The organism is Aquamicrobium defluvii (assembly GCF_004363725.1).
Taxonomy (GTDB): Bacteria; Pseudomonadota; Alphaproteobacteria; order Rhizobiales; family Rhizobiaceae; genus Mesorhizobium; species Mesorhizobium defluvii.
On sequence record NZ_SNZF01000017.1, the window covers coordinates 1 to 93,511 of the forward strand.

Annotated in this window: 88 protein-coding genes, 1 tRNA gene and 6 pseudogenes; 50 read left to right on the forward strand and 45 right to left on the reverse strand. The window is 63.1% G+C overall.

Annotation, left to right across the window (positions count from 1 at the left end; translation table 11 throughout):
- Nucleotides 1-256: 256 nt before the first annotated feature.
- Complete coding sequence (pepT, locus tag DES43_RS13520; protein WP_133675643.1) at nucleotides 257-1,480, reverse strand: peptidase T; 1,224 nt, start codon at nucleotides 1,478-1,480, stop codon at nucleotides 257-259.
- Nucleotides 1,481-2,169: 689 nt separating this feature from the next.
- Between pepT and DES43_RS13525 the strand changes: the two genes are divergently transcribed.
- Both DES43_RS13525 and DES43_RS13530 read left to right on the forward strand, forming a co-directional pair.
- A complete protein-coding gene (locus DES43_RS13525; RefSeq protein WP_133675645.1) occupies nucleotides 2,170-2,466 on the forward strand; it encodes a type II toxin-antitoxin system RelE/ParE family toxin in 297 nt (98 codons plus the stop codon).
- Nucleotides 2,467-2,471: 5 nt separating this feature from the next.
- Nucleotides 2,472-2,786: an addiction module antidote protein gene (locus DES43_RS13530; RefSeq protein WP_133675647.1), complete on the forward strand. Its 315-nt coding sequence runs from the start codon at nucleotides 2,472-2,474 to the stop codon at nucleotides 2,784-2,786.
- Between the two features lie 112 nt (nucleotides 2,787-2,898).
- Here DES43_RS13530 and DES43_RS13535 read toward each other — a convergent pair whose 3' ends face one another.
- Together DES43_RS13535 and DES43_RS13540 are read right to left on the reverse strand one after the other, a co-directional pair.
- Nucleotides 2,899-3,741, reverse strand: coding sequence for a replication initiator protein A (locus tag DES43_RS13535; RefSeq protein WP_051520688.1), 843 nt, complete (start codon nucleotides 3,739-3,741; stop codon nucleotides 2,899-2,901).
- A gap of 3 nt (nucleotides 3,742-3,744) precedes the next feature.
- Nucleotides 3,745-3,969, reverse strand: a complete 225-nt coding sequence (locus tag DES43_RS13540; protein WP_035029849.1) for a helix-turn-helix transcriptional regulator — start codon at nucleotides 3,967-3,969, stop codon at nucleotides 3,745-3,747.
- Nucleotides 3,970-4,059: 90 nt separating this feature from the next.
- Between DES43_RS13540 and DES43_RS13545 the strand changes: the two genes are divergently transcribed.
- Nucleotides 4,060-5,088 carry a LuxR family transcriptional regulator gene (locus tag DES43_RS13545; protein ID WP_133675649.1) on the forward strand — a complete coding sequence of 343 codons (1,029 nt, stop codon included), beginning with the start codon at nucleotides 4,060-4,062 and terminating at the stop codon, nucleotides 5,086-5,088.
- Here the strand turns inward: DES43_RS13545 and DES43_RS13550 are convergent.
- From DES43_RS13550 to DES43_RS13570, 5 genes and pseudogenes are all read right to left on the reverse strand, one after another.
- Nucleotides 5,072-6,283 carry a tyrosine-type recombinase/integrase gene (locus DES43_RS13550; protein ID WP_035029846.1) on the reverse strand — a complete coding sequence of 404 codons (1,212 nt, stop codon included), beginning with the start codon at nucleotides 6,281-6,283 and terminating at the stop codon, nucleotides 5,072-5,074. The two genes, DES43_RS13545 and DES43_RS13550, sit on opposite strands and share 17 nt — an antisense overlap.
- A 307-nt stretch (nucleotides 6,284-6,590) precedes the next feature.
- Nucleotides 6,591-8,153, reverse strand: a complete 1,563-nt coding sequence (guaA, locus tag DES43_RS13555; RefSeq protein WP_035029841.1) for a glutamine-hydrolyzing GMP synthase — start codon at nucleotides 8,151-8,153, stop codon at nucleotides 6,591-6,593.
- A gap of 77 nt (nucleotides 8,154-8,230) precedes the next feature.
- Nucleotides 8,231-8,888: pseudogene (locus DES43_RS13560) on the reverse strand (5'-methylthioadenosine/S-adenosylhomocysteine nucleosidase).
- A 90-nt stretch (nucleotides 8,889-8,978) separates the two neighbouring features.
- Nucleotides 8,979-9,437, reverse strand: a complete 459-nt coding sequence (locus DES43_RS13565; protein WP_035029838.1) for a PaaI family thioesterase — start codon at nucleotides 9,435-9,437, stop codon at nucleotides 8,979-8,981.
- Between the two features lie 123 nt (nucleotides 9,438-9,560).
- The gene (locus DES43_RS13570) at nucleotides 9,561-10,193 is read right to left on the reverse strand and encodes an HAD family hydrolase (RefSeq protein ID WP_035029835.1); all 633 of its coding nucleotides are present in this window, start codon (nucleotides 10,191-10,193) and stop codon (nucleotides 9,561-9,563) included.
- 250 nt (nucleotides 10,194-10,443) lie between these two features.
- On the opposite strand from DES43_RS13570, the gene DES43_RS13575 reads away from it, so the two are divergent.
- From DES43_RS13575 to DES43_RS13610, 8 genes are all read left to right on the forward strand, one after another.
- Complete coding sequence (locus DES43_RS13575; RefSeq protein WP_035029819.1) at nucleotides 10,444-11,844, forward strand: MATE family efflux transporter; 1,401 nt, start codon at nucleotides 10,444-10,446, stop codon at nucleotides 11,842-11,844.
- 112 nt (nucleotides 11,845-11,956) lie between these two features.
- The gene (gene pncB, locus DES43_RS13580) at nucleotides 11,957-13,261 is read left to right on the forward strand and encodes a nicotinate phosphoribosyltransferase (protein WP_035029817.1); all 1,305 of its coding nucleotides are present in this window, start codon (nucleotides 11,957-11,959) and stop codon (nucleotides 13,259-13,261) included.
- 9 nt (nucleotides 13,262-13,270) lie between these two features.
- Nucleotides 13,271-14,674, forward strand: coding sequence for a hypothetical protein (locus tag DES43_RS13585; protein ID WP_035029814.1), 1,404 nt, complete (start codon nucleotides 13,271-13,273; stop codon nucleotides 14,672-14,674).
- Between the two features lie 142 nt (nucleotides 14,675-14,816).
- The gene (locus DES43_RS13590) at nucleotides 14,817-16,121 is read left to right on the forward strand and encodes an ABC transporter substrate-binding protein (protein ID WP_035029811.1); all 1,305 of its coding nucleotides are present in this window, start codon (nucleotides 14,817-14,819) and stop codon (nucleotides 16,119-16,121) included.
- Between the two features lie 32 nt (nucleotides 16,122-16,153).
- Nucleotides 16,154-17,035 carry a branched-chain amino acid ABC transporter permease gene (locus tag DES43_RS13595; protein ID WP_035029808.1) on the forward strand — a complete coding sequence of 294 codons (882 nt, stop codon included), beginning with the start codon at nucleotides 16,154-16,156 and terminating at the stop codon, nucleotides 17,033-17,035.
- Nucleotides 17,032-17,988 carry a branched-chain amino acid ABC transporter permease gene (locus tag DES43_RS13600; protein WP_035029805.1) on the forward strand — a complete coding sequence of 319 codons (957 nt, stop codon included), beginning with the start codon at nucleotides 17,032-17,034 and terminating at the stop codon, nucleotides 17,986-17,988. The genes DES43_RS13595 and DES43_RS13600 overlap by 4 nt, the downstream gene beginning before the upstream one ends.
- Complete coding sequence (locus DES43_RS13605; RefSeq protein ID WP_133675651.1) at nucleotides 17,985-18,710, forward strand: ABC transporter ATP-binding protein; 726 nt, start codon at nucleotides 17,985-17,987, stop codon at nucleotides 18,708-18,710. The genes DES43_RS13600 and DES43_RS13605 overlap by 4 nt, the downstream gene beginning before the upstream one ends.
- Entirely contained in the window at nucleotides 18,707-19,414 is a 708-nt protein-coding gene (locus tag DES43_RS13610) for an ABC transporter ATP-binding protein (protein WP_035029789.1), read from the forward strand. Before DES43_RS13605 ends, DES43_RS13610 begins: the two co-directional genes overlap by 4 nt.
- A gap of 18 nt (nucleotides 19,415-19,432) precedes the next feature.
- Here the strand turns inward: DES43_RS13610 and DES43_RS13615 are convergent, their stop codons facing one another.
- From DES43_RS13615 to DES43_RS13630, 4 genes and pseudogenes are all read right to left on the reverse strand, one after another.
- Nucleotides 19,433-19,858, reverse strand: a complete 426-nt coding sequence (locus tag DES43_RS13615) for a hypothetical protein (protein WP_035029786.1) — start codon at nucleotides 19,856-19,858, stop codon at nucleotides 19,433-19,435.
- Nucleotides 19,859-19,877: 19 nt separating this feature from the next.
- The gene (locus DES43_RS13620) at nucleotides 19,878-21,275 is read right to left on the reverse strand and encodes a sodium:proton antiporter (protein WP_035029783.1); all 1,398 of its coding nucleotides are present in this window, start codon (nucleotides 21,273-21,275) and stop codon (nucleotides 19,878-19,880) included.
- Between the two features lie 63 nt (nucleotides 21,276-21,338).
- Nucleotides 21,339-21,938, reverse strand: coding sequence for a bifunctional nicotinamidase/pyrazinamidase (gene pncA / locus DES43_RS13625; RefSeq protein ID WP_035029781.1), 600 nt, complete (start codon nucleotides 21,936-21,938; stop codon nucleotides 21,339-21,341).
- Between the two features lie 85 nt (nucleotides 21,939-22,023).
- A pseudogene (locus tag DES43_RS13630) lies at nucleotides 22,024-23,274 on the reverse strand (D-amino acid dehydrogenase).
- Nucleotides 23,275-23,489: 215 nt separating this feature from the next.
- Here DES43_RS13630 and hemA point away from each other — a divergent pair.
- Together hemA and proC are read left to right on the forward strand one after the other, a co-directional pair.
- Nucleotides 23,490-24,767: a 5-aminolevulinate synthase gene (gene hemA / locus DES43_RS13635; protein ID WP_035029777.1), complete on the forward strand. Its 1,278-nt coding sequence runs from the start codon at nucleotides 23,490-23,492 to the stop codon at nucleotides 24,765-24,767.
- A 65-nt stretch (nucleotides 24,768-24,832) separates the two neighbouring features.
- Nucleotides 24,833-25,648, forward strand: a complete 816-nt coding sequence (gene proC / locus DES43_RS13640) for a pyrroline-5-carboxylate reductase (protein WP_035029775.1) — start codon at nucleotides 24,833-24,835, stop codon at nucleotides 25,646-25,648.
- Nucleotides 25,649-25,666: 18 nt separating this feature from the next.
- On the opposite strand, the gene DES43_RS13645 is transcribed toward proC, so the two are convergent.
- From DES43_RS13645 to dut, 3 genes are all read right to left on the reverse strand, one after another.
- Nucleotides 25,667-26,674, reverse strand: coding sequence for an adenosine kinase (locus tag DES43_RS13645; RefSeq protein WP_035029773.1), 1,008 nt, complete (start codon nucleotides 26,672-26,674; stop codon nucleotides 25,667-25,669).
- Nucleotides 26,675-26,767: 93 nt separating this feature from the next.
- Nucleotides 26,768-27,568 carry an isocitrate lyase/PEP mutase family protein gene (locus DES43_RS13650; RefSeq protein WP_035029771.1) on the reverse strand — a complete coding sequence of 267 codons (801 nt, stop codon included), beginning with the start codon at nucleotides 27,566-27,568 and terminating at the stop codon, nucleotides 26,768-26,770.
- A gap of 79 nt (nucleotides 27,569-27,647) precedes the next feature.
- Nucleotides 27,648-28,130, reverse strand: coding sequence for a dUTP diphosphatase (gene dut, locus DES43_RS13655; protein WP_035029769.1), 483 nt, complete (start codon nucleotides 28,128-28,130; stop codon nucleotides 27,648-27,650).
- Between the two features lie 190 nt (nucleotides 28,131-28,320).
- On the opposite strand from dut, the gene DES43_RS13660 reads away from it, so the two are divergent.
- Nucleotides 28,321-29,907, forward strand: coding sequence for a peptide chain release factor 3 (locus DES43_RS13660; RefSeq protein ID WP_035029766.1), 1,587 nt, complete (start codon nucleotides 28,321-28,323; stop codon nucleotides 29,905-29,907).
- A 24-nt stretch (nucleotides 29,908-29,931) separates the two neighbouring features.
- Here DES43_RS13660 and DES43_RS13665 read toward each other — a convergent pair whose 3' ends face one another.
- From DES43_RS13665 to DES43_RS13680, 4 genes are read right to left on the reverse strand one after another with little or no spacing between them, the layout of a single operon-like run.
- On the reverse strand, nucleotides 29,932-30,300 hold the full coding sequence (locus DES43_RS13665; RefSeq protein WP_035029763.1) for a helix-turn-helix domain-containing protein: 369 nt from the start codon (nucleotides 30,298-30,300) through the stop codon (nucleotides 29,932-29,934).
- Nucleotides 30,301-30,312: 12 nt separating this feature from the next.
- Nucleotides 30,313-30,837 (reverse strand): Smr/MutS family protein, encoded by a 525-nt coding sequence (locus DES43_RS13670; protein WP_133675653.1) that lies wholly within the window; start codon nucleotides 30,835-30,837, stop codon nucleotides 30,313-30,315.
- Nucleotides 30,834-31,964 (reverse strand): murein transglycosylase A, encoded by a 1,131-nt coding sequence (gene mltA, locus DES43_RS13675; protein WP_051520687.1) that lies wholly within the window; start codon nucleotides 31,962-31,964, stop codon nucleotides 30,834-30,836. Before mltA ends, DES43_RS13670 begins: the two co-directional genes overlap by 4 nt.
- A gap of 21 nt (nucleotides 31,965-31,985) precedes the next feature.
- On the reverse strand, nucleotides 31,986-32,684 hold the full coding sequence (locus DES43_RS13680; protein WP_035029885.1) for a Tim44/TimA family putative adaptor protein: 699 nt from the start codon (nucleotides 32,682-32,684) through the stop codon (nucleotides 31,986-31,988).
- A gap of 188 nt (nucleotides 32,685-32,872) precedes the next feature.
- Here DES43_RS13680 and DES43_RS13685 point away from each other — a divergent pair, with 188 nt between their 5' ends.
- Nucleotides 32,873-33,358 (forward strand): FxsA family protein, encoded by a 486-nt coding sequence (locus tag DES43_RS13685; RefSeq protein ID WP_035029882.1) that lies wholly within the window; start codon nucleotides 32,873-32,875, stop codon nucleotides 33,356-33,358.
- A 124-nt stretch (nucleotides 33,359-33,482) separates the two neighbouring features.
- Nucleotides 33,483-33,983 carry a protein-export chaperone SecB gene (gene secB, locus DES43_RS13690; RefSeq protein WP_035029758.1) on the forward strand — a complete coding sequence of 167 codons (501 nt, stop codon included), beginning with the start codon at nucleotides 33,483-33,485 and terminating at the stop codon, nucleotides 33,981-33,983.
- Nucleotides 33,984-34,084: 101 nt separating this feature from the next.
- Here secB and dnaQ read toward each other — a convergent pair whose 3' ends face one another.
- Genes dnaQ through DES43_RS13715 form a run of 5 tightly spaced genes read right to left on the reverse strand, consistent with a single transcriptional unit; the run spans nucleotide 34,085 to nucleotide 37,746 of the window.
- A complete protein-coding gene (dnaQ, locus tag DES43_RS13695; RefSeq protein ID WP_035029879.1) occupies nucleotides 34,085-34,798 on the reverse strand; it encodes a DNA polymerase III subunit epsilon in 714 nt (237 codons plus the stop codon).
- A gap of 50 nt (nucleotides 34,799-34,848) precedes the next feature.
- Nucleotides 34,849-35,454: a dephospho-CoA kinase gene (coaE, locus tag DES43_RS13700; protein WP_035029755.1), complete on the reverse strand. Its 606-nt coding sequence runs from the start codon at nucleotides 35,452-35,454 to the stop codon at nucleotides 34,849-34,851.
- Nucleotides 35,451-36,293, reverse strand: a complete 843-nt coding sequence (locus tag DES43_RS13705) for a shikimate dehydrogenase (RefSeq protein WP_035029752.1) — start codon at nucleotides 36,291-36,293, stop codon at nucleotides 35,451-35,453. Before DES43_RS13705 ends, coaE begins: the two co-directional genes overlap by 4 nt.
- Nucleotides 36,286-36,885 (reverse strand): Maf-like protein, encoded by a 600-nt coding sequence (locus DES43_RS13710; protein ID WP_035029749.1) that lies wholly within the window; start codon nucleotides 36,883-36,885, stop codon nucleotides 36,286-36,288. Before DES43_RS13710 ends, DES43_RS13705 begins: the two co-directional genes overlap by 8 nt.
- A 39-nt stretch (nucleotides 36,886-36,924) precedes the next feature.
- Nucleotides 36,925-37,746: a pyruvate, water dikinase regulatory protein gene (locus DES43_RS13715; RefSeq protein ID WP_035029746.1), complete on the reverse strand. Its 822-nt coding sequence runs from the start codon at nucleotides 37,744-37,746 to the stop codon at nucleotides 36,925-36,927.
- Nucleotides 37,747-38,147: 401 nt separating this feature from the next.
- Between DES43_RS13715 and hemE the strand changes: the two genes are divergently transcribed.
- From hemE to rho, 3 genes are all read left to right on the forward strand, one after another.
- Nucleotides 38,148-39,182 (forward strand): uroporphyrinogen decarboxylase, encoded by a 1,035-nt coding sequence (gene hemE, locus DES43_RS13720; RefSeq protein WP_035029743.1) that lies wholly within the window; start codon nucleotides 38,148-38,150, stop codon nucleotides 39,180-39,182.
- The gene (gene hemJ / locus DES43_RS13725; protein WP_035029740.1) at nucleotides 39,179-39,709 is read left to right on the forward strand and encodes a protoporphyrinogen oxidase HemJ; all 531 of its coding nucleotides are present in this window, start codon (nucleotides 39,179-39,181) and stop codon (nucleotides 39,707-39,709) included. Before hemE ends, hemJ begins: the two co-directional genes overlap by 4 nt.
- Nucleotides 39,710-39,859: 150 nt before the next feature.
- Nucleotides 39,860-41,125: a transcription termination factor Rho gene (rho, locus tag DES43_RS13730; RefSeq protein ID WP_133675655.1), complete on the forward strand. Its 1,266-nt coding sequence runs from the start codon at nucleotides 39,860-39,862 to the stop codon at nucleotides 41,123-41,125.
- Between the two features lie 29 nt (nucleotides 41,126-41,154).
- Here rho and DES43_RS13735 read toward each other — a convergent pair whose 3' ends face one another.
- On the reverse strand, nucleotides 41,155-43,173 hold the full coding sequence (locus tag DES43_RS13735; protein ID WP_035029734.1) for a thioredoxin domain-containing protein: 2,019 nt from the start codon (nucleotides 43,171-43,173) through the stop codon (nucleotides 41,155-41,157).
- Between the two features lie 63 nt (nucleotides 43,174-43,236).
- Here DES43_RS13735 and mnmE point away from each other — a divergent pair, with 63 nt between their 5' ends.
- The 5 genes from mnmE to DES43_RS13760 all read left to right on the forward strand — a co-directional run bounded on the left by mnmE (nucleotide 43,237) and on the right by DES43_RS13760 (nucleotide 48,979).
- Nucleotides 43,237-44,565, forward strand: a complete 1,329-nt coding sequence (gene mnmE, locus DES43_RS13740) for a tRNA uridine-5-carboxymethylaminomethyl(34) synthesis GTPase MnmE (RefSeq protein WP_035029876.1) — start codon at nucleotides 43,237-43,239, stop codon at nucleotides 44,563-44,565.
- Between the two features lie 147 nt (nucleotides 44,566-44,712).
- Nucleotides 44,713-46,587: a tRNA uridine-5-carboxymethylaminomethyl(34) synthesis enzyme MnmG gene (gene mnmG / locus DES43_RS13745; protein WP_133675657.1), complete on the forward strand. Its 1,875-nt coding sequence runs from the start codon at nucleotides 44,713-44,715 to the stop codon at nucleotides 46,585-46,587.
- Nucleotides 46,584-47,213 (forward strand): 16S rRNA (guanine(527)-N(7))-methyltransferase RsmG, encoded by a 630-nt coding sequence (gene rsmG / locus DES43_RS13750; protein ID WP_035029729.1) that lies wholly within the window; start codon nucleotides 46,584-46,586, stop codon nucleotides 47,211-47,213. Before mnmG ends, rsmG begins: the two co-directional genes overlap by 4 nt.
- 39 nt (nucleotides 47,214-47,252) lie before the next feature.
- A complete protein-coding gene (locus DES43_RS13755; RefSeq protein WP_035029726.1) occupies nucleotides 47,253-48,053 on the forward strand; it encodes a ParA family protein in 801 nt (266 codons plus the stop codon).
- Between the two features lie 50 nt (nucleotides 48,054-48,103).
- The gene (locus DES43_RS13760; protein WP_035029723.1) at nucleotides 48,104-48,979 is read left to right on the forward strand and encodes a ParB/RepB/Spo0J family partition protein; all 876 of its coding nucleotides are present in this window, start codon (nucleotides 48,104-48,106) and stop codon (nucleotides 48,977-48,979) included.
- A 280-nt stretch (nucleotides 48,980-49,259) separates the two neighbouring features.
- On the opposite strand, the gene DES43_RS13765 is transcribed toward DES43_RS13760, so the two are convergent.
- Both DES43_RS13765 and DES43_RS22920 read right to left on the reverse strand, forming a co-directional pair.
- Nucleotides 49,260-50,777, reverse strand: a complete 1,518-nt coding sequence (locus tag DES43_RS13765) for a malonate--CoA ligase (protein ID WP_035029720.1) — start codon at nucleotides 50,775-50,777, stop codon at nucleotides 49,260-49,262.
- Nucleotides 50,778-51,079: pseudogene (locus DES43_RS22920) on the reverse strand (malonyl-CoA decarboxylase domain-containing protein); the annotation flags it as partial.
- Here DES43_RS22920 and DES43_RS22925 point away from each other — a divergent pair.
- Nucleotides 51,073-51,264: pseudogene (locus DES43_RS22925) on the forward strand (FCD domain-containing protein); the annotation flags it as partial. The pseudogenes DES43_RS22920 and DES43_RS22925 sit on opposite strands and share 7 nt — an antisense overlap.
- Before the next feature lie 662 nt (nucleotides 51,265-51,926).
- Here the strand turns inward: DES43_RS22925 and DES43_RS13775 are convergent.
- On the reverse strand, nucleotides 51,927-52,889 hold the full coding sequence (locus DES43_RS13775) for a lysylphosphatidylglycerol synthase transmembrane domain-containing protein (protein WP_245514583.1): 963 nt from the start codon (nucleotides 52,887-52,889) through the stop codon (nucleotides 51,927-51,929).
- Between the two features lie 63 nt (nucleotides 52,890-52,952).
- On the opposite strand from DES43_RS13775, the gene DES43_RS13780 reads away from it, so the two are divergent.
- From DES43_RS13780 to DES43_RS13790, 3 genes are all read left to right on the forward strand, one after another.
- Nucleotides 52,953-53,966: a glycosyltransferase family 2 protein gene (locus DES43_RS13780; RefSeq protein WP_035029708.1), complete on the forward strand. Its 1,014-nt coding sequence runs from the start codon at nucleotides 52,953-52,955 to the stop codon at nucleotides 53,964-53,966.
- Nucleotides 53,963-55,486 (forward strand): ArnT family glycosyltransferase, encoded by a 1,524-nt coding sequence (locus DES43_RS13785; RefSeq protein WP_035029704.1) that lies wholly within the window; start codon nucleotides 53,963-53,965, stop codon nucleotides 55,484-55,486. The genes DES43_RS13780 and DES43_RS13785 overlap by 4 nt, the downstream gene beginning before the upstream one ends.
- A gap of 73 nt (nucleotides 55,487-55,559) precedes the next feature.
- Nucleotides 55,560-56,615, forward strand: coding sequence for an AI-2E family transporter (locus DES43_RS13790; RefSeq protein WP_035029702.1), 1,056 nt, complete (start codon nucleotides 55,560-55,562; stop codon nucleotides 56,613-56,615).
- On the opposite strand, the pseudogene DES43_RS22930 reads toward DES43_RS13790, so the two are convergent.
- Nucleotides 56,544-56,798 (reverse strand): annotated as a pseudogene (locus DES43_RS22930) (IS3 family transposase); the annotation flags it as partial. The gene DES43_RS13790 and the pseudogene DES43_RS22930 sit on opposite strands and share 72 nt — an antisense overlap.
- On the opposite strand from DES43_RS22930, the pseudogene DES43_RS22935 reads away from it, so the two are divergent.
- A pseudogene (locus tag DES43_RS22935) lies at nucleotides 56,793-57,229 on the forward strand (transposase family protein); the annotation flags it as partial. The pseudogenes DES43_RS22930 and DES43_RS22935 sit on opposite strands and share 6 nt — an antisense overlap.
- Before the next feature lie 64 nt (nucleotides 57,230-57,293).
- On the opposite strand, the gene holA reads toward DES43_RS22935, so the two are convergent.
- On the reverse strand, nucleotides 57,294-58,337 hold the full coding sequence (gene holA / locus DES43_RS13805) for a DNA polymerase III subunit delta (RefSeq protein WP_035029700.1): 1,044 nt from the start codon (nucleotides 58,335-58,337) through the stop codon (nucleotides 57,294-57,296).
- A 320-nt stretch (nucleotides 58,338-58,657) separates the two neighbouring features.
- Here holA and DES43_RS13810 point away from each other — a divergent pair, with 320 nt between their 5' ends.
- Genes DES43_RS13810 through lpdA form a run of 4 tightly spaced genes read left to right on the forward strand, consistent with a single transcriptional unit; the run spans nucleotide 58,658 to nucleotide 63,669 of the window.
- Nucleotides 58,658-59,890: a 3-methyl-2-oxobutanoate dehydrogenase (2-methylpropanoyl-transferring) subunit alpha gene (locus DES43_RS13810; protein ID WP_035029697.1), complete on the forward strand. Its 1,233-nt coding sequence runs from the start codon at nucleotides 58,658-58,660 to the stop codon at nucleotides 59,888-59,890.
- Nucleotides 59,891-59,893: 3 nt separating this feature from the next.
- Nucleotides 59,894-60,907 (forward strand): alpha-ketoacid dehydrogenase subunit beta, encoded by a 1,014-nt coding sequence (locus DES43_RS13815; RefSeq protein ID WP_035029694.1) that lies wholly within the window; start codon nucleotides 59,894-59,896, stop codon nucleotides 60,905-60,907.
- A 1-nt stretch (nucleotide 60,908) separates the two neighbouring features.
- Entirely contained in the window at nucleotides 60,909-62,219 is a 1,311-nt protein-coding gene (locus DES43_RS13820; protein ID WP_035029686.1) for a dihydrolipoamide acetyltransferase family protein, read from the forward strand.
- A gap of 55 nt (nucleotides 62,220-62,274) precedes the next feature.
- The gene (lpdA, locus tag DES43_RS13825; RefSeq protein ID WP_035029682.1) at nucleotides 62,275-63,669 is read left to right on the forward strand and encodes a dihydrolipoyl dehydrogenase; all 1,395 of its coding nucleotides are present in this window, start codon (nucleotides 62,275-62,277) and stop codon (nucleotides 63,667-63,669) included.
- 30 nt (nucleotides 63,670-63,699) lie between these two features.
- Here lpdA and DES43_RS13830 read toward each other — a convergent pair whose 3' ends face one another.
- The 3 genes from DES43_RS13830 to DES43_RS13840 all read right to left on the reverse strand — a co-directional run bounded on the left by DES43_RS13830 (nucleotide 63,700) and on the right by DES43_RS13840 (nucleotide 65,800).
- The gene (locus DES43_RS13830) at nucleotides 63,700-64,356 is read right to left on the reverse strand and encodes a CatB-related O-acetyltransferase (protein ID WP_035029874.1); all 657 of its coding nucleotides are present in this window, start codon (nucleotides 64,354-64,356) and stop codon (nucleotides 63,700-63,702) included.
- A gap of 107 nt (nucleotides 64,357-64,463) precedes the next feature.
- Nucleotides 64,464-64,540: transfer RNA gene (locus DES43_RS13835), tRNA-Arg, on the reverse strand.
- Between the two features lie 96 nt (nucleotides 64,541-64,636).
- Nucleotides 64,637-65,800: a M20 aminoacylase family protein gene (locus tag DES43_RS13840; protein WP_035029870.1), complete on the reverse strand. Its 1,164-nt coding sequence runs from the start codon at nucleotides 65,798-65,800 to the stop codon at nucleotides 64,637-64,639.
- A 175-nt stretch (nucleotides 65,801-65,975) separates the two neighbouring features.
- On the opposite strand from DES43_RS13840, the gene DES43_RS13845 reads away from it, so the two are divergent.
- Together DES43_RS13845 and DES43_RS13850 are read left to right on the forward strand one after the other, a co-directional pair.
- On the forward strand, nucleotides 65,976-67,091 hold the full coding sequence (locus DES43_RS13845) for a D-alanyl-D-alanine carboxypeptidase family protein (RefSeq protein ID WP_035029680.1): 1,116 nt from the start codon (nucleotides 65,976-65,978) through the stop codon (nucleotides 67,089-67,091).
- A 9-nt stretch (nucleotides 67,092-67,100) separates the two neighbouring features.
- Nucleotides 67,101-68,210, forward strand: coding sequence for a CobW family GTP-binding protein (locus tag DES43_RS13850; protein WP_035029677.1), 1,110 nt, complete (start codon nucleotides 67,101-67,103; stop codon nucleotides 68,208-68,210).
- Nucleotides 68,211-68,320: 110 nt separating this feature from the next.
- Here the strand turns inward: DES43_RS13850 and DES43_RS13855 are convergent, their stop codons facing one another.
- The 5 genes from DES43_RS13855 to DES43_RS13875 form a co-directional block, all read right to left on the reverse strand.
- On the reverse strand, nucleotides 68,321-68,569 hold the full coding sequence (locus tag DES43_RS13855; protein ID WP_425352109.1) for a sulfurtransferase TusA family protein: 249 nt from the start codon (nucleotides 68,567-68,569) through the stop codon (nucleotides 68,321-68,323).
- A complete protein-coding gene (locus DES43_RS13860) occupies nucleotides 68,562-69,851 on the reverse strand; it encodes a L,D-transpeptidase family protein (protein WP_035029670.1) in 1,290 nt (429 codons plus the stop codon). Before DES43_RS13860 ends, DES43_RS13855 begins: the two co-directional genes overlap by 8 nt.
- Before the next feature lie 306 nt (nucleotides 69,852-70,157).
- A complete protein-coding gene (locus DES43_RS13865; protein ID WP_035029667.1) occupies nucleotides 70,158-71,108 on the reverse strand; it encodes an acetyl-CoA carboxylase carboxyltransferase subunit alpha in 951 nt (316 codons plus the stop codon).
- Nucleotides 71,109-71,214: 106 nt separating this feature from the next.
- Complete coding sequence (locus DES43_RS13870) at nucleotides 71,215-72,132, reverse strand: site-specific tyrosine recombinase XerD (protein ID WP_035029664.1); 918 nt, start codon at nucleotides 72,130-72,132, stop codon at nucleotides 71,215-71,217.
- A 19-nt stretch (nucleotides 72,133-72,151) separates the two neighbouring features.
- Nucleotides 72,152-72,304 (reverse strand): hypothetical protein, encoded by a 153-nt coding sequence (locus DES43_RS13875; RefSeq protein WP_035029661.1) that lies wholly within the window; start codon nucleotides 72,302-72,304, stop codon nucleotides 72,152-72,154.
- A gap of 129 nt (nucleotides 72,305-72,433) precedes the next feature.
- Here DES43_RS13875 and DES43_RS13880 point away from each other — a divergent pair, with 129 nt between their 5' ends.
- From DES43_RS13880 to DES43_RS13895, 4 genes are all read left to right on the forward strand, one after another.
- On the forward strand, nucleotides 72,434-73,030 hold the full coding sequence (locus tag DES43_RS13880) for a shikimate kinase (RefSeq protein ID WP_035029658.1): 597 nt from the start codon (nucleotides 72,434-72,436) through the stop codon (nucleotides 73,028-73,030).
- A complete protein-coding gene (gene aroB, locus DES43_RS13885; RefSeq protein WP_035029655.1) occupies nucleotides 73,027-74,142 on the forward strand; it encodes a 3-dehydroquinate synthase in 1,116 nt (371 codons plus the stop codon). Before DES43_RS13880 ends, aroB begins: the two co-directional genes overlap by 4 nt.
- A complete protein-coding gene (locus DES43_RS13890; protein WP_051520686.1) occupies nucleotides 74,139-75,035 on the forward strand; it encodes a transporter associated domain-containing protein in 897 nt (298 codons plus the stop codon). Before aroB ends, DES43_RS13890 begins: the two co-directional genes overlap by 4 nt.
- A gap of 234 nt (nucleotides 75,036-75,269) precedes the next feature.
- Complete coding sequence (locus tag DES43_RS13895) at nucleotides 75,270-76,154, forward strand: dihydrodipicolinate synthase family protein (protein ID WP_035029652.1); 885 nt, start codon at nucleotides 75,270-75,272, stop codon at nucleotides 76,152-76,154.
- 104 nt (nucleotides 76,155-76,258) lie between these two features.
- Here DES43_RS13895 and DES43_RS13900 read toward each other — a convergent pair whose 3' ends face one another.
- The gene (locus DES43_RS13900) at nucleotides 76,259-76,561 is read right to left on the reverse strand and encodes a BolA family protein (RefSeq protein ID WP_035029864.1); all 303 of its coding nucleotides are present in this window, start codon (nucleotides 76,559-76,561) and stop codon (nucleotides 76,259-76,261) included.
- 178 nt (nucleotides 76,562-76,739) lie between these two features.
- Here DES43_RS13900 and DES43_RS13905 point away from each other — a divergent pair, with 178 nt between their 5' ends.
- From DES43_RS13905 to DES43_RS13925, 5 genes are all read left to right on the forward strand, one after another.
- On the forward strand, nucleotides 76,740-77,354 hold the full coding sequence (locus DES43_RS13905; RefSeq protein WP_035029649.1) for a J domain-containing protein: 615 nt from the start codon (nucleotides 76,740-76,742) through the stop codon (nucleotides 77,352-77,354).
- A 130-nt stretch (nucleotides 77,355-77,484) separates the two neighbouring features.
- Nucleotides 77,485-78,471 carry a cobaltochelatase subunit CobS gene (gene cobS, locus DES43_RS13910; protein ID WP_035029646.1) on the forward strand — a complete coding sequence of 329 codons (987 nt, stop codon included), beginning with the start codon at nucleotides 77,485-77,487 and terminating at the stop codon, nucleotides 78,469-78,471.
- 16 nt (nucleotides 78,472-78,487) lie between these two features.
- The gene (locus DES43_RS13915; RefSeq protein ID WP_035029644.1) at nucleotides 78,488-78,835 is read left to right on the forward strand and encodes a GFA family protein; all 348 of its coding nucleotides are present in this window, start codon (nucleotides 78,488-78,490) and stop codon (nucleotides 78,833-78,835) included.
- A gap of 14 nt (nucleotides 78,836-78,849) precedes the next feature.
- On the forward strand, nucleotides 78,850-80,742 hold the full coding sequence (gene cobT, locus DES43_RS13920) for a cobaltochelatase subunit CobT (RefSeq protein WP_035029641.1): 1,893 nt from the start codon (nucleotides 78,850-78,852) through the stop codon (nucleotides 80,740-80,742).
- Between the two features lie 374 nt (nucleotides 80,743-81,116).
- Nucleotides 81,117-81,941, forward strand: coding sequence for an esterase-like activity of phytase family protein (locus tag DES43_RS13925; RefSeq protein ID WP_342585397.1), 825 nt, complete (start codon nucleotides 81,117-81,119; stop codon nucleotides 81,939-81,941).
- 15 nt (nucleotides 81,942-81,956) lie between these two features.
- Here DES43_RS13925 and DES43_RS13930 read toward each other — a convergent pair whose 3' ends face one another.
- Entirely contained in the window at nucleotides 81,957-83,126 is a 1,170-nt protein-coding gene (locus DES43_RS13930; RefSeq protein ID WP_035029858.1) for an NAD(P)/FAD-dependent oxidoreductase, read from the reverse strand.
- 97 nt (nucleotides 83,127-83,223) lie between these two features.
- Between DES43_RS13930 and DES43_RS13935 the strand changes: the two genes are divergently transcribed.
- Both DES43_RS13935 and DES43_RS13940 read left to right on the forward strand, forming a co-directional pair.
- The gene (locus DES43_RS13935) at nucleotides 83,224-84,102 is read left to right on the forward strand and encodes an HpcH/HpaI aldolase/citrate lyase family protein (protein ID WP_035029625.1); all 879 of its coding nucleotides are present in this window, start codon (nucleotides 83,224-83,226) and stop codon (nucleotides 84,100-84,102) included.
- 30 nt (nucleotides 84,103-84,132) lie between these two features.
- Nucleotides 84,133-84,342 (forward strand): DUF1737 domain-containing protein, encoded by a 210-nt coding sequence (locus tag DES43_RS13940; RefSeq protein WP_035029622.1) that lies wholly within the window; start codon nucleotides 84,133-84,135, stop codon nucleotides 84,340-84,342.
- A gap of 17 nt (nucleotides 84,343-84,359) precedes the next feature.
- On the opposite strand, the gene DES43_RS13945 is transcribed toward DES43_RS13940, so the two are convergent.
- Entirely contained in the window at nucleotides 84,360-84,782 is a 423-nt protein-coding gene (locus DES43_RS13945) for a metallopeptidase family protein (RefSeq protein WP_035029620.1), read from the reverse strand.
- Nucleotides 84,783-84,954: 172 nt separating this feature from the next.
- Between DES43_RS13945 and DES43_RS22940 the strand changes: the two genes are divergently transcribed.
- Genes DES43_RS22940 through DES43_RS13955 form a run of 3 tightly spaced genes read left to right on the forward strand, consistent with a single transcriptional unit; the run spans nucleotide 84,955 to nucleotide 90,636 of the window.
- Nucleotides 84,955-85,917, forward strand: coding sequence for an ImuA family protein (locus DES43_RS22940; RefSeq protein ID WP_035029617.1), 963 nt, complete (start codon nucleotides 84,955-84,957; stop codon nucleotides 85,915-85,917).
- The gene (locus DES43_RS13950; RefSeq protein ID WP_035029855.1) at nucleotides 85,859-87,304 is read left to right on the forward strand and encodes a Y-family DNA polymerase; all 1,446 of its coding nucleotides are present in this window, start codon (nucleotides 85,859-85,861) and stop codon (nucleotides 87,302-87,304) included. Before DES43_RS22940 ends, DES43_RS13950 begins: the two co-directional genes overlap by 59 nt.
- Nucleotides 87,301-90,636, forward strand: coding sequence for an error-prone DNA polymerase (locus DES43_RS13955; RefSeq protein WP_051520685.1), 3,336 nt, complete (start codon nucleotides 87,301-87,303; stop codon nucleotides 90,634-90,636). Before DES43_RS13950 ends, DES43_RS13955 begins: the two co-directional genes overlap by 4 nt.
- 18 nt (nucleotides 90,637-90,654) lie before the next feature.
- Here DES43_RS13955 and DES43_RS13960 read toward each other — a convergent pair whose 3' ends face one another.
- The 4 genes from DES43_RS13960 to DES43_RS13975 form a co-directional block, all read right to left on the reverse strand.
- Nucleotides 90,655-90,888 carry a Trm112 family protein gene (locus DES43_RS13960; protein WP_245514585.1) on the reverse strand — a complete coding sequence of 78 codons (234 nt, stop codon included), beginning with the start codon at nucleotides 90,886-90,888 and terminating at the stop codon, nucleotides 90,655-90,657.
- A gap of 91 nt (nucleotides 90,889-90,979) precedes the next feature.
- Complete coding sequence (locus DES43_RS13965; RefSeq protein ID WP_035029611.1) at nucleotides 90,980-91,651, reverse strand: LON peptidase substrate-binding domain-containing protein; 672 nt, start codon at nucleotides 91,649-91,651, stop codon at nucleotides 90,980-90,982.
- 29 nt (nucleotides 91,652-91,680) lie between these two features.
- Nucleotides 91,681-92,649: a thioredoxin gene (gene trxA / locus DES43_RS13970; protein WP_035029608.1), complete on the reverse strand. Its 969-nt coding sequence runs from the start codon at nucleotides 92,647-92,649 to the stop codon at nucleotides 91,681-91,683.
- 87 nt (nucleotides 92,650-92,736) lie between these two features.
- Nucleotides 92,737-93,234 carry a prolyl-tRNA synthetase associated domain-containing protein gene (locus tag DES43_RS13975; protein WP_035029605.1) on the reverse strand — a complete coding sequence of 166 codons (498 nt, stop codon included), beginning with the start codon at nucleotides 93,232-93,234 and terminating at the stop codon, nucleotides 92,737-92,739.
- 112 nt (nucleotides 93,235-93,346) lie between these two features.
- Here DES43_RS13975 and DES43_RS13980 point away from each other — a divergent pair.
- A partial coding sequence (locus tag DES43_RS13980; protein WP_133675659.1) for a transposase occupies nucleotides 93,347-93,511 on the forward strand: 165 nt, incomplete at its 3' end.

A 93,511-nucleotide genomic window follows, 5' to 3' on the forward strand; every position in this document is an offset into this window, starting at 1 on the left:
GGGGCCGACCGGAAACCTTCGCGCACAAACAGCACCAGCAATGCTGAAAAATCTACAAAATCAATCGGAAAGCACTACCCGCGCACAGGTCTCATTATTCTCCGTACGTCGCCGCACTCCTATTCCTGAATACAAGCACCGCCCCCCGTCTTGCGGAAGCCACAATGTTCGACGGCAGCCAAGTGCAGTCGGAAGAACCAGTGCGTGTGTAGGAGGGAATTGTCTTCGGGAGTTTGATTCGTGAGGATTTACCAATCTATTTTGCGGCGAGGGCACAAATCATCCGTGCAGTTTGAAACGATTTTTCAAATGCCAGTAAGGGTAGAAATTCAAATCGGGAATGGAAGTTGTATGCCCCTGTGAAAAAGTTTGGTGTCGCTAGACCTCGTGCAGACAATGCAGCTCCGTCAGTACCTCCACGCATTGATATGAACTTCGGTTCAATATTTAACTCCCTCAATGCCGCCAGTAGAATTTCAATCGGCCGCTTGTCGTTGCGGAGGCTATAGCCCACGTTCTGATAGGCGTCGAAAATCTCTACTTCAACATGTCCTGTAGGGTATTGCCGCCGGGAAAGCTCGGCGACGTCGTGTATTCGTTGCTTGCGATTTTCAAAGTTCTCTCCGTCGAAGTCCCGGATCAAAACGGAGAGGCGCGCTTCGTTGTCATTTGACTCCAACTCGTTGAACCAGAAGTATCCGTCTTTTCCGTCAGTGCATTCTGGCGTGTCGCCGCGACTAAACTGGGCAACAAAGTCGAAGGCCATTAGCAAGGGATTGACCAAAACCCCCTTCGCAGACATCGGATGCGCGCTTACCCCGGTGAAAACGATCTCCCCTGATGCTGCATTAAAATTCTCTGTAACGACCTCTCCAAGTTCGCAGCAGTCAATTGTGTAAGCGAAATCACAGCAGAACCGGCTCAAATCCAGTGCTTTCGCACCCCTTAGACCAATCTCCTCGTCGGGTACGAACGCAACACAGATATCACCGTGTGCATCTGATGAATTAAGGTCCGATAGAACCGTCATGATAACGGCGATCGCCGCCTTATTATCAGCACCTAAAACGCTGGTGCCGTCACTGAAGATGATTTCCTGATCGAGCCAAGCTTCAGCCTCGGGATGCTCATTCGCTCGAAACCAGATGTCCTTTTCTTCATTGAGGCAAAGGTCTCTACCAACGTACCGCTTGATTTGTGGCCGAATAACCGGTGAAAGCCCCACATTGGCCGTATCAAGATGAGCAATAAACCCTACCCTCGGTACGCATAGTCTGCGTCCTCTCTTCACTGCCGTGACGATTGCATTCTGATCAACAACGACGTTTTCCAATCCCAAATCGCGCAGCTCGGCCGCCAAGAGCGCCGCCAGCTCATTTTGGCCGGGGGTCGACGGCAAAGTCAGTGCCCGCTCGTCGCTTTGACTTTCGATTGCAACATATCGGAAAAATCTTTCTACCAGTTCGTTACGCACTTTCATGCCTGCCTCGGAATTTGATCATGGATGGTCACCTGGGCAAAAGCCCCGGCGCCTTCGCGAAGCGCAGCCGCCGGGCGGAGAAGTGAGCCGCTTTCAAGCGAGGCGAAGAACTCCGACGCCGTTAGCGATCTCAATATGAGAGCCGAACTTCCGCGAGCTATCGGCGACCCGTCGCAATATTCTCTCCGCGGTTGACCCGGTCGCCAGATGGGGAACAAGTCGACGTTCAATTCGATCGTCGTTCAATCCCTCTTCTCCGGGCTGCCTGCGAAGCCTGACGCCCGTTTCATAGTAGGGGCAGCTCCGTCTATTACACACCACAAAAACAGCCCGTATCGCGCTCTGCTTGAATTTTCCGGTCTTGGCGCTACCTGCCCATTGGCAGCAGTAAAAAAACGCCACCACAGCCCCTACAGTAGCGATTTTGGACGCTTTTGCAGGCCGTTAGAGGCCTTATGCTTGGTTTTGGCCCTTCCCTTCCCTTTTTTGGTGACTGATCGTTCTTTGCCCTTCCTCGGTCTGACCAGGTGCAAATTGGGGTGGTGGGTAATCCACGGGGCTACTCCCGGCTGTACCGGACAAAAGCGTAGGGCGCGTAAAATCTGGCACCAAAGGAGGCTCCCTGCGCAGCCGACTTAGTGTTAGCAACTACAGTTGACACATGCCCAATTAGCAACTACAGTTGACACATGTTCGAGTTAATCAAAACCGACCTATTCGACCGCTGGCTTGTCGGCCTTCGTGACCGACAGGCCCGTGCGAGGATTGAGGCGCGCATTCGGCGCTTAAGCCTTGGCAACCCCGGCGACGTGAAGCCGGTAGGCGAAGGCTTGTCGGAAATGAGGATCGACCACGGCCCCGGCTATCGCGTCTATTTCATGCGGCGCGGCCCCTTGATGGTGCTGCTGCTTTGTGGAGGCGACAAGAGCAGTCAGGAGCGGGACATTGCCCTAGCCAAGACCATTGCAGCGCAGTGGAAGGAGTGACCACGATGGAAGTCAAATTCAGCCGCTACGACACGGCGGACTATCTCAAGACCGAGGACGACATTGCGGCCTATCTCGATGCCGTGATGGAGGATGGCGACCCCGCACTGATCGCGGCGGCGCTCGGAGACGTGGCCCGCGCCCGCAACCTTAGCCAGCTTGCCCGCGACGTGGGAATGAGCCGCCAAGGACTGGACAAGGCCCTTTCAGGCGACGGCAATCCGAGCCTTGCAACCGTGGTGAAAGTCGCCCAAGCGCTTGGCCTGCGGCTCACTTTCAAACCAACCCACTGCGGTCCCGCACCGGCCGCAGGGGCCTAGACCCTCGCCCTTCCCTTTTTGGTGCCCTACGGCCGTAGGCCGACTGGCAAGGCCGGACCGCGCCTCAGGCGCGGGCTGTGCCGCGCAGGATCTGAATATCCTGAATATCCTGCTAACTCCGGGCGGGTGTGCCACGTTTCGGGCGGGTGTGCCACGCTTCCACGATATCGCGGTAAATCCATTTGGGGGCTTCGATCTCAACGATGCTGATGCGCTTAGTCTCCGTGCGGGACACTACACGGTAGCTATTGATCAGCCCTTCGGCCTCGACTTCTCGCATCGTCTTGCCGTCACCAGTCTGACGGTCGCGAACGGTCTTGATGGTGGTGCCTTTGAGGCGGTCTAATGCAGCTTCCAGTTCCTCAACCTGACGGCTTCCGTCGCCCCTCCTCGCGAATTTGAGAATATCGGAAACGTGCGGAGTGAAGGTGCGAGACGGCTTTTCGCCTTTCCCGTCACGCCAGCGGTTCATCGCTTCGGTGAGGTGGGAAATCATCATCAGCACAATGTCATAATCCCACACTGACGCCATGCCGTCCGGGCCTGCTTTGACCTCGACATAACCGTCCGGCAGGTCATAGCGAATAACATTTCCCGCGCGCTTGTCGCGCTTAGACAGGCGAAACGGAGCCACGTCCATGATTGAGCGGTTGTCGCGGCCGCCAACATCAAACAGGCCGGGCACAAAAAAATCGGCTTGATCATCGCCTTTTGGTGCTTTTCGTACCAGAGAAAGAGCTTTATCACTCTCTCGGAGACGCTCCATCTGTTCGTTAACTGTGGATATATTGGAATATTTTATAGTCGCTCGACTATCAAACTCGGCTCGGCCCGTTGTTTCTATAAGGCCGGAAATAGCTTCCTCTCGCGCCACATTGGCACGGCGGACACGCTCAATTCGCTTCATGAGCGCCGAGGCATCAATCTGGCTCAGCCCTTCGGGCTTGATAGCCATAAATTAGGCCCTTGAACCGGGGCGAAATGCTTGAGCACCCGAAGCTCTGCGAGCTTCAATCCAGTCTTCGACCTCAGCCAAAACCCAAGCCACATTTCGGCTTGTCAGCGCAATGCGGCGTGGGAAGTCACCGCGCTGTTCCATGTTGTAAATGGTGCGCTCAGCCAATGGCACCATCGCCAGCAGCTTTTTCTTATTAATTAACGTCTTGGTATTGTTGAATTTCATAGCGGTATACTCAGCGATCTTCGAGTGATTGCCGGATGATGCCGCACGTAATTTCTTGCATCGACCGATTAATTGATTAAAATAGTTGACATGCTAAATCCTGCTATCGCTGTTTGGGATGGTTGCCATCCGACAATCGCTGATGCCGTGAACCAGTTCAAAAAACGCTGGCGGCCGAGTTCATCCGAGAAGCATACAATTCAGCTTTTACGCGAGACGATCGGCCCTGCCGTCTCGCTGTTCTATAAGCCACTATCGACAGAACAAATGGTGTGCATACCCGGAGCATCGGCAGGTTTGGATTTTGGCGATGTCGTTGCATTTGCAGGGTGCAAACCAATCGCAAATACTATGAGAAGACTGCTGCGCGTCTTTCTCGACACCAATAAGTGCAGGTCAGATGACCACGAAACATTCATCGCCACAATCGAAACGCTGATTGGCCTGCTTCGGGACTGTTCAAGAAAGCGCCCCACAACAGCGAAGGTCCGCGATACTCGTCTAAACAACGATCGTGTTAAAGGCTTTTGCCGGTTCTGCGATGCATTGTCGGAGTTCACCGTATTTTCGAACGGTAGCGACGAGATAGAAATATACGGAACCGACGAGACGCATTTAGACGCTACCAAGACATTCAGAATGAGCAGCGCGTATTGCGTAAATCATCGCCCGAAGCTCCAAAACGGCGAATGGAACCCATCGTATCAAAAAGCGAAACGCTCTGCCGTGCAATTTGACAGAGAGGTTAAGAGGCTGACTATCCAATCCGCAAGGTTAGGAGCACCGTCAGCAGCAACAGGAAACGTCTTCGTCGACGAGTATATATTTCACTATGTACGTGCGCATCGGTTTCAGCCCGCCGATGAAGCCGAAATCAGATGCCACGCACGGCTCATTGTCGATAACAAGCTTTCAGACAAGAAAAAGCAGATGATCGTTCTTCAAAAGCGTGGTGAAACTTTGAGCGGAATTGCATTGATAACAAGTATGAACAGCCGCCAGGCTGTCTCAAAAGCACTTTCGTCAATCCCAAATGTATTCCGTGAAATTCCTATGCCTGCTTACGCGCAGGCTGTTTTTCAAACTGATGATATGATGACCGTTATTCACGCGCTTTAAGCGGCTTCAACTGTGTCCATTCATCAATCATATCGGCCCAATCCTGCAACATTTCGGTGCGCTGCTCCCGATATTCGGCCTTGTTGTAAACAGCACGAACGCCGCGCTGCTCGTGAGCAAGGCACTTCTCAATCCAATCCGTGTTGTAACCCGCTTCATGCAGCAACGTGCTGGCGGTACGGCGCAGGTCGTGCGGGCCAAACTTTGCTAGCCGCTTTCCGTCCTTCTGTGCGGCCTTACAGGTCAGCGTAAGCACTTGGTTCAGCGTGGCGCTGCTCATGGGGGCGTCAGTGTCATATCGCGAAGGCAAGACGTAATCGGAGCCACCTGCGAACGTCTTGAGCGCAATGAAAATGTCCAGCGCTTGCCGCGAAAGGAAAACGAGATGCGGATTGCGACGCTTCATCCGTTCCTTCGGGATGGTCCAAAGCGCATCACTGAAACTTATTTCGCTCCAGGTGGCATTGGTCAGTTCGCTTTTGCGCACTATTGTCAGCAGCAGAAGCTTGGCCGCAGCGCGGAACGATGGTCCCGTCGCAACGCGCTCAAGGTACTGGTACATCAACCCTATCTCGTCCGGGGTTAGAGCGCGGTCTCTCGGCTCAAACCTTGCTATGCTGGTCGGTCGAACCAAATCAGCCGGGTTCTCGACCTTCTGGCCGCGCTCGATAGCCCACCGGAACACTTGAGATACAACCTCACGGGCGTGGACTGCTGTCGCCGGTGCGCCGCGTTCTACAATCGCATCGAGATGTTTGCGCAGGTCTTCATGGGTAATTTCTGCGAGCCTCCAGCTCCCGAATTTGGATATGAGATCGCGCTCGAAGACAGAACGGCGCATATCTCGCGTGGATTCGGCCATTTGATAGCCGCGCAGCCATTTCTCGGCCCATTCCGCAAAGCTCTCAGATCCACGCAAACGTGCTTTATCTCGCGCCTTCTCTTTGGCCGGAGATTTCCCGACTGAGATGAGTTTCTTCGCTTCGTTCAGCCGCTCTCTGGCCTCGGCCAGCGTGATACCGCTCGCGCCATAGCGCCCGAAAGTGACCGTCTCCTGCCGTCCGTGGATAGCGTAGTTGTAGCGAAAAGAGATCGAACCCGCAGGAGTTACGGCAACATATAGCCCGTCGCGGTCATTCACTTTGTAGAGCGTAGCCTGCGGTTTCAAGTTGCGCAGCTTGGTATCGGTCAGCACGACGCGGCCTTTCAATGCTCTGAAAATACCATGATTGAAAACAGGCAAATTGGAGCGTTTATTTCCCTTAATATCAGTGGCTTAATCATTTTTAATACCATCATGGCGCGGATTTAGCCGTCATGGTATTGAGCTAATAGCATGGCATCGGCCTGCGAAATACCATTTTTCATGCCATGAAAAATTTCTTCTTGGACATGCTAAACGGTGCCAGACAGTGCAGCACCAAAAAACAAAAAAGCCCGCAATTACGCGGGCTTAGCTGCTATTTCATGCCGTTTGGTGCCGGTCTTTACCAGACGCCAAATTATTCCCACTCGATGGTTCCGGGGGGCTTTGAGGTGACGTCGTAGACGACGCGGTTGATGCCGCGCACCTCGTTGATGATGCGGGTGGCGGCGTTGCCGAGGAAGTTCATGTCGTAGTGGTAGAAATCGGCGGTCATGCCATCGACCGAGGTCACGGCGCGCAGCGCGCAGACATATTCGTAAGTGCGCCCGTCGCCCATCACGCCCACCGTCTGAACCGGCAGCAGCACGGCGAAGGCCTGCCAGATGGCATCGTAGAGACCGGCCTTGCGGATCTCGTCCAGATAGATGGCGTCGGCCTCGCGCAGGATCTCCAGCTTTTCACGGGTCACACCGCCGGGGCAGCGGATGGCGAGGCCGGGACCGGGGAAGGGATGGCGGCCGATGAAGCTTTCCGGCAGGCCGAGTTCCTTGCCGAGCACGCGCACCTCGTCCTTGAACAGCTCGCGCAGCGGCTCGACCAGTTGCATGTTCATGCGCTCCGGCAGGCCGCCGACGTTGTGGTGCGACTTGATGGTGACCGAAGGCCCGCCGGTGAAGGACACGCTTTCGATGACGTCCGGGTAAAGCGTGCCCTGGGCGAGGAAATCGGCGCCGCCGAGTTTCTTCGCCTCTTCCTCGAACACCTCGATGAACAGGCGGCCGATGGTCTTGCGCTTGGTCTCGGGGTCGGTCTCGCCCTCCAGCGCCGAGATGAAACGGTCGGAGGCATCGACCAGAATGAGCGGCAGGTTGTAGTGCTGGCGGAACATGGCCACCACGTCGGCGGCCTCGTTCTTGCGCATCAGGCCATGGTCGACCAGGATGCAGGTGAGCTGGTCGCCCACCGCCTCATGGACCAGCAGCGCGGCCACGGAGGAATCGACGCCGCCCGAAAGCGCGCAGATCACCTTCTTGTCGCCGACCTGCTTGCGGATCGCCTCGACCGCCTGCTGGCGATAGGCGGACATGGTCCATTCACCCTGCAACCCGACGATGTTGCGCACGAAATTGGAAAGCAGGCGCGCGCCGTCCGGCGTGTGCACCACTTCAGGGTGGAACTGCACGGCATAGAAATGGCGCTTCTCGTCGGCAATGGCCGCGAAGGGCGCGCCGCGCGAGGTGCCGACGACCCTGAAGCCCGCAGGCAGGCCGGTAACGCGGTCGCCATGACTCATCCACACCTGATGGCGGGTGCCTTTCGCCCACACGCCGTCGAACAGCGCGCAGTCGGCTTCGATCTCGAGGAAGGCGCGGCCGAACTCGCGCTCATGGCCAGCCTCGACCTGACCGCCAAGCTGGGCGCACATGGTCTGCTCGCCATAGCAGATGCCAAGGACCGGGATGCCGGCCTCGAACACGCCCTGCGGGGCGCGGGGACTGCCGATGTCGACGGCCGAATGCGGGCTGCCGGACAGGATGACGCCCCTGGGCCGGATGCGTTCGAAAGCTTCGCCCGCGGACTGGAAGGGCACGATCTCGCAATAGGCGCCGGCCTCGCGCACGCGCCTTGCGATAAGCTGCGTGACCTGGCTGCCGAAATCGATGATGAGGATGGTGTCGGAGTGATGGTTCGTCGTCATGTCGGGCCTTTAAAGAAGAACGTCCGCCGGCGCAATGGGTTTGTATTGCGTGGGATCCGATGCCGCAACCGGGGTCTCTATGTCATCGGGATGCGGCCATCCTTCAATGCCCGCTCCAGCATCCCGACAGCATGGCCGAGCTTTTCATCGACGATGCGGAGTTGAAGCCGTCCAGTCGTCGACATGCTTCAGCTCCGCCGCCCCGTCGGAAATGCCGCGCAGGGCCACCAGCGGCACCCCGAACAGATGGCAGGCACGCAGGCATGCGAACGTCTCCATGTCGACCATGTCCTCGGCGATCGCCTCATAGGCCGCGCCCGAAACCACGCAAGCGCCGGTCGAGAGCGTCGCCTCCTGCACACCCGATATGCGCAAGGGCAGGGGCAACGTTGCCGGCAGGTCGAGGAACGGTGTCACGCCTCTGGCGAAGCCGGGCGGCGAGGCGTCCATGTCGCGACAGGACACCGAAACGGCCTGATAGACTTCTGTCTGCTCCAGCTTTCGCGACCCGGCGGAGCCCAGCGAAACGACGAGATCTGGCAGCGCATCCGAAGCACCGAGCCGCGCCAGTTCCGCACCGAGCCGCTCGCCGGCCTCGACAGGGCCGACGCCGGTCATGAACGGCGTGAACAGCCTTTTCAGCGCAGGCCCATATTCGGCCTCGGCGGCCATGACGAACAGCACGTGCCGGCCTGCGAGCCCGTTCGTGTGAAATGCCGGTCCGGCGCTCCTCATGTCACAGTTCCCGGCCCGGCCCCCGGTGCCGTGCATATCCAAACGTTCGCAGCCTTTCGTTCTGCCACCGGCACGACGAACCGGCCTTTCTCACCCCTCGATCCCGTCGCGGCCTGACACCGTCATCATGGTGCCGGTCATGGTGGCGATCAGCCGCGCCTCGCCGTCGGCGCCATAGGCGTAAGCCTGACCGTCAGCCACGGTGATGGTGCGGCCGGGCTTGGTTACCGAGCCGCGAAACAGGAAGCGCTCGCCCTTGCCGGGCGCCAGCAGGTTGACCTTGAACTCGATGGTCAGCACGCCGGTGCTTTCCGGCATCAGCGAATAGGCGGCATAGCCGCAGGCCGAATCGAGCGCAGTGGAGATGACGCCTGCATGGAGGAAGCCATGCTGCTGGGCAAGCCTTGCATCATAGGGCATCTCGATCTCGACGATGCCGGGCGTCACCAGCGTCAGTTCCGCGCCGATGGTGGCCATCGCCTGCTGGCGCGCGAAGGATGCACGCACGCGCTCTTCGTAGTCGGGGGGCGGCACGATCTTGGCTCCCATCGCCACTGTCTCCATTGGGCTGGCCGCTTATCGCAAAGCCTTTGGCGGCAGGCAATCGGGCAAAACGCAGCCAAGGATATAAACGTTAGGAACACCCGCATTCCGGTCGCAGCCCGTGCCCGCTCACAGACCGAGCTCGTACCGCAGCTGCTCGGCGGAGTTGACGACGATGGCGCCGGCCGGGCCCTCCATCGGGCGTTCCGGCCAGAAGAGGGTGCGCATGCCGGCGGCGAGCCCGGCCGTGACTCCGGTCCAGCTGTCATCGACGGCCACCGCCTCGGCAGGATCGACACCGGCCAGATAGGCGGCGCGCAGGAAGGGCTCGGCGGCGGGCTTCGGCCTGATCACATCGTTGCGGCTGATGCTGCGCATGCCGGGATGGGACAGGCCCACGGCCCGCAGGTTGGCGTCCACCACCAGCCGGTCGGAGTTCGACACCACCGCCTGATGGACGCCCCGACCCCGCAACTCCCCATATATTTCCAGCGCGCCCGGTCGCGGCACCAGATCGGCCACCAGGGGCATGTAGTGGCCGTATTTGTGGAGGATCCATTCCTCGAAGGGCAGGGAAAGGCCCTGCTCCTCGCGCAGCATTTCATAGAGCGGTCCGGCCGCGATGCCGATGGCCCGTTCCTGCAGGTCGGCCGGCGGCTCGATGCCCAGCTCGCGCAGGGCCGCCTCCAGCGCGGCGTGATGCAGGGGCTCGCTGTCGACCAGCGTGCCGTCCATGTCCCAGAAAACCGCCTTGTGCCGCATGCATGATCTCCTTTCGGCTTTTTGCAGGAACAATTGGACAGATGCGCGCGCCTGACAAGGCCACCCCGGCAGAGGTGCCGCGGCTGGCCGGCATGTCCTTTCGTCTGGATCAATCGACACGACCCGCGAGCCTCTTGCCTTGTCCCGGGGTTGCAGGCAAAAGGCGGCGTGATTCCGGGACATCCCTTCCGGAATCCTCGTGCGGCTTCCGGACATTTCTCCGACGCGCCGCGTTCGGAAAGAACAACCGATGTCTGCCATCGAAGCCGATGCACATGCATCCGGACATCTCTGGCGCGAGGAAATCAGGGCGACGCTGGCGCTCGCCTGGCCGCTGGTGCTGACCAATCTGGCCCAGACGGCGATGACCGCGACCGACGTCATGATCCTCGGCCGGGTGGGGCCGGCCACCCTCGCCGCCGGCGCGCTCGGTGCCAATCTTTATTTCGCGCCGCTCATCTTCGGTCTTGGCCTGATGCTGGCGACGGTGCCGATGATGGCGCGCGAAGTGGGGCGCCGCCGCAATTCGGTGCGCGATCTGCGCCGCACCGTGCGCCAGGGGCTGTGGGTGGCCGTGCTGGTGGCGCTGCCGATCTGGGCGCTCTTGTGGAACGGCGAGCGCATCCTGCTCGCCATGGGGCAGGAGCCGGCGCTGGCGCGCGATGCCGGACACTATCTGCGCACCCTGCAATGGGGGCTGCTGCCATTCTTCCTCTATGTGGTGCTGCGCTCCTTCATCGCCTCGCTGGAGCGGCCGGGCTGGGCCACGGTGGTCGCCTTCATCGGTGTCATCATCAATCTCGCCGGCAATCTGGTGCTGGTGTTCGGTCATCTCGGCTTTCCGGAAATGGGCATCGTCGGCTCGGGCCTCGCCACCAGCATCGCCAATTTCGCCATGTTCCTCGGCATGGTTCTGGTGGTGACGCTGGACCGCCGGTTCAGGCGCTACCGCCTGTTCGGCCGTTTCTGGCGCGCCGACTGGCAGCGTCTTCGCCAGCTCCTGTGGCTCGGCATGCCGATCGCGGCGATGATGGCTTTCGAGACAACCCTGTTCAACGCCGCCGCCTTCATGATGGGCCTGATCGGCGCCTCGTCGCTCGCCGCCTATGCCGTGGTGATCCAGCTCTGCTCGGTCTCCTTCATGATCCCGCTGGGCATCAACCAGGCGGCCACCGTACGCGTCGGCATTGCCTATGGAGCCCATGACCCGCAGGCGATCGCCCGCGCCGGCTGGACCTCCTATGCCATGGGCGTCGGCTTCATGGCGCTGTCGGCGCTGGTGATGATGACGCTGCCGCGCGTGCTGCTCGGCGCCTTCATCGACGTCGACAGCCCGGCAAATGCCGAGGTTGTGGCGCTGGCCACCGGCTTCCTCGCCGTCGCCGCCCTGTTCCAGATCGTCGACGGCGCGCAGGCGGTGGCGGCGGGCATGCTGCGCGGGTTGCAGGACACCACCATTCCGATGATCTATGCCGCATTCGGCTATTGGGGCATCGGCCTGCCTCTGGGCATCGCGCTGGCCTTCCATTTCGGCTTCGATGGCGTGGGCGTGTGGATCGGCCTTTCGGCGGGTCTGGCCGTTGTGGCCGTCCTGCTTCTGGCGCGCTGGCTGCGGCGTCACAGGCTGCCGGCCTTCCGCGCGATGCGATGAGGCGAAATTTCGCGCCGCACGTCCAATGCGTGCAGCGCGCCGCGAAAATAGGTGCTAAGAGACGCGGCGCGGCATCTTTTTCATCCGGAAGCGAAGGCAAAGCTTCAAGCACATGACCAAAACCGATATTGCGCGGCGCGTCTATAACCACACGTGGAAGCTCGATCCGATCATCCGCAGCCTGCTCGATACGGATTTCTACAAGCTGCTGATGCTGCAGATGATCTGGGGCATGTACCCCAGGGTCGACGCCACCTTCACGCTTATCAACCGGACCACCTCGGTGCGCCTCGCCGACGAGATCGACGAAGGAGCGCTGCGCGAGCAGCTCGACCATGCCCGCTCGCTGCGCTTTTCCAAGAAGGAGATGATCTGGCTGGGCGGCAACACCTTCTATGGCCGCAAGCAGATCTTCGAGCCGGAATTCCTCGCATGGCTGGAGGATTTCCAGCTGCCCGACTACCATCTGGAGAAGCGCGACGGCCAGTACGAACTGACCTTCGCCGGCCCGTGGATGTACACCACGCTGTGGGAAATCCCGGTGCTCGCCATCATCAACGAGCTGCGCTCACGCGCGGCGCTGCGCGAATACGGCCCCTTCGCGCTTGATGTGCTCTATGCCCGCGCCAAGGCCAAGATGTGGGCGAAGACAGAGCTTTTGAAGCAGCTTCCGGACATCAACATCTCCGATTTCGGCACCCGCCGCCGCCATTCCTTCCTGTGGCAGCGCTGGTGCGTGGAGGCGCTGAAGGAAGGCATCGGCAAGTCCTTCACCGGCACCTCCAACGTCAAGCTCGCCATGGACACCGACCTCGAGGCCGTGGGCACCAACGCGCACGAGCTGCCGATGGTGCTGGCGGCGCTGGCCGACAGCGAGGCCGAGCTTCGGCAGGCTCCCTACCGGGTGCTGAAGGACTGGCAGCGCTACTATGGCGGCAATCTGCTTATCGTGCTGCCCGACGCCTTCGGCACCGCCGCCTTCCTGCGCGATGCGCCCGACTGGGTGGCCGACTGGACCGGTTTCCGCCCCGACAGTGCGCCCCCCATCGAGGGCGGCGAGCGCATCATTTCGTGGTGGCGCCAGAAGGGCAAGGACCCGCGCCAGAAGATGCTGATCTTCTCCGACGGGCTTGAGGCCGAGACCATCGTCGAGACCTACAGGCATTTCCATGGCCGGGTGCGCATGGCGTTCGGCTGGGGCACCAACCTGACCAACGATTTCGAGGGCTGCGCACCGGTTCCCACCACCCGGCTGAACCCGATCTCGCTCGTCTGCAAGGTGACGGAAGCCAATGGCCGGCACGCCGTGAAGCTCTCCGACAATCCGGCCAAGGCCACCGGCGACGAAGCCGAAATCGCCCGCTACATACGCATTTTCGGCAATGAGGAACGGGTCGAGCAGTTCGTGAAGGTCTGACCCCGCCCGATGCGCGCCCGGAAGGGACATACATTCGCCCTGGCTGTCCTTCTGGCCGCCGCGATGCCCTCGCAGGCGCTCGCCCATGCATCGGATCGCGGCCATGTCCTGTTGTTGCCGACCAGCTATTATTCGCTGGGCGGCGCAGTTGCGGTGGCGGCCTCGTTCCTGGTTCTGGCATTGGTGCCGCCGCGATTCATCGCCGGGATCTGGTCGAGGCGGCTGACGCTGTTCCCGCTCGGCGATGGGGCGCGGACCGCAACGAGCCTGCTTTCCCTTGCCGGCTTTGCCCTGCTTGTCGCCGCCGGCTTCCACGGCAGCCGCGACCCGCTCTCCAATCCGCTTCCCCTGACGATATGGACACTGCTGTGGGTCGGCATGACGCTGGTGCAGGGGCTGTTCGGCAATCTGTGGGGATGGCTCAACCCGTGGTGCGGCGCTTGCAGGCTGCTCGGGCGGCTGGGCGGCGGCCGCAAGATGGTCGTCCTGCCGCGAAAGCTCGGCATGTGGCCGGCGGTCGCACTGCTGTTCGCGTTCACATGGTTCGAGCTGGTCTATCCGGCCCCTGACGATCCCGAAAAGCTGGCACGCGCGGCGGGCCTCTACTGGCTGGCCAGCTTCATTGCCATGCTTGTGTTCGGCCATGAGGAATGGAGCAGGCGCGGCGAGTTTCTCACCGTCTTCTTCCGGCTGATTTCGCGCTTCGCCGTTCTGGGGCAGGACGATGCGGACCGCCTGACCCTGAACTGGCCGGGGGCGCGGCTGCTGGAGACGGAGCCCCTGCCGAGAAGCGGCGTCGCCTTCGTGCTTCTGGCGCTCTCCGGCGTGTCCTTCGACGGTTTGACGCACACCTTCTTCTGGCTCGGCCTCATCGGCGTCAATCCTCTCGATTTTCCGGGCCGCACGGCCGTCATGACGTCGGGCACCATCGGCCTGCTGCTGAGCTTCGTCTTGCTGGGCGCAATCTTCATGCTGGCTGTGCGCCTCGGCGACCGGATCGCGGGTTACAGCCGTGAAGACAAAAGCGCCGGACTGCTGGTCTGGTCGATCGTGCCGATCGCGCTCGCCTATCATCTGGCGCATTATCTCGCTGCGCTGCTGGTCGACAGCCAGTATGCGCTGGTCGCCCTGTCCGATCCCTTCGCTCTCGGCTGGAACCTGTTCGGCACCGCCCATATGCATGTGGAAGCGGCCATCACATCCGGTGCCGGATCGGCCTGGGTGCTCTGGAACATCCAGGCAGGCGGCATCGTCGCCGGCCATGTTCTGGCGGTTCTGGTGGCGCACAGCCTCGCTTTCCGGCTGTATGGCGATACAGGACGCGCAATCGTCAGCCAGCTTCCGCTCACCTTGCTCATGATCGGTTACACCGTGTTCGGCCTGTGGCTGCTTTCGACGCCCTCGGCAGGCTGAATCCCTGTATTCCCCAAGGTAAACCTTGTCTTGCAACAACCGGTCTTTGATGATTTAGCTTGCGCGCCTAAAATTCTCCCGAGCCGTGAGCGACTGAAATTTCCCCGCTCCCAGTCACCACGCCAGAACAGGACGTTCTCCCATGACCGATCGGAAGACCATTTCCGCAGCCGGACCGGCCCCGCTCACCCGCCGCACCGCCCTTAAAGGCATGGCCGCAGCAGGCGGCCTGATGGCTGCGCCGGGCTTCGTGCGCTATGCGCAGGCGCAGAGCTCCGCCCCGATCCGCATCGGCTTCCAGTGCCACCGCACCGGCATCGGCGCCGCCTATGGCCGCTGGTACGAGCGCACCACGGCCGCCGCCGTGAAGCTGATCAACGAGGCCGGCGGCATCAACGGCCGCCCGGTCGAGATCGTCATCGAGGACGACGGCACCGATGCAGGCCGCGGCGCCGAGGTGGTGGCCAAGTTCGCCAACCAGCACAAGACCGACATCGTCTACGGCACGCTGTTCTCGCATGTTGTCATCGGCTCGGCGCCGGCGGCCGGCGAACTGAAGATACCCTACTATGTGGTCAGCGAGGGCTATCATGTCGCCTCCGGCCAGCTCAACCGCTGGTGCCTGCAACCCGGCATCACCGACGTGCGCGCGCAGGTCACCTCCATGGCCCCGTGGATTGCCGCCAATGCCGGCAAGAAGGTCACCATGATCTATCCGGACTACGCCTTCGGCTACGATCACCGCGACTACCTTCCGCCAGCGCTGGAAAAGGCCGGGGCGGAGGTCGTGGCCAAGATCGCCATCCCGCCGACCGAAAGCTCCTTCACCAGATATTTCCCGCAGATCCCGTCCAGCACAGAGGTGCTCTATCACGTCATGGTCGGCCCGGCCGTGCTCACCTTCGTCAAGGAGCTCGGCGAGTTCTACGGCTCCAGCGGGCCGAAGCTGTTCGGTTTCATCGACTCGCTCGAAGCGGTCGACATCAACAGCCCCGGCCTCGAATATCTGGACGGCAGCCATTTCTGGGAAGGCTCGCCCCGCTATGCGCAGGCCGGCGACAGCGACGCCATGAAAGCCTATCGCGCAGCCGTCGGCATCGACGACAATGGTGCCTCGGCCAACGATCCGCGCGACATTTCAACCGCCGGGCATATGTTCGGCTGCTGGGAAACGCTCTACGTCATCAAGCAGGCCATGGAAGCCAGCGGCTATCGCGGGCCGGAAGACCGCGCGAAGCTGGTGGAGGCGACCGAGGCGATCTCCACCATCGCCGAAGGCCCGGAACATCCGCAGGGCGACAAGGTGTTCGACGGCAAGATCCATCAGGTCTTCGGCCACCAGTATATTTCGAAACTGGAAGGCGGACGCCTCAATGTCGTGCACAAGACCTCGATCGAGGACAGCCGCTACGAGCCGGAGGCCGACTACACCGCGCAGCCGTTCTGATGCGCCGGAACCGCGCTGAAGGATAACCCGGCATGGGTTTCGGACCTCACCTGCTGCTGGCGGTTCTGGAAGGGCTGGTCACCTCGGCGGTGCTGGCGCTGACGGCGCTCGGCCTGTCGCTGGTCTTCGGGGTCATGCGCGTCGTCAACGTCGCCCATGGCGAGCTGTTCATGCTGGGGGCGGTGCTGGCCTGGGCCGTGGCGACGGCGGTCGGCGGCAGTCCCGCGCTCGGCTTTGTCGCAGCCCTCGTCGTCGCGCCGCTGATCGTCGGCGCGGTGGCGGCGCTGGCCGAGCGGCTGGTGCTGCGCCGGGTGGATTATGACCCGGAGGCCACCATCGTCGCCACCATCGGCCTGCTCTACATCCTTCAGCAGCTTGCGCTCACCTTCTACGGTGCGGACGCGAGGCCGGTGCCGCCGCCCTTCAACATACGCCTGGCGCTGCCCTGGTTCGGCTATTCGGCCTACAAGCTGTCGATCGTAGCGACATCGGCCGTCCTTCTGCTTCTGTCATGGCTGGTGCTGACGCACACCCGCGCCGGGCTGATCATGCGCGCCACCCAGTACGATCGCGAGACCGCGCAGGCATTCGGCATTCCGGTCGGGCGCGTCTATGCGGCGGTCTTCGCCATCGGGGCGATGCTGGCCGCCATCGCCGCGGTTCTGATCGTGCCGATCAGCCAGGCCCACTACCTGATGGGGCAGGACCCGCTGCTCCTGTCCTTCGCCGTGGTCATCATCGGAGGGCTCGGCTCGCTGCGCGGCACGGTGGTCGCGGCGCTGCTCATCGGCGTCTCGGACGGGGTAATCTCCATGTTCTTCTCTCCGACGCTGGCCAAGCTGATCGCCACGCTGGCGGTGGCCATGGTGCTGGTGTTCCGCCCGCAGGGCCTGTTCGGCAAGGCGGCGAGATGAACGGAACCGCAAGGCTCTGGCTGCTGCACGCGGCGGTGGTCGCGCTGCTTGCGGCGCTGAACTTCCTGCTGCCGGCCTATCATCACGGGCTGATGGCGCGCATCCTCGTGCTCGCCACCTTCGCCATGGGCTACAACCTCACCTTCGGCTATGGCGGGCTCCTGTCGCTCGGCCACGCCATGTTCTTCGCCGCCGGACTCTATGGCGCGGGGCTCGGCATCCATCATCTCGGCCTCGGCGTGCCGGCGGCCTTTCTCGCCGCGCTCGCCTGCGGGGCCGCTCTGGCGTTCCTCGCCGGCGTGCTGGCGCTGCGCACCACCGGCGTCGCCTTCATGATCGTGACGCTGATGTTCTCGCAGGCGTTCCATCTTGCCATCCTTTATTTCTCCGCCTTCACCGGCGGCGATCAGGGACTGGTGCTGAGGCCGCAGCAACGCCGCATCGAAACGATGCTCGGTACGCTCGACCTCACCGATCCGACGACGCGCTATCTGACGGCGCTCGCCCTGTTTTCGGTGGTGCTGTTCGCCATGCTCGCCATCGTCCGTTCCGGTTTCGGGCGCGTGCTGGTCGCCATCCGCGAAAACGAGGAGCGCACCCGCATGCTGGGCTACGACACTTTTGCCAGCCGGCTGGCGGCACTGGTGGCGTCGGGAACGATCTGCGCCGCCGCCGGCGCGGCCTACGGGCTTTTGTTCGGCTATGTCGGCGCCAACTTCGCCTCCGTGCAATATTCCATCCTGCCGCTGTTGTGGGTGCTTCTGGGCGGCGCGGCGACGACGCTCGGCCCCCTGTTCGGCACCGTCTTCATGTATTACGTGGTCGATATCGCCAGCGGCTACACTTCGGCCTACATGCTGGCGGTGGGTGTGATCCTCATCCTGCTGGTGCTATTCTTCCGCAAGGGGCTGCTCGGCACGCTGCGCGAACGCTGGCTGGGGTGGCTGCCGTGAATGCGCTGCTGGAAACACGGGGGCTGTCGCGCGACTTCGGCGGATTGCGTGCCGTCGACCGTGTCGATTTTTCCCTGATGCCGGGCGAGATTCGCGCCATCATCGGCCCCAACGGCGCCGGCAAGACCACTTTCGTCAGCCTCGTCTGCGGCCGCATCGAGCCGTCCGCCGGCACCATCGTGTTCGACGGCGCGGACATCACCGCGCTTCCAGCTCACCGGCGCGTTCGCCTCGGCATTGCCTACACGTTCCAGATCACCAGCGTCTATGCCCAGCTCAGCGTCTTCGACAATGTCGCGCTTGCCGTGCAGCGCACGCTGGCCGACGGACGCTCGCAAGGCCGGCTGCGCGCCGGCGTGATGGAGGCGCTGGAGCGGGTCGGGCTGGCGGATCGCGCCTGGCTGCCGGCCGGCCAGCTCGCCTATGGCCACCAGCGCCTGCTGGAAGTGGCGATGGGCCTTGCGCTGAAGCCGCGGCTGATGGTGCTGGACGAGCCGACGCAGGGGCTCGGCGACAGCGAGATCGAAAACTTCATCGCGCTGGCGCGCGAGATCGCCGCCAGCGCCACCGTGCTGCTGATCGAGCACAATATGGACGTGGTCATGCAACTCGCGCATCGCATCACGGTTCTGGAAGCGGGCAGGGTGCTGGCCGAAGGCTCGCCCGACGTCATCCGCACCGACGAGGCGGTGCAGCGCGCCTATCTGGGGGGCGGCGCATGAGCGAGATTCTGACCGTCTCCGGGCTCGATTGCTTCTATGGCGAGGTGCAGGTGCTGCACGGGCTGGAGCTTGCCCTGCGCAGGGGCGAGGTCCTGTGCCTGACGGGGCGCAATGGCGCCGGCAAGACGACGACGCTCAAGGCAATCATGGGGCTGGTGCGCCCGCGCGCCGGCTCCATCCGCATGGGCGGCGTGGAACTGGCGGACCTGCCGGCGCACGAGGTGCCGAAACAGGGCATCGGCTATGTGCCGCAGGGCCGCCGCCTGTTCGCCGAAATGACGGTGCGGGAAAATCTGGAGATCGGCCTCAACACGCGCAAAAAGGGCGCCGACACGCTTGAAAGCGTGCTGGATCTGTTTCCGCTGCTGCGCGAGCGGCTGAAGCAGCAGTCCGGCACGCTCTCCGGCGGCGAGCAGCAGATGCTGGCCATGGCGCGCGCGCTGTGCCTCGAACCCGAGATCCTGTTGCTGGACGAGCCGACCGAGGGGCTAATGCCGTCGATGATCCAGAAAATCCGCGAGACGGTTCTGGCGCTGCGCAGGCGCGGAGTGTCCACCATACTGGTCGAGCAGCGTGCGGAGGCTGTGCTTGCACTGGCCGACCGCGTGACCTTCGTCGAAAACGGCCACTGCCGGGAAACCGTCGGGATCGCGGAGCTGAAGGCAGACCCCTCGGCCCTCAGGCGCTATGTGGGGATCGGCTGAACCGCCCGCTCGCGGCCTTCAGCGCGGGACGGTTTCCCCTTCGGCAGGCTCTTCGACAAACTGCTTTTGCCCGGCATCATATGTGTAGCAGGTCGCCAGCGCCGAACAGACCTCCTGATAGCGCGCGCAATATTGCGCGACGACACATAGAAGGTTGCCCTTGACCGTCATCTTTGCCGGTGGCTTGTCCTGAATGCCGCTGAACAGAAGCTGCGTCCTCTCCCCGTCATCGCGCCATGAGACGCTGATTTCCGTCTCGAAATGATCGTAGCCGGCACTGGCGTAGCCGATGCTGTAGTCGATGGTTCCGACCGGGGCAAACTCCATCGTCCCCGTGCTCGTATCCGGCCATGTCCGGCTTTCCTGCGCGAACGACATCGTTGCCGAAAGTGCAAGAACGCCGACCAGAACCGCCGCGACCGGCGGTGTCCGGCGCAGTTTCACGTTTCTTCCGGAAATGCCCCTATCCAAAGAAGATGACGCTCGACAGGGCGAAGATGGGCAGCAGCACCGCGCCTGACCACAGCATGTAACCGAAGAAGCCCGGCATACGGATGCCCTGGTTGCGGGCGATGGCATAGACCATGAAGTTCGGTGCGTTGCCGATATAGGTGTTGGCGCCCATGAACACCGCGCCCGCCGAGATCGCCGCCAGCGTCGTGGCGAAGGTGGTCATCAGCTCCTGCGGATTGCCGCCGGCCAGTTCGAAGAACACAAGGTAGGTCGGCGCATTGTCGAGGAAGGACGACAGCAGCCCCGTCATCCAGAAATAGGCCATGTCGTTGGGCTGTCCCGAAGCCGTCGTCACCAGCGACACGAGCGGGGCGAGGGCGCCGTCCATGCCGGCGCGCAGGATCGCCACCACCGGCACGATGCAGACGAAGATCGCCGCGAACAGCTTCGCCACCTCGAGGATCGGCCCCCAGTTGAAGCCGTTGGCGGAACGATATTTCTTGGGCGACACGACCAGCGAGACGAAAGCCAGCACGAGGATGATGACGTCGCGCACGAGGTTCTGGAGTTCCACATGCACGCCCTGAATTGTGAACTCCACTCCCGGCTTCCACGCAGCCGACATCAGGATGGCGCCAATGACGCCCGCCAGCAGAGGAAGGTTGACGAGGCCGAGGATGCGCACCTTCGAATCCGGTGTCGGATCCTTGATCTTCGGCAGGCCCTGCTCGCGCCGGTGCAGGATCGTGTCCAGCACGAAGAAGATGGCCAGCACCAGACCGCCGACCAGCAGCGTATCGGGCAACAGGTGCACGGTCGTCCAGAAGAAATCGACGCCGCGCAGGAAGCCGACGAACAGCGGCGGGTCGCCCAGAGGGGTCAGCGAGCCGCCGATGTTCGACACGAGGAAGATGAAGAACACCACGACATGGGCGTTGAAGGGCCGGTTGTCGTTGGCGCGGATGATCGGCCGGATCAGAATCATCGAAGCGCCCGTGGTGCCGATCACCGAGGCGAGGATCGCGCCGATCAGCAACAGCCCCGAATTGAACAGGGGCGTGCCGTGGATGTTGCCGGAAACCAGTATGCCGCCCGAAATGGTGAACAGCGCGAACAGCAGGATGATGAACGACATGTATTCCAGCAGCATGGCGTGCAGCACCGCCTCGCTCGCGGCCGCAAGGCCGTAGAAAGCGGCCAGCGGCACGATCACCAGGCCAGCCCAGACGGCAGCGATCTTGCCGTAGTGATGCTCCCAGAAATGATGGAACAGCAGCGGCCCGGTGGCGATGCACAGCAGGAGACCGGCGAAGGGCAGCGCCCACCACAGCGACATGTGCGCACCCGGAAGCGCCTCGGCCGCGAAAGCCGGGCTGGCGGCGAGCCCCCCAAGCGCAAGAACAGCCATTCGCAATGCAGCAGCGTTCACCGGTTTTCCCCCGTTCGGTATGTGTGTGGAGTGTGCCCTGCCTCAGAGCAGGGCGACGCCGGCTTCGCGCATCCTGCCGGTCATGGCGTCGAGCGAGCCGTCGAGATCGATGCCACGGCATGCGGCGAGCCGCACCGTGACGGAAAAGCCGAGCTTCACCGCATCCAGCGCCGAATAGGCGACGCAGAAATCCGTGGCGAGGCCGGCCAGCGTGATCGCGTCGATGCCGCGTTCGCGCAGATAGCCGGCAAGGCCGGTCGGCGTCGTATGATCGTTCTCGAAGAAGGCCGAATAGCTGTCGATCGCGGGGCGGAAACCCTTGCGGATGACCAGCTCGGCCTTCGTCCATGCAAGGCCGGTGTGGAAATCCGCGCCCCGGCTGCCCTGGATGCAATGATCCGGCCACAGCGTCTGCTCGCCGTAAGGCATGGTGACGCTCTGATAGGGCTGATGCCCGGGATGGCTGGAAGCGAAACTGGAATGGCCGGCCGGATGCCAGTCCTGTGTCATGATGACGTGATCGCTGCCGCGGATCAGCTCGTTGACCAGCGGCACGATCTCGTCGCCGCCGGCGACCGCCAGGGCTCCACCCGGGCAGAAATCGTTTTGCAGGTCGATGACGACAAGCGCTTCGTCAGCCATGTTGCCTCCTGAAACGGCGGATTTCGCGACCGCCGTAACATGACCAGATGGGCACGCCCGTCAACCGAAATCGGACCCGGATCGGTCAATTCCGGTAGAGCAGGCCATCGGTATCGATCTCCGGCGCACGCCCGGCGATCAGGTCCGCAAGCAGCCTCCCAGACCCGGCGGCAAGCGTCCAGCCAAGATGGCCATGGCCGGTATCGAGATAGAGGTTGCTGTAGCGCGCGCGGCCAATGACCGGTACCGACCGGGGCATCATCGGGCGCAGTCCCGCCCACAATTCGGCTTTCGCCTCATCGAACGCTCCGGGAAAAAGCTCATGCGCAGTGCGGAACATGGCAGCGAAATTCTTGGGCCCGAACGACCGGTCGAAGCCGGTGAACTCGGCGGTGCATGACAGGCGCAGCCGGTTGCCGAGGCGCGAATACGCGACATAGCGGTCCTCGTCCGCGCCGCCCATGGTCGGGCCCCTGCTCTCGTCTTCCAGCGGAATGGTGGCCGCATAGCCCTTGACCGGATAGATCGGCAGGTCGAGCCCGTGACGGCGGCCAAGCAGGCCGCTTTCCGGCCCCATGGCGAGAACGATGCTGTCGGCGGAAAACAGCCCGGCATCGGTGCGCACGGCGCGCACCCTGTCTGCCTCGATATCGAGCCCTTCGACCATGGTGCCGTAGCGGAAATCCACACCGAGCCTTTCACCGGCATAGGCCGCCAGGCGGGTCGTGAACAGGCGCGAATCGCCGGTCTGATCGGTCGGGGAATAGACGGCGCCGGCGAAATGGCGGCGCGCGGCGGCGAGCCCCGGATCGAGCTCAGCCATCCGCTCCGGGTCGACGATCTCGATCGGCAGGCCGTGATCGGCCAAAAACCCGTAATTGCGGGCGGCGGCATCGAGGCTTTCCCGGCTGCGGGAAAGGTAGAGGATGCCCTTGCGCCGGTCGTCATAGGCGATGCCGGTTTCCTCCGACAAGGCGTTGATGCTGTCGCGCGAATAGAATGCCAGCCGAAGTTTCGGCAGTGTGTTGGCGCGTTTGCGGGCCGGGGTGCACTGGCGCAGGAACCGCAGGCCCCAGGCCAGCAGATAGGGATCGCGGCCAAGGCGCACCTTGATGCCGAGATCGTGGTTGAACATGCCGCGCACGAAGGTCTTCAGCGCCTCCGGCGAAGCCTAGGCGGTCGCGTCGCCGGGCGACACCAGTCCGCCATTGGCATAGCTGGTGCCGCAGGCCGGCCCTGCGTGGCGTTCGATCACCGTCACCTCGTGACCGTCGCGGGCAAGGTAGTATGCCGCCGCCGTACCGACCGCGCCCGCGCCAAGAACCAGTATTTTCATGCCCCTGCCTTTTCCGCCGCACCCGGTAGCCTCAGGCGTGGCATTTTGACCGAACGGCTTTCGTGGACGCCAAAGCCCGCCGGCATTATGATTGCTTCAACCTGAGCGACCCGCTTTCCTTGAAATTGCGAGGCCGCCTCTCTCAACTTGCTGCGCAGTTCCGTCCGGAAAGCCAAGATTCGCGTTTCCCGGAATTGCTCCAACGGGACCCGAAAATGAACTATCAAAGGTTCTTCGAAGACGCCATCGACCAGTTGCACGCCGAGCGCCGTTACCGTGTGTTCGCCGACCTGGAACGGATGGTCGGCAAGTTTCCGCGCGCTCTGTGGCGCACCGGCGCCGACACGCGCGAAATCACCGTCTGGTGCTCGAACGACTATCTCGGCATGGGCCAGCATCCGTCCGTCGTCAGCGCCTTCCAGGACGCTGCCGGCCGCATGGGCTCGGGCGCAGGCGGCACCCGCAACATTTCCGGCACCAGCAATCCGCTGGTCGAGCTGGAACGGGAACTGGCCGACCTGCACGGCAAGGAAGCCGGGCTTGTCTTCACCTCCGGCTTCGTTTCCAACGAGGCGGCCATTTCCACCATCGCGCGGCTGCTGCCCAACTGCCTCATCCTCTCGGACGAACTCAACCATGCCTCGATGATCGAGGGCGTGCGCCGCTCGGGCGCTGAAAAGCGCATCTTCCGCCACAATGACGTCGGTCATCTGGAAAGCCTGCTTCAGGCGGCCGGGCGCGAGCGCGCCAAGCTCATCGTGTTCGAAAGCGTCTACTCCATGGACGGCGATATCGCACCGATCGGGGAGATCGCCGATCTTGCCGAAAAGTACAACGCCATGACCTATATCGACGAGGTCCATGCTGTCGGCATGTACGGTCCGCGCGGCGGCGGCATCACCGAGCGCGAGGGGCTGGCCCACCGCATCGACATCATCGAGGGCACGCTCGCCAAGGCGTTCGGCACGCTGGGCGGCTATATCACCGGCACTTCCGCGGTGGTCGATGCCGTGCGCTCCTATGCGCCGGGCTTCATCTTCACCACCGCCCTGCCGCCGGCGCTGGCCGCAGCGGCAACCGCATCCATCCGCCATCTGAAATCGTCGCAGGTCGAACGCGACGCCCAGCAGCGGCAGGCCGCACATGCCAAGCGGATTCTCGGCGAGGCCGGGCTGCCGGTCATGCCTTCCGTCACCCATATCGTGCCGATCCTGGTTGGCGATCCCGAACTGTGCAAGATGGCCACGGACCGCCTTCTGGGCGTTCACGGCATCTATATCCAGCCGATCAACTATCCGACCGTGCCGCGCGGCACCGAACGGCTGCGCATCACGCCCACCCCCTTCCATTCCGACGAGCTCATCCTCCAGCTGCGCGACGCGCTGGTCGAGACATGGGACGCGCTGGGCATTCCCTACGGCTCGGTGCAGAGCCCGCAGGTCAGCACGAGCGAGCGCATCGTGCCGCTTCTCGTGCCGAAGTCCGGCGGCTGAGCGGCAATTTCCTTTCCAGCCGAAGCTGGCCGGGTTAAGAACAGCGGCCAGTTCGGAGGATCAGGATGACTGCAAGGCTAGTTCTCGTCGGCTGCGGCCATATGGGTCGCGCCATGTTGTCGGGCTGGATCGATTCCGGCCGGATCGCGGCGAATGAAATCGTTGTCGTGGAGCCGAACGGCGATTTGCGCGGCAAGGCGGCGGCACTGGGCTGCAAGACGGCAGCGGGCGTCGAAGACCTGGCCTCGGATATCTCCCCCCAAATCGTGGTCATCGCGGTCAAGCCGCAGGCGATCCGCGAGGTTCTGGCCGGCTATGCGCGCTTCGGCAACGGCGCCACGACTTTCGTCAGCATCGCCGCCGGCACCAGCGTCGCGACCTTCGAGAGCATTCTGGGTGAAAACACCCCGGTCATACGCTGCATGCCCAATATCCCGGCCGCAATCGGCAAGGGCATGATGGTGGTCTTTGCCAACGGCCATGTCGGTGACAAGGCACAGGATTTCGTGTCCGGCCTGCTGGCTGCAAGCGGCAAGGTGGCCTCCGTCGGCGACGAGAAGCTGATGGACGCCGTGACCGCCGTTTCCGGCTCGGGTCCGGGCTATGTGTTCCACTTCATCGAGGCGCTGACCTCTGCGGCCAGAGCCGCCGGCCTGCCGGACGATACGGCGGCGAAACTCGCGGTGCAGACCGTTTACGGGGCTGCCGTGATGGCCGCGGAAAGCGGCGAGGAGCCCGGCGTGCTGCGCCAGCAGGTCACCAGCTACAAGGGCACCACCGCCGCTGCCCTCGACGTGCTGATGGGCGAGGAACGGCTGACACGCCTGCTGACAGAAGCCGTCGAGGCGGCGCGCAAGCGTTCCGTCGAGCTTGGAAGCTGAGGCGGAACGCTTCAGCGATTACGCGAGGGTTTCCTGCAGCAACCCCGCCTGCCCGGCCTCGAAGCGCAGGTTCTGGCGCGGACGCGGACCGACCTGCTGGATGACGAGGCCGGCTGCGAGCGAACCAAGCCTGCCACACTCCTTCAGCGCGCGGCCTTGCGTATAGCCGAACAGGAAACCTGCGGCGTAGAGATCGCCCGCACCGGTTGTGTCGACCAGTTCGCGGATCGGAATGGCGCCGATCTTCACGGTTTCGTCGCCGCGCACGATCACAGACCCTTTTTCCGAGCAGGTGACGGCGGCGAGCCTGCAATCCTTGCGCAAAGCCTCGAGCGCGGCATCGAAGGACGACGTCTGGTAGAGCGCCCTGATTTCGTGGTCGTTGGCCAGTATGATGTCGACGGTGCCGCTGCGCATCAGATCGAGAAACTCGTCGCGGTAGCGGTCCACGCAGAAGCTGTCGGAGAGCGTCATCGCCACTTCGCGACCGGCTTCGTGCGCAAGCCGCGCGGCTTCGCGCATCGCTTCCTTGGCGCGCGGCGGATCCCACAGATAACCCTCGAAATAGACCACTTTCGAGGCTGCGATCTTGGCTGGCTCCACGTCCTGCGGGCCGAATTCCACACAAGCGCCGAGATAGGTGTTCATCGAGCGCTCTCCGTCGGGCGTGACGAAGATCATGCAGCGCGCCGTCGGCGGCGTGCCGGCAAGCGGCTCGGTGTCGAAGGCGACGCCGAGCGCGCGGATATCGTGCGCATAGATGTCGCCGAGGTGATCGTCGGCCACCTTGCCGGAAAAGGCGGCACGCCCGCCGAAGCTGGCAATGCCCGCCGCCGTGTTGCCGGCCGAGCCGCCGGAAGCCTCCACAGCCGGCCCCATGCGTGCGTAGAGCAATTCCGCGCGCTCCGCGTCGATGAGGTTCATCGCGCCCTTGATGATGCCGTTGTCGATAAGGAATTTCTCGTCGCTCTGGGCTATGATATCGACAATGGCATTGCCGATGCACAACACGTCATAATCCGGCATTCAGTCCTCTCCGACGGGGCAGATTTTTCTTCAGGCAGCCTGAGGCCGGCCCGTGGTAGATCATCGGGACGGGTTTGCATAGAAGGCGCCCAGTCAATCGACCGGCCGGAACATCTCCTGCACGCGGTCGAAGTCCATGGCTTCACGGACAAAGGCGAAGGTTCCGCCCTCCAGCATTTCCTTCGCCGCTTTTTCCACTGCGCCGAAAGCCAGGGTTGTCAGCTTGGAGCCGAGCGAGATGCGCGTGGCCCCGGCATCGGCGAGGGCCGATACCGTGAAGGCGGGGCTCGCCAGAACGTTCACCGGCTTCTCCACCGATGCGCAGACCGTGCGCACCTGCGCGATATCGGTGAGCCCCGGTGCATAGAGCACGTCCGCGCCGGCCTTCTCGAAAGCCTGAAGCCTCCTGATCGTGTCGTCCAGATCGGGGCGGCCGTGCAGGAAATTCTCGGCCCGCGCGGTGAAGACGAAATCGCTTCTGAGAGCCCGCGCCGCTTCCACGGCGGCCTCGACACGCTCGACCGCATGCGAGAAGTCGTAGATCGGCTTGTCCTCGTCACCGGAAAAGTCTTCCAGCGAACAGCCGGCCAGACCGGCCGCTTCCGCCGCGAACACGGTTTCGGCAGCGCTTTCGGGGCTGTCGCCCTTGCCCTTTTCCAGATCGGCCGAGACGGGCAGGTCGGTCGAGGCGACGATTTCCCTGCAATGGGCGATCATCGCCTCGAAGGAAACGCCGCCATCGGGCAGGCCGCGCGAGAAGGCGAAGCCGGCGCTGGTCGTGGCCAGCGCCTGGAAGCCAAGCGATTGCAACAGCCTGGCCGTTCCGATGTCCCATGGATTGGGAATTATGAAGGTGGAAGCGTGCAGCTTCCTGAAGACCGTGCCCTTGTCCATGGCCGAACCCCGGAGGATGTGATCGTCGCGGCGATCCTATCGCCCCCGCGATGGGGCCGGGCAATCGAAACCGCAGCGGTCAGGCCGTTCCGGTCGAGCCGAATCCGCCGGAGCCGCGCGAGGTGCCGCTGGCCAGCGTGCGCTCCTCGGTGCGCACCTGCGTGACCGGCGCAAAGACGATCTGGGCGACGCGCATGCCGCGGCTGACGGAAAAATCCTCATCGCCGAGATTGACCAGAAGCACCTGCACCTCGCCGCGATAGTCGCTGTCTATGGTTCCGGGCGTGTTCAGACAGGTGATGCCGTGCTTCAGCGCAAGGCCGGAACGGGGGCGGATCTGGCCTTCCATTCCTTCCGGGATTTCCATGACCAGCCCGGTCGGCACCAGCGCCCGCTTGCCGGGAAGGATCAGGATCGAGCGATCCTCGGGAATCGCCGCGCGCAGATCCATGCCGGCCGCGCCCCTGCTTTCATAGGCGGGCAACGGCAGATCGGCGGCGTGTGGAAGGCGCACGAAACCAACGGTGGGGCCAATGACGGAGGCGGGCTGGGAGGAGGACATGGCGCAAATCCTATCGAGACTGATCGGGCAAGGCAGGGGTGCCGCTTCAACGGCGATGCGCCCCGGCGGTTCCGCTTACATCAGGCCCTGCGAATAGACCAGTGCCGCATATGCCGTCTCCCAGAACCATTTATGTTCGACAGGTCTGCCCGTTATTGCTAGAAGCCCGCCACCAGACGGGATTCCTGACATGGCCGAGACTATTCAAGAGGCGGTGAAGCGCCGCCGGACCTTCGCGATCATCGCGCACCCGGACGCCGGCAAGACGACGCTGACAGAAAAGCTGCTGCTGTTCGGCGGCGCCATCCAGCTCGCCGGCGAGGTGAAGGCCAAGAAGGACAAGATCCAGACCCGTTCGGACTGGATGAAGATCGAGCGCGAGCGCGGCATTTCGGTCGTCACCTCGGTGATGACCTTCGAATATGGCGACAACGTCTTCAACCTGCTCGACACGCCGGGCCACGAGGACTTCGCGGACGACACCTATCGCACCCTTTCCGCCGTCGATGCGGCAGTGATGGTCATCGACGCCGCGCGCGGCATCGAGCCGCGTACGCTCAAGCTGTTCGAGGTCTGCCGCCTGCGCGACATTCCCATCATCACCTTCGTCAACAAGATGGACCGCGAGGCCCGCGACACCTTCGAGATCCTCGACGAGATCGAGGAGAAGCTGGCTCTCGACACCGCGCCCGTGACCTGGCCGATCGGACAGGGCAAGACCTTCGCCGGCACCTATCATCTGGCCGAGAATGCCGTGCGCCGCGGCGATGCCGAGACCGGGCGCACTCCCGTCCACGGGCCGGACTCCAACCGCGCCGCCGGCCTTTTGCCGGAAAACGACCGTGCCGCTTTCATCGAGGAAACCGAACTGGCGCGCGAAGCCTGCCGCCCCTTCGACCGCGATGCTTTCCTCGAAGGGCATCTGACACCCGTCTATTTCGGCTCGGCGCTGCGCAATTTCGGCGTTCGCGACCTGATCGAGGCGCTTGGAGCCTATGGCCCGCCGCCGCGCGCGCAGGAAGCCGATACCCGCACGGTCGAGGCGACGGAGGACAAGATGACGTCCTTCGTCTTCAAGATCCAGGCGAACATGGACCCCAACCACCGCGACCGCATCGCCTTCGTGCGCGTCTGCTCCGGCATCCTGCAACGCGGCATGAAGGCCAAGCTGGTGCGCACCGGCAAGCCGATGTCGCTGTCGGCCCCGCAGTTCTTCTTCGCCCGCTCGCGCATCACCGCCGACGAAGCCTATGCCGGCGACGTGGTCGGCATTCCCAACCACGGCACGCTGCGCATCGGCGACACGCTGACCGAGGGCGAGGACATCCTGTTCCGCGGCGTGCCGAACTTCGCTCCGGAAATCCTGCGCCGCGTGCGCCTTGGCGACGCCATGAAGGCCAAGAAGCTGAAGGATGCGCTGCACCAGATGGCCGAGGAAGGCGTGGTGCAGCTGTTCACGCCGGAAGACGGCTCGCCGGCCATCGTCGGCGTGGTCGGCGCGCTCCAGCTTGACGTGCTGAAGGAGCGGCTCAACATCGAATACGGCCTGCCGGTCGATTTCGAAGTGTCGCGCTTTTCCGTCTGCCGCTGGATCGACGCTGACGAACCGGCCGAGCTGATGCGGTTCATGGAAGCGCATCGCGGCGACATCGCCCGCGACCTCGACGACGATCCGGTGTTCCTCGCCCAGCACGAATTTTCACTCAACTATGAGGCAGAACGCTGGAAAGCGATCCGCTTCACGACGGTGAAGGACTATCAGGTCCGCGACGCCTGAAGCATGACCCCGGAAATCTGAACCTTACCGCCGCCGCGCCAGCACCTCCCGGATACGGGCGTTGATGGCACGGATTTCAGCCTCGTCCATGCGCGCGATGTTCTCGGCCAGCAGATTGGCCAGTTCCGTTGCCGCCGGCGACAGGCCGGACGTGTCGACCCTGACGCGCGGATGCGAGGCCAGCGCGATGCGCTGGAATTCCTCCGCCTCGTCCCAGATGATGTTGAAATAGCCGATGATCTTCTGGATCAGGGTCCAGCTCGGCGCGCCGCGCCTTCCATGCTCCAGCGCCGACAGATAGGCAGGGCTCACGCCGATGGCCTCGGCCATTTCCTTCTGGCTTGCGCCGCGCTCGCGCCGCAGTTCGCGGATTTTTTCGCCCAGCGGTGTCATGGGAACATCGCCTCACCTCACCTTGCGCAGACGCACGTAAATCGCGCCCGAGCCGCCATGATGACGCGCCGCATGCTCGTGGCTCGATACGAACATGCGAAAAGCCGGCGCCGCCAGCCAGCCCGGCACCGAGCGGCGCAGCACGCCGTCGCCCCCGGACGACGACCCCTTGCCGGTAATGACCAGCACGTAGTGCAGCCCGGATGCGTAGGCGCGGTGCAGGAAGGAAAACAGCAGCGAATAGGCTTCGTCCTGCGTCATGCCGTGGAGGTCCACGCGGGCCTCGATCGGCAACCGACCTTTGGCCAGCTTGTCCAGGGTGGGGCGGTCGAGATGACGCGGCGGCGACGGCTTTTTTTCCGGCACCGGCGCGCCTGCGGCAGGCGCAACCCTTGCCGGCGCGGGGGCGGGGGGAGCGGGTTGCGGCGGTTCGACCGCCGGCGCGGCCCGGCCCTTGAGCGGAACGGCCGAGCGCGCCACCAGATTCCACAGCACCCGGTCTTCGTCGCTCAGCGTCTTTTGCGGCCGTCTCGTCATCGATTCACATCCGTAACCGACGACAGATGGTCCGCGATCCGCCGCGGCACAAGAGCGTAGAAATCTGCATGATGGCGCACCACGCCGGCGATTTCGCCCGCCGCATCACCCGATCCCGCGAAGAGATCGCCACGGGCAGCGCCGACGATGGCCGAGCCGGTATCCTGCGCGATCATCAGCCGCCGGAAAGGTTTTCCATCGAAAGCGGTCAGCGTCGGCGCGTCGATGTAGAAGGGCGTGCCAAACGTGTGAAGCAGGCGGTCGACGGCCATGGAGCGGCCGGGCGTCAGCGGCACCTTTGCCGCCGCCACCGGCCCGAGCGCCGGGTCGTCCACGGGCGCCTCCCGGAAAAATATATAGGATCGGTTCCGCCACAGGATTTCGTCCACACGCTGCGGGTTGCGGCGAAACCAGCCACGGATGGACTGCATGGTTACATCCGCCAGCGGGATTTCCCCAAGGCTCGCCAGCACGCCGCCGGGCCCGGTGAAACGCTGCCCGGATTTGGCTGCGTAGGTGACGCGGACGCTGCGCCCGTCGGTCATCGCAAGCCGTGCCGCGCCCTGCACGTGGATGAAGAAGGCATCGACCTTGTCTGCCAGCCATGCGATCTCAAGACCCTGTCCGGCCAGCGCGCCGCGCTCGATCGCCGGACGGTCGTGATATTCCACCAGTCCCGCGACTGTTTGACGGGCAAAGGCCAGATAGGGGTCCATGCCCACCGGGCGGTTGGCGTCGTCCATGTCGATGAGGTCGCGCGGGCGGGCGAGCAGCGGCACGGTGAAGCGCTCCGTCCTGACCGGGGATGCCTCGACCTGCGGCTCGTAGAAGCCGGTCACAAGTCCGTGATCACCATGATCCGGCTTCACCCGAAGGGGCACGAAATGCCGCTCGAAAAAGGCGCACGCCTCATTGGGGCTCGCCGGCGAAACGGTCCGCGCATCATTATAGGCTTCGGTGAACGCCTCGAAGCGGACACCAAGGCCGCCGGTTCTGTAGGGTCTGGTCAGAATATGGCTGGCCGAGCGCCGGAAGGCCCCGAAGGCCGCAAGCTGGTCGTCGGCTTCCCAGCCGGGCAGGTCCCCGAAGCGGATCCGGCTGAATGGAAGGGCGTTCTTGTCCGGCACGGGACGAAATCGCCCTGCCGGTCAGTCTTCGGCTTCTGTCGCGACGAGCTTCCAGTTCGGATCGCGTGAGCGGGTGTCGCGGGCAAAGGTCCAGACATCCTTGACCTCGGCCACCGTGTCGGGATCGCCGTCGATGATATCGCCTGCCTTGTCGCGGGTGGCCGAGATAAGTTCCGAAACGATGCGCAGCGTGACGTGGGCCTCACTGCCTTTCATCTCCGCCGATACGATCTCGGCCTTGTCGATGCCGACGAAGGAAGACTGGATCTTCTCGCCACGGCCCTCGCGCTCGGAAATAGCGGTGACGAAACCGTCGTAAACCTCCCGCGACAGCAGATTCTTGAGTGTCTTGCGGTCGCCGTCGGCATAGGCCATCACGATCATCTCATAAGCCATCCTCGCGCCCTCGATGAAGCCTTTCGGGTCGAAGCTCGCATCCGCGTCCTTGATGGCGCGCAGACCCCTGTTCAGCTCGGTCTCGGGTTTGGCGAGCGCGTCGATGGCCGCATAGGTCTCGGCGGAGGCTTCACCGCGCTTGCGCGGCAGCGCCACCACGTTGTCGCCATCGCCGGCACCCGGCTTTTCCTGCTTGCGCGCAGAATAGGGATCGAAGGGCGGACGCTCGCTGCCGGTGCGGCGGCCCAGAACGTTGCGCAGCTGAAAGAAGATCACCACCGCCGCGATCATGAAGAAAATCGTGCCGAAGTCGAAGAATTCCATGCGCGCGCCAATGATCCCTTCTTGCGGCTGCACCGAACGCACAGCACCCTGTCTGGCGTCGTCCTATCAAAGCATATAGAACGCGAGACACAATCATTCAAATCAAAGGCACGCATACCTATCTGTAGGAACCAGTGCCAGAGGCAAATGATGCCGAAGGCGTAAACGACCAGAAAACGGTTACAAATTTGCGTGTTTCTCTCCTCCCCGTCTTCCTTTTGCTGCTTCCGCTGCTGGAAATCGCCGGCTTCGTCGTTGTCGGCAAGCAGATCGGCGCGCTGGCTACCGTCGCCCTCGTGATGCTTTCTACCGTGGCGGGCAGCGCCTTGCTGCGTCATCAGGGGCTTGACGCCATGAACAGGGCGCGCGCTGCAATGGACGCCGGCAAGGACCCCGGCCTTCAGCTGGCCAACAGCGCCATGGCGGTCGTCGCCGCCATCCTGCTCATCGTTCCGGGATTCATCACCTCGGCCATCGGCCTGTTGATCCTCCTGCCGCCGGTGCGGGCGCTGTTCTGGAAGATGTTCGGGCGCCGGGTCGTGTTCACCAGCCAGTTCGGCACCGCCGGTTTCCGCCGGGACGCCAACAGCCATACCATCGACCTCGACAGCGAGGATTTCTCGCGGGGGCGGCCCGACGACAGCTCGCCCTGGCGCCGACTGCCCGAGGAATGACGGCCCGCGCAGCGCAGACGCTGCATGGAAACCAGCCGGAAACTTGTCTTGGCGGCACTCTCGTGATAGCCAACCCGGCGAATCCACCTCGGGGCCGGACGGTCCGAAAACAGGAACAGGGCTCATGGCCGACGACAATGAAAAGAAAGCCGGCAACGGCAATGGCAACGCAACCCAGCAGCAGCCCACGCTCAACGTGCTGGCGCAGTATGTGAAGGACCTTTCCTTCGAGAGCCCCGGCGCGCCGAACTCTCTGCGTGGCCGCGACAAGGCTCCGGGCATCGCCATCAATGTCAACGTCAATGCCAATCCGCTTTCGGAAAAGCAGTTCGACGTGATCCTGTCCCTGACGGCCAAAGCCACCGTCGACAAGGATGTGCTGTTCAATGTCGAGCTCGTCTATGGCGGCGTCTTCAACATCGACGGCTTCCCGCAGGAGCACATGCTGCCGATCCTGTTCATCGAATGCCCGCGCCTGCTGTTCCCCTTCGCGCGCCAGATCATCGCCGACGCGACCCGCAACGGCGGCTTCCCGCCGCTGATGCTCGATCCGATCGACTTCGCACAGATGTTCCAGCAGAAGCTGGCCGAGGATCAGGCGGCCGCCAAGGTTCAGGTAAGCTGAGCCATAGGCGGGACGACGATACAAAACCCGGCTTCACGCCGGGTTTTTTGTTTACGCCGATTTCCTATAAAGCCAATAAAATCAATGTTTTACATTTGATTTCAGGTCGCCATACAATCTGCAACCTGTAACCATACGGCCTTTTCGCCCATCGAATCGACCAGCGCGGAATGAGCTGCGCGGTCAGCCTCGCTCAGCCGCGATGGCAGGGGCGCGGGGCGCGCACCGATCCTGACCTCGGCCATCTCGATGCTGACCTGCTCGACACCGGTCACCACGACCGCATCCAGCCCAAGCGCCGCCTGCTTGCCGCCGATCAGTTCGATATAAACTTCCGCGAGCAATTCGGAATCGAGCAGGGCGCCATGCTTGGTGCGATGGCTGTTGTCGATGCCGTAGCGGCGGCACAGGGCATCGAGCGAATTGGGACCCATCGGATGCTTGCGCCTGGCGAGCGCCAGCGTATCGACCACAAGTTCCGAAGCCACCGGCGGGTGACCCAGCCGGGCAAATTCGGCATTGATGAAATTGATGTCGAAACTGGCGTTGTGGGCGACGAGCTTCGCGCCTTCCACGAAAGCCATGAATTCTTCGGCGATCTCGGGAAAGGTCGGCTTGCCTGCCAGATCGTCGGCGCTGATGCCATGCACGGCCTGTGCGTCGGGATGGATCTGACGGCCCTGCGGATCGATGTATTTGTGAAAGGTGCGGCCGGTCGGAAACCGGTTCACCAGCTCGACGCCGCCGATCTCGATGATGCGATCCTCGCGCGCATCGAGGCCCGTGGTTTCCGTATCGAAAATGATCTCACGCACCGATTCGCTCCTTGCGACAAGATTGGCCAGACGCACCGCCGCCGGCAAGGTCACGCCGTGGATCGAGGGCTCTTTTCCCCGGTGAGTTCAGCGACGATCTCGTGGATACGGGCGCGGGTGGCATCGAAATCCTTGCTCGTATCGATGACATAGTCGGCCAGACGGCGCTTTTCGGCATCTGGCGTCTGCTTGGCAAGGATCGCCTCGAAACGCTCCGCCGTCATGCCCGGCCGCGCCAGCACCCGCTCGCGCTGCAATTCGGCCGGCGCGGAAACGACCGCGATCCTGTCCACCCGGTCCCGGCCGCCGGTTTCGAACAGCAGGGGAATGTCGAGCACCGCGAGCTTCGCGCCGGCGGCGCGGTGCCGGTCCAGAAACGCGTCCGCATCGGCCCGCACCAGCGGATGCACGATCGCTTCCAGCTTCTTCAGCGCCGCCGGATTGCCGAAGACCAGCCTGCCGAGCGCCACGCGATCGACCACGCCATCGACGGTGCTGCCGGGAAAGGCGGCCTCGACCAGCGGTGCCGCAGCGCCCGCATAGAGGCGATGCACCGCCTCGTCGGAATCGTGCACCGGCACGCCCGCCTCGCGAAACATCTTTCCCGCGGTGGATTTTCCCATGCCGATCGAGCCTGTGAGGCCGAGCACGATCATGCCGCAGCCCCGAGATCGGCAAGGATGAGATTTCGCAGCTGCGGCGTGACCTCCGGGCGCTTGCCGAACCAGCGCCCGAAGCCGGGAACGGCCTGATGCAGCAGCATGCCAAGCCCGTCCACACATTGCAGGCCGCGTTCGCGCGCGGCCGCCAGCAGCGGCGTTTCGAGAGGCACATAGACGATTTCGGTGACAATCGCCGTATCCGGCAGCGCTGCCGGGTCGGCTGGCAGACCTTCATTGCCATGCATGCCGAGCGCAGTGGTGTTCACCAGAAGGCCGGCATCGGCCAGCAGTTCACCGGCACGATCCATACGGTGCGCACTCGTTCCGGCGCCAAAACGGTCTCGCAATTCCAGCGCGCGTTCCAGCGTGCGGTTGACGATGCGTATGTCCGCCACCCCGCGCTCCTTCAGCGCATGGATGACGGCCCGCGCCGCGCCGCCGGCACCGAGCACGACCGCAGGGCCGTTTTTTGCCCAGCCCGGCGCATGCTCATCGAGATTGGCGGCGAAGCCGTGCGCATCCGTATTGCCGCCCCAAAGGCAACCATCCTCGAACCATAGTGTATTCACGGCACCGATCCGTTCAGCCGCGTCGTCGAGGCGCCCGACCAGCGCGGCCACCGCTTCCTTGTGCGGAATCGTGACATTGCCTCCACAAAAGCCGTTTTCCTGCAACCCCCCGATGAAGCCGGCGAGATCGTCCGGTGCGACGTCGACCGCCTCATAGCTGCCGGCGAGATCGTATGCCTTCAGCCAGTGGCCATGGATTTTCGGAGAACGCGAATGGGCGATGGGATGGCCGATGACGAAGGCTTTCCTTGCAGTATCAGCCATCTATCGCTCCCAGCCGTCGCAGTTCGGCCAGCAGCGGCAGCAGCGGCAGGCCGACAATGGTGAAATGGTCGCCTTCGACCTTCTCGAAAAGCTGGATGCCCTCGCCCTCGACCTGATAGGCGCCGACGCTGGACAGGGCCCTGTCGCCCACGCGCGCCAGATGACGGCCGATAAAGGCCGGATCCAGCTGGCGCATGGTGAGGTTGGCGATGCCGACGTGACGCCACAGCACCTCGCCATTGCGAACCAGCACCGCCGCACTGTTCAGCTGATGGGTCATCCCCGAAAGGGCAAGCAGGTGACGGCGCGCGCCTTCCATGTCGGCAGGCTTGTGGAACAGCCTGTCACCCAGCGAAAGGGTCTGGTCGCAGCCCAGCACCAGCGCGCCCGGCCGTCTTTCGCTGACCTCCATAGCCTTGGCTTCGGCAAGGATCGCAGCCACATCCTCCGGAGAGAGGCCACTGTCGTGCAACGGCGCTTCCACAGCGCGTTCGTCGATTTCAGCGGGAACCGCCTCCACCTCGATGCCGGCATTGACCAGCATGGCCTTGCGGAACGGACTGCCGGAAGCAAGGATAAGTTTTTCCGTCATGGGACCTTCTGGCTTCTGTTGCGGCTTGTTGTTCAGCGATTACCGGCTCTTGTTGCGCAGGGCAAGGATGGCGGCGGCTGTCTCCTCGATCGAACGGCGGCTCACATCGATCATGGGCCAGTTGTGGCGGGTGCAGATCTGCCGCGCATAGGCGAGCTCTTCGGTGATCGAGGCGCGGTCGACATAGGTGCCGCCCTCGAAGCCGCTTGTGTTGCCGAGGGTGCGGTTCTGGCGAATGTGCGAGATGCGCTCGGCCGTCGCCACCAGCCCCACGATGAGCGGCCTGGTGGCCCTGATCAGGCTTTCCGGCACCGGAACGCCGAGAACGATCGGAATGTTGGCCGTCCTGATGCCACGATTGGCCAGATAGATGCTGGTCGGCGTCTTGGACGTGCGCGAAATGCCGATCAGCACGATATCGGCATCGTCCATGTTGAGCGGCAACTGGCCGTCGTCATGCTCCATGGTGAAGTTGAGCGCATCGATGCGGCGGAAATAATCCGCATCCAGAACATGCTGCGCACCCACCCTTCGCCCCGCCGGCGTGCCCAGATACGACTGGAACACGGTGAGCACCGGCTCCAGCACCGAGACGCAGGGCAGGCCCATGGAGGCGCAGCGCTCGTCTATGAGGCGCGCCAGCTTCTGGTCGACCACCGTATAGAGGATGATGCCGGGCTCTTCCTCGATCTCCTCGAACACCTTCATCAACTGCTTCTCGTTGCGGATCAGCGGATAGATGTGCTCGATGGCGCGCGCATTCTTGTATTGTGCCGAAGCCGCGCGCCCGGCCGCCAGCAGCGTCTCGCCAGTGGCATCCGAAATCATATGCAAATGGAAGAAACTTTGCGGCTTGTTCACACTATACATCCGGCTCTGTGGGCGACTGTGGACAAGCCGGGAGAGATTCCACGGCCGGCCGGGGGTGACTGTATCAGATGACGGCTTGTCCACAATTCGGGCTCGCGTGCATTCCGTTTCACGGCTGGGGACAAGATCGTGAACTGCCGGGGAAGCTTCCCTTCCATCCACAGACGGTGATTCCGTACCGGGCAGGAATCTTTTTGATTATGCTTGTGTTTTGAAAGCTGTCCCCAGCATTCTTCAGGCTGGACAACTCTGGTCGCGACAAAATGCTGGATGGCTTTCGGAAGAGCAAACCGGGAAAAATATGAATCACCGATTCCAACAGACTCATAGAATCAAAAGATTCTCTCATTCAGAGATTTGTTTTTAGATTTGGGTCCTGAAAGCGAGACGCAATGAGCGCCGAACGGAAAATGATGCGGGTTCTGAAAGGCGAGGCGGTATTTCCGCCTCCGCTCTGGATGATGCGGCAGGCAGGCCGCTATCTGCCTGAATATCGCGAGTCCCGGAAACAGGCGGGCTCGTTTCTCGACCTCTGCTACAACCCGGACCGGGCTGTCGAGGTGACGCTGCAGCCCATCGAGCGTTTCGGCTTCGATGCCTCGATCCTGTTTTCCGATATTCTCGTCGTGCCGCATGCGCTGGGCCGCGACCTGCGGTTCGAAGAGGGCCGGGGCCCGCTGATGACACCCATTACGGCAGGCGAGATCGATGCGCTCGACACAGGGGCGTTTCACGTGAATCTGGAACCGGTTTACGAAACGGTGCGGCGTCTGCGCCGGCAATTGCCGGATGAGACGACCCTGATCGGCTTCTGCGGCGCGCCCTGGACCGTCGCCACCTATATGATTGCCGGCCACGGCACTCCGGACCAGGCACCGGCGCGGCTGTTCGCTTACCGGGAGCCGGAAGCCTTCGGGAAACTGCTGGCCGTGCTGGCCGACCAGTCTGCTTCCTATCTGATCCGCCAGATCGAGGCGGGTGCGGATACGGTGCAGATTTTCGATTCGTGGTCGGGTGTGCTCGATGAGCCTTCGTTCGAAGCCTTCTGCGTGGAGCCGGTCGCCCGCATCGTGCGCAAGGTGCATGAAGTCCATCCCGGTGTTCCGGTGATCGGGTTCCCCAAGGGGGCCGGCGCAAACTACAGTTCCTATCGTCGCAAGACCGGAGTGGCGGGCCTTGGTCTGGACTGGTCGGTTCCGCTCTCACAGGCAGCCGAATTGCAGAAGGAAGGGGCTGTACAGGGCAACCTCGATCCGTTGCGGCTTGTCGCCGGGGGCAGGGCCTTGTCCGAGGGGGTGTCCGCAATTCTCGATAAACTGAAGGACGGACCGTTCATCTTCAATCTCGGACACGGCATCGTTCCCGAAACCCCTGTCGCCCATGTCGAGGCTATGGTGCGTCTGGTACGTGGAGAAGCTGGACGATGAAGACTGTGCAGGCAGGCAACCGCAACGCTGCCTTGCGGGCGCTGGTGGCGATTGCCGTTCTTGTTGCGCTCACGGCCGCGCTTTTTCTTTTCGCGCCGGAAGAAGCCTACAACTGGATCAAGGCCATTCATGTCATCGCCGTGATTTCATGGATGGCAGGCATGCTCTATCTGCCGCGCCTGTTCGTCTACCATGCCAACGCGGAAAAAGGGTCGGTGCAATCCGAGACCTTCAAGGTCATGGAGCGACGTCTGCTGCGGGCCATCATCAATCCGGCGATGATCGTGAGCTGGGTGATGGGTCTGTGGCTCGCCTGGAAAGGGTTCGGCTTTCACGGCGGCTGGTTGCATGCCAAGATCGCCGCTGTCGTCCTGATGTCCGGCGTTCATGGCTATCTGTCAGCCGCGGTACGAAAATTTTCCGAGGATCGTAACGAAAAGCCGGCGAAGCACTGGCGGATCGTCAACGAAGTTCCTACCTTGCTGATGATCGCCATCGTTATTCTGGTGATCGTCAAGCCATTCTGAGGCACCCCAAAAGCTGTCTTGCTCTTTGGCAGGCGCGGCGTTAAAAGGAAATCCCTCCTTTCCGCCATGCGCCGTTGTTTTCCCATTCGACCGCGTCCGGCAATCCATCGCATTCGCCGATATCCCGCCCAGCACACCCAGAGTCCCGCCATGCAGGAAATGAAACTCGCAGAGTTCAAGAACAAGAAGCCGCCAGAGCTGATCGCCTATGCCGAATCGCTCGAGGTGGAGAACGCCAGCGTCATGCGCAAGCAGGAGCTGATGTTTGCCATCCTCAAGAAGCTGGCGGCGCAGGATATCGAGATCATCGGCGACGGCGTCGTGGAAGTGTTGCAGGACGGTTTCGGCTTCCTGCGCTCGGCCAACGCCAACTATCTGCCAGGTCCCGACGATATCTATATCTCGCCCTCGCAGATCCGCCGCTTTTCGCTGAAGACCGGCGATACCGTCGAGGGGCCGATCCGCAGCCCGAAGGAGGGCGAGCGCTATTTCGCCCTGCTCAAGGTCAACACGATCAATTTCGACGATCCGGAAAAGATCCGGCACAAGATCCATTTCGACAACCTGACGCCGCTCTATCCGAACGAGCGCCTGAAGATGGAAGTCGACAATCCGACCACCAAGGACATATCGCCCCGCGTCATCGATCTGGTTGCTCCCCTCGGCAAGGGCCAGCGCGGGCTGATCGTGGCGCCGCCGCGCACCGGCAAGACGGTGCTGTTGCAGAACATCGCCCATTCGATCACCACCAACCATCCCGAATGCTACCTGATCGTGTTGCTGATCGACGAGCGGCCTGAGGAAGTGACCGACATGCAGCGCTCGGTGAAGGGCGAGGTCGTGTCCTCGACCTTCGACGAACCGGCCGCGCGCCACGTCCAGGTGGCCGAAATGGTCATCGAGAAGGCCAAGCGCCTGGTGGAGCATGGCCGCGACGTCGTCATCCTGCTCGATTCGATCACGCGCCTCGGCCGCGCCTACAATACGGTCGTGCCGTCTTCCGGCAAAGTGCTCACCGGCGGTGTTGACGCCAACGCCCTGCAGCGTCCGAAGCGCTTCTTCGGCGCGGCGCGCAACATCGAGGAAGGCGGCTCGCTCACCATCATCGCCACGGCGCTGATCGACACCGGCAGCCGCATGGACGAGGTCATCTTCGAGGAGTTCAAGGGTACCGGCAACTCGGAAATCGTGCTCGACCGCAAGGTGGCCGACAAGCGCATCTTCCCGGCCATGGACATTCTCAAGTCCGGCACCCGCAAGGAGGACCTGCTGGTTCCGCGTCAGGACCTGCAGAAAATCTTCGTGCTGCGCCGCATCCTCGCGCCGATGGGCACGACCGATGCGATCGAGTTCCTCATCGACAAGCTCAAGCAGACGAAGACCAATTCGGATTTCTTCGATTCGATGAACACCTGATCCGGGACCGGATTGTTCGAAGGCGGGGCTTACGGTCTCGCCTTCAGTGTTTTCTCCAGGATCCCGGCATCGGCAATCACCGGCAGGCAGGTTTGGCCTGCGCACAGATATGCGCCCGGTTTTTCCGTCGAGGGCAGCACATCTCCGGGCAGGCTGACGCCAGCCGCATCGCCGACATGCAAGACGATATCGATCCGGCGCGGATCGGGATATCGATTCGCGACCGGAACAAACCGGTAATCGGTGTGGTTCTCCACAATTACCAGCTTGTGCGGCGCGCGCGCCAGCTCGCATGCCGTCAAAATTCCGATCTGCCCGTAGCTTTGTTTCGCCGCGCGTCCAGCGGCATATTCCGCGACGGTCCAGGCTTTCTCTTGTATGTCCATATCGCCGGTCATCGAGGCCAGCCGCACCAGCGCTTCGATGATCTGACTGGTCGCCGAGGGGATAGCTTCATCCACATCGCCGCGAATGCGGATGGGAACGTCGCTGCTATCCGACGCGGTCAGATAGTAACCGGTCTCGCTATCGTCCCTGTGCCATCGGTCGAGTTGTCCCGCGAACTGCCGGGCATAATCGATATAGACTCTCTTCCCGGTCGCTTCGAACAGGGAGATCGCGGCATTGATCATAGCTGCATAGTCGCTCGACAGCGCAGGAAACTGTGCTCTGTCGCCTAGCGTGGAATGCGGCAGGCGCCCGTCTTTTGATGTGCCGACGATGTAGTGGAAAGCGTCCTCGGCTGGGCTCACCCATTCCGCCTGACCGAGGGAACGTCCGCATTCGGCGAGCGCGGCAATCGCCAGTCCGTTCCAGTCGGTCAGAACCTTATCGTCGCGGGCCGGCCGGATACGCTTTTCCCGCGCGTCCAGCAATCTTTGCTTGATGTGTCTCAAACGCTCAATTTGAGCGGATAATCCCGGTGCCTGCCCCCGCGTCTGGTAGATAATAGGCTTGCCTTCCCATGAGTGGGGCTTTGCGAGCGAATGATGCGTGAAGAAGAAGGATGCGTCTTCGCCCAGCACATCCTCGATCTCCGACCTGTCCCAGGTGTAGAACAAGCCTTCCTGGCCATCGCTATCGGCATCGAGACTGGAGGCAAATGCGCCGCCATCTGCCTTCATTTCCCGCAGCAAGAAATGCGCCGTCTCTTCGATTCGTATCCGGAACAATTCCGATCCCGACGCGGCATAGGCCCAGTTGGCGAGCCGCAGCAATTGCGCATTGTCGTAGAGCATTTTCTCGAAATGCGGCACCAGCCATTGCGCATCCGTGGAATAACGCGCCAGGCCGCCGCCGATATGATCGTAGATTCCGCCAGCCAGCATGTGCTCGAGGCTGGAGAGAACGGCAGATCGGTGGGCATCGTTGCCGGTATTGAGACAGGACAGCCACAAGGCATGCATGAAGGGAGCGTTCGGGAATTTGGGTGCGCCTTTCAAGCCTCCGGCATCGCTATCGATCATGTTGTGGATGCTCCCGGCGATATCGGCGAAGGCATCCGCGCGTATAGAGCCCCTCCCGTGCGCAGGGCCAAGCCTGGAGCGGATATGCCCGTTCAGCGTATCGGCGCTGTGCAGTATGTCGGCCCGTTTGTTTCGCCATGCGCCGAATACGGCATTTAGCACCTCGATAAACCCGTGCCTGCCAAGGCGGGCGCGTGGCGGAAAGTATGTACCGCCCCAGAACGGTCTGGCGTCAGGCGTAAGAAACATGGTCAGCGGCCAGCCACCCTGATCGCCCATGGCTGTGAGTGCGGCCATATAGATCTGATCTATGTCAGGCCGTTCTTCACGATCCACCTTGATATTGACGAACAGACGGTTCATGACCGCCGCTATCCCGATGTCCTCGAAGCTTTCATGGGCCATGACATGGCACCAATGACAGGCGGCATAGCCAACCGAGAGCAGGATGGGACGGTCGAGTTCCCGGGCTTCCTCCAGGGCGGAAGAAGACCAGGGCCGCCAGTGCACGGGGTTGGTGGCGTGCTGCTGCAAGTAGGGGCTTGCCTGATCGGCAAGCAGATTCCGAGGCGGTAAGCTCATATGGCCGCCCTTGGCTGAAGAAGAAGACACGCAACTGGTAGATGGGTTCGCGCTGTGGAGCAAATGATATTCGGTGAGACCATTGTTGCCTTGTCGAGCGGACGGCTCCCGGCGGGAGTTGCAGTCATACGAATTTCAGGCCCCGATACTCGATTCGTTCTCGAAACGATTTGTGGCACCGCCCCCCCGGCCAGAAAGGCCGTCCACCGTGCTCTGTATTCGCCTTCGAAAAAGGAAGTGCTGGATCGGGGTCTGGTTATATACTTCCCCGCACCGAACAGCTTTACGGGCGAGGAGGTTGCCGAGTTTCAGATACATGGCGGCCGAGCCGTGGTTGAAGCCGTGATGAAATCTCTCACAGCTATTCCGAACGTCCGCCATGCGGAGGCCGGGGAGTTTACCCGCCGCGCGTTCATGAATGGAAAGCTCGATCTGGTTCAGACCGAGGCTTTGGCCGATCTTATAAATGCCGAAACCGAGTCGCAGCGTCGACTTGCGCAACGCAATGCGGATGGCGCCCAGAGTAGGCTCTATACGGATTGGCGCCGACGCCTCATTCATGCCCGCGCGGTGATCGAGGCTGAGATCGACTTTGCGGATGAGAGCGATGTTCCAGGTTCCGTAGCGGATACCGTGTGGGCCGATATAGCCGACCTTGTGGATGAGGTTGACAGGCATATCGGGGGGTTCGCCGCCGCCGAGATCATCCAGGACGGCTTCGAGGTCGTGATATTGGGGGCCCCAAACGCCGGCAAGTCGAGCCTGTTCAACGCTCTAGCCCGGCGCGATGCGGCCATTGTCACCAACGAACCGGGGACGACACGCGACCTTCTGGACGTAACTCTGGATATCGATGGTGTGAAGGTCGTGATCACCGACACCGCCGGCCTGCGGGAAGATGCCGGGATGGTCGAGACCATTGGAATGGAAAAGGCACGCGAAAGGAGCCGGAACGCAGATCTTGTCCTGATCCTGGAAGATATGCTCAATCCGCAAACGGTGGAGGTGGATTGGCTTGAAACCAGCTGCCTGCGGGTGGGGACCAAGCTGGATCTGATCGCTGCTAAAGATTTGGGTGATGTCAATTACGATTTCCGAATTTCGTCCCTTACGGAGGAAGGCATACCCGACCTTCTTGAAGCCATCGGACATCGCGCAGAGCACAGCCTAAGCCTGGCGGGAGACACGTTGCCATCCCGCCTGCGGCATGTGGAATTACTGGAGGATACCCTCCGTCACCTGAGGATCGGTCAGAACGATGCGGTGGCCCCCCTCGAAATCAGGGCAGAGGAGCTTCGTCTAGCGGCGGATGCGCTGGGACGTATCACTGGAGCGATCGATGTCGAGGATTTGCTGGATGTGATCTTCTCGCAATTCTGTATCGGTAAGTGACTCACGTGAAACATGAGGGAAAGGGGGCCTGACTCACGTGAAACATGCCCGGTTGGAATAAGTTGCTCGTTTCACGTGAAACATTTACAAGCGGCGTTGACATGAAAAGCGTACGAACATCTATCTCTATCGAATAGAGAAGCTGAAATGAAATCGAATTATGACGTAATCGTGGTTGGTGGTGGACATGCTGGCTGTGAGGCAGCCAGCGCCGCCGCTCGTGCAGGAGCGACCACAGCACTGATAACTTTAAGGGCTGAAAGTATCGGAGTGATGTCATGCAACCCGGCGATCGGAGGTCTTGGGAAGGGCCAGATCGTCCGGGAGATCGATGCTCTCGATGGCCTGATGGGCCGGATGGCTGATCAGGCCGGCATCCAGTACCGCATGCTCAATCGGCGCAAGGGACCGGCTGTACGCGGCCCACGAACGCAGGCGGATCGCAAGCTATACAGGCTGGCCGTTCAGGCGGCGCTGCGCCAGCAAGCGAACCTCGATGTTATCGAAGGTGAGGTTGATGATCTCGAACTCTCGGTAGGCAGGATGACCGCCGTCGTGCTGGCGGATGGACGGAGATTAGGCTGCGGCTCGGTGGTCCTCACCACAGGAACTTTTCTTCGTGGACTGATTCATATTGGAGATCGGAAGATCGTCGCCGGCCGCATGAATGAGCAGGCAACCGTCGGGCTTTCCAAAACCATGGCGCGTGCGGGTTTCGCGCTTGGCCGTCTCAAGACCGGAACCCCTCCGCGTCTGGATGGACGGACCATCGACTGGAAATCTCTCGATATGCAATCCGCAGATGAGGATCCTGTGCCTTTCTCTTCGCTGACGGAGCGCATTACTGTTCCCCAGATCGAATGTGGAATAACGCGGACCACATCCGTTACACATGATCTCATCCGGGCCAATCTGGGTCGGTCGGCCATGTATTCGGGTTCGATCGAAGGTATCGGCCCGCGATATTGCCCCTCCATCGAGGACAAGATCGTCAGGTTCGGGGATCGTGATTCGCATCAGATATTCCTAGAGCCAGAGGGTCTGGACGATCACACTGTTTATCCAAATGGTATCTCGACGTCGCTGCCTGAAGACGTCCAGCTTGATATCCTCAAGACCATACCGGGACTTGAGAATGCCGCTATGCTCCAGCCCGGCTACGCCATCGAATACGATCATGTAGATCCGCGTGAGCTTTATGCAACGCTGGAGACAAAGCGCATAAGAGGTTTGTTTCTGGCCGGACAGATCAATGGTACAACCGGCTATGAGGAGGCGGCTGGCCAGGGTTTGCTGGCCGGGATAAACGCGGCCCGCTATGCCTCCGGCTCCCAGCCGATCACCATCAGCAGGACCGAAGCATATATAGGCGTGATGGTGGACGACCTTGTTCACCAGGGTGTTACCGAGCCCTATCGCATGTTCACCTCGAGGGCAGAGTTTCGCCTGTCGCTGCGCGCGGACAATGCAGATCAAAGGTTGACGCCGCTTGGCCTTCGTCTGGGCATTGTCTCTGGTGACAGGGCTGTTCATTTCGAGCGATTCAGGCGGGCTCTCGACAAGGCGCGGGATTTGGCGCGCTCGATTTTGCTTACACCGCAGGAAGCGGCCCATGGGGGGCTGACGATCAATCAGGATGGGGTTCGCCGCTCGGGATACGAATTGCTCAGCTATGAGAATGTAGATATCGAATGGTTGGCAAGGCTTGATCCGGCCTTCCTCCATATTGACAGAAGAATTACCGAAGCCCTCGAGATCGAAGCAAAATACGCCGTGTACATGGAGCGGCAGAAGGTTGATGTTGCCAGAATGCAGGCGGAAGAATCCCGGCTTATTCCGTCTGATATGGATTTTGGGGCAACCCCCGGGCTTTCGAATGAGTTAAAGCAGAAGATGAAGCAGAAGCAGCCGCGGTCTGTTGCGGAGGCGCAACGCATCGAGGGCATGACGCCGGCAGCTCTTGCGATCATCGTTGCCCATATTCGCGCTCATGAAATCATGATGCGGAAAGGCGCGGCATGAGCGAAGAACGCTTCCTTGCGCTGCAGGCGGTCGCTGGTGTCGTTTCACGTGAAACGTTTGAAGCCCTGTCGCACTTCGAGGCTCAGTTCCTGAAGTGGAATCAGCGCATCAACCTTGCCGCAAGCTCGACCCTGTCCGATGTGTGGAGCAGGCACATTCTGGACAGTGCCCAACTGGCCGCTCTGGCTCCGGGTGCTACAAAATGGCTCGACCTCGGGTCGGGGGGTGGTTTCCCGGGCCTGGTTCTCGCTTTCCTGATGCGGGATCGTTCCGGACGCATCGATCTCGTTGAAAGCAACCGCAAGAAGGCCGCCTTTCTGCAAGCGATGATCGGTGAGTTCAATCTTCCTGCGCGGGTCATTGCCCGGCGTATCGAGGATGCGCCTGCCTTTGTCGATCAGCCGCAGATTGTGACTGCGCGCGCATTGGCAGCTTTGCCATTGCTGGTCGAACTGGCTTCTCCCTGGTTGTTGGCGGGAGCGACCGCACTCTTCCACAAAGGCCGGGATTACCGGGCCGAGGTCGAAGAAAGCAGTCAACGTTGGTCTTTCGATCTGGTAGAATATAAAAGCTCGGTCGACCCGGAAGGAGTCGTGCTCGAGATCAGTGGTTTAAGCGCCAGGTGAAAGCATCCGTCTATCGGAGTGAAATTCCGGCAGGAAAGCATGATCAGCAGCAAACCCCGCATCATAACCGTGGCGAATCAGAAGGGCGGCGTCGGCAAGACGACCACTGCCATCAATCTCGCCACTGCGCTGGCAGCAATTGGCGAAAAGGTTCTCATCGTCGATCTGGATCCGCAGGGAAATGCCAGCACCGGGCTTGGCATCGATCGCAAGGATCGTTCGCTTTCGTCCTATGATGTTCTGACGGGTGCGGCGACCGTAGAGGCAGCTTCGGTTCAGACCGCGGTGCCAGGATTGTCGATTGTTCCGTCCACCCTCGATCTGCTGGGCGTGGAAATGGAGATCGCATCTGCCCCGGACAGGGTTCTGAGGTTAAGAAACGCCCTTCGAGCAACATCGGCACGCGCCAATCCGTTCAGCTATGTGCTGATCGACTGTCCGCCGTCGCTTAACCTCCTGACGCTCAACTCCATGGCGGCAGCGGATTCGGTTCTGGTCCCGTTGCAATGCGAATTTTTCGCGCTGGAAGGTCTCAGTCAGTTGCTTGAGACGGTTCAGCAGGTGCGTGGCTCCATCAATCCGCAACTGGAGATCCAGGGCATCGTGCTCACCATGTTCGACGGCCGCAACAATCTGGCCAATCAGGTTGTGCAGGATGTGCGCGCGCATATGGGCGAAAAGGTGTATGAGACCGTCATTCCACGGAATGTGCGTGTGTCCGAAGCGCCGTCTTATGGCAAGCCAGCTATATTGTACGATCTGAAATGCTCCGGCAGCCAGGCGTATTTGCAGCTCGCTTCGGAGGTTATCCGGCGTGAACGACGCTTGCGCGCGGCCTGAACCCTGTAAGACGACAGATTGATTCGGTAATGAAACGGTTTTGGTGAACGATGAGCGAAGATCCTTCAAGAAAGCGGCTCGGACGGGGACTGGCAGCTCTGATCGGCGAAATCGACCGACCGGCGGAACCCGAAAGGCCGGCGGCGCTGGCCGATGGCAAGGTTCCTATCGAGTTCGTCGCCCCTAACCCGCGCAATCCGCGCCGGCATTTCGGTGAGCCGGAGCTGACAGATCTCGCGCAGTCCATCCGCGAGCATGGCATCGTGCAGCCGGTGGTGGTGCGCCCGGCGCCCGAGCAGCAGGGCCGCTATGAAATCATCGCCGGTGAACGTCGCTGGCGCGCGGCGCAGCGAGCCGGGCTGGTGGAGATTCCTGTCATCGTCCGCGAGGTCAGCGATCGCACCGCACTTGAGCTGGCGATCATCGAGAACGTCCAGCGTGCGGACCTCAACCCGATCGAAGAGGCGCTTGGCTATGAGCAACTCATCGAGGAGCACAATTACAGTCAGGCCGATCTAGGACAGGTTATCGGCAAGAGCCGCAGCCATGTGGCCAATACGCTGCGCCTGTTGAAGCTGCCCGAAGTGATCCGGGATCTGGTGGTCGACGGATCCCTGTCGGCCGGTCATGCGCGAACCCTCGTTACAGCCGAAGACCCGGTAGGGCTGGCCAGGCGCATCATCGACGAAGGGCTGTCCGTGCGTCAGGCGGAAGCGCTGGCGCAGGCGCCAGCAGGTGCTGTCCGGGAAAACCGGTCTTCACCTCCCGCCGAGAAGGACGCCGATACGCTGGCGCTGGAAAAGCTGCTGACCGATACGATCGGAATGAAGGTGACCATCGCTCATAAGGAGCGGGGTGGAGAATTGCGCGTGTCCTACAAGACGCTCGACCAGCTCGACGACCTGTGCCGCAAACTGAAGCTCTAGCCTAGAAAGCAGCTCCGCTGGCAGGCAAGGCAGGGTACAAATCCTGCCCCCTACCGGCCTGAAGTGCAGCCTTCCGCAACATGTCTGGCTGACGAATACGTACATCCCGCCGCCGGCAAAAACGGATCGGTTCCACGCATCTTCGCAGCGTCAGGCTATCTTCGATATCATGACATTTTCTGTCCGCTTCCATTGATCTGGTAGCGCTGTTTTGCGGCAATCGAACCTTGCCGGGCAAATGAAACCGGCGCGCGGAACGCGACCTGCGATCCCGGCCCGGTCACGGGGTGTAAAGATCCTTGTAGGTGTCGCGCAGCAGGTTCTTCTGGACCTTCCCCATGGTGTTTCGCGGCAGCTCGTCGACGATGACGATGCGCCTTGGCAGCTTGTAGCGGGCGAGGCGGTCGCCGAGCGCGGCGACGATCTCGTCTTCTCTGAGCGCTGCGCCGCTCCGGGGCACCACGACGGCGGTGACCCCTTCGCCCAGGTCGCCGTGCGGCACGCCGATGACCGCGCTTTCGAGCACGCCGTCGAGCCGGTCGATCTCGCTTTCGATCTCCCTGGGATAGATGTTGTAGCCGCCCGAGATGACGAGGTCCTTGCCACGCCCGACGATGTGGACATAGCCGCGCTCGTCGATCAGGCCGAGGTCGCCGGTGATGAAGAAGCCGTCGTCGCGGAACTCCGCCTTCGTCTTGTCCGGCATGTTCCAGTAACCCTGAAAGACGTTCGGGCCCCTGACCTCCAGCATGCCGGTCTCGCCGGCATGCAGCACTGCGCCGCTGTCTATGTCCACGACACGGATGTCGACACCGGGCAGGGGAAAGCCCACGGTTCCGGCAATGCGCTCGCCGTCATAGGGGTTGGAGGTGTTCATGTTGGTCTCGGTCATGCCGTAGCGCTCGAGGATGGCGTGGCCGGTGCGGGCGCGGAATGTCTCATGCGTTTCGGCAAGCAGCGGGGCCGAACCGGAGATGAACAGCCGCATGCCGGCCGTGCTGTCGCGGTTCACGCGCGCGTCCTGGGCAAGGCGCACATAGAAGGTCGGCACGCCCATCAGAACCGTTGACCTGGGCAAACGCTCGACGATCGCATCGGGGTCGAACTTCGGCAGCAGGAACATCGACGCGCCGGAGACAAGGATGGTGTTGGTGGCCACGAAGAGGCCATGCGTGTGGAAGACCGGCAGCGCGTGGATCAGCCGGTCGCCGGCGGTGAAGCGCCAGCTCTCGCGCAGCGTCAGCGCATTTGACAGCAGATTGTCGTGGCTGAGCATCGCGCCCTTCGAGCGCCCCGTGGTGCCGGAGGTGTAGAGAATGGCGGCGAGATCGCCGGAGCCGCGCCGGACATCGGAGAACTGTGCCGGCGCTCCCTGCGCGGCACCCATCAGAGAGCCCCCGCCCGCCTCGTCCAGCGTTTCCAGGACCGCGCCGCAGCCCCTGACCGTATCGGCCAGTTTTTGCGCATTGTGCGGCGAGACGACGATGAGCGCGGGCTTCGCATCGTTGAAGAAGTAATCGAGCTCGGCGAGCGTATAGCCGGTGTTGAGCGGCAGATAGACGGCTCCGCAACGCACGCAGGCGAGGTAGAGCATCAGCGCCTCGGCGCTTTTCTCCACCTGCGCCGCCACGCGGTCGCCGGGCTTCACGCCGCGCGTGGCCAGCACATGCGCGAGGTGGGCCGACATGGAAAGCATGTCACCATAGGTAAGGACGCGACCGTCGTGCGTTTCGATGAAGATGGCCTCCAGCCCCGGAAGGGCGCTGCGGATGGCGTCGAACAGATGGTTGTCAGGCATTCAGTTTTCCTGCGGCTTCGGTAGCGCTTTCCTGGACGGGACAGCCGCAACCCATTTGCGCGCTTCAGGCGAAGCGGCCACCTCGCCCCGCTCGGCATAAGCCTCGTGATTGTGCTCCATGTCGTCCAGCTTGTGGAGGTAGTTGACCATGAGCCGTGGGATTCCCGCAAGCCTCTGGCCGAAACATCGCCGGGGAAATCGAGGCGTTCGAGCCGTGCGCCATTGCCCAGATGGAAGCGTGCGACGGGGTCGACCAGCCGTCCGTCCCCGGTGCGGGCGGTCAGGAAATAGTGGGCTGCGGCCTTACCGGCGTCTGCAATTGCGGGTGCGAAACAGCATGGAGAGTTCGCTCGACGAGCACCAGCGCATCGTAGACGCAATACTTCGCGGCGACGGCAAAGCGGCGGCCAGTGAACTGCGCAGCCATATTGCCGTTCAAGGCGATCGTTTCTCGGATCTGGTTGCATGCCTTGAGCATTTTCAATGACGACGGCCGGACATCCCTGATTCCGGAGTCGATGTCCGGGGACCTTTCCTTGCGCTGTGAAAGAGCTTTGGCTGGGAGTGAGACCCGGATAGCCGTGTGCGATGCGCCTCTCGCCGGGACCGAAATGCCGATCTGATTGAATGCGGAACTGAAGGATGTTTGCAAAAAGGCCGCAGCCTCGATTCCCGGTAAAGCCATGGTGGAAGGAAAAGGCGACATGATTGCGTCCCGGGATGAGGCGGCTGCTCGCGCCGGTGCTTCCGTATCCTTCACGGGATGGATATAGGCCGTGCCATGCCCCCGCCTGAAGGCGCCACAGGGATGATCGGGCACGCTTATGATGTCGAAATGGCCGACAACGCGCTGTACCCGGTGCAATTTGCGATACCGGGCGCGGTGGAGTGTTGCTCCGACTGCTTCCTGAGGGGGGATGGTGCATCCGAACCATCCGTGGCTGTCCCGACAGAAGAGGCTGTGCGGGATGCCGCCCACGCATGCTGACGGGCAAGGAGCCAGCCTCGTGCAGCAGTTTGCCGATATCCGGCTTATCATGGTCGGCGCCGATCCGCGTGCATCGGCGTGGCTCTCACCTTGCGGCCGCCGTCATCGACGACAGTGGCCGCTGCGTCGCACTGCACCTCGGTGCACATCAGTCAGGAGAATCAGCGATCGGTTTCCCCGGTATGGTTCCTCCTGCGGGCGCCGGCCAGGGAAAAAAGCGTTCCGGCCAGCGAGGAGACGATTACGAGCAGATGCAGGTTGATTCCTGCGCGCCCCAGCGTTTCGAGCGCAGTGGAGGTGGCAGGCGAACCAAACGCCAGCGCGCCTGCCGTGATCGCGGCCGGATAGGTTCCCACGCCGGCCGGAGCATGAAACGGCAGAACGGATGACAGCTCCCCTCCCAGAGCTCCTCCAACGGCGGCTGAAGGAGGGGCGACGCCAAGCATCATCAGAATGGCGGCGAGCATCGCCAGTTTCGCGAACCAGTTGAGCAGGGTCGTGCACCAGGCGCGCAGGAAACGGCCTGCATTTTCAGGCAGGCCCGCTTCCAGTTCGGAAACAAGATACCTCGCCCGCTGCGGCGCGAAGGCGTGGGCCAGGCCGATGGCGCGGCGTCTGAAGGCAAAGCCGGCCGCGGGCAGGAACAGAAAGATGAACCAGCCGATCCAGCCCAGCGGGTTGTGAGCGAAAGCGAGCACGACGCCCACGCCGCCGGCGGCCAGCAAGGCATGCAGGTCGAGCAGCCGCATCACCAGCAGGGCGGACGTGGATCGTGCAATGGAAACGCCGAATTCCGCGCGCATCAGCACCGGAAAGCCGATTTCCCCGCTGCGGAAGGGCAGCATGATATTGAGCAGATTGTGAAGCTGCGTCAGCCGGAAGAGCCGCCCGAAATGCCCCCTCGTCTCGGTGGGGAAATAATCATGGATACGCCAGGCGCGCAGCAGATAACTCCCCATCATCAGGCATATGGCGAAGACGATGGCCCATGCTCCCACGTCCTTCCATTGCGACAGGATCGTATTCCACCCGAACATCCATTGAAGGAATATCAGATACGCGGACACGACCGTCGCGGATAAAAGTGCCGCACGATGACGCGCAACCCATTGTTTCATAGCCATCCGGAAAACTATCATGTAGTAGGCGCCTTGAAGCCCGAAGGCCCCGACAATTAGGAGCAATACTTGTCTCGGACAACTGTCAATGCCGGGGACGCGGTCAATTCAGATGCGTTCGAATTGTCAATCATCGTCCCGCTGTTCAACGAGGAGGAGAGCGTCGGCTTCCTGCTGGAGCGGATCGGCCAGGCCATGGCGGGTTATGACGCGCCGTGGGAGCTCATCCTCGTCGACGACGGCAGTTCGGACGCCACCGTGCTCAAGGCGAAAACCCATCCCGCGGCCGGTCGCCTGCCTTTGAAGATCGTGGAATTGCAACGCAATTTCGGACAGACGGCAGCCATGCAGGCGGGACTCGATTTCGCCAGCGGCCGCCTGATCGCCACCATGGACGGAGATCTCCAGAACGATCCCGAAGATATCCCGGACATGGTCCGGACCCTGGAGGAACGGGACCTCGATCTTCTCGTGGGGTGGCGCAGGAACCGCCAGGACGGCCTTGTCCTGCGCAAGGTTCCTTCATGGATTGCCAACAGGCTTATCGGGCGCGTGACCGGCGTGCGGCTTCACGACTACGGTTGCAGCCTGAAGATATATCGCGCCTCGATCATCAAGCAGGTGCAGCTGATGGGCGAGATGCATCGTTTCATTCCCGCCTGGGTGGCGGGCGTGGTGCCGAGTTCGCGTATCGGGGAAATGCCGGTCCGTCACCATGCACGCCAGCATGGCGTATCCAAATACGGAATCTCGCGAACCTTCCGCGTCATTCTCGACCTGCTGTCGGTGATGTTCTTCATGCGGTACAAGGCCCGGCCCGGCCATTTCTTCGGTTCGATCGGGCTGGTTGCGGGTGTCATCAGCGCGCTGACTTTCTTCTATCTCGGCATCGACAAGTTCGTCATGGGCAACGATATCGGCACCCGCCCGCTGCTGCTGGTCGGCGTCATGATGTTCCTGTCGTCGCTCCAGATGATCACCATGGGCATATTGGCTGAGATGATCGCCCGGACCTATTTCCAGGGCAGCGATACGCCGGGCTATATCGTGAGGCAGGTGGTGCGGCCGGGGGAAGCCAGGTGAGCGACCTGCTGGAGCGGCGGCCGCATTTCGTCTTTGTCCTGCTGTTCGCCTTTTTCGCTCTCAATGTCGTCTTGAGGGTCCTGCTGCCGTCATCGCTTGAGCTCGACGAGGCGGAGCAGATGTTCGTCTCGCAGTGGCTGGCTCTCGGCTACAGCAACCAGCCACCGCTTTACAACTGGCTCCAGTACGGGGCCAATACCATCTTCGGAGCATCCGTTCTTTCGCTCTCGCTGCTCAAGAACGGAATGCTGTTCGCCTCCTATCTGCTCATGGGGCTGACCGCCTTCGGAGTTCTGCGGGACAAGCGTCTGGCCGTCATCGCTTCGCTTGGCCTGTTCATGATCTCCCAGATCGGTTATGGCGCACAGCGCGACCTGACCCATACGGTGGCGGTGATATTCAGCTCGTCCCTGTTCCTCTACGGGCTGTTCCGTACCGTGGACCGGCCCAGCGGCTTGTCCTACCTGCTCATGGGCCTGGCCATCGGCATCGGCGCCATCTCGAAATACAATTTTCTTCTTCTGCCGGGCTCGGTGTTTCTTGCCGCTCTGTGGGACGACCAGTTGCGTCGCCGCATTTTCGACCGGCGCATCCTTCTGGCGGCCCTGGCCACCCTTCTCATCATCGTTCCGCATGCGGTCTGGTTCGTGAAAAATCTGGACCAGGCGACATCCCGGACCCTTGAGAAGCTGACCGACAATTCGGGATCCGGAACGGTTCATCAAATTCTCCTCGGGTTGTATTCCCTGACGGAGGCTTTGGTTGGCGTATCGTCCCTGATCCTGCTCATCTTTGCCGCCGTATTCGGCAGGCAGATGTTCACGGCCCTGCGCGCCGGCAACATGTGGACGCGGCTGACCGAGCGAACATGGATCGTGGCGTTTCTGGCGCTGCTGAGCCTTATCCTGTTTTTCGGGGTCTCCGAAATTCGCGACAGGTGGCTGATACCGCTCGTCATGCCCTTGCCGCTCTATCTGTGCCTGAAACTGGAGGAAGCCGGGGCAGACACAAGCAAGCCGTTCAGAATACTGCTCGGCATCACAGTGGCGATCATGGTGATCATTCCCTCCGTCCTCGGCTTGCGGATCGTCACGGCAGGCTGGACTGGAAATTACCAGAAGCTCAATGTGCCTTACGGCCCGATGATAAATCAGCTGATGGCCGAAGCGCCGGTTTCGCCGGCCGCGATTGTCGCGGGCGACGGGCAACTTGCCGGCACAATCCGCCTTCACGTATCGGATGTTCCTATATTGGCCCCCGCGGGCCAGCAGTTCTTCCCGGACATCGCTGCGGATCGGCCGATCCTCGTGATCTGGCGGAGCGGCCGCAAGGTCGATCTTGCCAGTTCGCCGGAAATGCCGGGCAACCTCGCGCGCTTCATAGAGCGGAACCTGCCCGATTCCCGCCCCGAAGGGCTGGTCCGGCATGTAGACGTGCCTTATCACTACGGCGCACCGGGAGATACGTATCGTTTCTACTATCAATGGGTGGATGCCGGCACGCAAAAACCGGAGTCGTGAGCCAGGGGCGGGGTGGGTGCCCGTCCGGCATTGGCTTATCGAACGGAATTGAACGCCCTGAGGACAAACCGGCATGTTCGCCGCCCGGAACAAACTTGTTCATGCCACGCTGATCATCATTGCGACTTTGCTGTTTGTCGCGGTGCTTTCCGTGGCGGATACGGTTTTTGCGCCGATTGCCCTTGCGCTTTTTGTCATCGCTCTGGTGTCGCCCGTGCAGCGCCGGTTGCAGGAACTCATGCCGCACTATGTGGCGCTGGGCATCAGTTTCCTGATCGTGATGCTTGCACTGCTGGCCTTCGGCTGGCTCATCGCCTGGGCTTTCGGTCAGGTTGGGCGGTGGATCATCGCCGATGCGGCGCATTTCCAGCAGCTCTACGAGCAGGCCCGCCGCTGGCTGGAGGAACAGGGTATCGCCTCCGCCACGGTCTGGCCGGAGAATTTCGGCGTGAGCTGGATCCTGCGCACGGTGCAGACCGTCAGCAGCCGGCTCAACGGCATCTTCAGCTTCTGGCTGATCGCGCTCGTCTATGTCCTGCTCGGGTTGATGGAAGTCGAGGATTTCGGCAACCGCATCAAGGCAATGCGCAACAGGACGGCAAGCCGGGCGCTGCTCGAAGGGTGTCAGCAAACGGCGGTCAAGATCCGGCGCTATATGGTGATCCGTACGGCCATGAGCCTGGCAACGGGCCTGCTGGTCTGGGCGTTCGCGCGGGTCGTCGGCCTTTCGCTGGCCGAGGAATGGGGCTTCATCGCCTTCGCGCTCAACTACATCCCCTTCATCGGCCCCTTTGTCGCGACACTGCTGCCGACGCTTCTTGCCCTTGTCCAGTTCGGCACATGGGAGGGGGTGCTGGCGATTTTCGTCGGGCTGAATGTCATCCAGTTCGTCGTGGGCAGCTACATCGAACCGCGCGTTTCGGGCAGCGCGCTTTCGATGTCTCCCGTCGTGGTGCTGTTTTCCGTTTTCCTGTGGGGGCATTTGTGGGGAATCTTCGGCGCCTTCATCGGCGTTCCCATCATGATCGCGGTGCTGACATTTTGCAGCCAGCACCAGTCAAGCCGATGGATTTCCGAACTCTTCGGCCTCGGCAGCATGGAAAAAACCACAGCCGCCGATCCCGCCTAGGTGTTCAGTCCCGGGCTTTGATGGATTGATGCTGAACCGATCCGGCTGTGAAGTCCATCGTTTGCAGATGAACTCATAGGGCGTGAGGCCCTTGAGGGTTTTCAATCTTCGCCCGAAATTATAGGCGTCGATGAAGTCCTGAAGGTGCCGACGCAACTGATCGTGATCGTCGTAGTGCAAGCGATTGGCACATCGCGTGGCGGAGGAACAAGCAAAGTCCATTGCTTGGCCGATGATCGCGGCAGACCGGTCGCGCTTGCCCTGACGCCGGGCTATGTCTGCGATATCACGATGGCAATTCCACCGCCGGAAGTCGCTCTTCCGACCAAACGGCTGATCGCAGACAAGGCTTGCGATGCCGATAGCTTGCGGCAATGGCTTGCAAAGGCAAAGATCTGGGCGGTGATCCCGTCATCGGCAGCACGCAAGACACCCTATCCCCTCGACAGGAGAGCCTGTCGCCGAAGCAACGTCATCGAGCGCCTGGTCTGCAAGCCCAGGAACTGACGGCGCATCGCAACACGATATGACAAGCTCGACACCAATTACCTTGCCGCCGTCGCTTCGTTTCAACAATCATTGCATGGATTCGAATGAGCCCCATCCTAGGCTAAAGTAAAGAGGCTGCAATCTGGCAGGCCCTTGTATCCTTTTGTATTATATAAGCTTTTCGCAGGCTCATCGCCGCGAAAGGCGTGCGCTTTCCACGGCTATACCGAGCAGGGCCTGTCTGACGAGCGCTGATGCGAGTTCGGGGCGGCGGCGCGTTTGCAGGACTGCGTTCTGAAGCCTTGCCAGCGCGCGTTCGATGGATTGCCGGTTCCAGCGCTCGAGCGTGCGCTCGATGAGCTTGCGCCTCGAGAAGAAGACCGGGGGCCTGGCGCCAGCCACGACAGAGGCGGCGTTGCGGCCGCCTTCTTCCATTGCGCCACGCATCGCGTGAAGGGCGTGAAACTGGCGCATCGTCCCCGAAAGAGCCAGGAAGGGTGGACCTCCGGCCTGGCAATGACGTGCGAATGCAGTGTCGAAATCCTCAATACGCCCGTCGAGAATGGCGTCGACAGCCTCATCGAGAGAGTGTCCGGAGACGTCGCCGGTCATCAGCCTGACGTCTTCCAGCGAGATTTGAGACTGACCCTGCGCATAGAGGACAAGCTTGTGCAGTTCCGCGCGGGTGGCGAGACGGTCGCCGCCCAGATTGCGGCGCAGCGCCTGCCTCGCATCCAGCGTCATCGTCAGGTTCGCCTTGCGCAATTCGTCGTCGATCACGGCTTCGATATCGCGGCCATCGTCGGCATAGCAGGGCAGAGCCATGGAGCCTTCGGCGGTCTCGACCGCCGACCGCAATGGCGCGCCCTTTTTCAGGTCACCGGCTTCGATCAGGATCGTCGCGTCGCGAGGCGGTTCGGCAAGAAGGGCCTTCACCTCGTTGGCCAGCCCTTTCTGGCCGGCTGCGTTGCGGACCCACAACAGGCGGCGATCGCTGAACATCGGCACGGTGCGGGCTTCCTGGGACAACCTCCCGTCGCCCTTTTCCACTTCCGGGCCATCCAGCTTCACGACGCTGAACGGATCGTCCAGCGGCAGGCCGGTGCTTTGCGCATAGGCCTTGCCTCGCTCCGACACGAGCCCGCGGTCCGGACCGTAGATGAGAACGAGGAAGGTCCTCGAGTCCGGTCTCGCCAGCCAGGAATCGACTTCATGTGCTTTCTTCTGTGCCATGCGGCCTTTCTATCATGTCGTCCGGATGTGGGAACCGGCTCGACGCCAGGGAAGTGTGCAGAAGCAGCCGCGAGAGCCGCAAGAACGGAGCGCATCGGGACGTGCCGCGCGCCGGGAGGGAACGAAATGCTCCCGCGCGCAGTATTGCTTCGCGGAACAGGCTCCTCCTTTTCCCATTATTGCCGCAGCGTTACCTTCAAAAATGGGAAATTGCTCCGGTTTCCTGCCAGTATCGTCGCATCGCCGACGCCGAGCCGCATCGCTGCTGATTAAGCCGCGATATTGTGCGATGATCGGACGTGGCGACAGGAGGAGAGGTCATGACCGATACCGGAATGTTGCGTTTTCATGTCCCCGAACCGGAGGTGAGGCCGGGCGGGGCGCCCGATTTTTCGAATGTGCCGATCCCCAGGGCGGGGTCCGTGCCGCGGCCGGAGATCGATGTCGACCCGCGCGAGATTCGCGACCTCGCCTTTTCCATCATCCGCGTCCTGAACCGGGCGGGCGAAGCCGTCGGACCCTGGGCCGGCCTGCTTTCCGACGAGGAACTGCTTGAAGGGCTGCGCCATATGATGACGCTGCGCGCCTTCGATGCACGCATGCAGATGGCGCAGCGGCAGGGCAAGACCTCCTTCTACATGCAGCATCTGGGCGAAGAGGCGGTGAGTTGCGCCTTCCGCAAGGCGCTGGCGCCCGGCGACATGAATTTCCCGACCTATCGTCAGGCCGGCCTGCTGATTGCCGGCGGCTACCCGATGGTCACCATGATGAACCAGATCTACTCCAACGAGGCCGATCCGCTGAAAGGCCGGCAACTGCCGATCATGTATTCCTCGAAGGAGCATGGCTTCTTCTCGATCTCCGGCAATCTGGCCACGCAGTACATCCAGGCGGTGGGCTGGGCGATGGCGTCGGCCATCAGCGGTGACAACCGCATCGCCGTTGGCTGGATCGGCGACGGTTCGACCGCCGAATCCGATTTCCATGCCGCGCTGGTGTTCGCCTCCACCTACAAGGCGCCGGTCGTGCTCAACGTGGTCAACAACCAGTGGGCGATCTCGACCTTCCAAGGCATCGCCCGCGGCGGCTCGGGCACCTTCGCGGCGCGGGGACTGGGCTTCGGCATCCCCGCGTTGCGCGTCGACGGCAACGATTATCTTGCCGTGCATGCGGTGGCGAAATGGGCCATCGAGCGGGCGCGGCGCAATCTGGGGCCGACGCTTATCGAGCACGTCACCTACCGTGCCGGCGCGCACTCGACCTCGGACGACCCGTCCGCTTACCGTCCCAAGGCGGAATCGGATGCCTGGCCCCTCGGCGATCCGGTCATCCGGCTGAAGAACCATCTCATCCGGCTGGGCGTCTGGTCGGAGGAGCGGCATGCGCAGGCGGAAGCGGAAATCCTCGATACGGTGATCGCCGCACAGAAGCAGGCCGAGGAGCACGGCACGCTGCATTCGGGCAACAAGCCTTCGACGCGCGACATGTTCGAAGGAGTCTATGAACAGATGCCGCCGCATTTGCGGCGTCAGCGTCAGCAGGCGGGGGTGTAGGCCATGGCGCGCAAGACCATGATCGAGGCCATTCGCGACGCCATGGACGTTTCCATGGGGCGCGACGAACGCGTCATCGTGTTCGGCGAGGATGTGGGCTTCTTCGGCGGTGTATTCCGCTGTACGGCCGGCCTGCAGGCCAAATACGGCAAGAGCCGCTGCTTCGATGCGCCGATCAACGAATCCGGCATCGTCGGCGCCGCCATCGGCATGGCCGCTTACGGGCTGCGTCCCTGCGTCGAAGTCCAGTTCGCCGACTATGTCTATCCGGGCTATGACCAGATCGTCTCGGAGGCCGCGCGCCTGCGCTATCGCTCCAATGGCGATTTCACCTGCCCTATCGTGGTTCGCATGCCGTCCGGCGGCGGCATATTCGGCGGCCAAACGCACAGCCAGAGCCCGGAAGCGCTGTTCACGCATGTTTCCGGCCTCAAGGTGGTGGTGCCGTCCAATCCGCGCGATGCCAAGGGGCTTCTCATCGCGGCGATCGAGGACCCGGACCCGGTGATCTTCTTCGAGCCCAAGCGGCTCTATAACGGTCCTTTCGACGGGCATCACAAGCGCCCGGTCACGCCATGGTCGAAGCATGAACTCGGTGAGGTCCCGGACGGTCACTACACCGTGCCGCTCGGCAAGGCGGCGATCCGCCGGGAGGGCAGCGACGTGACCGTGCTGGCCTATGGCACCATGGTCTACGTGGCCGAGGCCGCAGCCGCGGAGACGGGTATCGACGCCGAAATCATCGATCTGCGCACCCTGCTGCCGCTCGATCTCGATGCCATCGTCGCTTCAGTGAGCAAAACCGGGCGCTGTGTGGTGGTGCACGAGGCAACCCAGACATCCGGTTTCGGTGCCGAGCTGGCAACCCTGGTGCAGGAGAACTGTTTCTATCATCTGGAAGCGCCGATAGCGCGGGTCGCGGGCTGGGATACGCCTTATCCGCATGCGCAGGAGTGGGATTATTTCCCCGGCCCGGCGCGTGTCGGCCGCGCGCTCGTTGAAACGATGGAGGCTTGAGATGGGCGAACATGTCATCAGGCTTCCCGATGTCGGCGAGGGTGTGGCAGAGGCCGAACTGGTCGAATGGCACGTCAAGGTCGGCGACATGGTGCGCGAGGACGCTCTGCTCGCGGCGGTGATGACCGACAAGGCGACGGTAGAGATTCCCTCGCCGGTCGAAGGCGAGATCCTCTGGCTCGGTGCGGAGATCGGCGACACGGTCGCCATCGGCTCGCCCATCGTTCGGCTCAAGGTCGCCGGTGAGGGCAATGTCGGGCAGGGCGATGCCACGACGGAGCCGCAGTCTGAACCAGAGCCAGTCGCGCAGGAGAAAAAAGCGGCGCCTGTTCCGGAAAAGCCAGCCATGCCCCCCTTGGCCAAGCGTGAAAAGGAACCGGCTCCGGTGCAGCCTGCCGGAGTGCGCAGCGCTCCTGTCGGCGCTCCGCGCCGCGAGGGCGAAAAGCCGCTGGCTTCGCCTGCCGTGCGCCTCAGGGCGAAGGAGGCCGGCATCGATCTGCGGCAGGTGCCGGGCAGCGGCCCGGCCGGTCGCATCGGTCATGAAGACCTCGACGCCTTCATCGCCCGCGGCCCGCAGCCCGGCAAGGCTTCCGGTCTGATGCGCAGCGACAGGGTCGAGGAGATCAGGGTCGTTGGCCTGCGCCGCAAGATCGCCGAGAAAATGCAGCTCGCCAAGGCCCGCATCCCGCACATCACCTATGTCGAGGAGGTGGATGTCACGGCGCTGGAAGAGCTGCGCGCGGCCCTCAACAAGCAAAAAGCTGGTCCGGACCGGCCGAAGCTGACGCTGCTGCCATTCCTCATGCGCGCCATGGTCAGGGCCATTGCAGAGCAGCCGCACCTCAACGCTCTCTACGACGACGATGCCGGCATCATCCGCCAGTATGGCGGGGTGCATATCGGAATTGCGGCGCAGACCGCCAACGGGCTCGTCGTGCCGGTGGTGAAACACGCCGAGGCGCTGGACCTGTGGGAGAGCGGCGCCGAACTGAACCGGCTGGCGGAAGCGGCGAAATCGGGCATCGCCACACGCGAGGAACTGTCCGGCTCGACAATCACCATCACCTCGCTGGGCGCGATGGGTGGCGTGGTTACGACGCCCGTCATCAACTACCCGGAAGTGGCCATCGTCGGCGTCAACAAGATGATGGTGCGCCCGGTGTGGGATGGCGCGCAGTTCGTGCCGCGCAAGACGATGAACCTGTCATCGTCCTTCGACCATCGTGTCATCGACGGCTGGGATGCCGCCGTCTTCGTGCAACGGATCAAGGCCCTGCTCGAAACGCCGGCCATGATTTTCGTCGGAGAGTGATCATGGATCGTATACTTGAACGCCGGCTAATGAAAGTCAGGGAAGGAGCAGCGGGATGAAGGAGATTTCCTGCAAGCTTCTGGTCATTGGCGCTGGTCCGGGTGGGTATGTCTGCGCCATTCGTGCCGGCCAGCTCGGGCTGGACACGGTCATCGTCGAAGCTGTGAAACCGGGGGGCACCTGCCTGAACGTGGGCTGCATCCCTTCCAAAGCGCTGATCCATGCGGCTGAGGAGTTCGAAAAGGCGGTTCACCGCGCCGGCAAGGACGATCCTCTCGGCATTTCCGCCGGTCAACCCAAACTCGATTTTGCCACGACGGTCGGCTGGAAAGATAATATAGTTAGCCGACTTAATGGCGGCGTTGCCGCACTGCTTAAAAAAGCCCGTGTCAAATATGTGCAAGGTCGTGCGCAGTTTCGCGATGGCAAGACAATCGAGGTTGAGACTGAAACCGGATTGCAGGTCATCCGGGCTGAAAACGTGGTCATCGCCACCGGCTCCGCGCCGGTCGAGCTGCCTTCCCTGCCGTTTGGCGGGAAGGTGATCTCTTCCACCGAAGCGCTGTCGCTGAAGGAAATTCCGCAGAAGCTGAGCGTGGTGGGTGGCGGTTATATCGGGCTCGAACTCGGCACGGCCTTTGCGAAGCTGGGGTCCAAGGTCACCATCGTGGAGGCGTTGCCGCGTCTGCTTGCCCAGTATGATGCCGAACTGGTGCGTCCCGTGTCGAAGCGCCTTGCGGCACTCGGTGTCGAGGTGCTGGTCGGCGCGAAGGCCAGGGGGCTGTCTTCGAAAGGCGATGCGCTTCTGGTCGAGACTGCCGACGGCAAGGACAGGAAGATCGCCGCCGACAAGGTGCTCGTCACCGTTGGCCGCAGACCGGTGACGGACGGCTGGGGCCTTGAGGAAATCGACCTCGACATGAACGGCCGCTTCATCCGCATCGACGACCGTTGCCGCACCTCCATGCGCGGCATCTACGCCATCGGCGACGTGACCGGCGAGCCGATGCTGGCGCACCGGGCCATGGCGCAGGGCGAGATGGTGGCCGAGATCGTGGCCGGCCACCGGCGCAACTGGGACAAGCGCGCCATTCCGGCCATCTGCTTCACGGATCCGGAGCTGGTGACCGCCGGCCTGTCCCCGGAGGAGGCGAAGGCGCAGGGCGAGATCAAGATCGGCCAGTTCCCGTTCTCCGCCAATGGCCGCGCCATGACAAGGCAGGGCGAGGACGGCTTCGTGCGGGTGGTGGCGCGGGCCGACAATCATCTGGTGCTGGGCATTCAGGCGGTCGGGCAGGGCGTGTCGGAACTGTCGGCGGCTTTCGGCCTTGCGCTGGAAATGGGCGCGCGGCTGGAAGACATCGCCGGCACCATCCATGCCCATCCGACGCAGGGCGAGGCCGTTCAGGAAGCCGCGCTCAAGGCGCTCGGGCTCGCCTTGCATGCCTGAACCGGAAGGACCGTTCAGGCATGATGAGGCTCAGGCCTTGCCGGCGTCGTAGTCGGCGGCAGCCCTGACCAGCGCGTCGAGATCGTTGGCACACAGGAAGGATCGCAGCGCGTCGAACTTCTCGCGCTCCCACCTGTAGATGCCGAGTGCGAGCAGGGCTTCGACCGTCGCATCCGGAAAACGCCGGCGCACCGGCGCGGCCGGATTGCCGGCGACGATGGTGTAGGGCTCGACATCCTTGGTGACGATGGCGCCGGAAGCGACGATGGCGCCCTCGCCGATGGTGACGCCCGGCATGATCATGGCGCGCATGCCGATCCAGGCGCCATCCTCTATCAGGGTGTCGCCCTTGCCCTTGTAGGCGTCAAGAATGACATCGGCGAAGGGATAGAGGCTGAACCAGCCGGTGCGATGGGTATGGTTGCCGCCCATGAGGATGACGGCCTCGGCCCCGATGCACACATAATCGCCGATATGGAGCTGGTCGATCTCCCACCGCGGCTCCCAGGCGCTCAGGCTGTAGGCGTCGCCATAAAGGTAGCGTACCACGCTCTCCTCGAAGGAGCCGGTCCATGCGTTGCTGTAGTAGCTGTTGCGGCCCCGAATGTGGATGTTCGGGTTCTTCACCGTCTCGTGGAGATATTCCACCATCGACCAGTGCTTCGGCGGGCGGGCTTCATCGGACATCGCGGTTTCGGCCTTTGTGATCGATTCCTGCCGGCACCGGGGACTTGCGACGGGACGCCAGCCGGCATGCCAGACACCGGATTCTGGGCGCATGGGAGCTGGAAGGGTGGTGATCCCGGCAGGAATCGAACCTGCGACCTACAGATTAGGAATCTGCCGCTCTATCCTACTGAGCTACGGGACCACTGGAGCAGACACATAACGGTTTCGCGTCCGCTCGCCAAGGCCGGGATTCGCCAAAAATCCGCTCCCGCTCCGGGAAATCGGGTGCGGGACCGGATCAGGAAGCCAGAGCCGTCTCCGCCAGCCTCACCCAGTAGCTGACACCGTGCGGGATTGCCTCGTCGTTGAAATCGTAGGCCGGGTGATGGAGCCCGGCGCTGTCGCCATTGCCGATGAAGATGAACGCGCCGGGCCTTGCTTCCAGCATGTAGGAGAAATCCTCGCCGGCCATCAGCGGCTGCATGTCCCGATCGACCTGGCTTGCGCCGGCGATCCCGGCAGCCACGTCGCCGGCGAAGACGGTTTCCCGCGCATGGTTGAAGGTCACCGGGTAATTGGGCCGGAAATCGAGTTCGACCGCGACACCGAAGGTGGCGGCCGTGCCATCGCATACGGCCTGAAGCCGCTGCTCGGCCAGCTTCGCGGTTTCGCTCTTCAGCGTGCGCACCGTGCCGGCAAGCACGGCCTTTTCAGGAATGACGTTGTGGGCGTCGCCGGCATGGAATTTCGTGATCGACACCACGCCAGCTTCCAGCGGATCGACATTGCGACCCACGATGGACTGGGTGGCTGTCACCAGATGGCTGGCGGCCACAACCGGGTCAATGGAGCGATGCGGCATCGCCGCATGTCCGCCGCGCCCCGACACCTCGATGTCGAATTCGGCGGTCGCGGCGAGGATCGGCCCCTGCCGGATCGCGAAATGGCCGACCGGAAGGCCCGGCATGTTGTGCATGCCGAACACATTCCCGATGCCGAAGCGGTCCATCAGCCCGTCCCTGACCATTTCGCGGCCGCCGCCGCCACCCTCCTCGGCCGGCTGGAAGATCAGTGCGATCGTGCCGGCAAAGTTGCGGGTCTCGGCCAGATAGGCGGCCGCGCCAAGCAGCATCGCGGTATGGCCGTCATGGCCGCAGGCATGCATCCTGCCCTCATGTGTGGAGGCATAGGGCTTGCCGGTGGTTTCGCTGATCGGCAGCGCATCCATGTCGGCGCGCAGGCCGACGGTGCGTCCCTCGCCCAGCCTGCCGCGGATGATGCCCACCACTCCCGTGCGGCCCAGACCGGTCACCACCTCGTCGCAGCCGAAGGCCCGCAGCTTGCCGGCCACAAAGGCGGCCGTTTCGATGACGTCGAAGCCGAGCTCCGGCCTGCTGTGCAGGTGACGGCGCCAGCCGGCGACCTCTTCCTGCATTTCGGCGGCGCGGTTCAGGATCGGCATTGCTTCTCTTGGCTCCGGATGGACAAATTGCGGTCGCAGGATGACGACCGGCTTTGCCATGTTGACGACATATAGGTTAAATAGCACCAGCTGAAGCGGCCGGGGAAGAGCGGGCAGCGCCATTGCTGCGCGTCCGAGGGCCAGACCGACCACGGCACAGGATATTCGGATCGACATGACAACCACGCGTTTCGTGAAACTGGCGCTTTTCGGTGCGCTCGGGCTTGGCGCTTTTTCGGCGCCTGCATCGGCAAACCCGACGCTGCTTTTCGAGCTGAACACCGGCAAGGTGCTTGCGCATGAAGATGCGTTCAAGCGCTGGTATCCGGCATCCCTGACCAAGATGATGACGGCCTACGTCGCCTTCCGCGCCATCGAGGCGGGAGAGGTGGCGCTCGATTCGCCGATCAGGATGACGCGCAATGCCGTCAACCAGCCGCCCAGCAAGATGGGCTTCAAGGTCGGGCAGGTGATGCGGCTCGACAATGCGCTGAAGATGATGATGATCAAGTCGGCCAACGACGTCGCCATGGCCATTGGCGAGAACATCGGCGGCACGCAGGCCGATTTCGCCAAACGCATGAATGCGGAAGCCGCCCGGCTCGGCATGAGCGGCACGCATTTCGTCAATCCGAACGGCCTGTTCTCGCCCGAGCAGTATACGACGGCGCGCGACATGGCGCTGCTGGTGACGGCCTTGCGCCGCGATTTCCCGCAATACAACGCCTGGTACGGCATCGAGGGGCTCGCCTTCGGCAAGACCAGGATTCCGAACTACAATCTTCTGGTCGGCCGCTATCCGGGCGCCGACGGCATGAAGACCGGCTTCGTGTGCGAATCGGGCTTCAACCTGATCGGCACGGCCACCCGCAACGGGCGCACGCTGGCCGCGGTCGTGTTCGGCGAGAAGAACGGGCTTGCCCGTGCCGAGACCGTGGCAAAGCTGCTCGACGCCGGCTTCGCCACGCAGGGGCAGGGCAGCGCCACCATCGCGACATTGGCGCCCTATGGCGATACGCAGACGCCGACGGACCTGCGCCCGGTGGTGTGCAAGCCGGCCGAGGCCGCAACACAGTCCGAAGCCTCCACCGGGCCGAAGGAGGAAGGGCCGAAGTCGATCTACCAGCAGAAGCTCACCGACCCGAAGCTGGTGGTCGTCAGCCTTGGCGGCGCGACCGGGCCGGTGCCGAAAGCCATGATCGGGCGTGCCGAATATGCGGATGTGCCGGTCCCCGGCTGGCGGCCGGACCTGCCGCCGCCGGTGTTCGCCACCTCGGCGCAGGGCGGCTGATCCTCATCCATGTCCGGCTTTCCCATTTCCGTCACGGTGCTGACCGGCTTCCTCGGTTCGGGCAAGACGACTCTGCTCAATCGCCTGCTGAAGAATCCCGAGCTCAGGGACGCCGCCGTCATCATCAATGAATTCGGCGATGTCGCCATCGACCACCTGCTGGTCGAGCAGGCGTCGGACGGCATCATCGAGCTGTCGGACGGCTGCCTGTGCTGCACGGTGCGCGGCGAACTGGTCGATACGCTGGCCGAGCTGGTCGACCGGGTGCAGACCGGGCGTATTCCGGCCCTGTCGCGGGTGGTCATCGAGACGACCGGCCTTGCCGACCCGGCGCCGGTGCTTCAGTCGATCATGGCGCATCCGGTGCTCGTGCAGGCCTTCCGCCTGGACGGTGTTCTGACGCTGGTCGATGCGGTCAACGGTGCCGCCACCCTGGACGCCCATATGGAGGCGGTGAAGCAGGCGGCGGTCGCCGACCGCATCGTCATCTCAAAGCTGGACATGGTTGCGGACGAGGCGGTTCCGGCCGAACTGACGGCGCGCCTGCGGCGACTCAATCCGTCCGCGCCGATCCTCGATGTCCGCAATGCCGGGCTGCCGGACCTGTTCGGCTGCGGGCTCTATGACCCCGAAACCAGGAGCGCCGATGTGCGCCGCTGGCTGGGCGAGGCGCAGCATGACCGTCACGGGCATGGGCATGGTCATCGTCATGATTGCGATCACGACCATGCCGCACACCATCACCACCACGATTCGCGCATCCGCACCGACACGCTGGTCCATGACGGGCCCGTGCCCTTCGCGGCCATCGAGATGTTCCTCGATCTGCTGCGCTCCACCCATGGCGAGAACCTGCTGCGCATGAAGGGGATCGTGGAGCTTGCCGAAGATCCGTCGCGCCCGCTGGTGGTGCACGGCGTGCAGAAGATCCTGCATCCGCCGGCGCGCCTGCCGTTCTGGCCCGACGAAAAGCGCGGCACGCGGCTGGTGCTGATCACCTTCGATATGCCGGGCGACTATGTGGCGCGTCTGTTCGCGGCGATCACCAATGTGCCGCAGATCGACATGCCGGATCGCACCGCGCTCGAACATAATCCGCTGGCGATACCGGGACGATAGATCATTTCATCGGTTCACAGAATCGATGAAATGATCTATCCGCTTGTTTCTGAAGCATTTATGCGACGCCAAATGTTTCCATTTGGCTGCAAAACGCTCCAGAATCCGGCTTATCCGCCCCGTTCGATCAGGAAGCGGTGTGCCCCGTCCAGCGCGATGGTCTCGATGAGACTATGACCGGCCTCGTTGCAGAAGGCCGGAATATCGAGGACAGCGAGCGGATCGGTGGTTTCCAGCCACAGCCGCGCGCCCTGCGGGAGACCTGCGAGGCGCTTGCGCGCCTTCAGCACCGGCAGCGGGCAGTTCAGGCCACGCAGATCGTAGACGTCGGCGTCGCGGGGCAAGTCTGTGTCAGCCACCGAACATGCCAAGCAGCCGCTTCTTCAGCTTGGCGGCGGCGCCATCGTCAGCCGGAGCGCCGGACTGGGCCGCCTGAACCTCCAGCGCCTGCTGGGGCGTTTGCGCGGCGATCTCGGCGGCTTTGGCCGCAGCAGCGGTTTCGACCTTCTGCGTTTCCGCGGCAGCCCTGGCGGCTGCAACGGCTGCGGCCTTTTCCTCGGCGGCTTTCTTCTTCGCTGACTGCTCGGCCTCGATGGCGGCCATGCGGCGGCCTTCGGCCGAATCGATGCGGCCCATGCGCTCGGTCTGGGTGATGGTGCCGTCAGGGTTGAGCGACGGCGGCTCGACCGGCACGCGCTCGCCGCGTGCACGCTTGCGCGTCCACTCCGAGACGATGTTGGCTTCCTTGATGCCGGCGATGGTAGGCTTCGGTGCGGGGGTGGAGGACTTCAGCGCGCTGTTGAAGGCCGCTTCATAGCTGCTCTGATAGCTGCTGTAGGCAACTTTCAGCGAATCCGGCTGCGAGCTGGCAGGGCAGGCGCCGGTCGGGCTGAAAGGCTGGCCATCCACCGGAATCTGGTTGAACACGTAGCGCCGCTCGCACACGTCCACCTTCGGCGGCACCTTGGTCAGCTCGAAATGGTCGTAGCCTACCTTCAGCATCTTCCAGAACTCATAGTTCGGGTCGTTGCGGTAGCGGGCCATGTTGGCGGCGGTCATGCGGAAGGGGAATGCCTGCACCTGGAACTCGGTCTGGCCGCCCTGGAAAGCGTCCCGGCCGAAGGCGTAGATTTCCTCGATCTGCTGGTCGGTCATCGAATAACAGCCGGCCGAGGAGCAGGCGCCATGCACCATCAGGTTGGAGCCGGTGCGTCCGTTGGCGCGGTCATAGGCATTCGGGTAGCCGATGTTGAATGCCAGATGATATTGCGAGTTCGGCTTCATCTGCGAAGGCCGCACCGTATAGAAGCCTTCCGGCGCCTGCCGGTCGCCCTCGGTGAATTTCGGGCCGAGCTTGCCCGACCATTTGCAGATGTCGTAGCTGGCGATGATGTCGTAGCGGCCGTTGGTCTTCTGTTTCCAGATTTCCAGCTTGCCTTCTTCCTTGAACACGCGCGCCAGGATCGGCGACGTCTTGTTCATGCCCTTGGCCTTCATCGCCTGCTGAATTTTTGGCGGGAGCTGCCGGTTGGCATGCTGGGGGGCAAAATCCCCGATGGAGGAATCTGTGCAGCCGGCAAGCGCGATGGCGCCCCCGAGTGCCCCGATGAGAAGTCCGGCCCTGGCGAATCTGGTCAGCATGGACACGCTCTTCGTCTTTCCCCGTCACCCGGCCCGTCGGCCAGGCACACCGTCACAACTGGCGGGAGCGAACGACCGGACACCTTTCGCAGCCGGAAGGCATGACCGTTCAATTCCCATGGAAACGGCCGGTTCGGCAAGCTGATGCCGGGCCTTTTCCTGAAATTGCTATAAACTCGTTAACCTTGCAAAATCCTTACCGCAAGCCGGTCCGGCACACCTTACCGCCGGAACGGCCTTCACGGCTGCGTTATCGGCGGATGCGGTGGCATCTTTATGGCGAAAATGCGGTGGCGACCGCAACGATCAGAGGTTGCGGCCCATTGCCAGGTATTTTTCGCGGCGCTGCTCGCGGAAATCGACGTTTCCTTCGCCGAATTCCTTCATGGTGCGCGCAATCAGGTCGCCGGTCGCGGCGATGACCGTTTCGGGGCCGCGGTGAGCGCCGCCCAGCGGCTCGGGAATCACCGCATCGATGATCCTGAGATTGAGCAGGTCCTGCGCGGTGATCTTCATGTTGGTGGCCGCGTCCTTCGAGCGGGTGGTGTCCCGCCACAGGATCGAGGCCGCGCCCTCCGGCGAGATCACCGAATAGATGGCGTGCTCCAGCATGTAGACCCGGTTGGCGGTGGCGATGGCGATGGCGCCGCCGGAACCGCCCTCGCCGATGATGACGGAGATGGAGGGCACCTTGAGGCCGAGACCGGCCGAGGTCGAGCGGGCGATGGCCTCGGCCTGACCGCGTTCCTCGGCACCGACGCCGGGATAGGCGCCGGCGGTGTCGACCAGCGAGATCAGCGGAATGCCGAAGCGGTCGGCAAGCTCCATGATGCGCACCGCCTTGCGATAGCCTTCGGGACGCACCGAGCCGAAATTGTGCCTGAGGCGGCTCGCCGTATCGGAGCCCTTCTCCTGCCCGAGGATCGCCACCGGCTCGCCGCGGAAGCGCGCGAAGCCGCCGATCAGCGCCTGATCCTCGCCGAAGGTGCGGTCGCCGGCCAGCGGCGTGAACCCGGTGAACAGGCCGCGCACATAGTCGAGGCAGTGCGGGCGGTCGGGATGGCGCGCCACCTGCACTTTCTGCCAGGGCGTCAGCGCCTTGTAGAGGTCGCGGAGCGCATCGCGGGAGCGCTTTTCAAGCCGTGCGATCTCGTCGGCGACATCCACGGACTCGCCGCCTTCGGCGAGCTTCTTCAGTTCGAGGATCTTGCCTTCCAGATCGGCAACCGGTTTTTCGAAGTCGAGATAATTGTACATTCGTGAGCGGACCAGTGCGCCGGAAATGGCGTTGATTGATGCCTGCGCAACCGTGAACAGAAGGTTATCAGGCGCGAAATGTCGCCCTCACATAGCGATATGAGACCTAGTCGGCAAGCGGATGGTGGTCATTGACCAGCCGCATCAGCCGCTCTTCCAGAACATGGGTGTAGATCTGGGTGGTCGAAATATCCGCGTGACCCAGAAGCTGCTGCACGGCGCGCAGGTCGGCACCGTTTTGCAGCAGATGGCTGGCGAAGGCGTGGCGCAGCACATGCGGCGAAATCTTTCCGGACGCAATCCCGGCGCGCGCGGCAAGGCCCTTCAGCTCACGCGCGAACACCTGTCGTGCGAGACAGCCGCTTTCGGAGGCGGCGGGAAACAGGAACGGGCTTTCAGCGAAGCGCGGCACCTTCCCCCGCGCAGCGAGCCATGCCTGCATGGCGGCGCGGGCCCTGGCCGACAGCGGCACCATGCGCTCCCTGTTGCCCTTGCCCCTGACCATGAAGAAACGGTCGTCGCGCTGCGCAACGGCGACCGGCAGGGCGATGAGCTCGGAGACGCGCAGGCCCGTCGCATAAAGCACCTCGACGAGCGCATGAAGGCGCAGGGCGGCAATGGCGTCACCGCCCGCAAGCGCGGGATCGGCCGCCTCCGCCGCGGCGCGGTCGAGCAGGCGTCCGGTGTCGGCCTCGCTCATGGTCCTGGGCAGCGCCATTTTCTTCTTCGGGCTGTCGAGCGTGCCGGTGGGGTCGTCAGTCCGCAGCCCCTCGGCATAGAGGAAGGCGAAGAACTGGCGCAGCGCCGACAGCTTGCGCGCCTGCGAGGAGGCGGCGAAGCCGCGTGCGGCGATCCCGTCCAGATAGGCCCGAAGCGCCGCCGTACCCGCCGCCGCCAGCCCGCCCCCGATGGTAGCGGAGGCATCCTCGAGATCGCGGCGATAGGACTCGAGCGTGTTGTGCGCCGCTCCCCGTTCGGCGCTCATCATTTCGAGGAAGGCTTCGATGCGGGCCGCATCCTTCATGGGCGTCTGCCGCAGCTTGTCACGGTTTTTGCGGGTTCAGTCTTTCGGGCGGAATGCGCACGCTCAGCTCCGCCTGCTTCGGCTCGACGAACATGACCAGCGCCACCATGGCGCCATAGACGATGCCCGCCAGGACGGCGAGCGTGACGACGAAACGGAACAGTGTCGGCATGAATTTTCGCTGGTTCTTTCTCGCCGGCCCGGAATTGTCTCCTTATGAGACGGTGTTGCGGGTATTTCAAGGGCACGCAGGCTTCCGCGCTGCTTGACGCAACCCGGCTTTTCATGTGGATACGCCACAATGAACGCACAGCAGGCACCCGCAAAGCAGGCCGACCGCGCCGCCCTCCTCGACAGGCTGGGCAACCGCTCCATCGTGCTCGTCGGCCTGATGGGTGCTGGCAAGACCTCCATCGGCCGCAAGGTGGCGGCCGCGCTCGGCCTGCCCTTCGTCGACAGCGACCACGAGATCGAGGATGTGTCTCGCATGACCATTCCCGAACTGTTCGAAGCCTATGGCGAACCGGAGTTCCGGGCGCTGGAGCAGCGGGTCATCGCCCGCATCCTCGAAAGCGGGCCGAAGGTTCTCTCCACCGGCGGCGGGGCCTATATGAACGAGCATACGCGCGCGGCCATCGCCAGCCAGGGCGTGTCCGTCTGGCTGAAGGCCGATCTGGACCTGCTCATGGAGCGGGTGGCGAAGAAGCAGCACCGGCCATTGTTGCGCGATCCCGATCCGCGCGGCGTTCTCAGGCGGCTGATGGACGAGCGCTATCCGGTCTATGCGCTTGCCGACATGGCCGTGGTGACGCGCGACGAAACCAAGGACGTGATCGCCGCCGAGGTGATCGATGCGATCAGCCGCCATATGGGGCTTTCCGGCGAGGTGGACGAGTGAGCGAAGACGTGAAGGTCGAGGTGGGGCTGGGCGAGCGGGCCTACGATATATTGATCGGGCCTGGCCTGATCGGGCGCGCCGGCGCAGAGATCGGCAGCCGCCTTGCGGGCATCCGCGCGGCGATCGTCACCGACGAAAACGTTGCGGCGCAGCATCTTGAAGCCCTGAAGGCGGGGCTCGACGCGGGCCGCATCGCATCGTCAACCATCGTGCTGCCGGCCGGCGAGAAGACCAAGAATTTCGCCGCCCTTCAGGAGGTGGTCGATGCGGTTCTGGCCGCAAGGCTGGAGCGCGGCGATGCGGTCATCGCCTTCGGTGGCGGCGTGATCGGCGATCTTTCCGGTTTCGCCGCCGGCATCGTGCGCCGGGGCATGAATTTCGTGCAGATGCCGACCTCGCTGCTGGCGCAGGTCGATTCCTCGGTCGGCGGCAAGACCGGCATCAACAGTACGCGCGGCAAGAATCTGATCGGCGTGTTCCACCAGCCCAGGCTGGTGCTGGCCGACACCGCGGTGCTGGACACGCTGCCGTTGCGCGAATTCCGCGCCGGCTATGCCGAGGTCGCCAAATACGGGCTCATCGACAGGCCGGATTTCTTCGCCTGGCTGGAGAGGAACTGGCAGGACGTGTTTGCCGGCGGCCCGGCCCGCATCGAGGCCATCGCGCAGTCCTGCCGCGCCAAGGCCGACGTGGTGGCGCGCGACGAGTTCGAGACCGGCGACCGCGCCCTGCTCAATCTCGGCCACACCTTCGGTCACGCGCTGGAAGCGGCGGTAGGCTATGACGGCGCCCGTCTCGTTCATGGCGAGGGGGTGGCCATCGGCATGGCGCTGGCGCACCGCTTCTCGGCGCGCATGAATCTTGCCAGCCCCGACGACGCGGCGCGCGTCGAGGCCCATCTGAAGGCCGTTGGCCTGCCATGGCGCATGGCCGACGTTCCGGGCGGCCTGCCGGATGCCGAAACGCTGCTTTCCTTCATCGCACAGGACAAAAAGGTCAGCCGCGGGGCGCTGACCTTCATCCTGACGCGCGGCATCGGCCAGTCCTTCATCGCGCGCGACGTTCCCGTTTCGGAGGTGCTGGCCTTCCTGAAGGAGAACCACACGGGATGAAGGAAGCCGGCTGGATCGTCGCCCTTGTTCTGGCGGTGCTCGGGGCCGCAGCTTTGCTGCTGCGCCACCGGCTGGCCGAAGCCATGGGTTATGTCCGGGCCGATCAGGCCGGTGGCGAGGAGCCTCAGCGCGGCAACGGCGCGCGCTCGGACCGGCAATGGCTAGGCGAGCGCTTCGAGCTGGACGAACTCGAAGTCTCCGACGTGATGGTCCACCGCACCAACATGCGCTCGCTCAATGCCGACAATCCGCCCGAGGCGATCGTGCGCGAAATCCTGCAAAGCCCGAACACCCGCATCCCGCTGTGGCGCGGCTCGCTCGACAACATCGTCGGCGTGCTGCACGCCAAGGATGTGCTGCGCGCGCTGGACGAGGCCGGCAACGATTTCACGCGCGTCGATCTGATGAAGTTCGCCGAAAAGCCGTGGTTCGTGCCCGACACCACCACCTTGCAGGAACAGCTCAATGCCTTCCTGCGGCGCAAGGCGCATTTCGCCATCGTGGTGGACGAGTATGGCGAGGTCGAGGGGCTGGTGACGCTGGGCGACATCATCGAGGAGATCGTCGGCGAGATCGCGGACGAAAGCGACATCGATCTGGCCGGGGTGAAAAAGGAAGCCGACGGCTCGGTCGTCGTCGACGGCACCGTGCCGATCCGCGACCTCAACCGCGCCCTCGACTGGGATCTGCCCGACGAGGAGGCCACGACCATTGCCGGCCTCGTCATCCACGAAACCCAGTCGATCCCGGACGAGAAGCAGGCCTTCACCTTCCATGGCAAGCGTTTCGTGGTGATGAAGCGCGACAAGAACCGCATCGCGCGACTCAGGATCAGGCCGGTCGATGAAGCGCAGGCCGTGGTCGCCGTCCCGCTTTCCCCGGCGTCTCGCTAGCGCGGCAGACGCCCGGGCAGATCCGGGCTGCCGCTCTATCTGTTTGTTTTCACCGCATTTGTGCGACGTCAGGTGATTCCACCTGACTGCAAAATGCTCCAGCAAGGCCGGCCTCTGCACCAACGACTGGCCACCGCAGGCTGACGGACACGGCGGATGCACGCCTGTAGCATCGGCGGGATTTCGACATTGCGGGCCGCCATTTGGCGGTCAGGCAGGCTACGGGAGCTTCCTTTGGGATCGTTCGACGGACTTTCGGCTTTTCCGCCCACGCCGGCCGATGCGGCAGGCCGTTTGCAGGAGAAGCTGCTTGCTGCCCTCATCGGGCGCATCGCGGCTACGCAAGCGGATTCGATCGGCCTGCTCGGCAGCACGGGCGGCTATGCCTATCTCAGCCGTGCCGAACGGCAGCGTGCCGTTCGTGTTGCCGTTGAGTGTCTTGGCGGCAAACGTCCCCTTTTCGTCGGCGTCGGTGCGCTGCGGACCGATGAAGCGCAGGCGCTGGCCGCAGATGCACGTGAAGCGGGTGCCGACGGGCTGCTGCTCGCCCCCATGTCCTATACGCCGCTGATGGAGGAAGAGGTTTTTCAGCACATGGTCGCGGTGGCGGAGGCCGGCAGCCTGCCGCTGTGCATCTACAACAATCCCGGCACGACGAAGTTCACCTTCAGCGAAGACCTGATTGTCCGCCTGTCGAAGGTGCCCAATATCGTGGCGGTGAAGATGCCGCTGCCTCCCGACGGCGATTTTGCGGGGGAACTCGCGCGCCTGCGTGCCCGCCTGCCGGAGGGTTTCGCGATCGGCTACAGCGGCGACTGGGGCGCCGCCGACGCCCTGCTTGCGGGGTGCGATGCATGGTACAGCGTCGTGGCCGGCCTTCTGCCGGAACCGGCCCTGCGGCTGGCCCGCGCCGCCCGGGCGCAGGACGAGGCGGAAGTCAGGCGAATCGATGCCCGTTTCCAGCCGCTCTGGACCCTGTTCAGGGAGTTCGGCAGCTTTCGGGTCATGTATGCGCTGGCCGACATTCTCGGGCTGTTCAGTCTGGCGCCGCCGCGTCCCATCCTGCCTCTTCCGGGCGAAGCCCGCGGAAGGGTCGAAGCCGCGCTTCAGGCGCTTTGAGCGCGGGTTCCGGAGCGGCGGACGCCCGGACATGTCCGGGCTGCCGCATTTATGCGACGTCAGACGATTCCGTCCGACTGCAAAACGCTCTGGTTGCCGCGCAGTTACCAGCGCGTTTTCTCGCCGGGGGCAGCCGGCTCGACGGCCAGCGCATGGAGACCGCCGGCGATCTCGTCGGCCAGCGCGTCGTTGACGGCCCGGTGGCGCTCGATGCGGCTCATGCCGGCAAAGGCGGGGGAGACGATGCGCACCCGGAAATGCGTCTCGCCCGTGCCGTCGAACGTGGCGTGATGGTCGGAATCGTGGTGATGGTGCCCGGCGTGAAGGTGGCTCTCGTTGACGACGACGAGCCTTTCCGGCGCGAAAATCCCGGTCAGCTTCTTCTCGATCCGCTCATGTCTGGACATCAATCCGGCTCCTTACCATATGGGCCCTGCCATTGTTGCATGGTCCCCCGATACAGGCATCATCGTTACGGAATGCGCAAAAATCGCGCACGATCCCCGCTGTCGACGGGTTAGGGACACGGAAAGCGCAAATGTCAATTCTTGTTTCGCGGCAGCGAAGGGGCCATAGAACGGTCAGATGAAACCGTATCCCAAATATTTCGAGAAGATTCGCATCCGCCGCGACAAGGACGCGGACGCGAAGCCGGAGGCTCCGCTGTGCCAGTGGGACGGCTGCCGCGAGCCGGGCACCCATCGCGCGCCGGTGGGCCGCATGCGCGAGGGCGAGTATTTCCGCTTCTGCTTCGACCATGTGCGCGAGTACAACAAGGGCTTCAACTATTTCTCCGGCGTTCCGGATTCCGAGGTCGCCCGCTTCCAGAAGGAAGCGCTCACCGGCCACCGGCCGACCTGGAAGATGGGCGTCAACAATTCGGCCCGCTCGGCGCCGGATTTCGCCCAGATGCGTTCCGGCCGCGCCGGCTACTACAATCGCGTGCGCGACCCGTTCAACATCTTCGGCACCGACCCGAACACGCCGCCTCGCCAGCGCAAGGCGCGCCCGCTGGAGACCAAGGCGCTGGAGACGCTGGGCCTGACCCCGCAGGCGACCGCCAGGGAAATCAAGTCGCGCTACAAGGAACTGGTCAAGCGCCATCACCCTGACGCCAATGGCGGCGACAGGGGCTCGGAGGAGCGGTTCCGCGATGTGCTGCAGGCCTATCGGGTGCTCAAGCAGGCAGGCCTGTGCTGATAAGTGACAGGGCCAGAGCGCTTTTCCAACTTTCATCCGGCTGGAAAAGGCTTTAAGACCGCCCCGGATACACGATGATTACCGGCGAAGGCATGATCTTTGCTTCGCCCGCGGAGACGTTGGAAACATCATGAACAAGGTCGATCGAGACATCGCCAACCTGCCGGATACCACGGTTTCGGTGAAGGATACTTTTGGATTCGAATCGAAGATGGTCGTGCCGGCCTACGCGGCGCCGAGCGAGCATGTGCCCGATGTCGACCCCGACTATCTGTTCGACAGGAACACCACCCTCGCGATCCTCGCCGGCTTTGCCTACAATCGCCGCGTGATGGTGTCTGGCTATCACGGCACCGGCAAGTCGACCCATATCGAGCAGGTCGCCGCCCGCCTCAACTGGCCCTGTGTGCGCGTCAACCTCGACAGCCATGTCAGCCGCATCGATCTGGTCGGCAAGGACGCCATCGTGCTGCAGGACGGCAAGCAGGTGACGGAATTCCGCGACGGCATCCTGCCCTGGGCCTACCAGCGCAACGTCGCGCTGTGCTTCGACGAGTACGATGCCGGCCGGCCGGACGTGATGTTCGTCATCCAGCGCGTGCTGGAGGCTTCGGGCCGCCTGACCCTGCTCGACCAGAGCCGCGTCATCCGTCCGCACCCGGCCTTCCGCATCTTCGCCACCGCCAACACGGTCGGCCTCGGCGACACCACGGGCCTTTACCACGGCACCCAGCAGATCAACCAGGCGCAGATGGACCGCTGGTCCATCGTGACGACGCTGAACTATCTGCCGCACGACAACGAGGTGAACATCGTCGTCGCCAAGGCCAAGCACTACCGCGACGAGAAGGGCCGCGAGATCGTCAACAAGATGGTGCGTGTCGCCGACATGACGCGCTCCGCCTTCATCAACGGCGACCTCTCCACGGTCATGAGCCCGCGCACGGTCATCACCTGGGCCGAGAACGCCGAGATTTTCGAGGATGTGGGCATGGCCTTCCGCCTGACCTTCCTCAACAAGTGCGACGAGCTGGAGCGCCCGGTGGTGGCCGAGTTCTACCAGCGCGTGTTCGGCGAGGACCTGCCCGAAAGCGCGGCCAACGTCGTGCTGGGGTAAGATACGGGAGGATGGGGTGAGCTATCAGGGCGGGTGCCATTGCGGGAAGGTGCGGTTCAGCGTCGAGATCGACCTGTCGAGCCCCATCACCTGCAATTGTTCCTATTGCGCCAAGCGAGGCAGCATCCTTGCCTTCACGCCGGCCGGCAATTTCTCGCTGGAAAGCGGTGAAGCCGATCTTACCGAATACCGTTTCAATTCGAAGACCATCGAGCATCTGTTCTGTAACGCGTGCGGCATGGAGTCCTTTGCGCGCGGCACGATGCCGGATGGCAGGAAGATGGTGGCGGTGAACGTCCGCTGCCTCGACGGCGTCGACCTCGATGCGCTTGAGCCGCATCAGGTGGACGGCCGCTCGCGCTGACAGGCGACAGGATCATGGCAGGCCCCGGCGACAATACGAGAAACAAGCCCAAGGCAGGCGCTGAAACCGACGGTTTCAAACGCGCCATGACCGTGGCCATACGCGCCATCTCCAACGACAAGGAGATGGAGGTTTCCTTCGCCAAGGACAAGCCGGCCATGGCCGGCAACCGGGCGCGCCTGCCCGAACTGCCGAAGAAGCCGACGGCCGCCGACATCGCGGTGACGCGCGGCATCGGCGATTCCATGGCGTTGCGCCGCGCCTGTCACGACAACCGCGTGCATGCGCGGCTGGCTCCCGAAGGCAAGCAGGCCCGCGCCGTCTACGATGCCGTCGAGCAGGCCCGCGTCGAAGCCATCGGCGCGCGCGCCATGGCGGGCGTCGCCGGCAATCTCGGCGCGATGCTGGAAGACAAATACGCAAAAGCCAACCTGGCCGAGGTTCGCGATCGGGAGGAAGCGCCGCTCGAGGAGGTCGTCGCCCTTCTGGTGCGTGAGCGGCTCACCGGGCAGAAGGTGCCGAAGAGCGCGGAGCGGCTGGTGGATCTGTGGCGCGGCTGGATAGAGGACAAGGCCGGTGCCAACCTCGACGGGCTGGGCGACAAGCTTCAGGACCAGCAGGCTTTCGGCCGCGTGGTGCGTGACATGCTCGCCTCCATGAACATGGCCGAGCAGTTCGAGGAAGACGACGAGACGCAAGAGGCCGAGGACGATCAGGAGGAGGAGCCGCAGGGCGGCGACGATTCCGAAGACGGCGGCGAGGAGGATTCGGGCTCGGAAGATGCGCAGGCCGAGGATGCCGCGGCCTCCGAGGACGACCAGTCGCAGGCCGAGGCGGATGCCGACGACGCCATGTCGGAAGACCTGTCGGACGACGATGCCGACGCGGAAACGCCCGGCGAGGCGCGTCGCGGCGACAACCCCTTCGCCAATCTGGCGAAGGACATGGACTACAAGGTCTATACGACCCAGTTCGACGAGACGGTCGGTGCCGAGGAGCTGTGCGACGAGGAGGAGCTCGACCGGCTGCGCGCCTTTCTCGACAAGCAGCTCGCCAATCTTCAGGGCGTGGTCGGCCGGCTGGCCAACCGCCTGCAGCGCCGCCTGATGGCGCAGCAGAACCGCTCCTGGGACTTCGATCTCGAGGAAGGCTATCTCGATCCGGCCCGCCTTGTGCGCGTGGTCATCGATCCCATGCAGCCGCTTTCCTTCAAGCAGGAACGCGACACGAAATTCCGCGACACGGTCGTGACGCTGGTGCTCGACAATTCGGGCTCGATGCGCGGCCGCCCGATCACGGTGGCGGCCACCTGTGCCGACATTCTCGCCCGCACGCTGGAGCGCTGCGGCGTCTCGGTGGAAATCCTCGGTTTCACCACGCGTGCGTGGAAGGGCGGCCAGGCGCGGGAGAAATGGCTGAAGGACGGCAAGCCGGCGAATCCCGGCCGCCTCAACGATCTGCGCCACATCGTCTACAAATCGGCCGACGCGCCGTGGCGGCGGGCGCGCCGCAATCTTGGCCTGATGATGCGCGAGGGCCTGCTCAAGGAGAACATCGACGGCGAGGCGCTCTTGTGGGCCCATCACCGGCTGATGGCCCGGCCCGAGCAGCGCAAGATCCTGATGATGATTTCGGACGGCGCGCCGGTGGACGATTCAACCCTTTCGGTCAATCCGGGCAATTATCTGGAGAAGCATCTGCGCGCGGTCATCGACCTGATCGAGATGCGCTCGCCGGTCGAGCTGCTGGCCATCGGCATCGGCCACGATGTCACCCGTTACTATCGCCGCGCCGTCACCATCGTCGATGCGGAGGAACTGGCCGGGGCCATGACCGAGCAGCTTGCCTCCCTGTTCGAGGAAGAAAGCACACACGGCCGCGGCGGCGGACTACGGCGGGCGTCCTGATGCCCGCGCCGGCCTAGCCAGTGCCCTCCTGCCCGCTCAGGGGCCTGCTGCGCGGGCTTCTGCTTGCGCTCGAGCATTTCTGCTTTTCCCCGAATCGCAGAAACGCTCTATCTCTTTGTTTTGGCCGCATTTATGCGACGCCAGATGTTTCCATCTGGCTGAAAAATGCTCTAACCTTTTGTTTTTACACAATTCCAGAAAAACCGCTTCGCACTTTTGCTGGAATTGCTCTCGCCCTCCTCTTTTCGGTTCCTGCATTTGCCGAAGCGGCGTCCGTTCAGTCCGTCAGCGTATCCTCGCGGCAGATTTCGGGCTTCCATATCGGCCGTGACGAGACGCGCTCCGATCCGCTGGAGTTCGTTGGCGGGCTGGAGATGTCTGCTCCCACGCGCGCCTTCGGCGGCATTTCCGCGATGCGCTTCCTTTCGCCCGGCCGCGATCTCGTGGCGGTGACCGACACCGGCTACTGGCTGTTCGCCAGCATCGCGCGCGACGCGGCGGGAAGGCCGGCAGGGCTGGAACAGGTGCGCATCCAGCCCATGGTCGATGCGGCAGGCAGGATATTTCCCGAAAAGGGGGAGATGGATGCCGAGAGCCTTGCCGTGCGCGATGGCGAGGCCATCGTCGGTTTCGAGCGGCGGCACCGCATCAGCCGGTTCCGCCTGGAGCCGGAGGACATGAAAGGGCCGACAGGGAACATCGATTTCCTTGTGCCCACCTATGAACTTCGTCAGAATCGCGGCTTTGAGACGCTTGCCTTCGCCCCTTCCTCCGGTCCGCTCCGGGGAGCGCTGGTGGCGATCACCGAAAAGAGCCTCGACAGGCAAGGCAACATCTTTGCCGCCGTGACCGACCGGCCGCGGAAAGGCATCTTCACGGTGCGCCGCCATGACGGGTTCGACATCACCGACGGCGCTTTCCTGCCCGATGGCGACCTGCTTCTGCTGGAGCGCAGCTACACCATCATGAGCGGTGTTCGCATGCGGTTGCGGCGCATTGCCGGCGACAGCATCGGCAAGGGCGCGCTGGTCGACGGACCGGTGCTGTTCCAGGCCGACATGGCCTGGCAGATCGACAACATGGAAGCGCTCGATGTGTGGCGGCGCGCAGACGGGGCCACGATGGTTTCCATGATGTCGGACGACAACCAGTCGTTCCTGCAGCGCAATCTCTATCTCGAATTCGTGCTGCACGAGTAGCGCAGCAAAAACCGCTCAGATCACGTTGAGTTCGCGGAAGGGCCGGCCTTCCACGATGCGCCGGTAGGAAAACACCGAGCAGTCAAGCGTGCGGTATTCGCCATGCACGATCAGCTCCGCCAGCGCCTTGCCGACGGCGGGGGCCTGTTGCAGCCCATGGCCGGAAAAGCCGTTGGCGAACAGGAAGTTCGATACTTGCGGATGGGGGCCGATAACCGCGTTCTGGTCGAGCGTGTTGTAGTCGTAATGGCCCACCCAGGCGCGCGTCATCCTGATGGCTTCGAAGGCCGGAATGCGGGTGGCCAGCACCGGCCAGATCTCGTTTTCGAACAGGCTCCACTCGGGCTCGAAATCGGTCGGGTCGGCGGCCTGCTCGCCTCCCTCGTCCTCGGCGCCGCCGGTGATGTAGACCGAGCCTTCCGGGCGCACATAAATGCCGGAGGGATCGACCAGCAGCGGCATGTCGGCATAGTGCTCGCGCGCCTCGAACACGAAGACGTTGCGCTTGCGCGGTTCCACCGGCAGTTCGATGCCGGCAAGTGCGGCCACCTTGCCGGCATTCGGGCCGGCTGCGTTGACCACAAGCCCGGCCTCCAGCCTGTCGCCATTGTCGAGCCCTACCGATTCGATGCGGTCGCCCTGCCGCTCCATGGCGGTGACCGAGGCGGTGACGAAATCGACCTTCATGGTGCGCAGCGCCTTGCGGAAGAGATGCAGATAGGCGTGCGCGTCGAACCAGCCCTCGCCGCTGACGCCATAGGCGCCGCCCGCGATCCCCTCGCCCGACAGCCATGGGAAGCGCCTGACCAGAGCCGCGGCATCTTCAAGAACGATGTCCGCGCCTTCGGCCAGCTGCACCGCATGGTTGGCCTTAAGGACGGGCAGCCCCTCCTCCGGGGCGAGGATCAGGTAGCCGCCTTCGCGGAAGCCGATGTCGGCCTCGTCGCCGAACTCCTCGCTCAGCCGGTGGAACAGGTCGAGTGTGAAGCGCGACAGGCGGATGTTTTCGGCGATCGAGAATTGCTGGCGGATCGAGGCCGCCGACAGCGTCGTGGCGGAACGGGTGAATTGCGGATCGCGCTCGATCAGGGCGAGGGAGCCCGTAAAGCCTTCCTTGCGCAGATAATAGGCGAGCGAAGCGCCCATGATCGCGCCGCCGATGATGACGATGTCGTATTTCGCCATGATGCGATTCCCATTTTTGCCAGTGCCGATCAATGCAGCTTTGGCCATCTGGCGGCAAGCCCTTGCAAGGGCCAGCGCAGCCGGGCAAGAAGACCAGATGACCGAAACGCAAATCCGCCCCCGCCGCTCCGTTCTTTACGTGCCTGCCGTCAACGACAGGGCGCTGGCGAAGATCGGGCAGCTGTCCTGCGATGCGGTCGTCATCGACCTGGAGGATTCGGTTGCCCCATCCGAAAAGGTCGCGGCGCGGCAGAAGCTTGCCGCGATCTTCGCAGCCCGTCCTCAGCGAACCGAGATGGTGGTGCGCATCAATGCGCTGTCGGGCGAATGGGGCGCGGACGATCTTGCCGCGGCGACTGCCTGCAAGCCCGACGCCATACTGCTGCCCAAGGTGGACACGGCGCGCGACGTTCTGGAAGCCGGCGATCTGCTGGACGAGGCCGACGAGGACGCCGCCATCGCCCTGTGGGCGATGGTCGAGACGCCGAGGGGCCTGATGAACAGCGCCGCGATCGCCGAGCTTGGCCGCGACCCTGCCTCGCGCCTTGCCTGTTTCGTGGCCGGCACGAACGATCTCGCCAAGGAGACCGGCGCGCTGCTGACCCCGGACCGGCGCTATTTCCTGCCCTGGCTGATGCAGATGGTGCTGGCGGCACGCGCCGGCGGGCTCGATCTCATCGACGGCGTCTACAACGATTTCCGCGATGCGGAAGGATTTTCGCGCGAATGCGCGGAGGCGGCCAATATGGGCTTCGACGGCAAGACGCTGATCCACCCGGCCCAGATCGAGGTTGCCAATGCCGCCTTTTCGCCGTCCGAAGAGGCGCTTGCGGAAGCGCGCGCCATCGTCGGTGCTTTCGCTCTTGCGGAGAACCGGGACAAGGGCGTGATCGGTCTCGCCGGGCGCATGGTCGAGCGTCTGCATCTGGCGCAGGCTGAAAAACTGCTGGCGAAAGCGGCTGTCATAGGGGCATGATGGGCAGCCCGCTTTTCACAGGATCGACCCATGCGCCTCTATCGCTTCCTCACCGCCGTCGACGACGCCACATTCTGCCACAAGGTGACGGCGGCGCTGAACAAGGGCTGGCACCTCTACGGCTCACCCACCTATGCCTATGACAAGAAGGAAAAGGTCATGCGCTGCGGGCAGGCGGTGGTGAAGGATGTCGAGGGACAGGAATACGTGCCGGGCGAGACGAAGCTCGGCGACTGGTAGGGAGCCCCTTCCCCGCCCTATTCCGCCGACGTCTCGATGCGCTCCATGTCGTCGTCGGAAAGCCCGAAATGGTGGCCGATCTCGTGGATCAGCACATGGGTGACGATGTCACTCAGCGTTTCCTCGTTTTCGGCCCAGTAATCGAGGATGGCGCGGCGGTAGAGGGTGACGCGGTTCGGGCCCTCGCCCGTGGCCGGGTTCCAGCGCTCGGCGATGCCGCGTCCCTCGAACAGGCCGAGCAGGTCGAAAGGCGTTTCGAGAGCGAGGTCGTCCATGATCTCGTCGGTGGGGAATTCCGCCACCTGAATGACGATCTCGCCGGTCAGCGTGCGAAATTCGTCCGGCAGATGCGCATAGGCTTCCAGCGCCAGCATCTCCAGTTCCTCCAGCGAGGGGGAGAGCTCTCCATGCCAGGTGCGGGTCTTGTAGATGCGGGCCATGCTTCGTCCTTCTTTCCCGCGGCATATAGGCTTTTGCGCCCGGCTGGGCAAACGCTGATGCGCGTGGGGGACTTCAAGAGGAATAAATTCTTCTCAATGCATGCTTGACTCTGACCGGCAGCTCTGGAATCCATAGGAACATAACAGGAACAAACAAGAGAGTTTGACCGTCATGGCGAGCTGCGCCGTGGCGCGGGATGCCGTTTTTGCCCTGCGCCGGGAAATCGCGAGGATCGAAGGCACGTTGCCGCAACGGCTGGACACACCGGCCGCAACGGACGACGCCGGCGATGCCGCACGCCTTCGCATCGGCGTTGCAGGTTTCGACAGATTGCTCGGCGGCGGGCTGGCGCGGGCGGCCCTGACCGAGATCCATGGCCATGAAACGCGGGAGTGCGGTGCGGTTTCAGGCTTCGCGCTGGCTCTGGCCGGTTTGCTGCTGGGGCAGGCGAAAGAGCCGGGGCCGGTGTTGTGGGTCGGCATGTCCGAGGTGTTCCGCGAGGCCGGCTTTCCTCACGCCACCGGAGGGCAGGCTTTGTCCGGCATTGCGCCGGAACGGCTTCTGTTCGCCGAAGCCGCAAGGATTGCCGATGTGCTGTGGGTGGCGGAGGAGGCAATCCCCCTGCAACGGCTGGCGGCCGTGGTGGTGGAGGTGCGCGGCAATCCCGACAAGCTCGACCTTACGGCGACGCGCCGCCTGCATCGCCGGGCGCAGGCGGCGGGGCGGCCGGTGCTGCTGCTGCGCCAGGCCGCACAGGCGCAGGCTACCGCGGCACCGGTGCGTCTGGTCGTTTCCCCGGCCCTATCCGCGCCGCGCCGTATCTTCGCGGGCCCGCTCGAAGCCTCTATCGGCCGGCCCGCCTTCACCGTTTCGGTCGACAAATGCCCCGCCGCCTTGCCCGGCCTGTTCACACTGGAGTGGAATCCCGATGAGTGCCTGTTCACTGAAAGAGCAAACCCGGAAATCCGGGCAGCGAATCCTGTCGCTGTGGTTTCCCTATCTGGCGGCCGAACGGATATTGCGCCAGCGGCTGGGCAGATCGTGGCGTTCAGCAAAAAAGGTGCATCCGGCGCTGGTGGTCAGCCTGCATCGCAACAACACGGTGCAGATCGCGGCCCTCGACGCACGGGCTGAGGCGCTTGGCCTGAAGCGCGGCATGGGCCTTGCCGATGCGCGCGCCATGCATCCGTCCCTCGATGTGGTCGAGACGGACCCGGCCGGCGAAGGCCGGCTTCTGGAAGCGCTTGCCGACTGGTGCGACCGCTATACACCGCTGGTGGCGCTGGATGGTGCCGATGGGCTGTTCCTCGACGTGACCGGCTGCACGCAGCTGTTCGGTGGTGAAAAGCCGATGCTGGACACTGTGCTGGCGCAGTTTTCCGCTCAGGGGTTCGACGTGCGCGCCGGCCTTGCGTCGACCGCCGGAGCTGCATGGGCGGCGGCGCGGTTTCGGGGGCGGCTGGCGGTCGCGCCGGGAGCCGAGAGGGAACTGCTCGCGCCGCTGCCGCCGCAGGCGCTGCGGCTGGAAAAGCCGGTTTGCGCGGGGCTCGACAGTGTTGGCCTGCGCAGCGTGGACGAGATCATGGCGGCGCCCCGCGCCCCGCTTGCCCGCCGCTTCGGCCGGGAATTGCTGATACGTCTCGATCAGGCGCTCGGCCGCGTCGACGAGGCGGTCTCGCCGCGCTTGCCGGTGCCGGCGCTTGTGGTGGAGCGGCAACTGGCGGAGCCCGTCGTGCTCACCGAAGACATCGAACGGCTGGTGCACATGCTGGCCACGGCATTGAAAGCCGATCTCGAGCGGCGCGGCGAAGGGGCGAGACGGATGGAGCTCTCCCTGTTCCGGGTCGATGGTGCCGTCAGCCGCATCGCCATTTCCACCTCCCTGGCCCTGCGCGACCCGTGGAAGATCCGGAACCTGTTCCGCGAGAGGCTCGCCGCCATCGTCAGCGACTTCGATGCCGGATATGGGTTCGATCTTGCGCGTCTTGCCGTCTTCTCGACCGGGCCATTCGACGTGCGCCAGAGCGATCTGGCCGGCGAGGCCGGGGCGGAAGAAGACGATCTGGCCCTGTTCGCGGATCGCGTGCGGGCAAGGCTGGGAGCCGGAGCGGTGGTGCAGCCGGTGGCGGTCGAAAGCCATATTCCCGAACGGGCCATCGCCCTGCGGCCGTTCGCGGGAAAGCTGCTGCATGGCGGCGGGCAGCGCGTGCCACAGCCCCTGCTGCCCGAGCGGCCGGTGCGCCTGTTCGGCCGGCCCGAACCGGTCGAGGTGCCGGCCACTGAATTGCCGGAGGGCCCGCCGATGCGGTTCCGCTGGCGGCGCGCCCTGCACAGCGTGGTGCGCGCCGAAGGACCGGAGCGCATCGCCCCCGAATGGTGGCGCAATGGCGAAGAGGCGCCGGAGCGCGATTATTACCGGGTCGAGGACAGCGAAGGCCGCCGCTACTGGCTCTACCGGCTCGGCCATCATGAAGCCGGAAAGCCGCCGCCGCGCTGGTTCATGCACGGGCTGTTCGCATGAACGCTTTTGCTGCCGGAAGCGGCGCGCCCGCCTATATCGAGTTCGGCGTGCAGTCGAATTTCTCGCTGCTGCGCGGCGCCTCGCGGCCGGAAGAGCTCGTCGTGACGGCCTGCGCGCTTGGCCATGCCGGCATGGGGCTGGCCGACCGCAACACCGTGTCGGGCGTGGTGCGGGCCTGGAGCCAGTCGAAGGCGATCCGGTTTTCGGATGAAGGCGAACCGCGGGTCCTGCCCTATCATCCCGGTTGCCGGCTGGCCTTTGCCGACGGCACGCCTGACGTGCTTGCCTACCCGCAGGACCGCAAGGGCTGGGGGCATCTGTGCCGCCTCCTGACGACGGGCAATCTGCGCGAGGAGAGCGAAAAGGGCGCGCCGCTGCTTTATCTGCACGACCTGCTGGAATGGGGCGACAACATCTCGCTCGCCATCCTGCCCGATCCGCTTGGACCCGCCGGCGAAACCCTTACCCTGCTCGCCCGGCTGAAGGAGCGCTTCGGCAGGAGCCTGTGGCTGGCTGTCGCGCCCGACTATCGTGGCAACGACCGCTTCCGGCTGGCGCAGGCGCAAGCCCTTGCCGATGCGGCTGGCCTGCCGCTGATGGCGACCAACGACGTGCTCTATCATGCTGCTGAACGGCGGCCCTTGCAGGACGTGCTCACCGCCATCCGCCTCAGGACGACCGTGGCCGGGGCAGGGTTCGCGCTTGCCGCCAATGCCGAGCGTCACCTCAAGGAGCCGGCCGAAATGGCGCGGCTGTTCAGGGCCCATCCGCAGGCACTGGCCGAGACACAGCGTTTCGCCGCAACGCTGTCCTTCTCGCTTTCCGAATTGCAGCACAACTATCCCGACGAGCCGACGCGCGACGGCGCCACCCCGCAGCAGGAGCTGGAACGGCTGACCTGGGAGGGAGCGGCCCGTTTCTATCCGGAAGGCGTGTCCGCAGACCTGGCCGAACGCATCGAAAAGGAACTGGCGCTGATCGGGAAGATGAAATACGCGCGCTATTTCCTCACCGTGCATGACATCGTCCGGTATGCGCGCAGCCGGGACATATTGTGCCAAGGGCGCGGGTCGGCCGCCAATTCGGTGGTCTGCTATCTGCTTGGCATCACCGCCGTCGCGCCGGAGCAGATCGATTCGCTGTTCGAGCGCTTCATTTCGGAAAAGCGCAACGAGCCGCCCGACATCGACGTCGACTTCGAGCACCAGCGACGCGAAGAGGTCATGGCCTATATCTACGAGAAATATAAGGAAAAGCACACGGCTCTGGCCTGTGCGGTGATCAGTTACCGGGGCCGCTCGGCCCTGCGCGAGGTGGCGAAGGCCATGGGCCTGTCGCAGGATGTGCAGGGCGCCTTGTCCGGTTCGATCTGGGGATGGTGGACTTCGTCCATCGGCTCCGAGCAGGCAAAGGCCGGGGGCCTCGACAAGGAAGACCCGATAACGCGCCATGTGCTGGCCCGCGCCAGCGAGCTGGTGGCGAGCGAATGCCCGCGCCATCTGTCGCAGCATGTCGGCGGCTTCGTCATCACCCGCGACCGGCTCGACGAGATCGTGCCCATCGTCAGGACGGGGATGGAAACCCGCAGGATGGTGGAGTGGAACAAGGACGATCTCGACGCTGTCGGCATATTGAAGGTGGACGTGCTGGCGCTCGGCATGCTGAGCTGCATGAAACGCGCCTTCACTTTGCTGGAGGATCATTACCGGGTGCGCGATGCGCATGGCAGGCCGATTACGCTGGCGACCATGCGCAAGGAAGACCCGCTGGTCTACGACATGATCTGCCGGGCCGACACGCTGGGCGTCTTTCAGGTCGAATCGCGCGCGCAGATGTCGATGCTGCCGCGCCTGAAGCCGCGCTGCTTCTACGATCTCGTCATCGAGGTGGCCATCGTGCGCCCCGGCCCGATACAGGGCGACATGGTACACCCCTTTCTGCGCCGGCGCGAGGGCAAGGAAGATGCCGACTATTACAAACCTGAACTGAAGGAAATTCTCGGCAAGACGCTGGGCGTTCCCCTGTTTCAGGAACAGGCGATGAAGATTGCCATCGTCGCCGGCGGCTTCACGCCGGACGAGGCGGACCTGCTGCGCCGCGCCATGGCGACTTTCAGGCGAACAGGAAAGGTCGGCCTCTATGAGAAGCGCATGATCGACGGCATGGTAGCTAGGGGCTATCCGAAGGAGTTCGCCGAGCGCTGCTTCAAGCAGATCGAGGGTTTCGGCGAATATGGCTTTCCCGAAAGCCATGCCGCGTCCTTCGCCCTGCTGGTCTACGCCTCCTGCTGGTTCAAGGCTTTTTATCCGGACGTTTTCTGCGCGGCAATCCTCAATTCGCAACCCATGGGCTTCTACAAGCCGGCACAGCTCATCCGCGATGCGGCCGAACACGGGGTCGAAATCCGGCCCGTCGACATCAACGCTTCCGGCTGGGAGTGCACACTGGAAAAGGCCGCTTTCGATCCTGCGAGGGTTTCCGGGCGCCATGTCGAAATGCGCCGCACCATCCGCACCATGCATGCGCTGCGCATGGGCTTCAACCAGATCAGGGGATTGGGGAAGGAGCGCATGGAAACCTTCGTTACCCGGCGCGGCGACGGTTATGTTTCGGTGCGCGACGTGTGGCTGCGTTCCGGACTGGATGCGGGCGAGATCGGCAAGCTTGCCGAAGCCGATGCCTTCCGCTCGATCGGGCTCGACCGGCGCGCGGCGCTCTGGGCGGTGCGCGCGCTGGACGCCAGAAGCGCCGTCGAGGCCCTGCCGCTGTTCGACCGGCCGGGGCTCGATCTGCCGGACCGCGAGCCCGTCACCCGCCTTCCGCCGATGCGGCCGGGCGAGCAGGTCGTGCAGGACTATCGCAGTCTCGGCCTGTCGCTGAAGGCGCATCCCGTCAGCTTCCTGCGCGCGCGGCTGAACCGTGCGGGCGTGACGCCGAATGCCCGGCTGGGGGCGCTGTCGGACGGTGCGCGCGTCACCGTATCGGGACTGGTGCTGGTGCGGCAGCGGCCCGGCAAGGGCAACGCCATTTTCCTGACGCTGGAGGATGAGGGCGCGATCGCCAATATCGTCATCTGGAAACGCACTTTCGAACGCTACCGGGCGGCGATCATGGGCGGACGTTTCGTGCGCGTCACCGGCAAGCTGCAATCCGAAGGGGATGTCATCCACATCGTCGCAGAGCGTATCGAGGACCTGTCCTCATGGCTGGGCGTTCTGCTGGCGCCCGAGCCCGAGCCCGAGGCATGGCCGATCGTCCCGGCGGCACGAAACCCGCAGGCGCTGGCCCGCAGCGCGCATTCGGTGATGCCCAAGGGTCGCAATTTTCACTGATATGCCGGCAGCGCGATGTCAGCTTTCCTCGACCAGCGTGCGCGCCTCCGAAGGCAGCATGATGGGAATGCCGTCCCTGACGGGATAGGCGAGCTTCCCCAGCCGCGAGACCAGTTCGCTGCGTTCGGGATCCCATGTCAGCGGGCCCTTGGTGAGCGGGCAGGCCAGCAGCTCCAGCAATTTCACATCCACTTCGGGTCCGGTTGCTCGACGCTCGTCCACCATATGCCACTCTCCCCGAATCTCGCGCATATCCTTCGAAAATGGGAACCGGTTTCGAAGGATATGCGTAGAAACAACAATTTAAAGCGCAAGGAGCGAATCCGAAAGATCGCGATGCACTTTATTGAAGGCTCGTGCCGAAATCGTCATTGTCTCGCGCCAGCGCCATTTCAGTGATGGCGATCAGCGTCTCGGCGCGGGTGCGCAGGTCGGGCGCTTCCAGCAGCGCCTGCTTCTCGGCCGGTCCGTAAGGGGCCATCATCGAAAGCGCATTGACCAGCATGGTGTCGTCGGCGCGGTTCACGCCCTCCCAGTCCGCCTGAAGATCGTTGGCCTGCAGATAGGCGCGGAACACCTTCAGAAGGGCGGGCCGGTCGATGCTTCCGGCTGCGGTGTCGTCCTCGAGATCGGCAAGGAAGGGCGTGACCCTGCATTGCCGGAACGGGGTTTTCACCACCAGCTCCCCGGCAAGCCGGAAACGGCAAACGCCCTGCAACGCTATCAGATAGCGGCCATCGCCGGTCTCGGTCATCGAGGTGATGCGTCCGAAACAGCCGACCTCGCACAGTTCCGGCTGTCCGTCGTTACGCAGGGCTCCGTCGAGGCTCGGCTGGATGAGGCCGATCAGCCGGTTCGAGGCGATGGCGTGGTCCACCATCTGCAAATAACGTGGCTCGAAGATGTTGAGCGGGAGACGGCTGGCCGGCAATAGCAGGGCGCCTTCGAGCGGGAACACGGGAACGGTGTGCGGAAGGTCCGATTCGCGCCGGTAATGTGCGTTTCCTGCCTGCATGCCCTTATCTGCCAATACGTGCCCGTCGTTCAGGAGAACAGCAGCGACGACAGCTTGCGCCGGGCTGCCAGCGTGGCCTCGTCGGCCATGCCCCATGCCTCGAAGAATTGCAGCAGCTGGGCGCGCGCGCCGTCGTCGTTCCAGTTGCGGTCGGCCTTGACGATGGCAAGCAGGTTGTCCGTCGCCTCCATGCGTTCGCCTCTGGCGTTCTGGATCATGGCGAGATCGAAACGGGCCTGATGGTCCGCCGGGTTCTGCTGGAGGCGCTTTTCCAGTTCCGCCGCATCGCCCAGCTCCGCCGCCTGCGCGGCCAGCGACAATCTGGTGCGCACGGCTGCGACTTCCGGTGCATCGCGCCTGTCTTCCGGCACGCCGTCGAGAATGGCTTGCGCGCCCTCATGGTCGCCGGCCTCGAACAGGATATCGGCGAGCCCCGCTGCGGCTGCAATCGAATCTGGGGTCTGTTGCAGGATCGCGCCATAGATATCGGCAGCGGTCTGCATATCGCCCTGTGTCCGCGCTTCGGCGGCCGCGGCCAGCGCCTCTTCCAGCGCGGCCTCGCCGGCATCCTTGCCGCCCAGCCGTGCGATGAATTCGTTGATCTGGCTTTCGGGCACGGCCCCCATGAAGCCGTCGACCGGCTGGCCGTCCCTGAAGGCAATGACCGCCGGAATGGACTGGATGCCAAGCTGGCCCGCAATGGCCGGATGCTCGTCGATGTTCATCTTGACCATCTTGACCCGGCCGCCGGCCGCCTGGACCGCCTTCTCCAGAACGGGGCCGAGCTGGCGGCAGGGACCACACCACGGTGCCCAGAAATCGACCAGCACAGGCTGATTGCGCGATTCCTGGATCACGTCGGCAGTGAAGCTCGCCGTCGTGGTGTCCTTGACGAGATCGGCCGGTGAGGCGGAATTGAGCCCTGTGCCGCCAGCATCCCCGAACTGGACGGTGGTTGCGTACTGGCTGCCCGAGCCGAACGGATTGCTGTCGCTCATAAGTCTCTTCCCAGAATGTGTTGCCGTGGCTGAAGCGGGTTCAGCCCTCGTTTGCGTGCTCGAGCCGCATGGCCTTCAATGTGGCGATCAGGCCGCGACTTTCAAGATAACAGGAACGTGCCCCGTTGCCTCGATGAATCTGAGCAGGTCCGCCGACCGCATCGAGGTGGTGGCCTCGTTGGTGAGGGGATGGGCATTGATGATGTCGTTCTCCATCAATCCCGCATCGAGGACAACCTTCACCCTGCATTGCGTGTCGTTGATGAGGCCAAGCACGGTCACGGCGCCCGGAATGACGCCGAGCAGTTCCATCAGCATTTCCGGCTTTCCGAACGACACCCGGCCTGCGGCGCCGATAAGGTGGTGGATCTGCTTCAGGTCCACCTCGGCGTCCTCCTCCACCGTGACAAGAAAGAAATTGTCCTTCCTGTCCTTCAGGAAAAGGTTCCTGGTGTGGGCCCCGGCGATGGCGCCGCGCAGCGCCTGCGAATCGGCCACGGTGAACAGCGGCGGATGGCGCGTGGTCGAGGATTCGATGCCGAGGCCGGCCAGAAACGCAAACAGATCATCCCCTGTCTTCGGCATATGTCTCTCTTCATGTGTCGATGTCGATATGGTCTAGGTTGGGGACTTAATCAAATTATTGTCAAGATTGGCTGATTCGGTTCGGTAGTGGTCCGGGGGCATGGAGGAAGCCATGCACGATCACTTCTGGCTGTCTAATGAAGCCTGGGCGGTGTTGGAGCCGCATCTGCCGAAGAACCAGTCCGGCAAGCCCCGCGTCGATGACCGGCGCGTTATCAGCGGTATCCTGCACATCTTGAAAACCGGTGGGCGATGGCGCGACGTACCGCCCGAATAC

Bases quoted from the DNA above. Each gene is read 5' to 3' on its own strand.
- pepT (WP_133675643.1), bottom strand. From the start codon at position 1,480: ATGAAAGTGCGTAACGAACTGGTAGAAAGATTTTTCCGATATGTTGCA.
- DES43_RS13525 (WP_133675645.1), top strand. From the start codon at position 2,170: ATGTTCGAGTTAATCAAAACCGACCTATTCGACCGCTGGCTTGTCGGC.
- DES43_RS13530 (WP_133675647.1), top strand. From the start codon at position 2,472: ATGGAAGTCAAATTCAGCCGCTACGACACGGCGGACTATCTCAAGACC.
- DES43_RS13535 (WP_051520688.1), bottom strand. From the start codon at position 3,741: ATGGCTATCAAGCCCGAAGGGCTGAGCCAGATTGATGCCTCGGCGCTC.
- DES43_RS13540 (WP_035029849.1), bottom strand. From the start codon at position 3,969: ATGAAATTCAACAATACCAAGACGTTAATTAATAAGAAAAAGCTGCTG.
- DES43_RS13545 (WP_133675649.1), top strand. From the start codon at position 4,060: ATGCTAAATCCTGCTATCGCTGTTTGGGATGGTTGCCATCCGACAATC.
- guaA (WP_035029841.1), bottom strand. From the start codon at position 8,153: ATGACGACGAACCATCACTCCGACACCATCCTCATCATCGATTTCGGC.
- DES43_RS13565 (WP_035029838.1), bottom strand. From the start codon at position 9,437: ATGGGAGCCAAGATCGTGCCGCCCCCCGACTACGAAGAGCGCGTGCGT.
- DES43_RS13570 (WP_035029835.1), bottom strand. From the start codon at position 10,193: ATGCGGCACAAGGCGGTTTTCTGGGACATGGACGGCACGCTGGTCGAC.
- DES43_RS13575 (WP_035029819.1), top strand. From the start codon at position 10,444: ATGTCTGCCATCGAAGCCGATGCACATGCATCCGGACATCTCTGGCGC.
- pncB (WP_035029817.1), top strand. From the start codon at position 11,957: ATGACCAAAACCGATATTGCGCGGCGCGTCTATAACCACACGTGGAAG.
- DES43_RS13585 (WP_035029814.1), top strand. From the start codon at position 13,271: ATGCGCGCCCGGAAGGGACATACATTCGCCCTGGCTGTCCTTCTGGCC.
- DES43_RS13590 (WP_035029811.1), top strand. From the start codon at position 14,817: ATGACCGATCGGAAGACCATTTCCGCAGCCGGACCGGCCCCGCTCACC.
- DES43_RS13595 (WP_035029808.1), top strand. From the start codon at position 16,154: ATGGGTTTCGGACCTCACCTGCTGCTGGCGGTTCTGGAAGGGCTGGTC.
- DES43_RS13600 (WP_035029805.1), top strand. From the start codon at position 17,032: ATGAACGGAACCGCAAGGCTCTGGCTGCTGCACGCGGCGGTGGTCGCG.
- DES43_RS13610 (WP_035029789.1), top strand. From the start codon at position 18,707: ATGAGCGAGATTCTGACCGTCTCCGGGCTCGATTGCTTCTATGGCGAG.
- DES43_RS13620 (WP_035029783.1), bottom strand. From the start codon at position 21,275: ATGGCTGTTCTTGCGCTTGGGGGGCTCGCCGCCAGCCCGGCTTTCGCG.
- pncA (WP_035029781.1), bottom strand. From the start codon at position 21,938: ATGGCTGACGAAGCGCTTGTCGTCATCGACCTGCAAAACGATTTCTGC.
- hemA (WP_035029777.1), top strand. From the start codon at position 23,490: ATGAACTATCAAAGGTTCTTCGAAGACGCCATCGACCAGTTGCACGCC.
- proC (WP_035029775.1), top strand. From the start codon at position 24,833: ATGACTGCAAGGCTAGTTCTCGTCGGCTGCGGCCATATGGGTCGCGCC.
- DES43_RS13645 (WP_035029773.1), bottom strand. From the start codon at position 26,674: ATGCCGGATTATGACGTGTTGTGCATCGGCAATGCCATTGTCGATATC.
- DES43_RS13650 (WP_035029771.1), bottom strand. From the start codon at position 27,568: ATGGACAAGGGCACGGTCTTCAGGAAGCTGCACGCTTCCACCTTCATA.
- dut (WP_035029769.1), bottom strand. From the start codon at position 28,130: ATGTCCTCCTCCCAGCCCGCCTCCGTCATTGGCCCCACCGTTGGTTTC.
- DES43_RS13660 (WP_035029766.1), top strand. From the start codon at position 28,321: ATGGCCGAGACTATTCAAGAGGCGGTGAAGCGCCGCCGGACCTTCGCG.
- DES43_RS13665 (WP_035029763.1), bottom strand. From the start codon at position 30,300: ATGACACCGCTGGGCGAAAAAATCCGCGAACTGCGGCGCGAGCGCGGC.
- DES43_RS13670 (WP_133675653.1), bottom strand. From the start codon at position 30,837: ATGACGAGACGGCCGCAAAAGACGCTGAGCGACGAAGACCGGGTGCTG.
- DES43_RS13680 (WP_035029885.1), bottom strand. From the start codon at position 32,684: ATGGAATTCTTCGACTTCGGCACGATTTTCTTCATGATCGCGGCGGTG.
- secB (WP_035029758.1), top strand. From the start codon at position 33,483: ATGGCCGACGACAATGAAAAGAAAGCCGGCAACGGCAATGGCAACGCA.
- coaE (WP_035029755.1), bottom strand. From the start codon at position 35,454: ATGATCGTGCTCGGCCTCACAGGCTCGATCGGCATGGGAAAATCCACC.
- DES43_RS13705 (WP_035029752.1), bottom strand. From the start codon at position 36,293: ATGGCTGATACTGCAAGGAAAGCCTTCGTCATCGGCCATCCCATCGCC.
- DES43_RS13710 (WP_035029749.1), bottom strand. From the start codon at position 36,885: ATGACGGAAAAACTTATCCTTGCTTCCGGCAGTCCGTTCCGCAAGGCC.
- hemE (WP_035029743.1), top strand. From the start codon at position 38,148: ATGAGCGCCGAACGGAAAATGATGCGGGTTCTGAAAGGCGAGGCGGTA.
- hemJ (WP_035029740.1), top strand. From the start codon at position 39,179: ATGAAGACTGTGCAGGCAGGCAACCGCAACGCTGCCTTGCGGGCGCTG.
- rho (WP_133675655.1), top strand. From the start codon at position 39,860: ATGCAGGAAATGAAACTCGCAGAGTTCAAGAACAAGAAGCCGCCAGAG.
- DES43_RS13735 (WP_035029734.1), bottom strand. From the start codon at position 43,173: ATGAGCTTACCGCCTCGGAATCTGCTTGCCGATCAGGCAAGCCCCTAC.
- mnmE (WP_035029876.1), top strand. From the start codon at position 43,237: ATGATATTCGGTGAGACCATTGTTGCCTTGTCGAGCGGACGGCTCCCG.
- mnmG (WP_133675657.1), top strand. From the start codon at position 44,713: ATGAAATCGAATTATGACGTAATCGTGGTTGGTGGTGGACATGCTGGC.
- rsmG (WP_035029729.1), top strand. From the start codon at position 46,584: ATGAGCGAAGAACGCTTCCTTGCGCTGCAGGCGGTCGCTGGTGTCGTT.
- DES43_RS13755 (WP_035029726.1), top strand. From the start codon at position 47,253: ATGATCAGCAGCAAACCCCGCATCATAACCGTGGCGAATCAGAAGGGC.
- DES43_RS13760 (WP_035029723.1), top strand. From the start codon at position 48,104: ATGAGCGAAGATCCTTCAAGAAAGCGGCTCGGACGGGGACTGGCAGCT.
- DES43_RS13765 (WP_035029720.1), bottom strand. From the start codon at position 50,777: ATGCCTGACAACCATCTGTTCGACGCCATCCGCAGCGCCCTTCCGGGG.
- DES43_RS13775 (WP_245514583.1), bottom strand. From the start codon at position 52,889: ATGGCTATGAAACAATGGGTTGCGCGTCATCGTGCGGCACTTTTATCC.
- DES43_RS13790 (WP_035029702.1), top strand. From the start codon at position 55,560: ATGTTCGCCGCCCGGAACAAACTTGTTCATGCCACGCTGATCATCATT.
- holA (WP_035029700.1), bottom strand. From the start codon at position 58,337: ATGGCACAGAAGAAAGCACATGAAGTCGATTCCTGGCTGGCGAGACCG.
- DES43_RS13810 (WP_035029697.1), top strand. From the start codon at position 58,658: ATGACCGATACCGGAATGTTGCGTTTTCATGTCCCCGAACCGGAGGTG.
- DES43_RS13815 (WP_035029694.1), top strand. From the start codon at position 59,894: ATGGCGCGCAAGACCATGATCGAGGCCATTCGCGACGCCATGGACGTT.
- DES43_RS13820 (WP_035029686.1), top strand. From the start codon at position 60,909: ATGGGCGAACATGTCATCAGGCTTCCCGATGTCGGCGAGGGTGTGGCA.
- lpdA (WP_035029682.1), top strand. From the start codon at position 62,275: ATGAAGGAGATTTCCTGCAAGCTTCTGGTCATTGGCGCTGGTCCGGGT.
- DES43_RS13830 (WP_035029874.1), bottom strand. From the start codon at position 64,356: ATGTCCGATGAAGCCCGCCCGCCGAAGCACTGGTCGATGGTGGAATAT.
- DES43_RS13840 (WP_035029870.1), bottom strand. From the start codon at position 65,800: ATGCCGATCCTGAACCGCGCCGCCGAAATGCAGGAAGAGGTCGCCGGC.
- DES43_RS13845 (WP_035029680.1), top strand. From the start codon at position 65,976: ATGACAACCACGCGTTTCGTGAAACTGGCGCTTTTCGGTGCGCTCGGG.
- DES43_RS13850 (WP_035029677.1), top strand. From the start codon at position 67,101: ATGTCCGGCTTTCCCATTTCCGTCACGGTGCTGACCGGCTTCCTCGGT.
- DES43_RS13860 (WP_035029670.1), bottom strand. From the start codon at position 69,851: ATGCTGACCAGATTCGCCAGGGCCGGACTTCTCATCGGGGCACTCGGG.
- DES43_RS13865 (WP_035029667.1), bottom strand. From the start codon at position 71,108: ATGTACAATTATCTCGACTTCGAAAAACCGGTTGCCGATCTGGAAGGC.
- DES43_RS13870 (WP_035029664.1), bottom strand. From the start codon at position 72,132: ATGAAGGATGCGGCCCGCATCGAAGCCTTCCTCGAAATGATGAGCGCC.
- DES43_RS13875 (WP_035029661.1), bottom strand. From the start codon at position 72,304: ATGCCGACACTGTTCCGTTTCGTCGTCACGCTCGCCGTCCTGGCGGGC.
- DES43_RS13880 (WP_035029658.1), top strand. From the start codon at position 72,434: ATGAACGCACAGCAGGCACCCGCAAAGCAGGCCGACCGCGCCGCCCTC.
- DES43_RS13890 (WP_051520686.1), top strand. From the start codon at position 74,139: ATGAAGGAAGCCGGCTGGATCGTCGCCCTTGTTCTGGCGGTGCTCGGG.
- DES43_RS13900 (WP_035029864.1), bottom strand. From the start codon at position 76,561: ATGTCCAGACATGAGCGGATCGAGAAGAAGCTGACCGGGATTTTCGCG.
- DES43_RS13905 (WP_035029649.1), top strand. From the start codon at position 76,740: ATGAAACCGTATCCCAAATATTTCGAGAAGATTCGCATCCGCCGCGAC.
- cobS (WP_035029646.1), top strand. From the start codon at position 77,485: ATGAACAAGGTCGATCGAGACATCGCCAACCTGCCGGATACCACGGTT.
- cobT (WP_035029641.1), top strand. From the start codon at position 78,850: ATGGCAGGCCCCGGCGACAATACGAGAAACAAGCCCAAGGCAGGCGCT.
- DES43_RS13925 (WP_342585397.1), top strand. From the start codon at position 81,117: ATGTCTGCTCCCACGCGCGCCTTCGGCGGCATTTCCGCGATGCGCTTC.
- DES43_RS13930 (WP_035029858.1), bottom strand. From the start codon at position 83,126: ATGGCGAAATACGACATCGTCATCATCGGCGGCGCGATCATGGGCGCT.
- DES43_RS13935 (WP_035029625.1), top strand. From the start codon at position 83,224: ATGACCGAAACGCAAATCCGCCCCCGCCGCTCCGTTCTTTACGTGCCT.
- DES43_RS13940 (WP_035029622.1), top strand. From the start codon at position 84,133: ATGCGCCTCTATCGCTTCCTCACCGCCGTCGACGACGCCACATTCTGC.
- DES43_RS13945 (WP_035029620.1), bottom strand. From the start codon at position 84,782: ATGGCCCGCATCTACAAGACCCGCACCTGGCATGGAGAGCTCTCCCCC.
- DES43_RS22940 (WP_035029617.1), top strand. From the start codon at position 84,955: ATGGCGAGCTGCGCCGTGGCGCGGGATGCCGTTTTTGCCCTGCGCCGG.
- DES43_RS13955 (WP_051520685.1), top strand. From the start codon at position 87,301: ATGAACGCTTTTGCTGCCGGAAGCGGCGCGCCCGCCTATATCGAGTTC.
- DES43_RS13960 (WP_245514585.1), bottom strand. From the start codon at position 90,888: ATGCGCGAGATTCGGGGAGAGTGGCATATGGTGGACGAGCGTCGAGCA.
- DES43_RS13965 (WP_035029611.1), bottom strand. From the start codon at position 91,651: ATGCAGGCAGGAAACGCACATTACCGGCGCGAATCGGACCTTCCGCAC.
- trxA (WP_035029608.1), bottom strand. From the start codon at position 92,649: ATGAGCGACAGCAATCCGTTCGGCTCGGGCAGCCAGTACGCAACCACC.
- DES43_RS13975 (WP_035029605.1), bottom strand. From the start codon at position 93,234: ATGCCGAAGACAGGGGATGATCTGTTTGCGTTTCTGGCCGGCCTCGGC.